The sequence below is a fragment of the Agreia sp. Leaf210 genome, from assembly GCF_001421485.1.
In the GTDB taxonomy this organism is placed as follows: domain Bacteria; phylum Actinomycetota; class Actinomycetes; order Actinomycetales; family Microbacteriaceae; genus Agreia.
This window is the reverse complement of the sequence record NZ_LMKK01000003.1, coordinates 169,196-283,420: the sequence shown is the minus strand read 5'-3', so window position 1 is coordinate 283,420 and position 114,225 is coordinate 169,196. Positions and strand designations below refer to the sequence as shown.

At 64.9% G+C, this 114,225-nt stretch carries 107 protein-coding genes, 3 tRNA genes, 1 other RNA gene and 3 pseudogenes (2 of these 114 only partly in view); 57 read left to right on the top strand and 57 right to left on the bottom strand.

Annotation, left to right across the window (positions count from 1 at the left end; genetic code table 11):
• The 3 genes in view from ASE64_RS11755 to ASE64_RS11745 are tightly spaced (at most 51 nt apart) and all read right to left on the bottom strand, a layout consistent with a single transcriptional unit that may run on beyond the window.
• Positions 1-1,189, bottom strand: partial view of a phosphoenolpyruvate carboxylase gene (locus ASE64_RS11755; protein WP_055781937.1) — the 5' portion only. 1,475 nt of this gene lie to the left of the window's left edge; the window shows 1,189 of its 2,664 coding nt (coding positions 1-1,189); its start codon is at positions 1,187-1,189; the stop codon falls past the left edge of the window.
• Between the two features lie 51 nt (positions 1,190-1,240).
• Entirely contained in the window at positions 1,241-1,570 is a 330-nt protein-coding gene (locus tag ASE64_RS11750; protein WP_055780617.1) for a protealysin inhibitor emfourin, read from the bottom strand.
• Positions 1,567-2,604 carry a M4 family metallopeptidase gene (locus ASE64_RS11745; protein ID WP_055780614.1) on the bottom strand — a complete coding sequence of 346 codons (1,038 nt, stop codon included), beginning with the start codon at positions 2,602-2,604 and terminating at the stop codon, positions 1,567-1,569. Before ASE64_RS11745 ends, ASE64_RS11750 begins: the two co-directional genes overlap by 4 nt.
• A 69-nt stretch (positions 2,605-2,673) precedes the next feature.
• On the opposite strand from ASE64_RS11745, the gene ASE64_RS11740 reads away from it, so the two are divergent.
• The 3 genes from ASE64_RS11740 to ASE64_RS11730 are packed head-to-tail and all read left to right on the top strand — an operon-like array spanning position 2,674 to position 4,985.
• Positions 2,674-3,060, top strand: a complete 387-nt coding sequence (locus ASE64_RS11740; RefSeq protein WP_055780610.1) for a hypothetical protein — start codon at positions 2,674-2,676, stop codon at positions 3,058-3,060.
• Complete coding sequence (locus ASE64_RS11735; RefSeq protein WP_055780607.1) at positions 3,061-4,257, top strand: glycosyltransferase; 1,197 nt, start codon at positions 3,061-3,063, stop codon at positions 4,255-4,257. It begins immediately after the preceding gene.
• Positions 4,254-4,985 (top strand): PIG-L deacetylase family protein, encoded by a 732-nt coding sequence (locus ASE64_RS11730; RefSeq protein WP_055780603.1) that lies wholly within the window; start codon positions 4,254-4,256, stop codon positions 4,983-4,985. Before ASE64_RS11735 ends, ASE64_RS11730 begins: the two co-directional genes overlap by 4 nt.
• Positions 4,986-5,044: 59 nt before the next feature.
• On the opposite strand, the gene ssrA is transcribed toward ASE64_RS11730, so the two are convergent.
• Positions 5,045-5,441: a transfer-messenger RNA gene (gene ssrA / locus ASE64_RS17205) on the bottom strand.
• A 132-nt stretch (positions 5,442-5,573) separates the two neighbouring features.
• Here ssrA and ASE64_RS11725 point away from each other — a divergent pair.
• Both ASE64_RS11725 and ASE64_RS11720 read left to right on the top strand, forming a co-directional pair.
• Positions 5,574-6,251 carry an SIMPL domain-containing protein gene (locus ASE64_RS11725; RefSeq protein ID WP_055780601.1) on the top strand — a complete coding sequence of 226 codons (678 nt, stop codon included), beginning with the start codon at positions 5,574-5,576 and terminating at the stop codon, positions 6,249-6,251.
• On the top strand, positions 6,248-7,156 hold the full coding sequence (locus ASE64_RS11720) for an SDR family NAD(P)-dependent oxidoreductase (RefSeq protein WP_055780597.1): 909 nt from the start codon (positions 6,248-6,250) through the stop codon (positions 7,154-7,156). The genes ASE64_RS11725 and ASE64_RS11720 overlap by 4 nt, the downstream gene beginning before the upstream one ends.
• 30 nt (positions 7,157-7,186) lie before the next feature.
• Here ASE64_RS11720 and smpB read toward each other — a convergent pair whose 3' ends face one another.
• The 4 genes from smpB to prfB all read right to left on the bottom strand — a co-directional run bounded on the left by smpB (position 7,187) and on the right by prfB (position 10,952).
• Positions 7,187-7,663: an SsrA-binding protein SmpB gene (smpB, locus tag ASE64_RS11715; protein ID WP_055780595.1), complete on the bottom strand. Its 477-nt coding sequence runs from the start codon at positions 7,661-7,663 to the stop codon at positions 7,187-7,189.
• A 100-nt stretch (positions 7,664-7,763) separates the two neighbouring features.
• Positions 7,764-8,678 (bottom strand): permease-like cell division protein FtsX, encoded by a 915-nt coding sequence (ftsX, locus tag ASE64_RS11710; protein WP_055780590.1) that lies wholly within the window; start codon positions 8,676-8,678, stop codon positions 7,764-7,766.
• Positions 8,675-9,748 carry a cell division ATP-binding protein FtsE gene (ftsE, locus tag ASE64_RS17200; RefSeq protein WP_082466217.1) on the bottom strand — a complete coding sequence of 358 codons (1,074 nt, stop codon included), beginning with the start codon at positions 9,746-9,748 and terminating at the stop codon, positions 8,675-8,677. The genes ftsX and ftsE overlap by 4 nt, the downstream gene beginning before the upstream one ends.
• 97 nt (positions 9,749-9,845) lie before the next feature.
• Positions 9,846-10,952: a peptide chain release factor 2 gene (gene prfB / locus ASE64_RS11700; RefSeq protein WP_055780586.1), complete on the bottom strand. Its 1,107-nt coding sequence runs from the start codon at positions 10,950-10,952 to the stop codon at positions 9,846-9,848.
• A gap of 59 nt (positions 10,953-11,011) precedes the next feature.
• On the opposite strand from prfB, the gene ASE64_RS11695 reads away from it, so the two are divergent.
• Complete coding sequence (locus ASE64_RS11695; RefSeq protein WP_055780583.1) at positions 11,012-12,274, top strand: MFS transporter; 1,263 nt, start codon at positions 11,012-11,014, stop codon at positions 12,272-12,274.
• 20 nt (positions 12,275-12,294) lie between these two features.
• Here the strand turns inward: ASE64_RS11695 and ASE64_RS11690 are convergent, their stop codons facing one another.
• The 4 genes from ASE64_RS11690 to ASE64_RS11675 are packed head-to-tail and all read right to left on the bottom strand — an operon-like array spanning position 12,295 to position 15,133.
• Entirely contained in the window at positions 12,295-13,779 is a 1,485-nt protein-coding gene (locus ASE64_RS11690; protein WP_055780582.1) for an MFS transporter, read from the bottom strand.
• A gap of 53 nt (positions 13,780-13,832) precedes the next feature.
• Positions 13,833-14,273: a pilus assembly protein TadG-related protein gene (locus ASE64_RS11685; RefSeq protein ID WP_235480604.1), complete on the bottom strand. Its 441-nt coding sequence runs from the start codon at positions 14,271-14,273 to the stop codon at positions 13,833-13,835.
• A 28-nt stretch (positions 14,274-14,301) separates the two neighbouring features.
• Positions 14,302-14,730, bottom strand: a complete 429-nt coding sequence (locus ASE64_RS17485; protein WP_235480603.1) for a hypothetical protein — start codon at positions 14,728-14,730, stop codon at positions 14,302-14,304.
• The gene (locus tag ASE64_RS11675) at positions 14,720-15,133 is read right to left on the bottom strand and encodes a TadE family protein (RefSeq protein WP_200920217.1); all 414 of its coding nucleotides are present in this window, start codon (positions 15,131-15,133) and stop codon (positions 14,720-14,722) included. Before ASE64_RS11675 ends, ASE64_RS17485 begins: the two co-directional genes overlap by 11 nt.
• Positions 15,134-15,254: 121 nt before the next feature.
• Here ASE64_RS11675 and ASE64_RS11665 point away from each other — a divergent pair, with 121 nt between their 5' ends.
• The 12 genes from ASE64_RS11665 (at position 15,255) to ASE64_RS11610 (ending at position 22,473) form a co-directional block, all read left to right on the top strand.
• Positions 15,255-16,640, top strand: a complete 1,386-nt coding sequence (locus ASE64_RS11665) for a recombinase family protein (RefSeq protein WP_162234565.1) — start codon at positions 15,255-15,257, stop codon at positions 16,638-16,640.
• An 87-nt stretch (positions 16,641-16,727) separates the two neighbouring features.
• Positions 16,728-17,327, top strand: a complete 600-nt coding sequence (locus ASE64_RS11660) for a hypothetical protein (protein ID WP_055780573.1) — start codon at positions 16,728-16,730, stop codon at positions 17,325-17,327.
• A gap of 36 nt (positions 17,328-17,363) precedes the next feature.
• Positions 17,364-17,437, top strand: a tRNA-Arg gene (locus ASE64_RS11655).
• Between the two features lie 188 nt (positions 17,438-17,625).
• Positions 17,626-17,907, top strand: coding sequence for a hypothetical protein (locus ASE64_RS11650; RefSeq protein ID WP_055780570.1), 282 nt, complete (start codon positions 17,626-17,628; stop codon positions 17,905-17,907).
• Positions 17,908-18,202: 295 nt separating this feature from the next.
• On the top strand, positions 18,203-18,469 hold the full coding sequence (locus ASE64_RS11645; RefSeq protein ID WP_055780567.1) for a hypothetical protein: 267 nt from the start codon (positions 18,203-18,205) through the stop codon (positions 18,467-18,469).
• Positions 18,466-18,876: a hypothetical protein gene (locus ASE64_RS11640; RefSeq protein WP_156351849.1), complete on the top strand. Its 411-nt coding sequence runs from the start codon at positions 18,466-18,468 to the stop codon at positions 18,874-18,876. Before ASE64_RS11645 ends, ASE64_RS11640 begins: the two co-directional genes overlap by 4 nt.
• Complete coding sequence (locus ASE64_RS11635) at positions 18,873-20,012, top strand: AAA family ATPase (RefSeq protein ID WP_055780558.1); 1,140 nt, start codon at positions 18,873-18,875, stop codon at positions 20,010-20,012. Before ASE64_RS11640 ends, ASE64_RS11635 begins: the two co-directional genes overlap by 4 nt.
• Before the next feature lie 241 nt (positions 20,013-20,253).
• A complete protein-coding gene (locus tag ASE64_RS11630) occupies positions 20,254-20,454 on the top strand; it encodes a WhiB family transcriptional regulator (RefSeq protein WP_055780555.1) in 201 nt (66 codons plus the stop codon).
• On the top strand, positions 20,447-20,863 hold the full coding sequence (locus tag ASE64_RS11625; RefSeq protein ID WP_156351843.1) for a helix-turn-helix domain-containing protein: 417 nt from the start codon (positions 20,447-20,449) through the stop codon (positions 20,861-20,863). The genes ASE64_RS11630 and ASE64_RS11625 overlap by 8 nt, the downstream gene beginning before the upstream one ends.
• A 10-nt stretch (positions 20,864-20,873) precedes the next feature.
• Complete coding sequence (locus tag ASE64_RS11620) at positions 20,874-21,410, top strand: hypothetical protein (protein ID WP_055780548.1); 537 nt, start codon at positions 20,874-20,876, stop codon at positions 21,408-21,410.
• Positions 21,410-21,676: a hypothetical protein gene (locus ASE64_RS11615; RefSeq protein WP_055780545.1), complete on the top strand. Its 267-nt coding sequence runs from the start codon at positions 21,410-21,412 to the stop codon at positions 21,674-21,676. The genes ASE64_RS11620 and ASE64_RS11615 overlap by 1 nt, the downstream gene beginning before the upstream one ends.
• Before the next feature lie 104 nt (positions 21,677-21,780).
• Entirely contained in the window at positions 21,781-22,473 is a 693-nt protein-coding gene (locus ASE64_RS11610; protein WP_156351840.1) for a hypothetical protein, read from the top strand.
• 67 nt (positions 22,474-22,540) lie between these two features.
• On the opposite strand, the gene ASE64_RS17480 is transcribed toward ASE64_RS11610, so the two are convergent.
• Together ASE64_RS17480 and ASE64_RS17475 are read right to left on the bottom strand one after the other, a co-directional pair.
• Positions 22,541-23,521: a hypothetical protein gene (locus tag ASE64_RS17480; protein WP_156351837.1), complete on the bottom strand. Its 981-nt coding sequence runs from the start codon at positions 23,519-23,521 to the stop codon at positions 22,541-22,543.
• A gap of 736 nt (positions 23,522-24,257) precedes the next feature.
• The gene (locus tag ASE64_RS17475) at positions 24,258-24,602 is read right to left on the bottom strand and encodes a hypothetical protein (RefSeq protein WP_156351835.1); all 345 of its coding nucleotides are present in this window, start codon (positions 24,600-24,602) and stop codon (positions 24,258-24,260) included.
• Between the two features lie 939 nt (positions 24,603-25,541).
• On the opposite strand from ASE64_RS17475, the gene ASE64_RS11600 reads away from it, so the two are divergent.
• Both ASE64_RS11600 and ASE64_RS11595 read left to right on the top strand, forming a co-directional pair.
• Complete coding sequence (locus tag ASE64_RS11600; protein ID WP_055780535.1) at positions 25,542-26,105, top strand: hypothetical protein; 564 nt, start codon at positions 25,542-25,544, stop codon at positions 26,103-26,105.
• A gap of 82 nt (positions 26,106-26,187) precedes the next feature.
• Positions 26,188-26,952, top strand: coding sequence for a DUF4145 domain-containing protein (locus tag ASE64_RS11595; protein WP_082466209.1), 765 nt, complete (start codon positions 26,188-26,190; stop codon positions 26,950-26,952).
• A 705-nt stretch (positions 26,953-27,657) separates the two neighbouring features.
• Here the strand turns inward: ASE64_RS11595 and ASE64_RS17470 are convergent.
• The 7 genes from ASE64_RS17470 to ASE64_RS11560 all read right to left on the bottom strand — a co-directional run bounded on the left by ASE64_RS17470 (position 27,658) and on the right by ASE64_RS11560 (position 35,659).
• Positions 27,658-29,193, bottom strand: a complete 1,536-nt coding sequence (locus tag ASE64_RS17470) for a hypothetical protein (RefSeq protein ID WP_156351833.1) — start codon at positions 29,191-29,193, stop codon at positions 27,658-27,660.
• Between the two features lie 233 nt (positions 29,194-29,426).
• On the bottom strand, positions 29,427-30,290 hold the full coding sequence (locus ASE64_RS11585) for a hypothetical protein (RefSeq protein ID WP_055780526.1): 864 nt from the start codon (positions 30,288-30,290) through the stop codon (positions 29,427-29,429).
• A gap of 251 nt (positions 30,291-30,541) precedes the next feature.
• A complete protein-coding gene (locus tag ASE64_RS11580) occupies positions 30,542-31,480 on the bottom strand; it encodes a type II secretion system F family protein (RefSeq protein ID WP_055781929.1) in 939 nt (312 codons plus the stop codon).
• The gene (locus ASE64_RS11575) at positions 31,477-32,190 is read right to left on the bottom strand and encodes a type II secretion system F family protein (RefSeq protein ID WP_235480602.1); all 714 of its coding nucleotides are present in this window, start codon (positions 32,188-32,190) and stop codon (positions 31,477-31,479) included. Before ASE64_RS11575 ends, ASE64_RS11580 begins: the two co-directional genes overlap by 4 nt.
• A gap of 140 nt (positions 32,191-32,330) precedes the next feature.
• Complete coding sequence (locus ASE64_RS11570) at positions 32,331-33,584, bottom strand: CpaF family protein (RefSeq protein WP_055780520.1); 1,254 nt, start codon at positions 33,582-33,584, stop codon at positions 32,331-32,333.
• A 93-nt stretch (positions 33,585-33,677) separates the two neighbouring features.
• Positions 33,678-34,967: an ABC transporter permease gene (locus tag ASE64_RS11565; RefSeq protein ID WP_055780518.1), complete on the bottom strand. Its 1,290-nt coding sequence runs from the start codon at positions 34,965-34,967 to the stop codon at positions 33,678-33,680.
• Positions 34,964-35,659, bottom strand: coding sequence for an ABC transporter ATP-binding protein (locus ASE64_RS11560; RefSeq protein ID WP_055781927.1), 696 nt, complete (start codon positions 35,657-35,659; stop codon positions 34,964-34,966). Before ASE64_RS11560 ends, ASE64_RS11565 begins: the two co-directional genes overlap by 4 nt.
• Positions 35,660-35,851: 192 nt before the next feature.
• Here ASE64_RS11560 and ASE64_RS11555 point away from each other — a divergent pair, with 192 nt between their 5' ends.
• The 5 genes from ASE64_RS11555 (at position 35,852) to aspS (ending at position 40,541) form a co-directional block, all read left to right on the top strand.
• On the top strand, positions 35,852-37,135 hold the full coding sequence (locus tag ASE64_RS11555) for a sensor histidine kinase (protein ID WP_162234564.1): 1,284 nt from the start codon (positions 35,852-35,854) through the stop codon (positions 37,133-37,135).
• Positions 37,132-37,800, top strand: coding sequence for a response regulator transcription factor (locus tag ASE64_RS11550; RefSeq protein WP_055780512.1), 669 nt, complete (start codon positions 37,132-37,134; stop codon positions 37,798-37,800). Before ASE64_RS11555 ends, ASE64_RS11550 begins: the two co-directional genes overlap by 4 nt.
• A gap of 31 nt (positions 37,801-37,831) precedes the next feature.
• A tRNA-Leu gene (locus ASE64_RS11545) sits at positions 37,832-37,913 on the top strand.
• Between the two features lie 119 nt (positions 37,914-38,032).
• A complete protein-coding gene (locus tag ASE64_RS11540) occupies positions 38,033-38,755 on the top strand; it encodes a DedA family protein (RefSeq protein WP_055780510.1) in 723 nt (240 codons plus the stop codon).
• Between the two features lie 13 nt (positions 38,756-38,768).
• Positions 38,769-40,541 (top strand): aspartate--tRNA ligase, encoded by a 1,773-nt coding sequence (gene aspS / locus ASE64_RS11535; protein WP_055780507.1) that lies wholly within the window; start codon positions 38,769-38,771, stop codon positions 40,539-40,541.
• Between the two features lie 24 nt (positions 40,542-40,565).
• Here the strand turns inward: aspS and ASE64_RS11530 are convergent, their stop codons facing one another.
• From ASE64_RS11530 to murI, 4 genes are read right to left on the bottom strand one after another with little or no spacing between them, the layout of a single operon-like run.
• On the bottom strand, positions 40,566-41,501 hold the full coding sequence (locus tag ASE64_RS11530) for a cation diffusion facilitator family transporter (RefSeq protein ID WP_055780504.1): 936 nt from the start codon (positions 41,499-41,501) through the stop codon (positions 40,566-40,568).
• 47 nt (positions 41,502-41,548) lie between these two features.
• On the bottom strand, positions 41,549-42,163 hold the full coding sequence (gene rdgB / locus ASE64_RS11525; RefSeq protein ID WP_055780502.1) for an RdgB/HAM1 family non-canonical purine NTP pyrophosphatase: 615 nt from the start codon (positions 42,161-42,163) through the stop codon (positions 41,549-41,551).
• A complete protein-coding gene (gene rph / locus ASE64_RS11520) occupies positions 42,160-42,900 on the bottom strand; it encodes a ribonuclease PH (protein WP_055780500.1) in 741 nt (246 codons plus the stop codon). Before rph ends, rdgB begins: the two co-directional genes overlap by 4 nt.
• An 18-nt stretch (positions 42,901-42,918) precedes the next feature.
• Positions 42,919-43,743: a glutamate racemase gene (murI, locus tag ASE64_RS11515; protein ID WP_055780497.1), complete on the bottom strand. Its 825-nt coding sequence runs from the start codon at positions 43,741-43,743 to the stop codon at positions 42,919-42,921.
• A 44-nt stretch (positions 43,744-43,787) separates the two neighbouring features.
• Here murI and ASE64_RS11510 point away from each other — a divergent pair, with 44 nt between their 5' ends.
• Positions 43,788-45,089 (top strand): nicotinate phosphoribosyltransferase, encoded by a 1,302-nt coding sequence (locus ASE64_RS11510; protein WP_055780494.1) that lies wholly within the window; start codon positions 43,788-43,790, stop codon positions 45,087-45,089.
• Between the two features lie 13 nt (positions 45,090-45,102).
• On the opposite strand, the gene ASE64_RS11505 is transcribed toward ASE64_RS11510, so the two are convergent.
• From ASE64_RS11505 to ASE64_RS17190, 3 genes are all read right to left on the bottom strand, one after another.
• Positions 45,103-45,408 (bottom strand): DUF3039 domain-containing protein, encoded by a 306-nt coding sequence (locus ASE64_RS11505; RefSeq protein ID WP_055780491.1) that lies wholly within the window; start codon positions 45,406-45,408, stop codon positions 45,103-45,105.
• A 72-nt stretch (positions 45,409-45,480) separates the two neighbouring features.
• Positions 45,481-47,052, bottom strand: coding sequence for a hypothetical protein (locus ASE64_RS11500; RefSeq protein WP_156351831.1), 1,572 nt, complete (start codon positions 47,050-47,052; stop codon positions 45,481-45,483).
• Positions 47,028-48,308 carry an ABC transporter ATP-binding protein gene (locus tag ASE64_RS17190; RefSeq protein ID WP_235480600.1) on the bottom strand — a complete coding sequence of 427 codons (1,281 nt, stop codon included), beginning with the start codon at positions 48,306-48,308 and terminating at the stop codon, positions 47,028-47,030. The genes ASE64_RS11500 and ASE64_RS17190 overlap by 25 nt, the downstream gene beginning before the upstream one ends.
• A 597-nt stretch (positions 48,309-48,905) precedes the next feature.
• Here ASE64_RS17190 and ASE64_RS11490 point away from each other — a divergent pair.
• From ASE64_RS11490 to ASE64_RS11480, 3 genes are all read left to right on the top strand, one after another.
• Positions 48,906-49,598: a phosphocholine cytidylyltransferase family protein gene (locus tag ASE64_RS11490; protein WP_044438827.1), complete on the top strand. Its 693-nt coding sequence runs from the start codon at positions 48,906-48,908 to the stop codon at positions 49,596-49,598.
• 138 nt (positions 49,599-49,736) lie between these two features.
• On the top strand, positions 49,737-50,540 hold the full coding sequence (locus ASE64_RS11485; RefSeq protein ID WP_235480599.1) for an ABC transporter permease: 804 nt from the start codon (positions 49,737-49,739) through the stop codon (positions 50,538-50,540).
• Complete coding sequence (locus ASE64_RS11480; protein WP_055780486.1) at positions 50,540-51,304, top strand: ABC transporter ATP-binding protein; 765 nt, start codon at positions 50,540-50,542, stop codon at positions 51,302-51,304. Before ASE64_RS11485 ends, ASE64_RS11480 begins: the two co-directional genes overlap by 1 nt.
• On the opposite strand, the gene ASE64_RS11475 is transcribed toward ASE64_RS11480, so the two are convergent.
• Positions 51,301-51,912, bottom strand: coding sequence for a hypothetical protein (locus tag ASE64_RS11475; RefSeq protein ID WP_055780483.1), 612 nt, complete (start codon positions 51,910-51,912; stop codon positions 51,301-51,303). The two genes, ASE64_RS11480 and ASE64_RS11475, sit on opposite strands and share 4 nt — an antisense overlap.
• A gap of 92 nt (positions 51,913-52,004) precedes the next feature.
• Here ASE64_RS11475 and ASE64_RS11470 point away from each other — a divergent pair, with 92 nt between their 5' ends.
• Positions 52,005-53,219: an MFS transporter gene (locus tag ASE64_RS11470; protein WP_055780480.1), complete on the top strand. Its 1,215-nt coding sequence runs from the start codon at positions 52,005-52,007 to the stop codon at positions 53,217-53,219.
• A gap of 21 nt (positions 53,220-53,240) precedes the next feature.
• Here the strand turns inward: ASE64_RS11470 and ASE64_RS11465 are convergent, their stop codons facing one another.
• The gene (locus ASE64_RS11465) at positions 53,241-54,809 is read right to left on the bottom strand and encodes a DUF7059 domain-containing protein (protein WP_055780477.1); all 1,569 of its coding nucleotides are present in this window, start codon (positions 54,807-54,809) and stop codon (positions 53,241-53,243) included.
• Between the two features lie 39 nt (positions 54,810-54,848).
• On the opposite strand from ASE64_RS11465, the gene ASE64_RS11460 reads away from it, so the two are divergent.
• Entirely contained in the window at positions 54,849-55,361 is a 513-nt protein-coding gene (locus tag ASE64_RS11460; protein WP_200920215.1) for a metallophosphoesterase family protein, read from the top strand.
• Complete coding sequence (locus ASE64_RS11455; protein WP_055780472.1) at positions 55,358-56,224, top strand: aminotransferase class IV; 867 nt, start codon at positions 55,358-55,360, stop codon at positions 56,222-56,224. The genes ASE64_RS11460 and ASE64_RS11455 overlap by 4 nt, the downstream gene beginning before the upstream one ends.
• Here ASE64_RS11455 and ASE64_RS11450 read toward each other — a convergent pair whose 3' ends face one another.
• Together ASE64_RS11450 and ASE64_RS11445 are read right to left on the bottom strand one after the other, a co-directional pair.
• Positions 56,225-57,724 carry an MFS transporter gene (locus ASE64_RS11450; protein WP_082466196.1) on the bottom strand — a complete coding sequence of 500 codons (1,500 nt, stop codon included), beginning with the start codon at positions 57,722-57,724 and terminating at the stop codon, positions 56,225-56,227.
• Between the two features lie 92 nt (positions 57,725-57,816).
• Complete coding sequence (locus ASE64_RS11445; RefSeq protein WP_055780470.1) at positions 57,817-58,788, bottom strand: LLM class F420-dependent oxidoreductase; 972 nt, start codon at positions 58,786-58,788, stop codon at positions 57,817-57,819.
• Positions 58,789-58,900: 112 nt separating this feature from the next.
• Between ASE64_RS11445 and ASE64_RS11440 the strand changes: the two genes are divergently transcribed.
• Complete coding sequence (locus tag ASE64_RS11440; RefSeq protein WP_156351829.1) at positions 58,901-60,208, top strand: CoA transferase; 1,308 nt, start codon at positions 58,901-58,903, stop codon at positions 60,206-60,208.
• 65 nt (positions 60,209-60,273) lie between these two features.
• Positions 60,274-61,113 carry a DUF3097 domain-containing protein gene (locus ASE64_RS11435; RefSeq protein ID WP_055780466.1) on the top strand — a complete coding sequence of 280 codons (840 nt, stop codon included), beginning with the start codon at positions 60,274-60,276 and terminating at the stop codon, positions 61,111-61,113.
• Between the two features lie 8 nt (positions 61,114-61,121).
• Here ASE64_RS11435 and ASE64_RS11430 read toward each other — a convergent pair whose 3' ends face one another.
• The gene (locus ASE64_RS11430; RefSeq protein WP_055780463.1) at positions 61,122-61,625 is read right to left on the bottom strand and encodes a DUF427 domain-containing protein; all 504 of its coding nucleotides are present in this window, start codon (positions 61,623-61,625) and stop codon (positions 61,122-61,124) included.
• 70 nt (positions 61,626-61,695) lie between these two features.
• On the opposite strand from ASE64_RS11430, the gene ASE64_RS11425 reads away from it, so the two are divergent.
• Positions 61,696-62,595, top strand: a complete 900-nt coding sequence (locus ASE64_RS11425; RefSeq protein ID WP_235480598.1) for a hypothetical protein — start codon at positions 61,696-61,698, stop codon at positions 62,593-62,595.
• A 12-nt stretch (positions 62,596-62,607) separates the two neighbouring features.
• Here ASE64_RS11425 and ASE64_RS11420 read toward each other — a convergent pair whose 3' ends face one another.
• Positions 62,608-62,934, bottom strand: coding sequence for a GNAT family N-acetyltransferase (locus ASE64_RS11420; protein ID WP_055780461.1), 327 nt, complete (start codon positions 62,932-62,934; stop codon positions 62,608-62,610).
• 149 nt (positions 62,935-63,083) lie between these two features.
• Here ASE64_RS11420 and ASE64_RS17855 point away from each other — a divergent pair, with 149 nt between their 5' ends.
• Complete coding sequence (locus ASE64_RS17855; protein ID WP_268750580.1) at positions 63,084-63,212, top strand: hypothetical protein; 129 nt, start codon at positions 63,084-63,086, stop codon at positions 63,210-63,212.
• A 30-nt stretch (positions 63,213-63,242) separates the two neighbouring features.
• On the opposite strand, the gene ASE64_RS11415 is transcribed toward ASE64_RS17855, so the two are convergent.
• The 7 genes from ASE64_RS11415 to ASE64_RS17465 all read right to left on the bottom strand — a co-directional run bounded on the left by ASE64_RS11415 (position 63,243) and on the right by ASE64_RS17465 (position 70,854).
• Positions 63,243-64,517 (bottom strand): hypothetical protein, encoded by a 1,275-nt coding sequence (locus ASE64_RS11415; RefSeq protein ID WP_055780458.1) that lies wholly within the window; start codon positions 64,515-64,517, stop codon positions 63,243-63,245.
• A gap of 108 nt (positions 64,518-64,625) precedes the next feature.
• Positions 64,626-65,525 carry a glycosyltransferase family 2 protein gene (locus ASE64_RS11410; RefSeq protein WP_235480597.1) on the bottom strand — a complete coding sequence of 300 codons (900 nt, stop codon included), beginning with the start codon at positions 65,523-65,525 and terminating at the stop codon, positions 64,626-64,628.
• 5 nt (positions 65,526-65,530) lie between these two features.
• Positions 65,531-66,340: a CDP-alcohol phosphatidyltransferase family protein gene (locus tag ASE64_RS11405; protein ID WP_055780454.1), complete on the bottom strand. Its 810-nt coding sequence runs from the start codon at positions 66,338-66,340 to the stop codon at positions 65,531-65,533.
• Positions 66,341-66,342: 2 nt separating this feature from the next.
• On the bottom strand, positions 66,343-67,410 hold the full coding sequence (locus ASE64_RS11400) for a glycosyltransferase family 2 protein (RefSeq protein ID WP_055781911.1): 1,068 nt from the start codon (positions 67,408-67,410) through the stop codon (positions 66,343-66,345).
• Positions 67,411-67,588: 178 nt separating this feature from the next.
• The gene (locus ASE64_RS11395; protein WP_055780451.1) at positions 67,589-69,346 is read right to left on the bottom strand and encodes a S1C family serine protease; all 1,758 of its coding nucleotides are present in this window, start codon (positions 69,344-69,346) and stop codon (positions 67,589-67,591) included.
• A 141-nt stretch (positions 69,347-69,487) separates the two neighbouring features.
• A complete protein-coding gene (locus ASE64_RS11390; protein WP_156351825.1) occupies positions 69,488-70,153 on the bottom strand; it encodes a PKD domain-containing protein in 666 nt (221 codons plus the stop codon).
• A 137-nt stretch (positions 70,154-70,290) separates the two neighbouring features.
• On the bottom strand, positions 70,291-70,854 hold the full coding sequence (locus tag ASE64_RS17465; protein ID WP_156351823.1) for a hypothetical protein: 564 nt from the start codon (positions 70,852-70,854) through the stop codon (positions 70,291-70,293).
• Between the two features lie 75 nt (positions 70,855-70,929).
• Between ASE64_RS17465 and ASE64_RS11380 the strand changes: the two genes are divergently transcribed.
• The gene (locus ASE64_RS11380; protein WP_055781909.1) at positions 70,930-72,135 is read left to right on the top strand and encodes an aminotransferase class I/II-fold pyridoxal phosphate-dependent enzyme; all 1,206 of its coding nucleotides are present in this window, start codon (positions 70,930-70,932) and stop codon (positions 72,133-72,135) included.
• Positions 72,136-72,137: 2 nt separating this feature from the next.
• On the opposite strand, the gene ASE64_RS11375 is transcribed toward ASE64_RS11380, so the two are convergent.
• Together ASE64_RS11375 and ASE64_RS11370 are read right to left on the bottom strand one after the other, a co-directional pair.
• Complete coding sequence (locus ASE64_RS11375) at positions 72,138-72,713, bottom strand: YdeI/OmpD-associated family protein (RefSeq protein WP_055780441.1); 576 nt, start codon at positions 72,711-72,713, stop codon at positions 72,138-72,140.
• Between the two features lie 12 nt (positions 72,714-72,725).
• The gene (locus tag ASE64_RS11370; RefSeq protein WP_055780439.1) at positions 72,726-73,562 is read right to left on the bottom strand and encodes a carbon-nitrogen hydrolase family protein; all 837 of its coding nucleotides are present in this window, start codon (positions 73,560-73,562) and stop codon (positions 72,726-72,728) included.
• A 42-nt stretch (positions 73,563-73,604) separates the two neighbouring features.
• On the opposite strand from ASE64_RS11370, the gene ASE64_RS11365 reads away from it, so the two are divergent.
• From ASE64_RS11365 to prpB, 3 genes are all read left to right on the top strand, one after another.
• Positions 73,605-75,281 (top strand): glycoside hydrolase family 13 protein, encoded by a 1,677-nt coding sequence (locus ASE64_RS11365; RefSeq protein ID WP_055780436.1) that lies wholly within the window; start codon positions 73,605-73,607, stop codon positions 75,279-75,281.
• Positions 75,282-75,348: 67 nt separating this feature from the next.
• Positions 75,349-76,866 (top strand): MmgE/PrpD family protein, encoded by a 1,518-nt coding sequence (locus tag ASE64_RS11360; protein WP_055780434.1) that lies wholly within the window; start codon positions 75,349-75,351, stop codon positions 76,864-76,866.
• Entirely contained in the window at positions 76,866-77,780 is a 915-nt protein-coding gene (gene prpB / locus ASE64_RS11355) for a methylisocitrate lyase (RefSeq protein WP_055780432.1), read from the top strand. The genes ASE64_RS11360 and prpB overlap by 1 nt, the downstream gene beginning before the upstream one ends.
• Here prpB and ASE64_RS11350 read toward each other — a convergent pair.
• Positions 77,774-78,352 (bottom strand): TetR family transcriptional regulator, encoded by a 579-nt coding sequence (locus ASE64_RS11350; RefSeq protein WP_055780430.1) that lies wholly within the window; start codon positions 78,350-78,352, stop codon positions 77,774-77,776. The genes prpB and ASE64_RS11350 overlap by 7 nt on opposite strands.
• Before the next feature lie 57 nt (positions 78,353-78,409).
• Here ASE64_RS11350 and ASE64_RS11345 point away from each other — a divergent pair, with 57 nt between their 5' ends.
• A complete protein-coding gene (locus ASE64_RS11345) occupies positions 78,410-79,891 on the top strand; it encodes an MFS transporter (protein WP_055780428.1) in 1,482 nt (493 codons plus the stop codon).
• Positions 79,892-79,917: 26 nt separating this feature from the next.
• Complete coding sequence (locus ASE64_RS11340; protein ID WP_055780425.1) at positions 79,918-80,865, top strand: aldose 1-epimerase family protein; 948 nt, start codon at positions 79,918-79,920, stop codon at positions 80,863-80,865.
• 74 nt (positions 80,866-80,939) lie between these two features.
• On the opposite strand, the pseudogene glpK reads toward ASE64_RS11340, so the two are convergent.
• From glpK to ASE64_RS11325, 3 genes and pseudogenes are all read right to left on the bottom strand, one after another.
• A pseudogene (gene glpK / locus ASE64_RS11335) lies at positions 80,940-82,428 on the bottom strand (glycerol kinase GlpK).
• Between the two features lie 44 nt (positions 82,429-82,472).
• A pseudogene (locus ASE64_RS11330) lies at positions 82,473-83,181 on the bottom strand (MIP/aquaporin family protein).
• Between the two features lie 188 nt (positions 83,182-83,369).
• Positions 83,370-85,130 (bottom strand): glycerol-3-phosphate dehydrogenase/oxidase, encoded by a 1,761-nt coding sequence (locus tag ASE64_RS11325; protein WP_055780422.1) that lies wholly within the window; start codon positions 85,128-85,130, stop codon positions 83,370-83,372.
• 113 nt (positions 85,131-85,243) lie between these two features.
• Here ASE64_RS11325 and ASE64_RS11320 point away from each other — a divergent pair, with 113 nt between their 5' ends.
• On the top strand, positions 85,244-86,221 hold the full coding sequence (locus ASE64_RS11320) for a sugar-binding transcriptional regulator (protein WP_055780420.1): 978 nt from the start codon (positions 85,244-85,246) through the stop codon (positions 86,219-86,221).
• 144 nt (positions 86,222-86,365) lie between these two features.
• A complete protein-coding gene (locus ASE64_RS11315) occupies positions 86,366-88,162 on the top strand; it encodes a hypothetical protein (protein ID WP_055780417.1) in 1,797 nt (598 codons plus the stop codon).
• 22 nt (positions 88,163-88,184) lie between these two features.
• On the opposite strand, the gene ASE64_RS11310 is transcribed toward ASE64_RS11315, so the two are convergent.
• On the bottom strand, positions 88,185-89,267 hold the full coding sequence (locus tag ASE64_RS11310; RefSeq protein WP_055780415.1) for a CPBP family intramembrane glutamic endopeptidase: 1,083 nt from the start codon (positions 89,265-89,267) through the stop codon (positions 88,185-88,187).
• 206 nt (positions 89,268-89,473) lie between these two features.
• Here ASE64_RS11310 and ASE64_RS11305 point away from each other — a divergent pair, with 206 nt between their 5' ends.
• From ASE64_RS11305 to ASE64_RS11285, 5 genes are all read left to right on the top strand, one after another.
• A complete protein-coding gene (locus tag ASE64_RS11305) occupies positions 89,474-89,740 on the top strand; it encodes a DUF7218 family protein (RefSeq protein ID WP_055780413.1) in 267 nt (88 codons plus the stop codon).
• Between the two features lie 49 nt (positions 89,741-89,789).
• Positions 89,790-90,086 (top strand): ATP-dependent Clp protease adapter ClpS, encoded by a 297-nt coding sequence (gene clpS, locus ASE64_RS11300; protein ID WP_055780410.1) that lies wholly within the window; start codon positions 89,790-89,792, stop codon positions 90,084-90,086.
• Positions 90,083-90,586: a DUF2017 family protein gene (locus ASE64_RS11295; protein WP_055780407.1), complete on the top strand. Its 504-nt coding sequence runs from the start codon at positions 90,083-90,085 to the stop codon at positions 90,584-90,586. Before clpS ends, ASE64_RS11295 begins: the two co-directional genes overlap by 4 nt.
• 137 nt (positions 90,587-90,723) lie before the next feature.
• A complete protein-coding gene (locus tag ASE64_RS11290; protein ID WP_162234563.1) occupies positions 90,724-91,542 on the top strand; it encodes a TetR/AcrR family transcriptional regulator in 819 nt (272 codons plus the stop codon).
• A 38-nt stretch (positions 91,543-91,580) separates the two neighbouring features.
• A complete protein-coding gene (locus ASE64_RS11285) occupies positions 91,581-91,856 on the top strand; it encodes a hypothetical protein (protein ID WP_156351819.1) in 276 nt (91 codons plus the stop codon).
• A gap of 99 nt (positions 91,857-91,955) precedes the next feature.
• On the opposite strand, the gene ASE64_RS11280 is transcribed toward ASE64_RS11285, so the two are convergent.
• The 3 genes from ASE64_RS11280 to ASE64_RS11270 all read right to left on the bottom strand — a co-directional run bounded on the left by ASE64_RS11280 (position 91,956) and on the right by ASE64_RS11270 (position 96,231).
• Positions 91,956-92,029 (bottom strand) — tRNA-Met (locus ASE64_RS11280).
• A 53-nt stretch (positions 92,030-92,082) separates the two neighbouring features.
• Positions 92,083-95,031: a UPF0182 family protein gene (locus ASE64_RS11275; protein WP_200920213.1), complete on the bottom strand. Its 2,949-nt coding sequence runs from the start codon at positions 95,029-95,031 to the stop codon at positions 92,083-92,085.
• A gap of 81 nt (positions 95,032-95,112) precedes the next feature.
• Positions 95,113-96,231, bottom strand: a complete 1,119-nt coding sequence (locus tag ASE64_RS11270; RefSeq protein WP_055781903.1) for a YlbL family protein — start codon at positions 96,229-96,231, stop codon at positions 95,113-95,115.
• Between the two features lie 263 nt (positions 96,232-96,494).
• On the opposite strand from ASE64_RS11270, the gene ASE64_RS11265 reads away from it, so the two are divergent.
• The gene (locus tag ASE64_RS11265; RefSeq protein WP_055780399.1) at positions 96,495-97,811 is read left to right on the top strand and encodes a zinc-dependent metalloprotease; all 1,317 of its coding nucleotides are present in this window, start codon (positions 96,495-96,497) and stop codon (positions 97,809-97,811) included.
• Between the two features lie 82 nt (positions 97,812-97,893).
• Positions 97,894-98,685, top strand: a pseudogene (locus tag ASE64_RS17790) (TOMM precursor leader peptide-binding protein); the annotation flags it as partial.
• Here the strand turns inward: ASE64_RS17790 and ASE64_RS11255 are convergent.
• Positions 98,651-100,381, bottom strand: coding sequence for an ATP-dependent helicase (locus tag ASE64_RS11255; protein WP_235480594.1), 1,731 nt, complete (start codon positions 100,379-100,381; stop codon positions 98,651-98,653). The pseudogene ASE64_RS17790 and the gene ASE64_RS11255 sit on opposite strands and share 35 nt — an antisense overlap.
• The gene (gene nudC / locus ASE64_RS11250; protein ID WP_326939678.1) at positions 100,375-101,229 is read right to left on the bottom strand and encodes an NAD(+) diphosphatase; all 855 of its coding nucleotides are present in this window, start codon (positions 101,227-101,229) and stop codon (positions 100,375-100,377) included. Before nudC ends, ASE64_RS11255 begins: the two co-directional genes overlap by 7 nt.
• Before the next feature lie 168 nt (positions 101,230-101,397).
• On the opposite strand from nudC, the gene ASE64_RS11245 reads away from it, so the two are divergent.
• The gene (locus ASE64_RS11245; protein WP_055780393.1) at positions 101,398-102,447 is read left to right on the top strand and encodes a phosphotransferase; all 1,050 of its coding nucleotides are present in this window, start codon (positions 101,398-101,400) and stop codon (positions 102,445-102,447) included.
• Here the strand turns inward: ASE64_RS11245 and ASE64_RS11240 are convergent.
• Together ASE64_RS11240 and ASE64_RS11235 are read right to left on the bottom strand one after the other, a co-directional pair.
• A complete protein-coding gene (locus tag ASE64_RS11240) occupies positions 102,444-105,716 on the bottom strand; it encodes an ATP-dependent DNA helicase (protein WP_326939674.1) in 3,273 nt (1,090 codons plus the stop codon). The genes ASE64_RS11245 and ASE64_RS11240 overlap by 4 nt on opposite strands.
• Positions 105,680-108,799 (bottom strand): ATP-dependent helicase, encoded by a 3,120-nt coding sequence (locus ASE64_RS11235; RefSeq protein WP_235480593.1) that lies wholly within the window; start codon positions 108,797-108,799, stop codon positions 105,680-105,682. Before ASE64_RS11235 ends, ASE64_RS11240 begins: the two co-directional genes overlap by 37 nt.
• 170 nt (positions 108,800-108,969) lie before the next feature.
• Here ASE64_RS11235 and ASE64_RS11230 point away from each other — a divergent pair, with 170 nt between their 5' ends.
• Genes ASE64_RS11230 through ASE64_RS11220 form a run of 3 tightly spaced genes read left to right on the top strand, consistent with a single transcriptional unit; the run spans position 108,970 to position 110,726 of the window.
• A complete protein-coding gene (locus ASE64_RS11230) occupies positions 108,970-109,194 on the top strand; it encodes a DUF3107 domain-containing protein (RefSeq protein ID WP_055780384.1) in 225 nt (74 codons plus the stop codon).
• A 4-nt stretch (positions 109,195-109,198) separates the two neighbouring features.
• Positions 109,199-109,501: a hypothetical protein gene (locus tag ASE64_RS11225; RefSeq protein ID WP_055780382.1), complete on the top strand. Its 303-nt coding sequence runs from the start codon at positions 109,199-109,201 to the stop codon at positions 109,499-109,501.
• A 4-nt stretch (positions 109,502-109,505) separates the two neighbouring features.
• Positions 109,506-110,726, top strand: a complete 1,221-nt coding sequence (locus ASE64_RS11220; RefSeq protein WP_055780379.1) for a kynureninase — start codon at positions 109,506-109,508, stop codon at positions 110,724-110,726.
• Here ASE64_RS11220 and ASE64_RS11215 read toward each other — a convergent pair.
• Entirely contained in the window at positions 110,716-111,429 is a 714-nt protein-coding gene (locus ASE64_RS11215; protein WP_055780376.1) for a ferritin-like fold-containing protein, read from the bottom strand. The genes ASE64_RS11220 and ASE64_RS11215 overlap by 11 nt on opposite strands.
• A 231-nt stretch (positions 111,430-111,660) precedes the next feature.
• Here ASE64_RS11215 and ASE64_RS11210 point away from each other — a divergent pair, with 231 nt between their 5' ends.
• Positions 111,661-113,088 carry a DEAD/DEAH box helicase gene (locus ASE64_RS11210; RefSeq protein ID WP_055780374.1) on the top strand — a complete coding sequence of 476 codons (1,428 nt, stop codon included), beginning with the start codon at positions 111,661-111,663 and terminating at the stop codon, positions 113,086-113,088.
• A gap of 14 nt (positions 113,089-113,102) precedes the next feature.
• Here ASE64_RS11210 and ASE64_RS11205 read toward each other — a convergent pair whose 3' ends face one another.
• On the bottom strand, positions 113,103-113,972 hold the full coding sequence (locus tag ASE64_RS11205) for a PHP domain-containing protein (RefSeq protein WP_055780371.1): 870 nt from the start codon (positions 113,970-113,972) through the stop codon (positions 113,103-113,105).
• A gap of 52 nt (positions 113,973-114,024) precedes the next feature.
• On the opposite strand from ASE64_RS11205, the gene ASE64_RS11200 reads away from it, so the two are divergent.
• On the top strand, positions 114,025-114,225 hold the start of the coding sequence (locus ASE64_RS11200) for a hypothetical protein (protein WP_055780368.1). 1,080 nt of this gene lie beyond the right edge of the window; 201 of the gene's 1,281 nt are visible here — the first part of the coding sequence; it begins with the start codon at positions 114,025-114,027; its stop codon lies beyond the right edge, outside the window.

Below are 114,225 nucleotides of genomic sequence, written 5' to 3'. Positions count from 1 at the left end.
CGCCGGCCTCGCGGAGGGACTGCTGGATGACCCGCAGATCGGAGATCAGCTCATCCGGCAGACCGTAGGCCAGGTCGGTGCCTTGACGCGTGGCGACGATGCGCGCCGCGACGACCATGAGCACGCGGCGATGAGGCTCGTGCGGCGAACGAGTTCCGATCTGGCTGGTCACCTGGGGGGCGATCGACTGCTGCCGCTGCCACAGAGCCATCAACGCGTCACTCGCCGGGGTGTCCTCGGAATCGAGGGTCAGCGTGCGACCGATGCGGGTGGCCGCGTGTTCGAGACCGAAGAGAATGTGCTCGCTCGCGATCGCTGCCGCCTCCTCGGTGACCTCTGCCGTGACGAAGGGGTTGCCGTCACGGTCCGCCGCGATCCAGCTTCCGAGTCGCATGAAGGCCGGAGCGACGACGGGCGCCTTGCCGGCTTCGGAATCGAGCATCCAGTCGTCGAGCAGCCGGTAGACCTGCGGCACGACCTGAAACAGCGTCTGGTCGAAGATGTTCATCGCCGTACGCACCTCGTCGAGGGGGGTCGGCCTGGTCGTTCGCAACGGAGAAGTGCGCCAGAGAACGTCGATCTGCTCGAGCAGGCGCCGTTCGATCTCTGCCGAAGCCAGGCGGCCCTGCTGACCGGCGTCTCTGTCAGAGAGGAGATCGCTGATGCGGCGGATGGCAGAGGCGACCGCCCGGCGGCGCGCCTCTGTCGGATGGGCGGTGAGCACGGGGTGGAATCGAAGCGCTGCCAACCGCGCCGCCGTCTCGTCTCGACCGACCTCGTCGACGAGACGCTCGATCGCCGCGGGAAGCGAATCCGCTGGAGCCGGATCGCTCGGAGAGGAGAAGCGCGTTCTCAGCACCCGCACCCTGTGGTGCTCCTCCGCCAGATTCGCCAGGTGGAAGTAGCTCGTGAAGGCACGCGCGACCTGCTCGGCCCGCACGGGCGTGAAGGAGTCGACCAGCTTCTCCGCGTCTTCGATCGACGCATTGTTCTGCTTCTCGTACGCGTCGATGGTGAGTTCGCGCAACCGCTCGACGTCGTTCAGGAGTTCTGCGCCACCGGCTTCGGTCAGAATCTTTCCGAGTAGCGATCCGAGTAGACGAACGTCGGAGCGCAACGCAGCGTCGACCTCGTCGCGAATGCTTCTGCGGCTGGGCTCGGGAGTGCCAGGGTTCGTGTCAGCGAAAATCGTCACCGACCTAAACTAGCGCTCCCGTGTTGACGGCATGTTTCGTCGTCGTCATAAGTCGACGCGATCGGTCGACTGCACGCGGTCGATCAGCTGTCTCCACGGTCCGACCACGCGGGTTTCTGGAAGGGTCGCCCGCAGTTCGGAGTCGTCGGTGTCGACGACAGCCGCCAGGGCATCGGGAGGCGACTCGACAGTGATGACGAACACGAAGCGATCAGGCACGCCGTCACCATCGAGATCTCGTGCCTCGCGCCAGGGACAGGCGTCGAGGATTCGGAGCCATTCCTCGAGTGCCGACCGCGATTCTGCGCCGAGCTCGACACGCCATGTGCGACGCAGGGCTGCGAAGCCGCCGGTGCGCACGACGATGATGTTCATGCGCGCACACCCACCGAAGACCAGGCCTGTTCGACCGCGTCGAGTTCACTCGAGCCGTCGCCGAACCGATTTCTCGCGGACTGCCCCGTCGCCCGTGCGAAGTCGGCGAAAGTCGCCGCGGGAGCGAGCATTGCCTGAGTGAGGGTGTCGTACCAGATCTGGCCAGCGCGCTGCCACGCGTACCCGCCGAGCGTTTCGGCCACCATGTAGAACGCGCGATTCGGGATCCCGGAGTTGATGTGGACCCCGCCGTTGTCGTCGTTCGTGTCGACGAAGTCGCGCATGTGTGCGGGTTGTGGATCGACGCCCAGGATGTCGTCGTTGTAGGCGGTGCCGGGAGCTTTCATCGAGCGGAGCGCAGCCCCCTCGACCATGTCTGTGAACAACTCCTCACCGATGAGCCAGCTCGCGTCGGCCACGGTCTGCTGCCGGGCGTACTGCTCGACCAGAGATCCGAACACATCGGAGACGGACTCGTTGAGCGCGCCGGACTGCCCCGAGTAGTCGAGTGGGTTCGAGTACTGGGTGACCCCGTGGCTCAGTTCGTGTCCGATGACGCTGAGCGACAGGGTGAAGCGGCGGAAGATCTCTCCGTCTCCGTCTCCGAAGACCATGCGCTCGCCGTCCCAGAAGGCGTTGTCGTACCGAGAGCCGTAATGCACCGTGGCGTCGAGCCCGAGCCCCCTGTCGTCGATCGACGACCGGCCGTAGGCTTCGGCGAAGAGCGCGTATGTCGCCCCGAGGCCGTCGTATGCCTCGTCGACCGCCGGGTCTGCCGTCGGTGCGCCACCTTCGCGCCTCACGACCGTGCCGGGCAGGACCTCTCGGCCACCCGCGTCGCTGATGGTTCGCTGAGGACCGCGGGCCGCCCGCGTCGGGTCTGCCGGGCGCAGCACCGCGCTCTGGCGCGCGGCGCGCAGCGGTCGGGTGTTGAGCAACGTCTCGTGAGCGGCCGTAGCGACCGTCTTGAGATTGCTGGCATCGAGCGTCGACAGGCGGGCCAGCAGGTACGGGGGAACAATCGTGCATCGCATGAATCGAGCCTCGCACCTACGACCGACACCGTCCACGAGACGCGAGGGCCTCGGGCTAGAATTTACGGTATGACGACTGCTTCCGCCCCGGCCAAGACCTCCGCTCCAGTCAAGTATCTGACCAAGGCCATCGGCGGCGGTCTGTTCATCCTCTTCTGGGCCATCGCCATCGTGCTGTGGGTACTGGTCGGACAATTCGACGACGCGGGGCTTCGCGGCTTCGTCGCCGACGCGGGTATCGTCTTCGCGTCGCTGGGCACCGCCGCACCGTTTCTGGCGACGACGCGCTCTCTGACGATCGCGTTCGGCTGGGGTGCCGTCGCGCTCGGCCTGTTCGCGCTGGCCGATCTGGGGCAGCTCACGGTGATCGTCTACCTCCTGCGCATGTTCGTGCCGCTTGTCGCGATCCTCGCTCCGGTCAACAAGTTCGTCAACGGTTACCGAGTGTTCGTCTAAGTGCTGCGCATAGCTCTCGTCTGCCTGCACACCTCACCAGCCGACGAGCCCGGCTCGGGCGATGCCGGAGGCATGAACGTGGTCGTTCTGCACCAGGCGCAGGCGCTGGCGGCTCTCGGGCACGATGTCGAGATCGTCACCCGACGATCGACGTCGACCGCCCCGGCCGTCGTGAATCTCGGCGAGAGCCTGCGGCTGCGCTTCGTCGATGCCGGCCCCGCGCATCCGGTCGCCAAGGGCGACCACGAGAAGTACATCGACGAGTTCGGTGAGCGGCTCTCGGAGCTCGGCCCCTACGACGTCATCCACTCCCATCATTGGTTCTCCGGCATGGCCGCGCTGCCCGTCGCGCGGGCCCGCCGCATCCCGCACGTCCAGAGTTTCCACAGCATCGCCGCCGACGACGCGACGCCTCTCTCCGACGGAGAGCGGTCGGAGTCTCCCGGGCGGATGGCCGGAGAATCCTGGCTTGCTCGCGAGTCCGACGCTCTGATCGCCATCAGCAATGCCGAGGCACGCACGATCGAGACCAGACTGGGCGGTGACCCTGCTCGGATCACGGTCGTCTCCCCCGGTGTCGACAGCGGCCTCTTCACGCCCGCCGCCCACGATTCCTCGACAACGACCCGCGCTCACTACGCGGTGGTTGCCGCCAGACTGCAACCCCTCAAGGGTCTCGACCTCGCAATCGAAGCCGTCGCCGCCGTGTCTCCCGACCTCAGGCCCGACCTCGTCGTGTCTGGCGACGCATCCGCTGATTTCGACGGCTACGTCGACGAGCTCTCTCGGCTCGCCGAACTCAGAGGCATCGCCGAGGCGGTGCACTTCATCGGGCCGCAGTCACGCGAGGCTCTGGCCGAACTGCTGCGCCAGGCGAGCGTCGTGTTGATCCCCTCGCATTCCGAGACCTATGGACTCGTCGCCCTCGAAGCCGCTGCCAGCCGGGTTCCCGTCGTCGCGGCGGCATCGGGAGGGCTCCGAGAGGCTGTGATCGACGGCGTCACCGGAATAGTCCTCGACTCTCGCGATCCCGCCGCGTGGGCGCAGGCCATTGCGCGGCTTCTCTCAGACGACCATGAGGCCGCGGCCCTGTCGAGGCGGGCCCGAGAACACGCGGAGGAGCTCAGCTGGTCACGGTCTGCCGAGGCGCTCCTGAGCGTATACACCGGCCTCGCATCACCCATCGCTGTCGCGTGAGCATCCTCGACGGTGTGAGCCGCGTGCTGTTCGTGCACGCGCATCCCGATGACGAGACCCTGGCCACGGGTGCCCTGATCTCGGAGATGGTCGACCGAGGCATCCGGGTTCATCTGGTGACCGCAACGCGAGGCGAGCGTGGAGAGATCGTCGCCGGCGCCCTGGCGGTGGAGCCAGACCCGGAGACCCTCTCGCAGATCCGCGAATCCGAGTTGAGCGCCGCATCCGCGATTCTCGGCATCAGCGACAGATACTGGCTCGGCAGCACGCCGGCACGAGCTCGCGGTCTCGCCGAGCGGCGGTACCTGGATTCGGGCATGGCATGGATCACACCGGAACTCGCCGGCCCCTCCCCCGATGTCACGACCGATGCGCTCGTCAGCGCCCAGCTCGACGAGGTCGCGAACGACCTGGTCGCGCTGATCGAGGATATCCGGCCGACCCTCGTCGTGGGTTACGACGACGCCGGCGGATATGGGCATCCCGATCACGTCCACATGCACGACGCGACCGAGGCGGCGTGCCGCATGACGAACACGCCGTGGGCCGAGATCGTGGCAGAACAGGGCGACGACGTCGAGTGGTTCGATCTCGAGCACCGACTGCCCATCGTCGCCTCGGCGCTCCGAGCTCACGCGACGCAGGTTCGCGTCGACGGAGACCACATCGTGCACTCCGGAGGTCAGCGACAGGCCATCCCGACGTCCATCGGACTCCGCGCACGCTGAAAGCCAGCCCTCGGATCAACGGGGCGACGAGAACTCGACAGTGCGTGATGTGACCTCTGTGGTGGAGATGCGGGGAATTGAACCCCGGTCCACTGCTGTGATTCTGCGCCTTCTACGGGCGTATCCTGTTGAGTCGTTCTACTCGGCCCCGAGTCTTGCTACAGGCATCTGACTCGACGGGCCCAGCCCGAGTGCAAGTCCCTCCGCGCCCTCTGGCGTAACGCGGAAGCAATCTCTCTGAATGTCGCCAGAACCCGGGTAGAGAGCATTCCCGGACTGACGGTCTCTATTTAGTGCTTAGAAGAGAACTACGCCGCGAGGGCGAAGTCTGCCTGAGCAGAGACAGTGCGGTTTGATTTGGCACTTATTGTTTTTCAGAGATCGTTAACGAGATAACCCTGAATCCTCGACCCGCTTCTCGCAGTTTCGCAGGCAATGTCGAAACCGATCATCCCCGAGCGGGTCACTATCACGCACTGTTGAGTTGTGTTGTGCACCAGCACCTCTTTGGATGCAGCTTCTTATCTTACGACAGATATGCGGCAAGGGCCAGCACGGGTCGATCGTCGTCGCGGATAAAGTGAACCCATGAGCGAGACGATCATCACTGTCACTGCATCGGCCGATACCCACCACGCCCCGGAACGCGCCGTCGTTCAGCTCGCCCTCGGCTTCGAGGGAGCCGATCGACAGGACGTCTTCGAGAAGACCCGTCGGCTGCACGCAGAGACCTCCGACAGCCTGCGGGCCTTGCACGACCCGGTGGCTGACGCGGTCACCCGGTGGAGCGCTGACCAGGTGAGCGTATGGGGCCAGCGCCCGTGGAGCCAGGACGGCGCACAGCTGCCCCCCGTCTATCACGCGACGACGACGGTGCGTGCTCGCTTCCGCGACTTCTCTGCGCTGGCTGCCTGGATCGATTCCATCGCCTTCCGTGACGGGGTGACGGTGACGAGCGTCGACTGGGCGCTCACGTCGGCCACGCATTCGGCACTGCAGTCCGACGCTCAGAAGACCGCGATCGTCTCTGCTCGCTCGAAAGCACAGAGTTACGCAGGGGCACTCGGGCTGTCGACCCTCCGCGCGATCGCTGTCGCCGATCCCGGGATGCTCGGAGACGACGGCCGAGCCGGGTCGACCGTGAGCGTCGCCCGGTTCGCGTCGCACGAGATGGCGAAGAGCAGTGCAGGCGGGCCGCTCGACCTGACGCCCGCCGACGTCGTCATCAGCGCATCCATCGAGGCACGATTCGCGGCCACGGCATGACCCGCGACCTCGTCGGCCGAACCATCGTCGTCACCGGTGGCAACGCCGGGCTCGGATACTTCACCGCCGAACAGCTCGCCCGCCGCGGCGCTCGCATCGTCATCGCGAGTCGAAACGAGGCCAAGGCGAAGCTGGCCATCGATTCCCTGTTGCGTGAGGTCGAGGGCGCCGAGCAACCGTCGTTCGTCCATCTCGATCTCGCCGACCTCGCGAGCGTGTCACGCGCATCCGACGAGTTGGCCGCGCTGCCCTCGATCGACGTGCTGGTCGCGAATGCCGGCATCACCGAGGGCACCGCCGAGTCGAAGACGGTCGACGGCTTCGAGAGCATGTTCGGCACCAATCACCTCGGCCACTTCGCCTTGATCTCGCAGTTGATGCCGTCACTTCTCGCCATGGCGAGCTCCCGCATCGTCCACCTGGGCAGCATCAGTCACCGGTTCTACCCTCTCGACCTCGACGAGCTCGATTCTCCATCGAGGTTCCGCAGCTTTCGGAGCTACGCCCGTTCGAAGCTGGCCGTGATGACGTTCGCCTTCGAACTCGACCGACGACTTCGAGCGGCCGGTCACGACACGCGGAGCATCGTCGCGCATCCCGGATTCGCGCTCGACGAACTGACGCCGCTACGGCCTGGGATCGCCCCCGACGCCCGGCCGAGTTCCGCCGTGCAGACCCTGCTCGGGTCATTCGCTCAGGGCAAGGATGCCGGCGCCTGGCCGATCGTGCTGGCCGCCACAGACGTCTATCTTCGCGGCGGTGAATACGTCGGGCCCGCAGGATGGCAGCAACTCAAGGGACGACCCCGTGTCACGGCCGCCAAGGCGTGGTCTCGCGATCGAGCCGCCGCAGCCAGGCTGTGGCAGCTGTCGGAGGATCTGACCGGAGCATCCCTGCGACTGTGACCGGCGGCTGCGCCGCCGTCGATCAGGCGATCAGTCGCCGAGATTACGGCGCGCCGACATCGCCCTGTCAGACTCGCGCTTGTCCTGCCGTTCGCGCAAGGTCTGGCGCTTGTCGTACTCGCGCTTTCCCTTCGCCACAGCCAGCTCGACCTTGGCGCGCCCATCGCTGAAATAGAGCTGCAAGGGAATGAGCGTGTAACCGCCCTCTTTCGTCTTGTTGTGCAGCTTGAGGATCTGCTCCTTGTGCAGCAGCAGTTTGCGCTTGCGACGCGGGGTGTGGTTGTTCCACGTACCCTGCGTGTACTCGGGGATGTGCACGGCATCGAGCCACGCCTCGCCGTTCTCGATGAACGCGTAGCCGTCGACCAGCGAAGCCCGACCCATGCGCAGCGACTTGACCTCGGTGCCGTTCAAGACCATTCCGGCCTCGTACGTCGACTCGATCGTGTAGTCGTGCCGAGCCTTGCGGTTGGTCGCGACGACCTTCTGACCGCTCTCCTTGGGCACGTTGCACTCCTGACGATTCGTGTGCCGCACAGCGCGTGCGGCAGCCGTCCAGTATACGCCCAGCCGAGGGTCGCGCTCGCCCGCGCCCGCAGCGTGACGATCAGACCTTGAGGTACCGGGTGATAGCGAACTTCGCCGACAGTGCCGCCAGCACTGCTCCGACGACCACCAGGATGGGTGCAACCAGAAGCGCGTCCCCGGTGTTGACGAACGAGGTGAATGGCAGTTGGTTCAACAACCAGCCCTGCACGAAGAACTTCACGATCGACCAGATCGCCAGCCCGGCGAGGGCCGATCCGATGAGCGAGGCGATCACGCCCTCGATGATGAACGGGGTCTGGATGAACCTGTTCGACGCACCCACCAATCGCATGATCCCGAGTTCTCGGCGGCGCGAGAAGGCCGAGAGCCTGATGGTGGTGGCGATCAGCAGCACGGCCGCGATCAGCATGATGGCGGCGACGGCGATCGCGGTATAGCTGGCTGCGTTGAGTACCGTGAAGATCTGCTCGAGATAACTTCGTTGGTCGGTCACGCTCTGTACACCGGCGAAGCCGGAAAGGCTCTCGACGAGGACGGCCGACTGAGTGGGGTCCTTCAGGTTGACCCAGAAGGTCTGCGGCAGCAGATCGGGAGTCACGTAGTCGGTGACCGGGTTGCCCTTGAACTGCTCCTGGAAGTTCTCGAACGCCTGATCGTGATCCTCGAAGTAGTACTTGTCGATGAACGGCGACAGCGTCGGGCCGTCGAGCTGCGCTTTGACGGCGTCTATCTGGTCCTGCGTCACATCGCCGTTTCCACAGGTCTCCCCCGTGTCGGTGGCGGTACACAGGTAGACGGCCACCTGAGCCTTGTCGTACCAGTAGTTCTTCATCTGGCCGATCTGCATCTGCAGCAGAATCGCCGTGCCGACGAAGGTGAGAGAGATGAAGGTGACGAGCACGACGGAGATGACCATCGAGACGTTGCGTCTGAGGCCGGTGCCGACCTCGCCGAAGATGAGTCCGAGTCTCACGAGGTGGGTCCTACGTTCTGGTCTTTGGCCGGGTCGATCCGTTCACCGGGAGCCCGAAGCCCCAGCTTCTCGGCCAGGCCGAGCTGATCGGTGACCGGGTCGACCGCACGAGGCGTGGCCGACAGCGGCGCCGGCGGCGCGGATGCGGCGGGTGCAGCGGCGGCGGGCGCGGATACGGCCGGCTCGCCCTGGTCTGGAGCGGGGGTCGCTTGGGTCTGGGAGGGAGTCGCAGAGACGTTCGCTGCCCCCGAGGCATTCGGCGCTGGGGGCGCGACGACGGGCGCGGAGAAGGTGGGGGTCGTGCCGCTCATTCCGCGGCTGCCGCGCACCATGCCGGGGATGCCGATCTCGGCGGTCATGCCGCTGTCACGAAGGGCTATCTCGGCCGTCATTCCATAGCCGCCCTCGAGCTCGTCACGAACGACCTCGCCCTGTACGAGCTCGATCACGCGACGCTGCATCTGGTCGACGATGGCGTTGTCGTGGGTCGCCATGATCACCGTGGTGCCGCCCGCGTTGATGCGCTGCAGGACCTGCATGATGCCACCGCTGGTGAGGGGGTCGAGGTTTCCGGTCGGCTCGTCGGCGAGCAGGATGGCGGGCTTGTTGACGACGGCGCGGGCGATGGCCACGCGCTGCTGCTCTCCACCCGACAGTTCGTGCGGCAGGCGATTGGCCTTCTCGTTCAGACCGACCATGGCCAGCACGTCGGGCACGGCCTCCTGGATGAATCCGCGGGACTTGCCGATGACCTGGAGCGTGAACGCCACGTTGTCGAACACGTTCTTGTTCGGCAGAAGGCGGAAGTCCTGGAAGACGACGCCGAGGTTGCGCCTGAAGTAGGGCACCTTCCGCGACGAAATCGTTCCCAGGTCTTGGCCGAGCACGTGGATGCTGCCACTCGTGGGCTTGTCTTCCTTCAGCACGAGGCGCAGGAAGCTCGACTTGCCGGAGCCCGAGGCTCCCACAAGAAAGACGAATTCACCGCGGAGGATCTCGAGGTCGACGCGGTTGAGCGCCGGCTTCTTGGTCCCCCGGTAAATCTGGGATACGTGATCAAATCGAATCATGGCAGGTTGAGCTTAAGCAGGCCGACGAGCTTGTCCACGCACGACTCGCCACGGAGCGCCGATTGACCCGCGAGTCTGAAAGCGAGCCCGGTATTGCCTAGGAGACCTTCTGCTTGCGCCAGCGGATGCCCGCCGAGATGAAGCCGTCGAGCTCGCCGTCGAAGACATTCGAGGGGTTGTTCGATTCGTAGTCGGTGCGCAGGTCTTTGACCATCTGGTAGGGCGCGAGCACGTAGCTGCGCATCTGGTCGCCCCAGCTCGCCGTGATGACACCGGCCAGTTCCTTCTTCTTCGCGTTCTCCTCGTCGCGCTGCAGCAGGAGCAGTCTCGACTGGAGGACCCGCAGTGCTGCGGCGCGGTTCTGGATCTGGCTCTTCTCGTTCTGGCAGCTCACGACGATTCCCGTGGGGAGGTGCGTGATGCGAACGGCCGAGTCCGTCGTGTTGACCGACTGGCCGCCCGGGCCTGACGAGCGGAAGACATCCACCCGGATGTCGCTTTCGGGAACGTCGACGGATTCGGTCTGAGCGATAAGCGGGATGACCTCGACGGCCGCGAAGCTCGTCTGGCGCTTGCCCGCCGAGTTGAAGGGGCTCATGCGCACGAGCCGGTGGGTTCCCGCCTCGACAGACAGCGTGCCGAATGCGTATGGAGCGTCGACCTCGAACGTCGCGCTCTTGATGCCCGCCTCTTCTGCGTAGCTGGTGTCGAGCACCGTGACCGAGTAGCCGTGCTGCTCGGAGTAGCGCAGGTACATGCGCAACAGCATCTCTGCGAAGTCGGCGGCGTCGACGCCGCCCGCTCCGGCGCGGATGGTGATGACGGCGGCCCTCGGGTCGTACTCGCCGTTCAGAAGCGTCTGCACCTCGAGCTCTCCGAGGAGCTTCGTGAGGCTTTCGAGCTCGGCCTGAGCCTCCTGGGCCGACTCCTCGTCGCCCTCGGAGTTGATGAGTTCGACCATGATCTCGAGGTCTTCGAGACGCGAGGTGATGCTGGTGACCTTCCCGAGGTCGGACTGCGCGTGCGACAGAGCGCTGGTCACCTTCTGCGCCTTCTCGGTGTCGTCCCAGAGGTCGGGCACACCGGCCTGAGCGCTGAGGTCGTCGATACGTGCCTTCAGGTCATCGACGTCGATGACCGAGAGGATGTCGCGGAAGGTGGAGCGGAGGGCGGCGATCTGCTCGCTGAAATCAAGTTCCTGCATGGTGCACCCAGCCTACCGGGCGGCCGCGGGCGATCCTCCGGCGTAGGGTTGGATGCGATATGAGCGACACAGAGACCGGTTTCCGTTTCCGTTCCATCGCCCTCCCCGCTCTTCTGCCCTCTCTGCTCTTCGCTATCGGCGAGGGGTCGATCATCCCGATCATCCCCGCCATCGCCCAGGATCTCGGCGCGGGTCTCGCCTTCGCCGGCTTCATCGCAGCGATGATCATGGTCGGAGAACTGATCGGCGACATCCCGAGCGGCTGGATCGTGAGCCGCATCGGCGAGCGGAGGGCCATGGTCGGGGCGTCGCTCGTCTCGATCATCGGCGTCACGACGTGCATCGTCGCATCCGGACCCTGGATGCTCGGGGTCGGCATCTTCTTGCTCGGCCTGTCGACCGCGACCTTCGCCCTGGCGCGGCACGCGTTCATGACGACCTTCGTTCCGCTGCAGTACCGGGCTCGGGCGCTGTCGACACTCGGTGGAACATTCCGCGCGGGATGGTTCGTCGGACCGTTCATCGCCGCCGGCCTCATCGCCCTCACGGCACACGCGGCGATCGTCTTCTGGGTGCACCTCGGATGCGCCGTCATCGTGATCGTGCTGCTCATGGTGATGCCCGATCCCACAGCCGCGGCCGCCGCTCGCACCGGCGCCTCCGGCTCGCACGAGACCGAGGGCGAACAGCTCGTCGCCGGGGAATCGCACGGCCTCTTCCGCACGATCTGGAACTTCCGCGGGGTGCTCGTACGGCTCGGAACGGGTGTGGCGATCGTCGGCGCGTTGCGCGCGAGCCGCTCCGTCATCCTGCCGCTCTGGGCCGTGAGCCTCGGACTTCCCGAGAGTACGACAGCCCTCATCATCGGTCTCGGCGGCGCCATGGACTTCGCCCTCTTCTACGCCAGCGGGCAGGTGATGGACCGCTTCGGCAGGCTGTGGAGCGTCGTGCCGTCGATGCTCGGAATGGGCATCGGACTCTTCGTCCTCGCGTTCACCCATGACCTGCAGAACGCCGTGGGCTGGTTCATCGGCATCACGGCCGTCACCGGTCTCGCGAACGGAATCGGCAGCGGCATCCTGATGACCCTCGGCGCCGATCTGGCCCCCAAGAACGATCCGGCGCCGTTCCTCGGCGCGTTTCGCTTCACCGGCGACGCGGGAACGGCCGCCGCTCCCCTGCTGGTCTCCCTGGTGGTGGCCGTGGCGACGCTGTCGCTGTCGACCGCGATCATCGGCGTCATCGGCGTTCTCGGGGCAGGCCTCATGCTGCGCTACGTGCCCCGCTACGTTCCCCGACGGCCGGGCCGCCCGTCTGCGTGATCAGGCCTCGATAGTTCTCATCAGGCGGATGGCGTGGCCTGCTGCGCCCGGGCCTTCGCGCGCGATCGCAGGTCGACGAGTCCCACGATCAGTGAGACGGTGATCAGCGCGATCGCGATGAGGATTCCGTTGCGGAATCCGTCGTGGTACACGGTGAGCTGGTCGGGCGTCGTCGCCTCGCGATAGAGCGTGGAGAAGAAGGTCGAACTGACGGCGGCCACTCCGATCGCGGTTCCGACGCGCTGACCGACCTGCGCGAGCGAACCTGCGACGCCGCCCTCGCTCACGGGCACCTCGGCCAGCGTGAGCGTCTGATTGGGCGAGATCACGAGGCCGCCTCCGGCTCCCGCGACGGCCATGGCGGCGGCCATCCACCAGATCGTCTGATCGCGCGGAGTGAGCACGGCGGCGGCGAGGATCAGCGAGAAGCCGATGATGACCGTGATGGTACCGATGACCACCAGCTTGCGTCCGTAGCGCTCGACGATGCGCCCGCCGATGAGCGAGCTGGCGGCAGAGGTGAGCGCGAACGGGATGCTGACCATGCCGGCGAAGACGGGAAGCGCGCCGAGGCCCTGCTGCAAGTAGAGAGTCGTGAGCAGGAAGGTACCGGGGATGGCGGCGAAGTAGGCCGTGGCCACGAGGATGCCGTTGCGATACGAGGCGATGCGAAACAGGGCGAAGTGCACCACCGACGACTTTCCGCGGCGGGAGTAGTCGCGCTCCCACAGCAGGAACGCGGCTGTTCCGAGCACGAAGCCGATGAGCCAGAACCAGCGCTTGGGGTCGTCGTCGGGGCCGCCCGTGGTGAAGACGAAGGGCACCATGACGCTGAACACCGAGAATCCGAGGAGCAGGATCCCGACGAGGTCGAGTTCGGTCTTCACCGTCGACCCTTTCGGTTTTGTGGGCAGCAGACGCAGCGCGAAGAACAGGGCGATGAGTCCGAGCGGGATGTTCATCCAGAACAGGAGTCTCCACCCGTCGGTCTCGCCGCCGAGGGCGATCAGCAGGCCGCCGAGGGTCGGACCGAACGCGGTCGAGACTCCGATCGTCGCTCCGAAGATTCCGAAGGCACTACCGCGGGCCGGGCCCTGAAAGAGCTGCTGCACGAGCCCGAGCACCTGTGGCATCTGGATGCCGGCGGCGACGCCCTGCAGGATGCGCGCGATGAGCAGCGTCTCGACCGTCGGTGCGAGGGCGCAGGCGAGGCTCGCCAGGGTGAACGAGATGAGGCCGATGGAGAACAGGAGTTTGCGCGAGTAGATGTCGCCGAGCCGCCCGGCCGGAACGAGCGCGAGTCCGAAGGCGAGGGCGTAGCCGGCGACAATCAGCTGGAGTTCGGTGGACCCGGCGCCGAGCGCCTTCTCGATCGACGGAAGACCCACGTTGACCTTCGACAGGTCGAGGATGGTGAGCGCGGCGACTCCGACGGCAACGGCGAACGCCTGCCACTTCGCCCGCTCGGTGATCTCGATCTGAGGTGTCGGTGAAGTCGCTGCCATGGACACGTACGCTACACCGAGGCTGTGGGTTGCCTGAGGGCCTTGCGTAGATTTCAGCGGAATGTAGAACGAGCGACCGAGGTGACCTCGATGGGGAACCCGTTCGGCACGACGAGCGACAGCACCGCGGGCCGCCACGACGCGGAAAGGGTGACGCTGGCGCTGCGCGCGTCGGAGGTGGTGGCCTCGATCACCGTTAGGTCGTCGAACGACGCAGAAGACGGGGCGTTGTCGAGATAGTCGTCGACGGCTGCGTCGACGGCCTGCGGCTCGAGCCTCGGGACGACGGCGGAGTCGACCAGCTCGACATCGTCGAGGGAGAACGACTCGGCACCGGCGAGGGCGGCACCGTCGGCCATGGTGAAGAGGCGTGTGCGCTCGAGGTAGAGACTCGATGCGGCAACGACGACGAGCACGACGAGCAGTGCCAAGGCCGCGTAGAAGATGGTCAGCAGCAGGGTCGAGCCCTCGTCGGAGCGGAGTCGCTCTGCCACGGCATTCGCCCTCACCAGTTGGGCCGCATCATGAATGGAATCTCGAGACCGTCTGGGTCGCGGTAGCGACAAACGGGATGCCGCCTGAGTTCTCGCGGCCCAGAAACACCGGGAGCAGAGGAAGAGGAACCGACACGCGCACCGTGACCGTGACGTGACCCGCCCGCGTGAGACAGGCATCCGGAACCGGCTGGCACGAGTATTCGAGCGGCGCGACGCCGGCGGAGATGCCGAAATCGGAGAAGGCGATCGCCGCCGCCTGCTCGGCCGACGCGGCGCCCTGCTCGACGGTCGGTGACTGCACGAACACACGAGCAGCCTGTCGCGCCGCGCCCTCGGCGGCGAAGGCGGCACCCTGCAGCACGGAGAGTGCGCTCACGAGGTAGACGAGCGGTACGAGAAGCAGGATTCCCGCGGTGATGAACTCGAGCGAGGCCGAGCCGTCGTCAGCCCACAAGCGTCTCCGCAGCCGCATGCCCTGTCACCTCCAACGATCTCGGAGGTCCGAAGGGACCGGCGAGCGGCAGGGGCGCGCTCACGGTGACCTCGGTAGCGGCAACCCCGAGGTACTCGGTGTACCCCGAGGTGACTCCGGCCGCGTAGTCGGCGCCCACCGCAGTGGTGATGAGTTGCCTCGTGCGCTCCGCTCCGTCTTCGGGCGAGTTTCCCGCGAGCGCCGCGAACCGAGCCCCCTCTGCAGCCGCGTCGATGAGCGTGTTGCGCACGTGCAGGGCGAAAGCCAGCTGGATGACCCCGAGCGTGAGAGCGGTCAGCAACACGCCCACGAGGACGAACTCGACGGCCGCCGACCCGTCGTCGCGCCGCAGTCTCTGCAGGAGCCGTCGACTCTTCGACTGCATGAGCAGATCAGAACGCCGTCACGCGATCGATGGCCTGCTCGAAGACCTGGCTGAGCGCGGGACCGGCGAGACCCCAGATGATGATCACCAGACCGGGGTGCACAAGAGTAGGGTAATCGACATGAGCACAGTGATATACGCCCGGCAGTCGCTCGACAAGGACGGTCAAGGGACGGCGGTCGACCGGCAGCTTGTCGAGTGCAGGGCACTCGCCGCCGCACACGGGCTCACTGTGTCTCGCGAGTTCGTAGACAACGACGTGTCTGCATCCAAGGGCGTTCGACCCGAGTTCACCAAGCTCCTGTCCCTCATCCAGACCGGCGATGTCGAAACGATTATCGTCTGGCACACAGACCGTCTCTACAGGCGAGTGAAAGACCTCGTTGAGATCGTGGAGACAGCCGAGAAAAATGCGCTTCGGATTCTGACCGTGCGAGCAGGTGAACTTGACCTCACCACTCCTGCGGGTCGGATGCTCGCGGGCATGCTTGGCCACGCGGCTCGATACGAGGTTGAGCAGAAGGGCGCTCGACAGGTCGCATCAAACGCGCAACGGGCCAAAGCTGGATCGTGGCAGTTCAGCAACCGCCCCTACGGGTACGAGCGCGTCAATGGCTCCGTGCAGGTAGTCGAAGATGAGGCCGCAGTGATCCGTGAGGCCTACAAGCGATATTTGGCGGGCGAAACCTATTACGCGATCGCGGAGAACTTCAATGTGCGCAACATCCCCACGACCAACGGCGGACCGTGGACGGTGTCACAATTGCGAGCTCGACTCGCCAATCCTGCATATGCAGGAATCCGCCTCTACAAGGGCGAAGAGGTCTCAGAGGGCGATTGGGAGCCGCTGATCACCCGTGACAACTGGGAGCAGTTCAAATCGGCCAAGCAGCGCAGGAAGACCCCGCACACATGGTCGAACAGGACCAAGTATTTGCTATCTGGTATCGCGTTGTGTGGCGTGTGCGGCGGACGAATGATGGCAAGACCCGACTACCCAAGACCCAAGAACGGTATCCCCCAGCCGGCGAAGATCGCCTACGCATGTACGTCGAATTGGTGTGTGCAGCGGAATCAGGCTCGAGTGGATGAACTGGTCGAATCCGTCCTCATTGCTCGCTTGAGCCTCCCTGACGCTTCTAAGCTCATCCGGCCCAAGGTCGACATCGAGCCCATGCTTGCCAAGTCCGCCGACCTACGGCAAAGGAAAGACGACCTAGCTCTGGCGCTCGCAGAAGGACTGCTGACCATGGCCGCGGTTCGAGAGGCGTCTGGCGGGCTGACGAAGCAGATCGATGCATTGCAGCGTCAAATCTCAGCCGCTGACGGTGACTCAAAGCTTGTGAACTTGATCCAGGCGGAAGACGTCGCCGACCATTGGCATTCGAAACTGACTTTGGCCCAGCGCAGAGGCATCATCGGCACGCTGACGTCGATCACGATCCGCAAGCAGAAGAACACGAGGGTTTTTGATCCCGAAGATGTAGCTATCGAGTGGCTGTCCTAGGCCACTGATAGTCATACAAAAAGCCCCCGGTGCTGCTGGCACAGTCCGAGGGCGACGTCCATCAATATCACCGAGAAGGAGAACATCATGAACAACATCAGCGTATCCCACCCCTCTGCAGACCTCACCGACCAGTACTGGAAAGACGAGGCGGATCGGCGACGGGCAGTCGCGCTCGCGTTTGACTGCGGATTCCCGGAATGCCTCAAAGGCGGGCACGAGCCTAACCATGAGCCCGAGACATGGGAGAACCACGACGTCATCGTTGACAGCCTTGATGGCTACCTCGATGTGACGATCTCCCTCGAAGAAGGCAAGTTCGTCGGACGAATCGAGTTCGAAGCGATTTGGAACGACATCACCGATGATTCTGAGTTCATGGCCGAGGCTGAGTACTTTACGAAAGCAGCCAGCCTGATGCGGTCGTACCGAAGCAACCTCAAAGCACTCAACAAGGGCGGGATCGGACAGGTCAACGCGGCCCGGTTCGTGCGCACGCAAAAGACTCTTGAAGAGGTACGAGATGCACTCGGCGTATCTCAGGAGTTCGCAAGACTTCTCTGGCTCGGCGTCGAAGGCTTCAAGGTCTCGCAGGTTCTCGTGCTGTCGACCGGCGACGGAAGTTTTACTGAAGCATTCTTCAAGGCCTATGAGCAGGGGCGAACGCGTGAAGTAGCAGCCGCCTGAGTCCACCTGGGGTGTGGCCACAATCCACACCCCTCCCCCGATTTAGCTCAGTGGACAGAGCAAACCGGCTTCTACCCGGTTTGCCGAAGGTTCGAATCCTTCAATCGGGACAAGACCACGAGAGGACACCAATGCCAAAGGACATCCCCCGGGAACCTACCGCCCCGCGCGTGCCGTACGACCTCGAGCCGGGATCAGTCTGGATATCGATCCAATGCTCGGCTGAGTCTCATTCGGAGAGGCCCTGGCTGATCGCCTCGTTCTACTTCGATTCAGACGCGCCCAGGAAGCCCGCTGGATGAGTTCGCGAGACTACTGGCGTGATGGCCAACATGTCGCCAAGCTGCCCGAGACAGCCGGAGCTCGCCTCGTGAATGATCAAGTCATCACCACGGCTCAATACAAAGCCGACCCCTTCGTCTTCGACAATGGCTCGCGGAGCCGGTACAGCTTCAAATGCGAAGTCTGTGGTCTGAGCGTCGCAAGGAAGGCTGATACCGTCTTCGACCGCTTCGACAAGCTCGCGAGCGCTGGCGTGTCGGAAATCAGCTTGGGTGCGTTAGCAGCTATCCTGAGGTAGTCGCAGCGAGCGTTGCTCCGTTCACGGATACAGCTCCTGGCCTCAATCAGCCTCCCAGCAGAGGAAGTTTCTCCCTGCTTGGAGGCATTTCCTTTGTCCTGGACAACAGAACGCGCACGAGTCGCGTCACTCACTCGCTCCCGCAAGACCGACGATCCCGATCTGGTCGAAGCCCGCACAAATCTGCGCGTGGCCCGAATCGAGGACTACATAGAGCGCGTCGTCAACGCTGCTCCCCCACTTACACCTGAGCAGCGAGACCGTATCGCTGCCCTCCTGCGCCCTGCAGGTGACCATGAGTGAATCCATCGTCGTCCCGGGCACCTGGAACAACGAACAGGCAGCTCCCACAGCAACTGCCGAGCAGTTGCTTCGCCGCGTCCATGAGCAGTTCGGCGAAGCCGGTGTCACGATCTCCGCATCAAAGGTCTCACGCATCGTTCGTGCGTACCTCCGTGACGCTCGAGCCACGTCCATCCCTGACTTCGACGCCTGGTTCATGCCCCACGTCGATCCCACAGGCGAGACGGCCATCTACAACCTCACGCGAGGTGAGCGATGACCCGGCAGCAAAAAGAAATCCGCCCCAGTGCGGACACTAGGGCGGACGAAGTTGTGGCTGGCGGGCTCAACACTTCAATCGTAACGCCGGCATTCGCGAAGTCCCGAAAAGTCGAATGGGCCATCGGATCCTCCGTCGACTCGGAACTCGAACGGACGCTGTGGCGCCTCGTCGCCGGGGACATCGAGCAGTACCAGCTCACCCCCGCTCTAGCAGCATGGTGGACGGTTGCCCACGAGCAAGGCCGGCGCTCCCTGCAGCCTGAGCTCGAGCAGGCGCAGGCCGACCGCGATAGGTATTACGAGATTGCTTTCTACGGTCGAGACCTCGGTGACGTACGCCGTCGTCGCATGGACGAAGCGTCCGAAGACTACTGGAACCGCCTCGTGGCAGGTGATGCCAAATGATCGGCACACCTACCGTCTACGACGCGAACTTGGACAACGACGCAAAGCTTCAAGCCGAAGAGCAGGGGCTTGGTGGCGCAGCGGCGACACCTGTCACGTTCAACGCGGCGTGGCTCATGCAGCAGGTTTACCCACCCACCAAGTACGTCGTCCCTGGCATCGTCCCCGAGGGTATGACGCTTCTCGTGGCTGCACCCAAAATTGGCAAGTCGTGGATGGTTCTCGGACTCGGTTTGGACTTGAGCTCGGGTGGCGTTGCGTTCGGGTGCCTTCCCGTGGGCAAGCCGAGGCCAGTCCTTTACCTCGCACTTGAGGATGGCCCGCGGCGCCTGCAGGACCGGCTCCTAAGACTCAACCCGGAGGAGTTCTCTCACCGCCTCGAGTTCATGACAGCAATCGAGTCGAACAGAGTGATTCCAGTCATCCGTGACTACATGAACAAGTACGCGGGACTTGACCCTGTTGTCATACTCGACACCCTCGGAAAGGTGATGCCGCCCGCTGGCAACGGCAACCAGTACGGGCACGACTACTCCGTCCTGTCGGCACTCAAGGCCACCAGTGACGCGGTACCGGGATCGAGCCTGGTCATCGTCCATCACACGCGCAAAGCCGAGGGAGGCGACTTCCTGGATGCGGTGAGCGGCACACAGGGCATTGCGGGCGCAGCGGACACCATCTTGGTACTGAAGCGCGACAGGCACGACAAGCGAGCCACCTTGCAGGTTACGTCCCGAGACGCAGCGGAGGGAGAATATTCGCTCACCCAGACAGAGACAGGCGCCTGGGAGCTCGACGGCAGCAGTCTCGAGGATGCATCTCGAGCAGCGCAATCCGCAAAGGCATCGAACGGCGTGGGCGATCGTATGGCCGAGGTTATCGCGAAGGTCAGCGAACACCCGGAGGGATTGAAACCCCACGCTCTCGCCACGCTGCTCGGCATGGACGACAAGAGTGCACAGGTATATCTGTCTCGCGCCTATGAAGCGGGCCGACTCGACAAACCAACAAGAGGCCTCTACACCCCTGTTGGTTCCGTTGGTTCTGTTGGTTTCGAGGGATCCACAACCAACACCCCAACACAACCAACACTCCCCCTGAAGGAAGAAGCGACAGAAACAGAGGCCACATCGTGAACCCGATCGAGAACGCGTTAGTACTGATCGCTGAAGCTGCGGCGCACGGAGTCACGGTCACCTACAACGACAGGGAGATAGGTCTATGGACACATCGACACGGATGGGAACCGATACCCGCTGAACTCCTTGAGGAACTAGACGCAGCAGCAAACGAGATCTGGGCGGTCATGCACGACTACAGGACGCGGGCAGCCAAATGAGCCGCGCAACCGTAGCGTATGAGCGACTTACGAACTCGATGCTCGAGACCGACCCAGAGTGCCAGAACGATGGCCGATTCATTCTCGACGATCAGCCGGCGCACACCCTCTCGTACATCTGTCGCGCCTGCCCCCTGTTCGACCTCTGCCGTGACTACGCGGAGGCAGAACGGCCCAAGGGTGGGGTGTGGGCTGGCAAGCGCTACGCCTCGAACAGCAAGGGGGCGAACGATGAATGACCCTCGCGCTCATGAAGGCACCATGCAGCCCAACCGGTTTCTGCACGGAGACGTCACCATCGTTCCCGCCAGGATCGCCTCACTGCTCGTCAGGCACTCCAACCTGCAGGAGCTACGCACCAGAGCTCGAGGCGTCGACCCCGAGTTTGCTGCCGTGCTCATCGCGCTTCAACACGCGGCCATGTCCTGGCGCGCTTCCGCTACAGGAAGCCCCGAAGCGCCCGAACCGGAAGCCGAACAAAGATCGAAGTGGGTCGGCACCGCGCAGGCCGCAACCATCCTCGGAATCACGAGTCGAGGAGTGAGGCTCGCCATCCAAGAAGGACGCCTCCCAGCACAGGAAATAAACGGACGCTGGCAGCTCTCACGAGAAGACATCGCACACCACAAAGCCGCACGAACGGCATAGGAGAAGAATCATGGCACTTACCAACCTCACCAACGCAGTCACCGGCTACCGAGCAAAGGCCGAAGAACTGCAGGACCGCCTTACATCGCAAACCCGAGCCATCGAGAACGACGGCAACCTCAGCGATAGCGGGAAGCGCGAACAGATCGCCAGAGAGAAGGAGAGCATCAAGTCATCCCTCGCAGCACTCAAAGCTCAGGAGATGCAGTACGTCCGCGACACGAAAGACAGACTCACCCGCGAGCTGTTTGGAAGCACCACATCAGACCCGTCTCATGTGATCGCATTCCGTGACGCACAAGATAGGGCAGACCGGCTGGCCGACCCGGAAGAGGCAATCACCCTCCTCAACCGCGCCGAAGTATCCGGCGATCAGTCACTCTCGTCCGCTGTCCTGCTCAAGGCGGTGACCTCTGGGTGGAAGAGCGTTACTCGCGCATACAGCGCCGAGTACCCGAACACGGCGGAGAAGCTATCGGATCTTCAGCAGGTCGAAGAGTTCGAGGGTCCGTCAATGCAGCGCGCAGTGATCTACGGCGTCATGTGATGTCGGCACTACCGACTGCATCGGGCACTGTCACGATCGGCACCATCACAGTGGAGCTACCCGAAGACGAGGCACGGACGCTGTTCCTCGCTGCGGGTGCTCGAGCTCGGCGCGGTGGGCCGATCGTGATCAGCCGAGACCACACTCTCTACGTCAACCCAGCAACTCAGATCAGCCTCACCATCGAAGGCGGATTCGCTAACGACTACGACCCGGAACGCGACCTCGCCGCAATGAGTCGCACCCGATCGGCGATGAGTGCGTGATGCCGAGCAGAACCCCAGGGGGAGGTCCACCTTCGGGCCTTCCCTTGAGGGCTCCGAGGTTAGACAGAATCCCTCCCCGTTATTTTTTTTCCAAGAAATCCAGGGTGCTTGCCACCCGAATTGAGGCCAAAATGACCGTTCAACCCCTGTCCGAGATCCCTCGTGACCGTGCTTTCGATGAGTTCCCTGCCCACACGCGAACGTGGCGTCGAGCGAATCAGCAGAAGCGGGCGGAGATGATCATCGGTGAATGGCTGCAGCAGTACCAGCGGGACGGTGGTGACCCGCCATCGTGGTCACGTGCAACAGGCGTCACCACCGAACCCGGTGTTTTCGGTGGTGCTCCATTGGATAGGTGGCCACGGGAGACCTGGCACGATGCTTTCGTGCAGGCTGGGTACACCCGTAGCACTCTTCATGCGAGAGAGATCCGACCGGGTGTGTTGTCGTGGGCGCTCGAGGTTCGGCGAGAGCCCGTTGCGCCACACCTTCCCGGCCCCATTTACCGAGGGACCCACGAGGAGCGTAAAGACCGCTGGTCGTGGGCTAACTCGCTCGAGGTTGCTCTAACAACTTGGGGCAACCGCGAGATCGGTGACCGGATATACAAAATCGCTCAGCCTCGACAGTTGTATGCGACCATCCAGCACCGTCGCCATCTTTTGCCGAACAGCAAGATCGCGCACGTGTTGGTCGAGGACTGGGACGAGTACATCCTCGATCCCGGTGACGAGATAGAAGAAGTAGCCATCATCGATCAGCCAGGCCGCTCAGACTTTTACGTTGTCAACCCATAGCCCATTGACGAATGTCGAGTGGGCTGGTGGATCTCGAAATGGTTACAGGACGAAACCAATGGTCGGATCAAGTCGCTCTTCGCACCAGGGCATCTATCAAGGGCTGCGTCAGGACCTCGGCCGATGTGTCACCCGACGAGTTAGCCTCGGGTGGAGAACCGAGCACCCTCTTAGCAAACGCCTCATGAATAAGATTCCTTGTATTTTCATCCGAGATCGTTGCCATAAAGGCGGGAAAGGATTGAAGTTGGATTTGCAGCCCTTTGGCCCACGTGCCTAGACGTCGGTAGTGGCCTGATTGGCGGCCGAAATATGTCGCCAGTCCAGCCACGCCGGCCACGATTGCTATCCGATAAACGGCAGCCACTGGGTCTTCACTCTTGCCATGAGGAATATTTGCTGCAACGGCGATGGCCACGCCGATCGTGGCAATTGTCGCAGCACGGAACCACACGGACGATCGAAGCTGCTGCTTCGCGTAGGTTTCGAAATACAGGGACAAACTGGCCTCACCTGCAGATCCAGCAGCTACCTGCGCGAGCTTCGCGGCAGCTTGTGCGTCATCCGCAGATACCTGCACTTGACTCGTAATGCGATTAGTTTGCTTGCGAAACTGGTCAACTCTCTCAGCGATTTTCAATTCCGCAATTAGTGACCGCAATAGGGATATTGCTTCGAAGTAAACCACGCCGATCTTGTTGGAATCACCCTCAAGGTCAGCTTGTACATCAACGGCTGCATTCAACGTCTTCCGATCCAGGCCATGGAACCAGGATTCGAGATTGTTGCTTACCTCCCGACTATTTGTTCCGGCGAGAATTTCCATTGCGTGATCCACGTGGTCGGCCAGTTCACCAAAATAGCCATCGAGATACCGTTCAACGGAGGAGGTAATAGGCACGTTATCTCGAACGCGATCGAGTTGCCCGACTCGATCCAGGGCATCAAGCGCGCTTTGCTTGATTTCGAGATCAATCGCGTTGTCTGCGCTGATAAGCGCCTTAGCGGTACCAACTACTTGAAGGAACCTGTCGTGGTTGCTTGTCATCGTTTCATCACGATAGTGGAAAGCTCGTCAAGAGCGAATGCCCCGGACTCCTCAGACGCATCGAACTCGAACCAGATCCGGTAGGACCATCAACCGCCGAGGAAGTCATTCGGGAGCCGTACGCATCTCAATACCGCGAGCTGCTGAATGTGATCAACTAAGGACTCGATGTACGCCAGCTTAGGCAGGCTCAGTGGGCGTCGGTTCGCTGGTGTCCGCGCAGTCTGGAATGGGTGCACTCGTCCCAGCGGGCGGCGACATCAACGTCTCTCCGACGATCTCTCTTGCAGGAACCACTCTGATCGCGACCATGGATGGGGTTCCGTTTCAGATGGTTATGCAGGATCAGATTGCTTCTGCTACCCGCCACCGTGTAACAACGCTCAGTACGGGGAGAGCTCGCTGATTAGCTAGCCAAGGGGGCACGACGTGAAAGTCGTGCCCCCATTCCTAGCGCTAGCCCATACCCACGCAGCTCATGCAGCGACGAAAATTGCCGGTTCCCGAAGCGAAGTACTTCGCGGGGATTTGGCTGCCAGACGGGCAGTGATCCTGATCGTGACAAACATCAGGATCATCGTCATTCGTTGAATGGTACGCATCTACTTTCATTACGGCTCCTTTGCCGTAAGCCTCTCAAGCGGAGGCCTATTACCGGAGTCTATTGTGCGACGATCCCTTGGACGCCTTCTGCCCGAACGTGATGAGCTAAGGGCTCGGAGGGAAACGTCCGGTCTCAGCGGTCGGCGGAACGCGAAATTGCTGTTGACAGAGCCCATGCGGCAAGCGTTCCGATCGCGAACGCCACGTTCATCTCCGGGAAGAAGAATCCAACTATAAAGACCACCGCACCAATGCCGGAAACGGCCACTGACGCAATCAACTTCTTGGGCGACGGTGGTCGAAGCAGGAGAAATCCCATCTCAGCCGCAAGCGGCACGGCAGCTAGAGGTGTCGCTGCGAACGTCGGATTCGTCAACGCATTTCCAATGGCAAAAGCCGCCGCTGCTACCGCGAGAGCAAATGCCACAACTGATAGGCCCATGAGAATTCGCTTGAACTCGGCTGATAGAGGAGTCATGAGCCTGATGCTAGCGACTCGGACAGCTCGAGGTCGAAATTGTCGAGACCCGGAGTCCCAACCGTCTCGCGGACCGCTTTGTCTCAGCGTCGCACCCAGAAACTACACTGGTGTATCTATACAGATGGAGTGGTTCTCGTTGGGTGGTCTGCCAAAAGGTACGGATACGCGAAAGTGCGTAGCTGTTCTGGTCGACGAATTCGGCTGGACGTACCAAGAGTCCAAGGGCGGTCACTCGCATCCCGTGGGCTACCTCATGTGCGGCGAGCGGTCGACTGACGGCTGTCGGATGAGCGTGAATGGGACAGGCAATAACACTGGCCGCAAGCTCTGGACTGTCGCACGGCGATGCACTCATGGATATCGACCAACACGAAATAAATGGTGAGTATACACGTGTTGTCATCTGACAACAGCACGTGTTAATGTCGGGATAACGGTTGGAGATCGTATGTACGCATTCACTCTCGTGGTTTCTGGAATAGACCAAGATAACGAGTTTCAAAGCGCTGGCTTGGACTGCCTTTCCTACGACGTTCTCGTCAGCAGTTCCAACGGCCGCACGACGCTAGACGTCGAAATAGACGCCGCCTCCCCTACCGACGCGCTAGATCGAATCTATGACGACGTGCGAAGCATAAACGGTGCGATTACCCGGGTGGACCTGGATTTGGTCGGCATATCTGACGTTGCGGAACGCCTTAATGCCACCCGGCAAGCAGTGCGCCTTTGGTCGAACGGAGAGCGCAGAAGCGACTTCCCCAACCTTTACACGACAATCGGGGATTCGAAGGTATGGGCATGGGCAGACGTATACAGTTGGGCGCGAAGTAACGCCCTCGAGATCGACGAGTTCTACTCGGGAACTCCTATTCCTGTTGACATCGCTGAGACGTTCAATGGTGCGTTCGCCCGTCAGCGCGCCATACGAGCGCAGGGATGGATTCCTGGGACTTTAACCACGGGTACATCGAAACCTGTGGCGTCTCGTCGACCGACAAGCAACCGGACCGGTTGGCGCGAAGTGCGGCCTGCAGCATGACCGAGAACGCACCTCGTGTCGTCGAGTCCGCTGGCGAGTTATTGCGCGATGTCACAATCAAGATCGACGGCGTAAATTGGTTCAAGGTCAACGCTGAACTCGATGAAGAGCAACACGGTGACTCTTTGGACTTTGAGAGCATCTCTCCTAGCTATGCCCTACGCCTCAGGGCCGAAGGTTCCGAGATCGGGACACGGCTTGACGTGCACCTAAGCACGAATATCGGGCGCCTGGATGTTGACGTGGCCATCAACTACGCCGCCCCGTATCCAGTTGCTCTAACCCAAGAAGCTCAGCTTGAGTTCGCGAACGAGGTCGCAATCATGGCGCTTATTCCTTATGTAAGGGAATGCATAGCGAGCTTGTCCGCTCGAGTTTTCGGCGAAACAATCTTGATGCCGATTCTTCAACGTGGCGAATTGCATTTTTCAGAAGAAAACAACGTCGATTCGAAGCAGTAGATAGCCTCAGTCATTTGGCATACCGTCCAGGAGATTGCAAACGTGCTCTCGTCGCGTCGAGCGGTAGCAGTAAAGTCCTGGTATGCCGCATAAAATCTCCAGTCTCAATGGCTGGTTAGACGTTCATGATTGGCCTCGCGTGGCTTGTCCCACGTGCAATGTGGGCTCCCTCGGATTCGAGAATTTCGAAACCTACCCCGACCAGGAATCGAAGCGTGTAATAGAAATCGCGAACAACGGCGGAGCTCCTGATGAACTCCAGGGGACCTACTCCGGGAACCTACTTTGCGATAACGCACGCTGCCTTCAGCGAGTGGCGATGCTGGGCGACTGGCGTTACTGGATAAATGAAGGCGACCCAAAATACGGCCAGTTTGGCGCGATGTACAAGATTCGCCAAGTACATCCGCCCTTGCGTCTAATAGCGGTTCCAGATCGCGCGCCGGATGAGGTGAAGAGCGCAATATCAACGGCATCATCCGCCATCTGGATCAGTCCCAGTTTGGCGGCGAACCAACTCAGACAGGCCGTTGAGGATCTTCTGACAGCTAAGAGAGTTCGCCGGACAAGCATCAAGGCGACGACGGGCAAACGCAACCGCCTGAATCTTCACACTCGAATTAGGGAGTATGCGGCGAAGGAACCGAAGATCGCGGAGGCTCTCGAGGCAGTCAAGTGGATCGGAAATAGCGGATCTCATGATGACAAATTGACCGTTGCTGAGGTACTTGTCGGGGCGGAGATACTCGAACTGGCGCTCAAGTCGCTGTACGACAAAAGTGATGCTCAATTACTTTCAAAGGTTCGAGCCATAAATAGGACTAAAGGGAAGGTCAAAACAACCTAAAGAGACCGAACGAATATTCCCAGGCCTTGAGCGTCCGCGTATTTGTCGTGTGGAAAAACAGCCCAAAATGTATATCGCCTACACCCGGAGGGGCGGTACGGAGGGGTACCCGGGGGCGTCCCGGTGGGTCTCTCACGCCTTCGATGGGGTCTCAGCGCTGAGGTAGACGCTCTGTGTGTGAAAACGGCCTTACCTCGGAGCCGCGACCTGTAGCGGCCTGAGGTGTCCCCACCCTGGGCTCGTCGGTGGTTGGTAGTAACGTCCCCCGCATCATGGCACGACCTACTCTCTCCGTTATCGATAGATGGACGTCAGCCGTCCACTACGGTGACAAGCCGCCGTTCGCGTATCTACGGGAGAAGCTGCCTGAATTCGATGGCGAGAAGCGCTTCTCGGTGTACACCGCCCACGCGAAGGTCAGCGACCGACTTTGGTGCGGCTGGTTTGTCACCAATCGACAAGCAGTCTTGTGGATGGAGTGGAATGCGGTTGACCTGATCGCAGCTACCGCATCAGGAGGAGCAGAGGCCCGACTTCGGGCGCGGGCGCTAGCAGAAAGCCCGAACGGATTCATCAAGCGGTAGCTTATGGGCGACTGCCACTGCTGAGATGAGGTTGAAAAGCTTTGTTATTACACGTGTGTGATTTGAAGGTTGAAGGGGTGGGCACGCCACACTCGTGCCCACCCCCTTTCTAGGCGAGCGCTTACTGAAGGGTGATCACGGACGGCCAATTGTTCGTCGTGACGCCAGGGCGCATGTTCACGGCAGGAACGAGGCCGGGGCCGATCTGCTTGCCTGTGCTCTGCAGAACCCATCCCGAACTGGTTCCGACCGCGAACAAGAGCGTTCCACCGCCGTTGATTGCGACCTGCGGCCAGGTTCCATCCATGTTGACCGCGCTGATGTAGCCGGACCCGATGCTGAGACCAGTGCTGTCTTTGTGCCAAGCTCCGCCATATGGCGAGATCTGGAACAGGGTTCCGCCGTCGTTCGCCATGATCTGTAGGCGGTTGTTTCCCATGTTCACGGCACTGATATACGCGTTGCCGATCTGCACGCCGGTGTTCCCCTTGTGCCAGCCATTATTGTCGGCGGACACCTCCATCAGAACGCCGTTCTCGTTGACCATGATTCGACCCCAGCCGCCTGAAAGATAGGTGGCCGAGATCTGTCCCGTTCCAATCTGAAGGCCGGTGTTTCCGACATGCCACCCCGTCGAGTCGCCATACGCCTCGAGCAGTGTGCCGCCTTCGTTGATGTAGATACGAGCGTTCGGCTCGTTCGCGACACGGATTGCTGAAATAGTTGATGCTGCGTTGATCTGGATTCCGGTCGGGACTTTATGCCAGCCGGCGGAGTCTCCCCAGATCTCTACGAGGTTGCCGCCTTCATTGACCCAAATCTGAGGCCAGTTCCCTCCCATGTTCACGGTCGAAATCTGTCCGCTACTGACGGATTGGCTCGTAGGCAAGGTCTGCCATCCGGTCGTCGGGGAAGCCACCGCCTGTATAACGGTTCCTCCGGGTAGGGCTGTTGGTCCGGACGTCGTGACTCTCATCGGAGCACTCGTTCGCGAGAAATCAATGTGCTGATGACCGCAACTGTCGGCTATGTAGGCGATATTGGAGAGGGGCCACGAAGGATGACATCCGACCTGACCCGCAACCGTGTTTGACGGCACAACTCCGTCGAGGAAGTTCAGTAACTCGTGGGTTCTGGCACCAGAGTTGCCCACTGACTGGCCGCCGACCAATCCGATATCGATTGCCTTGGCCGGGTCCGAACAGTGCACCGAGCTCGGACAGTTCAGGGAGGAACCGATGCATGGACGATTCAGTTCGTTGACGCGCATCGAACCGAAATTTTGGACGGTTAGGACCATCAACTGAAGGATGCGCACATCGACGGCGCAGTTGGGCGTTACCGACCCCGTCTCTGCCAGCGGGACAATCGACTTTTGATATGCAGCATCGTTACCACCCACGCAAGCCACCTGCCCGGGTCCATCGAGCGAGCAAGCGAACGTGAGGACTCCGGCGTCTTTGAAACCGACAAGGGTTTGGGCCAGCTGCTGAGGGTCGCCGGACACCGTGACTTCTGCTGAGGCCGATTGCGGACTTGGTGTCACAACCGTCGCCAGGAGCGCGACGACAGCAACAACTAAGACGCCGCGGAACACCCTGGAAAGGAAGTTTTGTTTCACTGATTTTGCGCCGTTTTCGGGCGCGACAGTATGCATCTTTATTGGTCCCCTTGATTTGGTTCTAGCGGCTATCGTGTGCTTCGCGGAGAAGCTGCGGTCGCCCCCCGGAGGAGCCGCTTCACGAAGATGGGCTGTTGACAGATCCCACTATGGCCCCCGCAAAAGCAGGGTGTCCATCGAAATAATCCTCAGCATGGGCACTACTTGACACTCCGCGTCCCATGACGGCTGGCACTGACATTGTGGACGTTCGCTATCTCCCGTTTCAGTCACTTCGAAATGAGTTTTGGGATCTCGTTACCTTCAGTGTTCGACTTGCCGGGCACGATCTGATTGAGGGTTACGCCCGAAGCCCACGCGTTCCAGGCGCGGAACACAATGTAGATCGCCTCAGCGATTCCCGGCTTACGACGCTGCCCTGTTGCTGCTCGATGGAAAATGTCGAGGAGCACGCGGCGTGGGTCTCCTTTGCCGTCGAGGCGCATGTCCGCGATCGACTCAGCGAACTCGACTGCGGCGTTGGCCCCAACCTTCTCGAGCTCGTAGAGGCAATATGCCCAGACCGAGGGTTGAATGTTGATGCTCTTCCCTGTACGACGAGCGAGAAGGATTGCGCTGCCGACATCGGGATTGAGCTCGGCCCACGCGATGATGTCGGAGTTCGAGAGGGTTGGGATGCTGGTGGCCATCGCAGTCTTCAGATACCCGCTTTCTCGAGCGTCCGCGATGCGAGCCACAGCCGCGAGCACGGTTGGGTCCTGCGTGAACCCGGCGAAGCGTAGGCCGTCTCCTCCTGTCCGTTTGGCTCCGGTGTCGATTACCTCCCGCGAGCGCGGATCCAAGCCCCTGACGACGAGCACACGGACTGTCACTCCCGATTCAATGACCGCCTCGCACCGGTGCTGGCCGTCGATCAGCCGACCCTCCCAATCGAACTGGATCGACTGTCCTGATGTCTGCCAGTTGCCGGAGCGCATGTCTTGGGCGTACTGCTGAACCTTCTGCCGGCGCAGGTGTCGGTTGCCTAGATTGTGACCAAGCCACATCTCTGCGAGTTCAGGGGTGAGTTCCACGAACTCGTGAGTCACCTCGTGGACGATTGGAGTCGTGGACTGTGATGGTTGGGCGGTCATTGTGTTCTCCTGGTGGTTGGGTTGGTAGGAGAAGAATGACCCGGCACTGATCCCGATTTATTACTCTTTTGCATATCGGGTTGCGAGACCGGCCGTCATGAGTGTGATGAGCACCCAGCCGGGCACGTCGCCCTGATCGTCGCGCAGGCGCCGGGCGAGTCGAGTGGGTATCGAAATCATGTTTCTCTCTTTTCAGCGGAATCGGAGGATGGGGCGTTCAGGGAGCAGACGGAGGGACGAGTGGCTCGGCATCAGAAACCCGTCTGCAGCACGACGATGCCAGGCCACACGGCGAAGAGCACGGTGGTCGGGAGGATGAGGAAGACGAGGGGCACGAGCATCGTGACCTCTTTCTTGCCCGCCGACTCGAGCAGGGCGCGCTTGGTGTCTTCGCGGGAATCCTGAGCCTGGGCCCGCAGCACGTCGGACAGTGGGGTTCCCCGCTCGAGAGCACCCGTCATCTGTTCGACGCAGCGAGTGAAGGCGGGCAGGGCCAACGCACCGGCCCGCGACTCGAGTGCCGCGACGAGACCGACACCCGAGTTCACCTCGGTGACCACGACGGCGAATTCGCGAGCCAGCTCTCCGCTCGAGACACGAGCCACGCGTCGCAGCCCGTCGAGTACCGTCTCGCCGGCCGAGAGGCTGAGCGTCAGGAACTCGAGCACCGTGGGAAGCTCGCTGTCGATGCGGGCGATGCGCTTTCTTGCTGCCCTCCGCAACACCAGATCGCGTGCGGCGATGCCCACTGCACCGAGCACGATCGGGATGGCCAGCTGAGTGGCCATCGGCATCGTCGTCGTGGGTGACGAGACGGCGACGAGGACCGCGCCGACGGTCGCTCCGGCCACACCGTAGACGAGTTGTTGCGAGCGGAAGTGCTCGACGGAGAGCTCCGACCGGGACTGCGCCAGACGACGCTCGATCTGTTCCGTACCTCCCAGGATTCCACTGAGCATGTCGATGGCGACCCGGGCGAGAGGCGACAGGAGCACACCGAAGACTGGAAGCGGGTCGCTGGAACGCTTCGTCAAGAATTCGCGGGCTCCCGCCGAGACGTCGACCAGATAGGGCGCGGTACGTTCGGCCAACGACGGTCTCGACAATCGCGGGGTCAGGCTCACCAGCGACCAGAGGCCGACGCCGAGAACGACTCCGAAGAGCATCGCCCAGGCCACGGTCGCGCTCATGCGAACCACCGACGTTCTTCTGGGATCCGCGCAATGACCAACATCACGCGGTACGCGATGACGCTGAGGACGAGGCCTCCCACGATGAGCGTCACTCCCCCGGCGCTGTTGTAGGCGGCAGCGGCCTCAGGACGTGTCGACAACAGCAGCAGAACGATCCACGGTGCCGCCACCCCCAACCGAGCCGCATTCATGACCCAGGACTGCCGGGCTTCCACTTCGCTGCGTATCGCCGCGTCTTCTCGCAGATAGCCCGAGAGACTCCGCAGCACCCTTGTGAGGTCGGTGCCACCGACCTCTCTCGACATGCGCAGCGTCTCGAGGATGCGGTCGGCCGTCGGGTCTGCGAGCCGCGCCTTGAGCGCGTCGAGACTCACACCGAAGTTACCCGTCGTTCGGTACAGCGCTTCGTACTCGGCAAAGGCCGCGCGGCTGGAGACGGGCCCCGCGTGCGCGAGAGTACTCACGCTGTCGGGCAGGGCGACGCCGCTGCGAACGGCCGACACGAGGTGGTCGACGGCATCCGGCCAGTAAGTGTGACTCGCAAGGCGACGAGCTCGGCCGCGGTGGCGCACCACGGAGATCGGCAGAAGCGCCCCGACCACAAGGGCGGCGGCATCGAGTGCGAGTACGGCGAGAGAGGCCTCCGCAACCGCGGAGGCGACCAGTCCCAGGCACGCGCTTGCCGTGATGAACACCGAAACGGGCATTCTCTCGAGTCCTGCACGATCGAGTAGGGAACGAAGACGACTGACGCGTCCCTTCACCACAGGCTCCGTCGGTGCGGGCCAGAGGGCAGGGGCCGCGCACAATACGAGGCCCAGACCCAGAATGAGTCCGAACACCGTGCTCATCGGTCGCCCCGGCCGAGCACGATCGATGGTTCGAGACCGGCGGCCCGGAATTTCGCCGTCTTCGTCGGGTATCCCCCGGTCGCGACGAGGTCGCGGCCCTCGAGAGCGAAAATCGTGCTGGCCTCGATGACTCCGCCCTGGCCCGGCGAGCCCGAGACCTGGCCGCTCGGCGCGAGGATCTCGACGATCCGACGCGCGCCACGCTTATCCATCTCGCAGTGCACGACGATGTCGATGCACGACGCCACCGTGGGTGTCACGAAGGCGGCATCGATGTTGCGACCGGCGAGCAGGGGCAGTGTGCAGAGCTTCACCAGCGCGTCCCGGGCGCTGTTGGCGTGGATGCTGCACGCTCCGGGCAAGCCGGAGTTCAGCGCGATGAGCAGATCGAGACTCTCCGCCTCGCGCACCTCGCCGACCACGATGCGGTCAGGGCGCATTCTCAGTGCTTCTTTGATGAGGCGCCGCAAAGTGATCTCACCCGTTCCCTCGAGGCTGGCCTGACGGCATTGCATCGCGACCACGTCGCGCGCAGTGAGATCGAGTTCGAAGGTCTCCTCGACGGTGACGATGCGATCACTCGGCCGGGCGACAGAGAGCAGGGCATTGAGCAGGGTGGTCTTGCCGCTCTGCGTCGCGCCCGACACCAGGATGTTCTGCTGCGCGAGCACGCACATGCGCAGGAACTCGGCGGATTGCTGGGTGAGTGCGCCCAGGCCGACGAGCTGGTGCAGATCGCGGATGCGCCGGGTGAATTTTCTGATGTTCACCGCCAGGTGCGCTCGGGTGACGTCGGGGATCACGACGTGCAGTCGGCTGCCATCGGGAAGGGAGGCGTCGACGAAGGGAGAACTCAGATCGACGCGTCGGCCCGAACTCTGCAGCATGCGCTCGACGAGCTCTCTCACCTCGAGATCCGACAGCACCACGCTCGAGCGCTCCGAGACGCCGTTCTTGGCCACGAACACTCGGTTGGGGCCGTTGATCCAGATCTCCTCGATGCTGGGGTCGTCGAGGAGCGGCTGCAACGCACCGAAGCCGGTCAGCGAGGCCACGACCTCGCGGGTCGCGAGCGTCTCGTCGGCCAACAACGGAGAGCCGCCGCCCAGGGCTCGCTCGGTGTACCGCCGAACCTCGTCGTCGACGAACTGCCTTGCGAGGCTCTCGTCTGACGCCAGATCGACACCCTCGCGGCGCACGCGGTCACGCACACGTTCGGTGATCAGCTGCACGGCGTTCGCCACACGCATCCTCCTGTCGATCGTCCTCGACCGACATGATGCACCGAAACGCCGAAGCCCCGCGGAAGTTATCCACAGGGCTTCGACGAACAGGCGAGCGAACTATTCGTAGCGCAGCGACTCGATCGGATCCTGACGGGCCGCACGCAGCGCCGGAATCGTGCCGGCCAGGAACGCGATGCCCATCACCACGAGGATGATCACCGCGATCGACGCGGGATCGAAGGCGATCAGGGTGAGCCCCGGAAGAGCCGACAGCAGGCCGTTCGCCAACACCCCGTTCAACGCTGTTCCAGCGAGGATCGCCCCGGCCGCTCCGATGGCGCTTCCGAGGAATCCGATGAACACGGCCTCCAGGCTGAAGAGGCCGAACACCCGGCCGCCGCCCATGCCCATCGCCTTCATGAGTCCGATCTCCCGCGTGCGCTCCTGCACGCTCATCAGAAGGGTGTTCACGATGCCGAAGCCCGCCGCGATCAACGCGATCACCGCGAAACCGTTCAGCACCAGCACGATCGCGTCGATGACCGTCTTGAACGACCCGATCTGATCCTCCACCGTGGTGGCGTCGTAGCCGAGCGCCTTGAGGTCGCTCTTGATCGTCGACACCTGCGCATCCGAGGACGACGGATCGAAGCGCACACTGACCGACGCATAACTGTCTTTCGTCGAGCTGCTCAGACCGACCGATTGGGCGTCGTACAGCGCCGTTGTGAGCGCGTCATTGGCGGTGAGGCTCGAACTCCCGAGCAGACCTGCCTCGGCGACGCCGGAGACGGTGGCATCGATGGTGCTCGACGCGCCCGTCTGGTCTGTGACGCCGAACGTCACCGTCTTGCCCACGGCATCCGAATCGCTCGAGAAGCCCAGGGGCTCGACGTACGACACGGGCAGGGCGACCTCGAAGGCTTTTCCGTCGCTCGACGGCTCCGAGCCCGCGGCCAGGTCGAGGCTCATGCCCGACACGAAGCCGCCGATCGCCGCCTGGTACGGGGTGCCGCCGTCGTATTCCACGTAGTTCGGTCGGGCCGTGAGTACGGGATCGACGGAGTCGACGCCCTTCACCGCCCGAATGTCGCCGAGTTCCGCCGCCGTGATGGCCTCGACCGTCGACCCGGGCCTGCCGGTCGCGCTCTCGACGTTGGTGGTGTCGGGCTCGTACTTCGCCGGCCCCGACGTGGTGTCCTCCACGGTCTTCGTGACCGTCATCACATCGTCTGCGCCGATCGAGGAGACGGTCGTGTCGATGTAGCGATTGATGCCCGTCCCCACCCCGCTCGTCAGTGCCAGCGTGAAGGCTCCGATGAAGATGGCCAGCACCGTGAGGGTCGTTCGGGTCTTGCTGCGGAACGTGTTGCTGATCGCCGAACGGATCAGATCGAGGCCGCTCATGCCGTCGCTCCGTTCCGGTCGACGATGAGGCCGTCGCGGATGAAGACGCTGCGGTCGGTCTTCGCCGCCAGGTCCTCGTCGTGGGTCACCACGATCAGCGTGATCCCCGTGCGCCGGTTGAGATCGAAGAGGATGTCTTCGACCACCGCGCCCGTGGCCGTGTCGAGGTTGCCTGTCGGCTCGTCGGCGAAGATCACGCGCGGTTCGTTCACCAGGGCGCGAGCGATGACCACGCGCTGCTTCTGGCCGCCCGAGAGATCGGTGGCCTTGTTCTTCGCCTTGTCGGCGAGCTCGAGCCGCTCGAGCGCCTCCATTCCACGCCGCCGTCTTTCCGAACCGCCGACCCCGGCGATGCGCAGCGGCAGCGTCACGTTGTCGAGCACCGAGGTGTTGGGGGTGAGGAAGAACTGCTGGAAGACGAACCCGAAGGTCTGGTTGCGCGTGCGGTTGAGGGTCCGACCGCCGAGAGCTCCCGCGTCACGACCGCTCAGCTCGACGGCGCCGGTCGACGGCTTGTCGAGCAGCGCCAGCAGGTGCATCAGAGTGGACTTGCCCGAGCCGCTCTTGCCGACGATCGAGATGGACTCGCCCTCGTCGATATCGAGCGATACCCCCTTCAGCGCGTCGAAGCGGGCTGCGCCTCGACCGTAGGACTTCTTGACGTCTCGCGCCGCGAGAACCGGAACCGGCATGGATGCTCCTGAGCTGTCTGCTCGTGCGATGTGCACGATCACTCCAGACTCGCTGCACATCGGATGCCCGTCGTCACCCCGGCACGGCATCTTCGGCTACCACGAACGTGGGACGCGCGCGGCTCGAGCGTGCTGCGAGACTGGACGACAGCGAGCCCACGACAGGGATCACGACAGGAAGAAGGTGCGCCCGTGAGATCCGGTTCTCGAGCGTTCCCCGTGCCCTTCGAGTCGCCCCTGCCTGTGCGGCTGCGCTGGATCCCCTCGGCCCTCGCGATCATCGTCGTCTGCGTTCCCGTCGTCGTCGCATCCCGCAGCAGAGCCGCTGCCGGCGGCACCACGACCGAGGTGCTGGCGCTGTCTGTCGTGGTGGCGCTCGTTCTGGTCGCCGCCCTGGTGCTGCGCACGCGGTACCCCCGCAGCACGGCGGCGGTCGCGATCGCGGCGGCCTGCGCGGCAGTTCTGCTGTCGAGCCTGGCGCTGATCGGTCCCGGTCCGGTCGTCGCGTCGATCATCACACTGATGACCACCGTCTTCGGTGTCGGATCACGCCAGGGCCGAACCCCGGCGCTCATCGTGGCCGGTGCCGCAGTCGTGGCCACCGGCAGCGTGTTGCTGCTCGCTCCCCCGCCCGAGTCGCGCGGCGTCGAATCGCTCATACTGCTCGTCGCCCTCGTCGGCCTCGCTGCTACGGGTGGCGTGGCCCAGTACAACGGGCGCGCTTTCATTCAGGCCATCACCGAGCGGGCACGACGAGCAGAGGAGACGCGGGAATCCGAGGCCGAGAGGCGGGTGACCGAGGAGCGGCTCGCCATCGCCCGCGATCTGCACGACGTCATGGCCCACCAGATCGCCGTGATCAACCTGCACGCCGCCTCGGCCTCGAAGGCCCTCCGCACGAGACCGGATGACGCGGAACGCTCCCTCACCACCGTGCGCGAGGCGGCGCGCACCGTGCTCGGTGAGATCGGGAGCCTCCTGACCGTGCTCCGCTCGGCCGACAGCGGGAGCTCGGCGGTGATGGCTCCTACGCCCGGACTATCCGAGCTTCCGCGCCTCTTCGACGAGTTCTCGAAGGCCGGGCTCACCGTGGAGCAGAGGACGGTCGGCACCCCGGTCGAGCTCGACTCCCTGCGCGACATCGTCGCGCACCGCGTTCTGCAGGAGGGCCTGACGAACGCCCACAAGCACGGCGGCGACGGCACCGCCCTCGTGCAACTCGACTACGGCGACGACGGCCTCGGGATCACGGTCACCAACGTGACCCGGCCCCGGAGCGACGACAGGACCGTCGTGGAGAGCGGTCACGGACTCGCGGGGGTTCGCGAGCGTCTGTCGTCGGTGGGAGGAACGCTCGAGACGTCGTTCGGCCCGGGGCCCGTGCACCGCTTCGTGGCGCATCTTCCCCTCGACGCTCCTCATCACGATCCGCGCGGCAGCGAGCAGGCCGTCCCCGACCCGAATAGGCACACATGATCTCCGTCGTTCTCGCCGACGACCAGGCGCTCATCCGCACCGCCGTCTCCGAACTCGTCTCCCACGAGGAGGGCTTCACCATCGTGGGCGAGGCGGCGAACGGTCGGGAGGCCGTCGACGTCGTTCGCGCGACCCGTCCCGACATCGTGCTCATGGACATCCGGATGCCCGTAATGGACGGACTGCAGGCGACCGAGGCGATCTGCGCCGACCCCCTGCTCGCAGGGACGCGCATCGTGATCCTCACCACCTTCGAAGACGACGAGTACGTGCTGCGGGCGCTGCGGGCGGGCGCCAGCGGGTTCCTCGGCAAAGGCACCGAGGCGGATGCGCTTATGGCGGCGATCAGGACGGTCAACGACGGCGAGGCGCTGCTGTCTCCGAAGGCGACCAGAGCCCTCATCGATCGCTACCTGTCGCCTGCGGACGCCTCGCCGCAGCGTGTTCCCGACGAGCTGGCCCTCTTGACGGAGCGTGAGCGGGAGATTCTGCTTCTCGTCGGATCGGGCTTGTCGAACGGCGAGATCGCCGCCGGGCTCGTGATCTCGCCGCAGACGGCGAAGACCCACGTCAACCGCATGATGTCGAAGCTCGGCGTGCATGATCGCGCCCAACTCGTGATCATCGCCTACGAGTCCGGCCTGCTTGTTCCGGGGCGAAGCTGACCAGCCCCTGCCGGTACACTGGTTCTGCTCTGCGGGAGTGGTGGAATTGGTAGACACGCAGGATTTAGGTTCCTGTGCTTTCGAGCGTGAGGGTTCAAGTCCCTTCTCCCGTACTCCCCGCTGTCGTCCACGTATCCCGGGCCTCGGCGGGGGTACTCTTGATGCACCGCAGATCGCACACTTGTCCGCCGCCGACCGGCCTTGACTCGACCCGCCGACGACTGGAGCCCAGATGACACACGCCGCCCTCATTCCCTGGCTTGATCCTGAGACGCTCATCCAGAGCTTCGGGCCGTTCGCCTTGATCGGCGTCTGTCTGATCATCTTCGCTGAGACGGGACTCCTCATCGGATTCCTCTTCCCCGGCGATACTCTGCTGATCATCACCGGCGTTCTCGCCTTCAGCCCGGGCATCGGCGTCGACATCTGGTGGGTGTGTCTGGCCATCGGCTTTGCCGCCTTCGCGGGTGGCGAGGTGGGGTACCTCATCGGTCACAAGTTTGGACCGCGCCTCTTCGAGCGCAAGGAGTCCGGCCTCTTCAGTATCAAAAACGTCGAGCGAACCAACGCGTTCTTCACGAAATACGGCGCATTCGCCGTCATCCTCGCCCGCTTCGTTCCCATCGTGCGCACGTTCGCTCCGATCGCCGCCGGCATCGGACACATGAACTACCGCAAGTACTCGCTGTACAACCTCATCGGCGCCGTCATCTGGGGTGCGGGTGTGACATTCATCGGATACCTCATCGGGAACATCCCCCCGGTGAAGGACTTCGTCACCAGCTACATCGACATCATCCTGCTCGCCGCAGTCGCGGCGACGCTCATCCCCACGATCTGGCACTACGTGCAGTCGACGATGAAGGCTCGAAAGGCCAACGCTGCGGGGGCTGCCCAGGCTCAAGCAGATCTGGCACTCGACCCCGACGTCTTCGACCACAAGCCGGAGGCTTAGGAAGCTCGCACCAATGTACAGAACCAACTACGCGTCCTCGCTCACCCGCGAAGACGTGGGCCTCGACGTCATGCTCTCCGGCTGGGTGGCGCGCATCCGCGACCACGGCGGCGTCGCCTTCATCGACCTCCGTGACTCGTCCGGCATAGCCCAGGTCACATTCCGTGACGAGCTGGTGGCGGCAGCCGAGAGCCTCCGTGTCGAGTCCGTCGTGACGGTCAAGGGAATCGTCCGCGAGCGTCCCGCGGGCAACGTGAACACCACCATCGCCTCGGGCGAGGTCGAGATCCAGGCGACAAGCCTCGAGGTTCTGGCCGCCAGCGACGTCCTGCCCTTCCAGCTCGACGACGAACCCGGCGAAGAGACCCGCCTCGCCTACCGCTACCTCGACCTTCGACGCGAGAGCGCCGCGTACCCGCTGAAGCTGCGCTCCAAGGTGTCTGCCGCCGTTCGCAACGTGCTCGTCGACGAGGATTTCGTCGAGGTCGAGACGCCCACCCTCACCCACTCGACCCCCGAGGGCGCGCGCGACTTCCTGGTGCCCGCCCGTCTCAAGCCCGGCACGTTCTACGCGCTGCCACAGAGCCCTCAGCTCTTCAAACAGCTCCTCATGGTCGGCGGGTTCGAAAAGTACTTCCAGATCGCCCGTTGCTACCGCGACGAGGACTTCAGGGCCGACAGGCAGCCCGAGTTCACGCAGCTCGACGTCGAGATGAGCTTCGTCGACCAGGAGCAGGTCATCCAACTCGCGGAGAAGGTGCTGCGGGCCATGTGGCGCACGATCGATGTCGAGCTCCCCACGCCACTGCCCCGCATGACCTACGCAGAGGCGATGCGTCGCTTCGGCTCGGATAAGCCCGACCTGCGCTTCGGCCTCGAGCTCGTCGAGTTCACGGAGTACTTCGAGGGCAGCGACTTCGCCATCTTCAAGGCACCCTACGTGGGTGCGGTCGTGATGCCCGGCGGTGCCGGACAGGCCCGCCGTGCCCTCGACGCATGGCAGGAGTGGGCCAAGCAGCGCGGCGCCAAGGGGCTCGCCTACGTGCTCGTCGGCGAAGACGGAGAGCTGCGTGGCCCGGTCGCGAAGAACCTGTCCGAAGCCGAGCGCACCGGCCTCGTGGCCCACGCCGGCGCTCAGCCCGGCGACTGCATCTTCTTCGCAGCGGGCGCCGCCAAGGCATCACGCGGACTCCTGGGTGCGCTCCGCGGCGAGATCGCAGAGCGCCAGGGCCTCATCGACCCCGCAGCCTGGGCCTTCACGTGGGTCGTCGACGCTCCCCTCTTCGAGCCCGCCGGCGACGCGGTCGCGAGCGGTGACGTCGCGGTCGGCGCCGGCGCGTGGACGGCAGTGCACCACGCCTTCACCTCGCCCAAGCCGGAGTTCATCGACACGTTCGACTCCGACCCCGAGTCGGCCCTGTCGTACGCCTATGACATCGTCTGCAACGGCAACGAGATCGGCGGCGGAAGCATCCGTATCCACACTCGCGAGCTGCAGGAGCGCGTGTTCAAGATCATGGGCATCAGCGAAGAAGAGGCGCAGGAGAAGTTCGGCTTCCTCCTGCAGGCCTTCGCGTTCGGTGCACCGCCTCACGGAGGATTCGCCATGGGCTTCGACCGCGTCGTGTCGCTGCTCGCAGCGACGGAGTCGATCCGCGATGTCATCGCCTTCCCGAAGTCGGGTGGCGGCAACGACCCGCTCACGGGCGCACCGGCCGAGCTGGAGACCGTGCAGCAGGTCGAGTTGTACCGCACGCTGGGCGTTCAGGCTCTGCCGCAGAAGTAGGCCCTCGGCACGGGGACACCTCGCCTACGGGTGCAGGTGCTCCTCGTGCTGGGCGTGCTCGGCGGGCTCGATCTGGAACGTGGAGTGTCTGACGTCGAAATGCGCTGACAGGCACATCGACAGGCGATCCAGCAGCCGCCCGGAGTCTCCGCGCTCGAACACGGCGGGCTCCACCACGACGTGCGCCGAGAAGATGTTCTTGCCTGTCGTCACGGCCCATACGTGCACGTCGTGCACATCAACCACGCCCTCTTCCGCGAGGATGTGGCTGCGGATCTCGGCGACGTCGGTCTCGACGGGCGTCTGTTGAAGCAGAACCCGGATGACATCGCGCAGCAACGAGACGGCGCGCGGAATGATCATGGCGGCGATCACCAGCGACGCGATCGCATCGGCCGGGGCGAATCCTGTGAACAGGATCACCAGCGACGCGACAATGACGGTCGCCGACCCGAGCAGATCGCCGAACACCTCGAGGTAGGCCCCCCGCATGTTCAACGACGAGCTTGCGCCCCCTCGGAGCAGCATCAGCGCCGCGAAGTTGGCGATCAGTCCGATGGCAGCGACGACGAGCAACGGCACCGGAGGAATCTGCACGTCATCCGGCGTGATGAGCCGAGAGACTCCCTCGATGGCGACGAATGCCGCGACACCGATCAGCAGTAGCCCGTTGAACAACGCGGCGAAGACCTCCACGCGCTGGAAGCCGAAACTATGCCTCTCCGTGGCGGGTCGGGCCGCCACGATGGTCGCGACGAGAGCTACGATCAGCCCGATCAGATCGGATGCCATGTGCCCCGCGTCGGCGAGGAGGGCGAGCGACCCCGTGGCCACGGCACCGACGATCTCGACGATCAGGACGGTCGCGACGATCGCGATCGCCCAGCCGAGGCGCGACCGGTTCGTCGTCGCCGAGGCGTGGTCGTGGGAGCCGTGGGAGTGTTGTTCGCTGCGAGCCATCGTCCTCCCAGCGTAGGCAGCCACGCGAGCTGCACCTAGCGGCGCGGCTAGTTAGGAATGACGCTCATTCTCAACACGGGAACCAGTTCGCGGAACGCTCTGCTGCGGTGGCTGTCGGCGTTCTTCTGCTCGGGCGTCAGCTCGGCAGCGGAGAGATCTCCTCCGTCGGGCACGAAGATCGGGTCGTAACCGAATCCGTTCTCGCCGCGCGGCGCATCCACGATTCGGCCCGGCCATTCGCCCACGGCGAGATGCTCGCTGGCGGCCCGGCCCGGCTGTTCGGGCACGACCACGGCGATGGTGCACGCGTACCACCCTGTGCGGTGGGGGTCCTTGATGTCGGCCAGCTGGTCGAGCAGGAGGTCGAGGTTCGCCGTCGCTCCTCGTCCGTGACCAGCCCACCGCGCGGAGAAGATGCCCGGGGCTCCCCCGAGCACGTCGACGCAGATGCCCGAGTCGTCGGCGAGGGCCGGAAGACCGGTGTGGGCGGCCGCGACCCGCGCCTTGATCAGAGCGTTGTCGGCGAACGAGACGCCGTCTTCGATCGGCTCCGGCCCGTCGTACGCGACAATCTCGAGTTCGGGGATCTCGGCCGCCAGGATCTTCTGGAATTCCTCGACCTTGTGCGCGTTGTGCGTCGCCAGAACGACCCGGATGCTCATTCGCCCGATCCGAGAACCCTCGCCTGGATCTCGGCCAGCTCGGCCGTGCCCGCCAGCGCGAGGTCGAGAAGGGCATCGAGTTCGGCGCGATCGAAGGGCGCGCCCTCGGCTGTGCCCTGCACCTCGACGAAGAGTCCTCGGCCCGTGACGACTACGTTCATGTCGGTCTCCGCGCGCACGTCCTCGACATAGGCGAGATCGAGCATCGGAACGCCGTCGATGATGCCGACCGACACCGCGGACAGGCTGTCGATGACGGGCTGCGACTTCTGACCGATGAACTTCTTGGTGCGAGCCCACTCGATGGCATCGACCAGCGCCACGTACGCACCGGTGATCGCCGCCGTGCGGGTACCCCCGTCTGCCTGCAGCACGTCGCAGTCGATGACGATGGTGTTCTCGCCGAGAGCCTTCATATCGACGACCGCACGCAGGCTACGGCCGATCAGTCGCGAGATCTCGTGCGTGCGTCCGCCGATCTTGCCTTTGACGGCTTCGCGATCCATGCGGTCGTTGGTCGAGCGCGGAAGCATCGAGTACTCGGCCGTGACCCACCCCTGGCCCTTGCCCTGCTTCCAGCGGGGCACCCCGTTGGTGAACGACGCGGTGCAGAGCACCTTCGTCTTGCCGAACGAGATCAGGGCCGAACCCTCGGCCTGGTCGCTCCACCCACGCTCGATCGTGATGGGGCGCAGCTGGCTGGCGGTGCGGCCGTCTTTGCGGGAATCGTTCGACATGGTGTCTCCAGGAGGGGATCAGTGGATGGGGGGAAGGGTGATGACGCCGGTCTCGACGAACTCGACGGTCTCGACCTGGCGGCCGAGCATCAGGTCTGCGAGCCGCATGAATTCGTCGGCGCTCGCGCCGGTCGCCTCGTAGCGGTGCACTGGCGGCGGCGACGACGTGCGCTCGATTCCGCGGCTCACGAGTTCGCGGAACACATCGTTCGCCGTCTCGGTGTCGCTCGAGACAAGACGTACACCCTCTCCCATCACGTAGGAGATCGCCCCCTTCAGGAAGGGGTAGTGGGTGCAGCCGAGCACGAGTGTGTCGATATCGTGCTCACGAAGCGGGGCGAGGTAGCGCTCGGCGACGGCGAAGAGCTCACGACTCGTCGTGTCGCCCGCCTCGACGAATTCGACGAATCTCGGGCACGCCTGAGTGAAGAGTTCGAGGTGCGGGGCCGCGGCGAACGCGTCGTTGTACGCGCGGGAGCGGATCGTTCCCTCGGTGCCGATGACTCCGACCTTGAGATTTCTCGTCGACGATACGGCGGCGCGAACCGCGGGCTGGATCACTTCGACGACGGGAACCGAGTACCGTTCGCGGGCATCGCGCAGCATCGCGGCGGAGGCCGTGTTGCACGCGATGACGAGCATCTTCACGCCCTGCGCGACCAGCGTGTCAAGCGCCTCGAGCGCGAACTGCCTGACCTCGGCGAGAGGTCGCGGTCCGTACGGTGATCGAGCGGTGTCGCCGATGTAGGTGATGGATTCCCGGGGCAACTGATCGCGGATGGACCGAGCCACGGAGAGGCCGCCGACGCCGGAATCGAAGACTCCGATCGGCGCATCACTCACCCGTCAAGACTACTGCGCGCGCGGGCCGCGGATATGCTTGCCGAGTGACCGACGCCTCTTCGCTTCTCACCGACCGTTACGAACTCACGATGCTCGATGCGGCCATCCAGGCCGGAACGCACGAGCGGGAATGCGTTTTCGAAGCCTTTGCGCGCCGGCTCCCCCAGGGGCGTCGATACGGAATCGTGGCAGGTACAGGGCGTCTGCTCGAACTGATCGAGGCCTTCCGATTCGGCGACGCCGAACTCGAATGGCTGAGCAGGGAGGGCATCGTGCGCACCGCCGCGCTCGACTGGCTCGCCGACTACCGTTTTCGCGGCACGATCACCGGATACCGGGAGGGAGAGGTCTACTTCCCCAACTCCCCCATCCTCATCGTCGACTCGACCTTCGCAGAGGGAGTCATCCTCGAGACGCTCATCCTGAGCGTTCTCAACTACGACTCCTCGGTGGCGAGTGCAGCATCCCGCATGGTCTCGGCGGCGGCCGGGCGCCCACTCGCGGAGATGGGTTCGCGCCGCACAGGCGAAAGATCTGCCGTAGCGGCTGCGCGCGCCGCCTACATCGCGGGGTTCGGCGCCACCTCGAACCTCGAGGCAGGGCGCACCTGGGGCATTCCCACGATGGGCACGGCCGCCCACTCGTTCACCCTGCTGCACGACAGCGAGGAAGCCGCGTTCCAGGCCCAGGTCGACGCGCTCGGGCCATCGACGACGCTGCTCGTCGACACCTTCGACGTACACAAGGGCGTCGAGCTCGCCGTGCGCGTCGCGGGGCCCGAGCTGGGAGCGGTCCGCATCGACTCGGGCGACCTGCCCTCCCTCGTCACCGCCGTTCGGGAACAGCTCGATTCCCTCGGCAACCAGGGCACCAAGATCACCGTGACCAACGATCTCGACGAATACACCATCGCTGCGTTGGCCGCATCGCCTGTCGACTCCTACGGGGTGGGAACGTCTGTCGTGACCGGATCCGGCTCCCCCGCCGCCGGTATGGTCTACAAGCTCGTGGCGCATAAAGATGCCGAGGGCGCATGGGTCTCCGTCGCCAAGAAATCGGCCGAGAAGGCCACGGTGGGTGGGCGCAAGCATCCGGTGCGAACGATGAACGACCTCGGTCGAGCGGTTGCCGAGACGATCGACGTCGGCGATTCCGCGGTGTCGAACAGCTCAGCTCGCGACCTGCTCGTCACCCTCATCGAGAGGGGCGAGGTCGACGCCCGCTACACGGGCCCGGAGGGCGTTGAGCTGGCTCGCACCCACAGAGCCGACGCCATCGCCGAACTCCCCGACCAGGCGTTCCGTCTGGGCCGGGGCGAGCCCATCATCCCCACCGTCTACGTCTGATCGAACGGAGCGCCTATTCGGGCTTCAGGCCCTCGTAGATGCGCTTGCAGTCGGGGCACACCGGAAATTTCTCAGGATCACGACCGGGCAGCCACTTCTTGCCGCACAGCGCCTTGACCGGCTTACCCGTCATCGCAGATTCGAGAATCTGTTCTTTCTTGACGTAGTGAGAGAACCGCTCGTGGTCGCCTGGTTCGATCGTCTCCTGCTCTAGCAACTCCTCGAGTTCGCGGTCGAGAGTCGATGTGCCGCCACCCTCGCGGGGTCCGCCGGGATCGGCGATGCTGGCTGCTGGACTGATGTGAGGAACGTGACTCATGCGACCAGTCTAATTTCACCGAGCGCAGCGGTGACCCTGCACGCAACCCGCGGTGCTCCGAGCTGCGAGGTGTCAGTTGCGCAGGGCGGCCGCGAGAATGTCCGGGCCGCGACGATCGAAGATCGCGCCGCCGACGACGGTTCCGGCGACGAACACGACCACACCCGCGCCTGCCCCCCACCACAGCGACGGCCAGAAGGCCGACTCGTCGCCCAGGAGGCCGAGGATCGCGTAGACGACCGACGGCGCCGTGAACAGCGCCGTCAGAAGAACGAAGGCGATCTGCACCACGAATCCCGTACCGCCGCCGACCTGGGGCTGCGAGAACGGCCCGTCGCCGGGACGAACCGCAGGGTAGGGAAACAGCGATGAGAGGAGGTTTCCGACTCCCAGCCCTGCGAGCAGGAGGACTGTGCTGACCCCCAGGATCGCGGGCAGCGTCGCGAAGCTGTCGGCGAAGAACGCCGCAGCGACAGATCCCACCGCGATGAGGGGAATGCCCATCGCGAGAACGGGAGCGGTACGCCCCATACGATCGGCGAAGCCGACGCGGCTGGCGGAGACATGGAGCCAGACAGCCGAGTTGTCGAGGGCGACGTCGTTGTGCACCGAGAACGCCAGCGTCACACACAGCGCCGGCACCGTGAGCAAGACCAGATACGTGAGCGGGATTCCGGCGATCACAAAAGCGAGGAACACGACGACGAGGAATCCGAAGACGCCGATCACGGGAACCGGGTACCGGGCGTCGCGCGCCCAGTAGGTGAAGCTCCGAGCTGCCACGGCACCCGTGCGAGTGGTGGGTGTTCGAGCGAACCACCCGAGGTTCGCGTGCTCACGCTCGGGAATGTTGCGCTGGGCGGTGACCAGCACTCGGGCGACGAGGGCTCTCCACGACACCCAGAGCAACGCGACGAAGGCGAGAGCGATGAGGAGTTTGAGGGCGATCTCGCCGGCAGGGATCTCTCTCGCGGCATCGGCCGGAAGAGCCCACGCGGCGCCGAGAGGACTCCAACTCAGCGCGTCGGCCGCAGCACCGGCGAGGCCCGAACCGTCTCGACCCCAGTTGACGCTGACCCAGAGGACGACGGCGGGCGATACGAGCACGAGAAGGACGACGGTCACAAGCGTGGCCGTCTCTCGAGCCCGGCGGGTGGCGAGGCCGATGGCGGCGAGGAGCGACGTGACACGCGACGCGAGAACCGCCGTGGCGACGACGAGGAGAACGGCGAGGACGGCCAACAGAATGGTCGCCGCGTTCTGCGACCACACCTGAAGGGTCGACACGGCCACGATCAGGGTCAGGATGACGGGCAGACCGACGAGGCCCGCGACGGCCAGACCGCGCGCCAGTGTCGACGCGGGAATGCCGAAGAGGGCGAAATTGCGGGGGTCGAGTGGATCGGGCACGGTGGAGACCAGTGGCCCGACGATGAAGGCCAAGACGATGACCGATCCACCGATCACAATCGTGGTTCGCGCCTCTTCGGATCCGGGAACCACCGACGAGAGCACCCACACGCACACGACCGTCAGAGCAACGGCGACGACGACGCTCGCCACGACACCGACGTTCTGCTTAGGGGTGCGGTTGAACGTGTTGCCGAGAAGCCTCAGCTTCAGTTTGAGGAATTCAGCAACCATTCCATGCCTTCCGCTGCCTTGCGCCCACCGGCGAGCTCGACGAAGCGGTCTTCCAGTGTGCCGCCGCGCCTGACCTCATCGACCGTGCCCTGCGCCAGAACCTGCCCTTGAACGATGATCGCGACTCCGTCGCACACGCGCTGGATCATGTCCATGCTGTGGCTCGACAAAACAACCGTTCCGCCGGTCTCGACATATTTCTGCAGGATCTCGATCACGTTGGCCGCAGACACGGGGTCGACGGACTCGAACGGCTCGTCGAGAACGAGGATGCGAGGCGAGTGGATCATTGCCGCGGCAAGAGCGATCTTCTTCGTCATTCCCGCCGAGTAGTCGGTGACGAGGCGCCCCAGGGCATCCTCGAGCCCGAAGGCCGCCGCGAGGTCATCGCTGCGCTCGCGCACCGACTTGTTGTCTAGACCGCGGAGGGTGCCTGCGTAATAGAGCATCTGTCGACCGGTGAGACGATCGAACAGTCGGAGCCGATCAGGAAGCACACCGATGATCTTCTTGGCCTGCGCCGGGTTTGCCCAGACATCGAGGTCGTTGATCGTGATCGTGCCCGAGTCTGGTCGGAGGAGACCCGTGACCATCGAGAGCGTTGTGGTCTTACCCGCACCGTTCGGGCCCACGATTCCGTAGAACGCTCCCTGTCGGACCTCGAGGTCGATGCCGTCTACCGCCGTCGTGCTGCCGAACTTCTTGACCAAGCGGCTGATCGAGAGAACGACCGGCTGCTGCGCACGGAACGCAGCGCGCTCAGCCGCCTCTGCCTCGGCCAGCGCGGCTGCCTTCTTCTGGGCTGCCGTGAGCCTGACGGCCTTCGGTGCCGGCTTCTTCGCCGCTTTGCTGATCGGCGCGGCCGTCGGGTCGAGAACGATGGGGGCATCGGATGCCGACGGTGCGGCTTTCGCGCGCGGCGCTGCGGGCTTACGTGGGGCGCGGGGCGCGGAGGGCACGCGGTCTGCACCGGCCGCGGCGCGCGAGGCGCTGGTGCTGCGAGCACGGGGAGATCGAGGTGAGGCCGGGCGGGGCTTGGCCGCGCTCTGAGCGGGGGCCTCGGGCTGATCGGTCTCGGACTGACCGGTCTCGGCCTGATCGGTCTCGGCACCAGCGGTCTTGTCGCCGCTTTCTTCGCCCGGGGTCACGTTCGGTTCAGAGTCCTGGGCGATCGCTTCCTCGGCGGAGGCACCGTCGGTCACGGCGTCATCGGCAACAGCGTTGTCGGCCGTGTCGGTCGGGGACTGGGGCGTCACATCGTCCTCTTCGCTGGTTGCGCCGATCGTGTCGGCGCCTGGTTCGGCAGGCTTCACCGGTCGGACTTGGGTGCGCGGCTTGGCCGTGCGCGACGGTCTCACCGTCGTAGAGGACTGCTCCGCGCCCGCCGAACGAGGTTTCGATGTTCTGGCGGCTCGCGGTTTTCGTGCTGTGGTGCCGGTTTTCGAGGGCCGAGACGTTGCGTCTTGGGCTCCGGTAGCTGATTGTGCTGCCGAGGTAATCGACTCCTCGTTCAACTCTTCGCTGCCTTCGCCCCCGGTCGCGGAAATGTCTGACTCTGAGCTCACCGAACTTAAGGTATCAGCCGAGACCGACACTCGCATTCATCACCGACACACAGTGATGTGCTTTCACCCGTCAATTCACACCCCGAGAAATGGCTGACGGTTATATCACGAACACGAAACGATGAGCCAGCATCACGTGACCCGAAACGGGGGACACGATACAGTGAACAACGACATGACGGAGTGTCCAGCGCCTCTCATACGGCTTAACGGTTTCTGAATTCTCGACTCCTATGTAGATGCGCACTTTTGTCCTCAAGCACGTCCGCACCATCAAGGAGATCCATCGTGACCACCCAGGTAGTCATCCTCGCAGCGGGAATGGGTAGCCGACTCGGCCGCACCCTTCCCAAGCCGCTCACCGAACTCAATGATGGCCGTACGATCATGGGCCAGCAATTCGACAACATCCATCACGCCTTCGGCAACAACGCCAAGGTCACGATCGTCGTCGGCTACAAGCTCGAGCACATCATCGAGGCTTTCCCCCAGGCGTCGTTCGTCTACAACGAGCAGTACGACCAGACCAATACCTCGAAGAGCCTCATGCGCGCTCTCCAGGCATCGGGGCCCGGCGGCGTCCTGTGGATGAACGGCGACGTGGTCTTCGACCCCGCCGTTCTCGACCGCGCGGCCGCGATGATCGCCCGCGATCAGTCGTTCGTCACCGTCAACACCTCCAAGGTGTCCGACGAGGAAGTCAAGTACACGACCAGCGCCGAGGGCTACATCAAAGAACTGTCGAAGACAGTGAAGGGTGGCCTCGGTGAGGCTGTCGGCATCAACTACATCTCGGCAGCAGACAAGGCCACGCTGCTCCGCCAGCTCAAGGCGGTCGGCGATCAGGACTACTTCGAGCGCGGCATCGAACTCGCCATCGAGCAGAACCGACTGCTGGTCGAGCCCGTCGACATCTCCGATCTCTACGCCGTCGAGGTCGACTTCGCCGAAGACCTGGAGCGCGCGAACCTCTTCGTGTGACCCACGCGCTCGGCGTATGAATCGACCGACCCCGACTTCGTGCCCCCTCATTTCGATCACTGATCGGCGTGAGGGGGCATTATTCGTGTGCGGGATAGAGTGGAGCGTTGTTCTTCGACAAGAAATGAGAACCGGCACGTGACGACGACGCTCAGCGAGGTGCGGCCGAACCAGCGCACTCCGTTCGCGCGATATCGCAACGCCCTCTGGCTCCTGACCAGACGAGACCTGCGCGTTCGCTACTCGACGTCGGCTCTGGGGTACGTCTGGTCGATCCTCGATCCGCTCGTCATGGCGCTGATCTACTGGTTCGTCTTCACGCAGGTCTTCCAGAAGTCCGTCGGCGAAGACCCGTACATCGTCTTCCTCCTGGCCGCGCTGCTGCCCTGGATGTGGTTCAACGGGACCACCGCCGACGCCACGCGCGCGTTCCTCCGCGAAGCGAAGCTCATCCGCTCGACGAAGATCCCCCGCACCATCTGGGTGAACAGGCTCGTGCTCTCGAAGGGAATCGAGTTCCTCGCCAGCCTGCCGGTGCTGGCGGTGTTCGCCATCTTCTCCGGCGCGACTCTGCACATCGAGGTCCTCCTCTTCCCGGTCGCGATCCTCATCCAAGGCGTCCTCACGGTCGGCGTCGGCCTCATCGTCGCGCCGCTCGTCGTGTTCTTCCGTGACCTCGAACGAGCGGTGAAGCTCGCTCTACGCGCACTCTTCTATGCCTCCCCGATCATCTACAGCACCACGGATCTGCCGGCTCAGCTGCACGTCTTCGCGGCATTCAATCCGCTCAGTGGAATCTTCTCGCTGTATCGATCGGCATTCTTCCCCGAACAGCTCGACTGGTTCCTCGTCGGCGTGAGCGCGGCGATGAGCGTTCTCGTTCTTCTCATTGGCATCCTCGTGTTCCGGCGCACCGAACGCGCTGTACTGAAAGAGATCTGATGAACGACTCCCCCGTCATCACCGTCGCCGATGCAGGCATCCGGTTCAAACGAAACCGGCGATCACGCCGCAACTTCAAGGATCTCTTCGCGGGGCGTCTGCGTCGTTCGCGGCCAGACGAGTTCTGGGCTCTGCGCAACGTGAGCTTCACGGTGCGACAGGGCGAGGCCATCGGAGTGATCGGTCGCAACGGTCAGGGTAAGTCCACCCTCCTCAAACTCGTCGCCGAGGTCGTCCTGCCCGACGAGGGAACCGTGCGCGTGGGTGAAGGGGTCGCCCCGCTCATCGAGATCACCGGAGGATTCGTCGACGACCTCTCTGTTCGCGACAACGTCTATCTCACCGCCGGGCTGCACGGCATGACCAAGGCGCAGATCGACGAGCGCTTCGCTCGCATCATCGAGTTCGCCGAGATCGGCGACTTCCTCGACACGCCCTACAAGCATCTCTCCAGCGGCATGAAGGTGCGGATCGCCTTCTCGGTGATCTCTCAACTCGAGGAGCCGATCATTCTCGTGGACGAGGTGCTCGCCGTGGGTGACAAGGCATTCCGAGAGAAGTGCTACCGACGCATCGAGGAACTGCTCGCCGGAGGCCGCACTCTATTCTTCGTCTCCCACAACGAGAAAGACCTCAGGCGCTTCTGCACCCGCGGGCTCTATCTCGACAAGGGTTCGCTGGTTCTGGATGCGCCGGTCGCGGACGTTCTCGCGCGTTACGCCGCGGACTACCCGGTCGCGGCCGCGCCCACAAAGCGCCCTTAGAAGTCGAATCCTCCGCCGAAGTCCCCGCCGCCGAAGTCTCCACCGCCGTCGCCGAATCCGCCGCCGTCGCCGCCGGAAGCGTCGGCACCGGCGGTCTCGTTGCTGCCCAGATCGGGTATGAACGCCTGGGCGACTGCGCTGCCGATGACGATGCCGGCCACGCTGCCGAGGAGCGACCCCGCGAACATCGATCCCATGCCCGACCCGAAGCCCGGCCCGCCTGCCTGGTTCTGCGCGCCAAGCGACCGCTCGAGCGTTCCGGGATTGCGCAACTCAGACCGGGTCGCCGCCTGTGCGAGTGCCGGGGCTCCCGCGTCGCGAGGTGCCTCACCCTGCGGAGCCTCCGCACTGAGCTGAGCGAACACCTGAGCCCGCTGATCCGGTGTCAGACGGGCGAAGGCCTCTTCGTGCACCTGCTCGATCGTCTCGGGCGGCGCGGTTCTCAGAAGGTAGCGGTAGCGTTCGAGCGCGATCTCGTCGTCTGATCGGCCGTCCGGCGTCGCGTCCTTCACCGCGCCAGGAGGAGTGCCGTAGTCGGGGACCGATCCGGTCGTGCCCTGCGGTGCCTGCTCCGGTTCGCGACCGAGCAGCCTGTCGAGGAAGCCCATGGGATGTCCTTTCTCACGTGTCGTCCATCCATCTTCCCCGGTCGGGCTGGGGTGGGGCTGTGCCACTCGGCCGTTGGAGATAATGGACGGTGATGAGAACGCGCGACACCGGATCCCTTGCCCGCGCGATGCCGTGGTTCCTGCTGGCGGCGGTCGTACTCTTCGCGCTCAATCTGCGCGGACCGATCGTCGCGATCGCTCCGGTGATCGGGCAGATCCGAGACGAGCTCGGCCTGTCGGCGGCGACCGCGGGCCTGCTCACGAGCCTTCCCGTTCTCTGCTTCGCCCTGGCCACTCCGCTGGCCGCAGCCTTGATCGGGCGCGCAGGACCCGAGCGGGCCGTGCTCATCTCGTTGACCGGGATCCTCATCGGCACCCTGATCCGGGCTCAGGGCGGGTTCGCCGTCGCGGTGATCGGAACCCTGGTGATCGGCATCGCCATCACGATCGGCAACGTCGTCGTCCCCGTCGTGGTTCGACGCGATTTCCCCGCGTCGAGGGTCGGCATCGTGACCGGTGTCTATACGGCGACGCTCAACGTGGGCGCCATGCTGACCTCGCTCGGCACCGCTCCCCTGGCTGATTGGCTGGGCTGGCGGGCTGCTATCACCGCGTGGGCCGTACTCGTCGTCGTCGCCATCCTCGTCTGGGGCCAGGCCGCAGGCTGGCGCCGATCGGTCCTCGGCGATCGAGCAATCACCACCGAGACCACCGAGTCGGCACCCGTGCACTCTGCCTCGTACAGGAGCCTCACCGCGTGGCTGCTCATGCTCGCGTTCGGCGGACAGGCTTTCTCGTACTACGGCATCACCACGTGGCTGCCGACGATCCTCCACGAGGTGCAAGGCCTCGACCCCAAATCAGCCGGGGCCAGCTCGTCGGTGTTCCAGCTTCTGGCAGTGGTCGGAGCTCTGGGCGTGCCGGTGCTCGCCAACCGTTGGCGTCCTGGCTCGGTGGTCGGGCTCGTCGGCGCGCTCTGGTTGGCCATGCCGGTGGGGCTGCTGCTCGCGCCTCAGCTCTGGCCCCTCTGGTCGGTCGTCGGCGGTGCCGCGCAGGGCGGCGGCATCACGATCGTCTTCATCATCATCGTGCGCATGTCGACCAGCAACGATCAGGCGAGGGGCATGTCCGCGTTCGTGCAGGGCGGCGGCTATCTGTTGGCGGCAACGGGGCCCTCGATTGTCGGCGCGGTGCACGAGGCGACCGGCGGATGGTCGGCGCCGCTCATCGTCGTGTCCGCCTCGGTCGTGGTGCTTCTCGTCTTCGGGGTCACGGCATCGGCCCGCGTGGAGTCCCGGCACCCCTGAGCCTCGCCGGGGCCAGACGCCTCAGTTCGGGAGCAGTATCGCGTCGTCGAGAAGAGAACGCACGAGCGGCAGCAACTCCGCTTCGAGGGCTCGCTCGTCGACCTCGAGCAGTTGGCCGAGCGCGGCGCAGATGGATCCGACCGTGAGTTCCCCATCGCACGCGCCGACGAGAGCGGCGAGCCCGGTGTCGATCGGGGTCTGTCGACCGAATCCGCCTCCCTGCCTCAAGATCATGGCCGTGGGGTCGTCGTCGCCGGGCCAGTAGTGCCGTTCCACGGTCACATCGGATGCCACGACGAGCGTCGCCGAGGCGAGTTCGGCATCATCGCGCGCGGCTTGCCAGTCGTGTCCGTCGAGGCACTCCGCCAGATGTGCGCCGAGTCCGGAGCCGGAACCCCCGAGCGGGCCGTGCAGCTGCTCGAGACGGCGCAGCGGGGCCGCGGGTATGTCGGGCGCCACCGCATCCGGTCGCCGAAGCGTGACGTAGCCGAACCCTACGTGATCGACCCCGCGGTGTTCGAAGTCGTTGAGCCACGCTCCGTAGAGACGGTCGAACTCCGGCGAAGCCGGGGTGGTGCCTCCGTCTCTGATCCAGGTCTCTGCGTATTCGTCGATGTGCTGCACATCTCGTTCGATGACCCAGGCGTCGACGAGAGGATCGGTCGCTTCGTCGAGCCATCCGTTCACTCGATCGAGGCCCGCCTGCCCACGCGCGTACTCCCAGTTGCCGAGGAACTGCGCGATGCCGCCCGGGGCGAGGTATTCGCTCGCGTGGCGCATGACGTGCTGCACGAGGGCGTCGCCGACCATGCCGCCATCGCGGTACTCGTAGCTCGGCACTCCCTCGGCTCGGGGCGTGATGACGAAGGGCGGATTCGAGACGATCTGGTCGAAGGTCTCATCGGCGACGGGCTCGAAGAGGCTGCCGAGCCGAAACTCGATGTTCTCGAATTCGTTCAGCTCGGCGTTCAGGGCGGCTACGTCGAGCGCACGGGCGGAGATATCGGTTGCCACGACCCGGCGCGCGTGCCGCGCCGCATGCATGGCCTGGATGCCGCACCCGGTTCCGAGGTCGAGCGCGGCGTCGACGGGCCGCTGGATCATGAGTCCGCTCAAGGTGAGAGAGGCGCCTCCCACACCCAGCACGTGATCTTCGCCGACGGCGTGTCCGAGAGACAACTCGCCGAGGTCCGAGACGATCCACCAGCTGCCGACTCCGAGCTGGTCGATGAAGCTGTAGAGGCGCAGATCGGCTGTCGGCCGCACGCTCTCGTCTCGCTCGCCCACCGACGAGATCAACCTGAGCTCGGAGGCGCCCTGGAGTCCTAGGGTCGGCAGGGCTTCAGCGAGCATCGCGGGCGACACGGGCAGGCCGAGAACGAACAGCTCCGCGAGTGTGGCCGTCGGCGTGGATCGGCCGAGCGTGCGCTTCAGCGCGGACAACGCTCTGAGCGCCGGCACGCGCTGGTTGCGGTGCAGTGCCGCATCCGCGTCCGGGCCCCACAGGCCGGAGAGGGCGGAAACGGTGAATCCCGCCGCGGTGAGGTCTGAACGGAGGGCGGCGATGAGGTCGCGCTGGGGATGGGTCACCCCCTTATTCAATCCCACCCGCGCTGCCAGACTGAACGGGTGAGCACCCGACTAGTCATCATCGCCGACACTCATCTGCCGAAACGTGCGAAGGCGCTACCGCCTGAGCTGTGGTCTGCAATCGACACGGCCGATGTCGTCCTGCACGCCGGCGACTGGGTCGACGAGGCGACGCTCGACGCACTCGAGGCTCGATCCCAACGCCTGATCGGCGTGTACGGCAACAACGACGGCCCGGAGCTCCGGTCACGACTGCCCGAGATCGCACGATTCGAGATCGAGGGAGTGCGATTCGCGATGGTTCACGAGACAGGGGCGTCGATCGGGCGCGACGAGCGAATGGCGCAAACGTTCGTCGACGAAGACGTCCTCGTCTTCGGCCACAGCCACATCCCGTGGAACTCCTCCGCGACAAACGGTCTGCGCCTGCTGAATCCCGGCTCACCCACCGACCGCCGCAGGCAACCGCACTGCACCTTTCTCACGGCGGTGGCCGACGCCGCCGAACTGCGAGAGGTCGAACTGCACGCCATCGACAGGGGGCGCTCGTGACTGCCTCGCCCGTCCTGTTCTTCGTCGACGCATCGGGCTTTCGACGAGGGGATCCTCGCCAGCCGCAGGTGAACGTCACTGACTGGGGCGCCACGCGCGGTGACGGCATCTTCGAGAGCATCAGCGTCATCGCAGGCCGGATGCCCGCCCTCGCGGCCCGCTTCGACCGTCTCGAGGCGTCGGCGGGGGCGCTCGACCTGCCGCTCATCGACCGGTCGATCTGGACGACCGCTCTGGCCCGAGCGATCGAGACACACGACGCCGTCGACCGTCTCGCCGTCACTCTGGTCATGACCCGGGGAGTCGAGAATGCTGACAGCTCCCCCACGGCCTGGCTGCTCGCACGACCCGCCCGCGATTTCACAGCTATCAGGCGCAGCGGCGTCTCCGTGGTCACCCTCGACCGAGGCTACGCGAGCGATGCCGCCGACGGTGCGCCGTGGCTGCTGCTCGGGGCCAAGCATCTGTCGTACGCGACGAACGCGGCGGCCCTGCGCGAGGCATCCAGACGCGGCGCCGACGACGTGATCTTCACGTCGACCGATGGACTCGCACTCGAGGGTCCGACGTCGAGTCTTATCGTGCGCCGCGGCGACCTGGTCGAGACCCCTGGCGTAGAGACGGGGATCCTGGCTGGAACGACGCAGGCCACCACGTTCGGGTTCTTCGAGTCGAAGGGGTACCGAACGAGATTCGCCGGCATCAGGGCTGCCGACCTATCGACGTGCGACGCCTTGTGGCTCGTGTCGAGCGTACGTCAGGCCGTAGCGGTACACACTCTCGACGGCCGAGCCATGCCCGTCGACGACGCCCTGACGGCCGAGCTCAATTCATGGCTGAGTGACGAGACCCGGCCCGAGTGATCAGTCCTTGCCGGGCGTGACGATGGGGATGCTCGCCGTCGTGTAGATCGTCTCGCGTCGAGGCAGGAAGAGCGCGAGGATTGCGCCCGCGAGGGCGACGGCGGCCGCGAGACCGAACGACCACTGGAATGCCGCGGCTGTGGGAACGGCACGCTCTCCCACGATGTCGACGTGCGACGAGAGGATCACCCCGATGACGGCAGCTGCGATCGTCGAGCCGAGCGTGCGCATCACCGAGTTGAACCCGTTCGCCGCCGCGGTCTCCGAGGCCGGCACCGCGTGCATGATGAGTGTGGGCATTGCGGCATACGCGAAGCCCACACCGAATCCCACCGCGGTGGCGACGAGCACCGCGTGCCAGACCTCCGTCATCAGACCGACGGCCAGCACATAGCCCACGGCGATGATGAACGAGCCCAGAACGAGAGACGTTCGCGGACCCCTGCTTGCCGACAACCGCGCGGCGATGGGCGAGAGGAAGAACATCACGATTCCGCTGGGCATCAGGCAGAGGCTGGCGATGAACAGCGTCTGCCCGAGACCGACACCCGTGTCGGTGGGCGCCTCGAGGAGTTGCGGCAGAACGGCGACGCTGGCGAAGTAGGCGAAGCCCACGGTGATCGAGGCCAGGTTGGTCAGCAGCACCGGTCGGCGCGCGGCGATCCGAAGATCGATCAGTGGGTTGGATGCGCGGAGCTCGTAGACGCCCCAGACGATGAGGACGACGGCTCCCCCGGCGAAGAGGCCGATCGTTCCCGGCGTCGCCCAGCCCCACTCACTGCCCTTCGAGACAGCGAGCAGGATCGCCACGAGTCCGATTCCGAATCCGATCGCTCCGATGAAATCGAATGAGCCGCCCGTGCGCAGCGTGGAGACCGGGATGATCCAGAGGACGAGCACGAACGCGAGAGCCGACAGCGCGGTCGCCATCCAGAACAGCACGTGCCAATCGAACGTGTCGGCGACGAAGGCCGCCACCGGCAGGCCCAGAGCGCCTCCGATTCCGAGGGTCGAGCTGACCAGCGCGACCGCCGCACCCAACCGCTTGGGATGCAGTACATCGCGCAGAATGCTGATACCGAGCGCGATCACGCCGAGTCCGACACCCTGGAGCGCTCGACCGGCGATGAGCACGGTCACGTCCTGTGCCAGTGCACAGACGATCGAGCCGACGATCGTGATGGCGAGAAGCAGCAGCGTGATGCGACGTTTGCCGAACATGTCGCCAAGCCGACCGGAGATCGGAGTGGTGATGGCCGCTGCCAAAAGGGTGGCCGTGAGCACCCAGGTCGCGTTCGAGCTGGAGGTGTCGAGCAGTGTGGGCAGCTCCGGCGTGATGGGCGTGACCAGGGTCTGCATCACCGCTGCCGTCAGGCCGGTCAGCGCCAGTGTGAAGACGATCGCCCGTTCGCTCGGGGTGCGGCTTAGTCGCGCCCGCTGGCGGCGTTCTCGTTCGCTGCGGTCATCGGTGGGTTCGGGTGTATTCGTCGAGGGGGCCATAGGCCGGGTGGTGCCTTTCGAGAGGAGGTTGCGCGTGTGCAACAATCTCGGCTCGAGTTCTATGCCCGGTCCCCTCGACGAATATTTCGCGCTTAGAGTGCGCGGAGCTTCTCCAGCAGTGGTTCGGCGACCTCGTCGAGGAATCGCTGCTGCAGCTCATCGCCGATCTGCACGATCGCCACGTCGGTGAACCCGGCGTCGAGGTACGGGCGCACGCTCTCGGCGAGTTCGTCGAGATCGGGACCGCAGGCGATCTGCGCCGCCACATCCTCAGGACGCACGAACTGAGTGGCGCCCTCGAAGCCCGCGGGAGTCGGCAGGTCCGCGTTCACCGCCCAGCCACCCGCGAACCAGCGGAACTGCTCGTGAGCCCGGGCAATCGCATCCTCTTTGTCAGGCGCCCAGCTGATCGGGATCTGCCCGATCGACCGCGAGGGTGCGCCTCCCGAGCGCGCCGCCGCCCAGCCGGAGACGAGCTCCGCCGACGGCTCGGTCGTGATGAGGTGATCACCGAGAGGGGCGAACCGCTCGATCGATTTCTCGCCCGACACGGCCAGTCCGATGGGGACCCCGCCCTCGGGCACATCCCAGATGCGGGCCGAGTCGACGCGGAAGTACTCGCCCTCCCACGTGACGAGATCGCCGGTGTGCAGCTGACGGATGATCGTCACCGCCTCCTCGAGCATGTCCTGGCGTGGCGCGACCGACGGCCACCCTTCGCCGACGACGTGCTCGTTGAGGTTCTCGCCGGATCCGAGTCCCAGAATAAATCGGCCATCGCTCAACAGCTGCATCGTGGCTGCCTTCTGGGCGATCACTGCGGGGTGGTAGCGCATGGTCGGGCAGGTCACATAGGTGGCGAGTTCCACCCGTTCGGTGGCCTGAGCGACGGCACCGAGCATCGACCAGGCATACGAGGCGTGACCCTGCTCGGTCAACCAGGGTGAGTAGTGATCGCTCGAGACTTCGAAGTCGAACCCTGCTCGCTCGGCATCGACGGCGTAGCCCACCAGCTCCTTCGGGCCGCTCTGCTCTGTCATGAGGGTGTATCCGAACCGTGTCATAGACGTGCCTTTCTCGTGTGCGTGCTCTTCACGCTACGAGGTCGTCGAGCGGGCTGTCAGGGGTTGTCCTCGAACCGACCATGTGCTGACCGCACGGGAGTAATGTCCTCGCATGACCCGCTTCGAGTCCCCGGCTCAGCACGATGATCGTCTCGTTCGGTTGCCCGACATGGCGCGTCTGCGACTACTCCTCCCGTCGAATCTGGATGTCGCGGGGCTGGCTTCGCGCAGCGTGGCCGATTTCGTCGGGGCGATCAACGACTACTTCGTCGCGGCCGGCAGCCCTCCCCGACGGTGGTCCCTGGATGCGGATCGCATCGCGGGCGCCTACGGAAGCGACCGGCTCCTGCGCCAGAACGGCCAGCCCGTGCAGATGTTCGCCGAGCTCTCCGGATTCTTTCCCACCCGCGACGGGTGGATTCGCACCCACGCGAACTACCCCCATCACCGACGACGTCTCTGCCTCGCGATGGGACTCGACGACACCGCGACGGCCGCCGACTTCGCCGCGAAAGTCTCGGGTCTCGACGCCACAGACGTCGAAGAGGCCGCGTGGCCCGTGGGGGCGCTCGCCGTGCGGGTACGCGAGCCCGGTGAGTGGACACCGCCGGAGGGCGTTGTCGTCAGCGACCACCTCGTGGATCGTCGCGAGGCGACCCGCCAGCCGCGCGACCGACCCGGAGGGCCACTGTCGGGCATCCGGGTTCTCGACCTCACGCGGGTGATCGCGGGGCCTGTGGCCACACGGAGCCTCGCACTCCTCGGGGCTGACGTGCTGCGTGTCGACCCGCCCGCGATGCCCGAGATCGCCGTTCAGCACATCGACACGGGTCAGGGCAAGCGCTCTACGTTCATCGACGGCAAGGCCTCTTCGGGGCGCGCCAGGCTCGACGCTCTTCTGGCCGAGGCCGACGTTCTCGTGAGCGGCTACCGGCCCGGCGCGATCGAGGCTCTCGGATTGACCGTACCCCCGGGTCTGGTGCACGCAACGGTGAACGCCTGGGGCGCGGAGGAGAGCTGGAGGGATCGACGGGGCTTTGACAGTCTCGTGCAGGCGGTCACGGGTATCTCGATGATCGAGTCACGATCGACCGCGGGTGAACGGCCCGCCCCCGGGGCTCTGCCGGTCCAGGCACTCGACCACTCCGCCGGATACAGGCTCGCCGCCGCGGTCGTACGCGCCCTCACGCGCCAGATCGAGCACCCGTCAGGTCATCGCATCTCGGTGTCGCTCGCCGGTGTCGCCGCCGAGCTTCTCGAGGCCCGTCAGGGAGTTCGGACGACGGAGGGCGCGGCGCTGACGAACACGGCCGTCGTCACCCACGGTGACGTGACGACCGCCCGACCCGCCCTCGCCGAGTTCGCCGATTACGCCTCGATCGCGCATCCACTCGGAACCGACTCGCCTACATGGGTCTGACGGCCCGAGACCGCGCCCAGCGAGTCTCTCGGGCTGGCCCGTCGTGAGTTGCTAGCGTCGAGCAGATGAACACCGACGATCGCTATGGCTCCGACGTACTGGCCGACTTCTCGAGGCGTCCAGCCAAAATCGACCTCCCGGTCGTCGAGGCCGTCACCGATCTCGTTCTCGAAGACGTCGCGAGCGACTTCTGCGGCTCCGTCGTGCGGATCGAAGGACGGATGGTCGAGCTGGAGGATTGGAAAGGCCGCCGCCGCATGTTCCCTCTCGGACCGGGCTTCCTCCTCGAGGGCACTCCGGTGGCCGTTCGCGCTCCTCGAACGAAGCAGACCGGACTCGGACGCACGGCATCCGGCTCGATCGCGGGGCCGCAGGAACGAGCACGCGTCGCCAGGGCGAGCCGCATCTTCGTCGAGGGCCGACACGACGCCGAGCTCGTCGAGAAGGTCTGGGGTTCCGACCTGCGGGCCGAGGGCGTGGTGGTCGAATATCTCGAGGGTGTCGACCACCTCGAGGAGGTCCTCGCCGAGTTTCGGCCCGGACCAGGGCGGCGTGTGGGAGTTCTCGTCGACCATCTGGTTCCGAACTCGAAGGAGAGCCGCATCGCCGAGAAGGTCGCTCGCGGCCCCCACGGCGCGAACGTGATCGTCGTGGGCCACCCCTACGTCGACGTGTGGCAGTCGGTGAAACCCGCCAGACTCGGGCTCACGGAGTGGCCGGTCATTCCTCGCTCCATCGAGTGGAAGCACGGAATCTGCGAGGCCTTCGGGTGGCCGCACGCGGAGCAGGCCGACATCGCGCGCGCCTGGCAGCGCATCCTCTCTCGGGTGTCGACCTACACCGATCTCGAGCCCGAGCTACTCGGCCGTGTGGAGCAGCTCATCGACTTCGTCACGGCCGAATAGGGCTCGCCTCACCAACCGAGGGTTCCCGGCGCGCCCTTGAACGGGCCGACCACCCGCGAAGTGATCCACCCGCCGTAGAAGTCGCCCTCCTGCGGCGTGACCGCCTCGCCGTCGACGGTGCAGGAATCCATGGCCGACGGATAGACGGCGACCCTGTCTCGAAGCTCGTCGAATCCGGCCGTCGGCGTGGGATAGAACCAGCCCGCGCCCTGCGCGACATGTCCTCCGCCCCGAAGCGTGACGTACTTCGCGGATCCCTTGAACTCGCAGAACGAGCTGCCGGACGCGGGGCTGAGCACCCCATCGGCGAAATCGGCACGGGGCAGGTAGTACACGGGCGGATGGCTCGTCTCCAATACTCGGCAAGCGTCGGTCGTATCGGCTATCACGACACCGCCAAGGGTGATCTGGATGCGTTCGGTCGATTTCTCGACACGAGGAGGACGTGGGTAGTCCCACACCGACTCTTGGCCGTCTTCGGGAATCTGGGCATGCGCGGGTCGAGTTTGCATGTGTCGACGCTACGCCTCTCGGGTTCGAAACGTAGGATGATCACCCCACCGACCGAACGAAGGACTCTCAGTGGCGAAGAAGCAGAAACAGATCGGCGAGGCCCAGCCAGGGCCGACGGTCTACGACCCGGACCTGCACCCGCAGTTCACCAAAGGCATCGACGGCCTCTTGAGCGTGCACCGCCCGGTCGTGATCGCGCACATCCGATCCATCCGCAAGATGCATCCGAACGCGACGACCGAGCAGATCATCAAGATCCTCGAGACCCGCTATCTCGCCGCCGTCACGACAGGCGGCGCAGCGGTCGGCGCAAGTGCCGTGATCCCGGGAATCGGAGTCGGCATCTCCCTCGCCCTCACGAGCGTCGAGACGGCGGGGTTCCTCGAGGCCAGCGCCCTGTTCGCGCAGTCGATCACAGAGGTACACGGCATCGCCGTCGACGACCCCGATCGGGCACGCACACTCGTGATGTCAATGATGATGGGTACCGCGGGATCCGATCTGGTCAAACAGTTGGCTGGTCAGGTGACGGGCGCGGGTGCGCCACGAAACCAGTACTGGGGCACATTGGTGACGCGCAGCCTCCCCCAGTTCGCTATCGGACCGATCGCAGATCGGATGAAGACCACGTTCCTCAAACACCTGGCCGCTCGGGCGGGAGCAGGGGCTGTCGGTCGCCTCGTGCCCTTCGGCGTCGGCGCCGTGATCGGCGGAACGGGCAATCACATCCTCGGACGCAAGGTCGTTCACAGCGCACGCTACGCCTTCGGCCCTCCCCCGCCGTTCTTTCCTGCGAGCCTCGAGCCGAAGGTCGTCGTGCCGCGAGAGAAGAAGGCGCCTCGGCAAAAAGAGTTGTCGAACGAGAAACGACGTCGGCCGCGCATACTCACCCGCTCTCGCACGACGCCGCAGCCCGACGTGCTGGCACCGGATGCTCCGGGTTCGCCGTGGCCGGACGTGCGAATCTGAGTCGATGGGGCCTCAGCGACGTTCGGGGGTCTGGCCGGGCTCGGGCTCGGGTGCGTCCACTCCCGCCGGAGTGTCGACCAGATCGGCGAAGTCGTTGTGCTTCCCGAGATAGGACGACACCATAGGGCAGCGAGCCACGATGCGCATTCCCTGAGTGCGACAGTCGTTCAGCGCGTACTCGATAAGCGTCGTCGCCAGACCGTGCCCGGTGTGGGCGGCGTCGACCTCGGTATGGGTGAAGACCCGACGAGGCCCGGCGTCTCGGTAGTCACAGCGGGCCACGAACTCGCCATCGATGCTCAGCTCGTAGCTGTGTCCGGAATCGGTGATATCGACCATGGTCTCTATTGTGCTTCGATTCGGCGACTCGCACATCAACGTGGTGAATTGCTGAGAGTCAACTGCTAGGGTTGACGAAGTTACACATTTGTTACACATATGAAGGCGAGGTGAGAGCATTGTTCGCACGTTTCACGGAAATCACCCCGGTGAGCACGACGCTCGCCGATACCGGCGTTGCCTTCGTACCCATGCTCGTCGCCGCAGCTGTCGTTCTGGTCGTCATCGGCATCGCCGTCGTTCTGGTGCGCATGCGACTCGCCCGCGTCGAGCGCTGAAGACAGCCCTCAGCTCCCCGCTCTGTGTCGTCAGTCCGACTCTTCGGTGACAGGCTCGTGGTCGTCGACAGCGCCATCGTCGGCGTGTAGCGCCGCGTTCCTCTGCCACTCGACCATCAGTCCGCCGATCGCTTCGTGGAACCGGCGCGTCGTGGCGCCGGGCGTCGTATCGCCGAAGTATCGCTCGACCCAGTACGCGAGGCGAGCCTCTGCTTCCGGGTCATGCTCGAGCGCGTCTATCCGCGACACGATGTCGACGGCCTCATCGGCGTCGAGCCACTCGGCCTCGAAGAGATAGCCGCTCGAGTCGATCTCGGCGAGGGCGTTCGCCGGGCGTGTCACGAACAGCGGCTTGCCGCTCGCCAGTCGGTCGTAGACCATGGCAGAGATGTCGACGATCGCCATGTCGGCCGCAGCGAGCTGCCACCCCAGCTGGGGGCCGTCGTCGTAGACGTGCTGGGCCCGAGGATCGGCGCTGTTGGCCTGCGCGATCAGTCTGATGATCTGCTGGTTCGCCGCGGCATAACTCGCATCGACGACACCGCTCCGGGGATGGGGCCGGTAGATCACGCGATGCTTTCCGGTCGCCAGAAGCTGCGTCACGAGGCCGACCCCGTGGGTCGCGATCGACCCGTATGCTGCAGACGGCCGATCGCCTTCCCACGTGGGTGCATAGAGAACGACGCGGCGCTCATCTGGAGTGTAGGGAACCGGCCCCGAGTAGTGGTCGGCCTGAGGTCGTCCGATGCGGATCGCCCGCTTGTCGAAGTCGTAGTCCCACAGAACACGATTGAGTCTCGCGACAGCAGCCTCTCCGGCGACAAGGCTGTAGTCGTAGGCCTTGAACTGGTTTGTCGTCATGTACATCTTGTCGCTCTCACCATGGTTGATGAAAACGTGCCAGCGGCGCCCGTAACGCATCATCTGGAAGTTGCGGGTGTTCTGATTCACATAGAACATGATTTTGAGCGGCTGCTCTTCGATCAGGCGTTCGAGGTCGACGACCTTGCGCACGTAGGCGACCGGGAGAGGGGACTCGTCGAGGAGAGCGTTCATCGCCGAGGGGCTTCGGCTGAGGATCACGACGGGCCAGGTCTTCGACAGCTCGAGCAGCGGCTCGTACCACTGTCGGAGCTGATAGAGGTTGACGTCGCCATCGGCGAAGTACACCCCGATCTCGAACGTCCCGGGAGCGAACTCCGGACGACGAGAGAGCTTGTGAGCGAGTTGACCCCGTGTTCGCCGCGACTTCAGCAGGTCCACTCCGACCTTGAGACCGAGCTTGGCGTCGCGAAGAATTCCCACGTTTCAAGGGTACTCAGCCTCCGCTACGGCCCCCGACCAGGGGGCTCTACCGGTAGCCAATCGTGATCAACGAGCTCGAGGCATCCGGGAACAGCGCTGGTGCGCCGTCTAGACGATCGGCGGCCTGCCGGCCCTCGTCATCCGCGCGACGGTGCGCCAGCGCATCGGCCGCCGCTCGCCGGCGTCTTCGCGCCAGCCTGCGAGCCAACCACCGAACCAGGCACGCAGTGCTGTCGGGCGGCGGGCCCAGCGAAGAATCTGGATGCCTGTCCACGCGCCGACGTAGACGGGAACGAGCACCGCGGGCAGGTTGCGCTTGGCCAACCAGACCCGGTTCCGGGCGTTGAGACGGTAGTAAAACGAGTGCCGGGTCGGCTCGATGGCGGGGTGATTCGCCACAAGCTCGCCCGCGTACCAGGTGATGAGGCCCTGATCCCAGACGCGCCACGCGAGTTCGATACCCTCGTGTGCGTAGAAGAACGGCGCCGCCCACCCACCCGTCGCATCGAAGACGGATCGGGGCAGGAGCACCGCGCCCTCCCACACGGAGAAGACGGGCGACGAGACACGAGGGTCGCCCTTGCGGATGCGCGGGGTCCAGCGACGGGGATTCGTCACGCCCCGCGGGTCGACCACCCGCGGCTGCAGGAGTCCGATGCGCTGATCTCGTCGGATGACATCGATGGCGTCGAGGAGGAAAGTCGTCGACGGGATGCTCGCGTCGTCGTCGAGAAAGAAGATGAACTCCCCCGAGACCGCACTGACGCCAGCGTTGCGGCCCGCAGGAATACCGAGATTCTCGGGCAGGGCCAGCGAGGCGACACCATCCGGCAGCCCCTTCGGCACCCAGCCGTTGCCGACGCAGACGATGTCGAGCACTACTCCCGTCTGAGCGAGAGTCGACTCGAGACCGCGGCGCAGGTCATCGGGCCTCTTGCCCTGGGTCAGCACGACGACCCCCACGGCGGGCGTTTGCGCCTCGGGCGTCGGCACCCCGGGCGTCGGCACGTCGCCTATGAGCGCACCCGCTTCGACGCCATGATCGCGACGAAGTGTCCGATGAGAGCCAGCACCGCGAGGGGCAGCAGAGCGCTCACCAGGATGCGGTCGGCAAGAGGACCTCCGATGACGAGGCCGAGGGCGGCGAAGGCGAACGCCAACATCGTGAGTTCGACGGAGTGGTAGAGGCGGTGGAAGGGGACGAATCGAGCCAGTCTGCGCAGCCGCGCAACAAGACGCTGAGACGGCTCGGATTCCCCCTGCTTGTCGGCGAGCTTGCTGAGCCCCGCGTTGGCCCGAGCCACATGCACCATGTCGTTCAGTGCCTTGTTCAGAACGATGACGAGGGCGAGGGCGAAGCCCAGAGTCGTCCAGAGATAGTCGGCCGGTGCGTCGAACGGAAAGCCGGCCGCCCGGATGCCAAGGGCGATGGGAATCAGCGATTCGGTCGTGTAGTGGCCGACCTTGTCGAGGAAGACCCCGGCGGGAGAGGAGGTTCCCCGCCAGCGCGCGACCTCCCCGTCGCAGCAGTCGACGAGCATCTGCAACTGGCCGAGCACCAGAGCGAGGAAAGCCCCTCCGATGCCCGGAATGAGAAGCGCGGCCGCCGTCGACCATCCCACGAGGATCATGAGGCCGGTGACCCCGTTCGCCGAGATCGACGTCTTGAGCAGCAACCAGGTCAGATAAGGAGAGATGTTGCGCAGGTAGAGCGACGCGGTCCAGTGCTCGGCATTGCGGCGGCCTCGAACCTCAGGAGGCTGGGCGACAGCGCGCAGCTCGGCGATCGAGGACGGCCGTCCTCGCGTTGACGTCGGTGACACGGTTACCTTCCGGTGTGCGCGGTGATATTGCTCGTGAGCTTCAGGAACCCCAGAATGAAGCCCGTTCCCCAACTGAAGTGGATGCACGGCAAGACTACGAGAAACCATGCACCCGTGCGAATACCTCGACGGGCAGCGATGCCGATCGACGCCACGACCACGAGCAGCAGGTAGAGGATGGGAAAGATGAAGAGCGCCGTGAAGATCCAGGAGATCACCAGCGCGGGGCCTTGGGCATTCCCGACCAGGCCGAAGTACCCGAAGCATCCCAGCAGGAGGCCGAGAGCCACGCTGAGCACCGCCACGGGCGGAGCGAAGTACTTGAGCGCGTTCGAGCTGAAGAACCGCCGGGCCAGATCCCCCCGCCAGAGGCCTGTGGAGAAGAATTGCCGGCCGAGCTTCTCGAGTGACGGCCGCGGGCGGTAGACGACCGTGAGCTTGGGCGTGAACCAGACGACTCCCCCGGCTTCGCGCAGGCGCCGGTTGAGCTCCCAGTCCTGGCCGCGGCGGATCTCCTCGTTGAAGAGGCCCACCCGCTTGATCCACTCGCGGCGGAAGACCCCGAGGTAGACGGTCTCCGCCGGACCTTCTTCACCACCGAGGTGGTGTTGACCTCCTCCGAGTCCGATCGGCGACCCGTAAGCCGCGGCGACGGCATCCTCGAACGGCGTCGTGCCCTCGGCCTGCATGATGCCGCCGACGTTCGCGGCATTCGTGCGCGCCATCGTCTCGACGGCGATCCGCGTGTAATCCGTCGGAAGCACCGAATGCGCGTCGACCCGAACAACGATCGGATTGTGCGAGGCGTTGATCGCCACATTCAGGCCGCTGGGAGTCGAGCCCGTGGGGTTGTCGATCACCTGGATGCGCGGATCAATCCTCGAGAGACGCTCGACGAGCTCGGTGGTTCCGTCGATGCTCGGTCCGAGTGCCACGATCACATCGAACGGACCGCGGTAGTCCTGAGAGAGCAGACTGTCGATCGCCGCTTCGACGTGGGTGACCTCGTTGAGCACCGGCATGACGTAAGAGACGCCGGGCAGTGAGCTCGCTGGGGTGTTCGGGGTCATGGCATCCACTCGTTGTGTTCTGGTGCCCTGTCGCACGCGGGATTCGATGTCGTCGCGCCGACACTGGCCGAACGAGCCTATCGCAGGCCTCATCGGCGCATCTGTTCGCGGTCTCCCCCGGCACGCAGCGATCCCCGGACAGCCGAAGCCGTCCGGGGATCGCCGACACGCAGATCGATTACTGGGTGAGCTCTCCGAGCTTCACATCGATGTCCTGGTTCTTGCCGTCACGGTAGACCGTGAGCTTGGCGTCGGAGCCCGCAGCGAGACTGCGAACCTGCGCCGTAAGGTCGGTCGCGCCGGCCACGGGGATGCCATTGAAGGCCGTGATCACGTCGCCAGCCTTGATTCCCGCCTTCTCCGCAGCTCCGCCCGATGAGACCTCTTTCACGAGGGCTCCTGCGGTGACGCTGGCGAGTGCCTGATCCGAGCTGGCGTCGCCCACAGAGGCACCGAGGAGTCCGTGGCTTCCGGCGCCGTTCTTGATGATCTCTTCGGAAATGCGCTTAGCGAGGTCTGCGGGAATGGAGAATCCCACTCCGATCGAGCCCGACTGTCCAGACGAACTCGAGCTAGAACCTGCGCTGGCGATCGCCACGTTGATTCCGATGAGTTCACCCTTGTCGTTCAGCAGCGCACCTCCCGAGTTGCCGGGGTTGATGGCAGCGTCGGTCTGGATGACGGCAAGCGAGATGCTCGACGTGGCCTGAGCCTGCTTCGGAGCTTCGGAACCTCCCTGGCCGGGAATGTCGAAGTTCCAGAAGTCGTAGGGGTTCTGCTGCGTGCCGTCGCCCGGTGCGCCGTTCTGGTCGGGAGGAGTCGAGTCGGTGTCACCCTTGGGCGCAGCCGACGACGCGACGGTGATCGCGCGGTTCAGAGCACTGACGATGCCGGTCGTCACCGTTCCCGAGAGACCGAGTGGTGCGCCGATGGCGACAACGGAGTCACCCACGTTGAGCTTGGACGAGTCACCCCAGGTGATCGGAGTGAGGTCTTTCGCCTTGTCGAGCTTGACCACGGCGAGATCTGCCACGGGATCGGTGCCGACGAGCGTTCCGGAGAAGATCCGTCCGTCGTTCGTGGTGACCTGGATGGTCGGCTTTCCCGTCGCACCGTCGAGTGTGACCACGTGGGTGTTGGTGAGGATGTAGCCGTCGTCCGAGAGGATGACGCCCGAGCCCGTTCCGCCCGACTGTCCGTCGTTGACCGAGAGCGTGACGACCGAGGGCGATGCCTTGGCGGCGACCGCCGTGGCGAGCGTCGCGTCATTCGCGTCGTTCACCGTGATGGTCTGCGGGCCGGATGCGCTCGAGCTCGAGGTCTGCTGGTTCTGGTTCAGCGTCAGCGCGGTGATTCCAGCCCCGGATGCGCCGCCGACGAGCGCCGCAATGGCGAGAGCGGCGACAATCAGGGTCGCCCCACGCTTCTTGGGGGCCTTGGAGCCGGAGGTGTCCGCTCCCGCGACCGGCGGCTGCTGAGGCGGCTGGCCGAAAGAGCCGTTTCCGTAGTTACCCGGTGCAGCGGCGTAGGGCAGAGTCGGCTGGGTCTGGTTGGCCTGCGGCTGGTGGGGCGCAGGAGGGCCTGCTGGGGTCTGGTTGTGCGGTGCGGCGTACTGCGCGGTAGTGCCGTGAACAGGTTGCGTCGGCGCGGTGTGCTGCGGAGGCTGCGGTGCGGCGGCGGGCGTCTGCGAGTAGCCCGGGGTGTACGGCGCAGCTGCGGGCTGCGGAGTATGAGGCTGCGGAGACGGGGGCTGCGGCGCAGTTGCCTCAGGCTCGGTCGCCGGGTTGGGTGTCGCGGCGGATGCGCCGGGTGCGTAGTGGGGGAAGGCGGGGGCGTGCTCGGTGGCGGCGGGGCTCGAACCGGTGTTCGTGGTGTCGTCGCGGTCAACGCCCTCGGCTGCCGCCGGGTTGATCGGGTTGTCGGTGTTCTCAGACAATGGGTGCTCCTTCCAAGCCCCATAAGCATCGCCATCGAAGCTGGACGTTGGCTATGCGTGGGCTGAAAACGGACTGCCGTATCGCTCGGGCCGAGCTTTGAGTCGCCACGGGCCGCGTCGCGCTCAGCCATTCCGTGGGATTCAGCATCCCGGAGATACGCGTCGCTGCCCGCAGTTGTCAGCCACGAGCACCGTCTTAGCGGCCTTCGCCGAAGCCGTCAGCGGCGGCGATGTGGAGGGCACCGTTCCCGCGAGCGCCTGCCACGCGCCGCCGCCGATTCGGTATTCCGCGGAATAGCGGATGGTGAGCGAGATCGTGTAGTCGCCGGCGCGAACGAAGACGTGACTCGTCGCTGTCTCTGAGAACTCAGCCAGGCCCAGAGCTGACCACGTGGCGCCGCCCGTTCCGCTCGTCATGCTGGAGCCGTCGCCGTGGTCCCAGGTGAAGGACACAGGCGTGAACCGAACCTCGGCCGGAGTTCCCAGCAGGGTCGTCGTCACGGTCGATGACGTGGCGTCGGCGTAGAAGTTCGTCGGAAGCCCGACCACCATGAAGCCCCTCGGCTCCATGCCTTGCGCGCTGACGGCCGGTACGAGGTGAGCGACTTCGCCCGTCGTGACGCCTGGCGCCGCTGGATTGCCCGCGTTCGGCGCGTCGAGCCGCACTTCGTCGCACAGCTCCTCATTCGTCGCGATGCACGGAACCTCAACACCGCCGCCCCCGGGTTCGCCAGACTCGCCGCCGCCGGACTCCTGAGCGCCGCCACCGCCACCCGATCCGCCGCTGCCGGGGCTGCTACCGCCCACCCCGACATTGACCCCGCCGCCGGACACCTCCCCGCACCCCGATGTCCACTGATCGATTTGAGAACAACCCGCCGCGTTCGCAGCAGAAGCCTGCACGGGCACGAATATGCCTAAAACGACTAACGAGCCCAGAACTGCTACTCGCAGAAATTCTTTCCCGTCCATACCTTCCTCTCGGACAGCAAGAAGAGTGAATCTTGGCTGCGTTTCAACTCGACTTCGAATGGCGTAATCGACAAACGGTCAGGAGAAACGAGGGAGTTGCCCTGGGAATCAAGGAGGTCAACAGCTCCCACATCTTCACAGATGTAGGCCCGGATCCGACTGTCGTCCCAGTCAGCAACTTCGACGTAAACGAGTCCAGTTGCTCCGGTAATCCGAAGACCGGCCTCACTAAGTTCGCTCATATTTTGAACGATCTCTTTGAGCGCTTCTCCCTCTGAAACCTGAGACAGCTTTGTAGTATCGGATCCTCCTTGGGCACCCACTTCATCGCTGACAGCAAGAAAACTCTCGTAACTCTCGGTCGCGATTGTTTCGGCTTCTTCACGAGATGTCGCTTGAGTCGCTATCGGAGACCCTGTGGTTGGTCCACTTCCGCCTTGGGCGCGAGTGCAGCCAGCTGCAGAAAGCATGACTATGACTAGGCCGATTGCGAACAGAGATCGCCGAACAGACGAACCGCGTTTCTGACCGAACATGGGTACACCGTAAAGGATGACGGCGGATGACGGGGAAAGTTATCCACAGAGCCGCTGGCGGTAGGTTTGGTGTTCGTGACTATCTCCGGTTCTTGGCGGCGCACAGCGCGTGGCGCGGGCCTTCTCTCGCCCGACGGCTCCATCCGTTCCACGATCTTCGCCGAGATGAGCGCGCTCGCCACGTCGACAGGAGCGATCAATCTCGGGCAGGGCTTTCCCGATGAAGACGGCCCCGCCGAGATCCTCGATGCGGCACGACAGGCGATCAGCGATGGACTGAACCAATACCCGCCGGGCCTCGGAATGCCCATTCTCCGCGACGCGATCGCCGCTCACCAGAAACGCTTCTACGGGCTCGATGTCGACGCCGAACGCGAGGTACTCGTCACGGCCGGCGCCACCGAGGGTCTTGCGGCCACACTCCTGGCCCTCGTCGACGACGGCGACGAGGTGGTCACTCTCGAGCCTTTCTACGATGCGTACGGCGCCGTGATCGCCCTGGCCCGCGGCATCCATCGCACCGTGCCCCTGCGGGTCCCCACGTTCCTACCCGACCACGACGAGTTGCGCGCCGCCGTGACCGACCGCACCCGGGTCATCCTGATCAACAACCCGCACAACCCCACCGGCACGGTGCTCCCCCGAGAAACACTCGAGTTGATCGTCGAACTCGCTCACGAGCACGACGCGATCATCGTGACCGACGAGGTGTACGAGCACCTCACCTTCGACGTTCCGCACATCCCCGTCGCGACTCTGCCCGGCGCCCGGGAGCGCACCGTGACGATCTCCTCGGGCGGCAAGACGTTCAACACGACAGGCTGGAAGATCGGGTGGCTGATCGCGCCCCACGAGATCGTCACCGCCATCCTCGCCGTGAAGCAGTTTCTGACGTTCGTGAACGGCGCACCTTTTCAGCCCGCGATCGCCGTCGGCCTCGGGCTGCCCGACCAGTTCTTCGAACAGATCGCCCGCACTCTGCAGTCGAAGCGCGACATTCTCTCGGCGGGACTCGTCAAGGCCGGCTTCGACGTCTTCACCCCGCGCGCCGGTTATTTCATCGTGGCCGATGCCGCACCCCTGGGGTACAGCGACGCAGCAGCGCTCTGCCGAGAACTGCCCGCTCTCGCCGGCGTCGTAGGAATTCCGATCAGTGCTTTCTGCGGCGAACAGCTCGCGGGCGAGTACTCGTCGCTCGTGCGGTTCGCGTACTGCAAGAAGGTCGACGTGCTCGAACGGGCCGCCGCCCAGCTCGCTCGTGCGGGCCGCGAGAGTCGCTGACCTCAGCCGGCGGGCTTCTCTCCACGCGCGAGCTTCTCGACCATTCGCTCGATGGCGCGAGCCCGACCCTGCTCCGTCTTCAGGGCATGGATGCGGTAGTACACCGCGAACCGGTTCTGCGCATTGAGGGTCGCGTAGAACGCCTGTGCGGCGTGGTTCCGCTCCAGAGCGATGAGAAAGTCCGGATGCGGCTGCGCATCTGTCGAGGTCGCATATGCCCTATCCCACCGGCCATCCGCCCGTGCCCGCTCGATCTCGGCCAGGCCGCGAGACGACATCCGGCCCTCGGCGATCATCGCCTCTGCCGCCACGCGGTTGCGCATCGACCACGGGCTGGCAGCCCTGCGTGGTGTGAACCCCCGGAACGACGTGTACTCGTCGCGTGAGCGCGACTGCCCGTCGATCCATCCGAATTCGAGCGCCACGTCGAGCGCCTCGGCATAGGTGACCGTCGCGAAGGGCGCGCTTTTCTTGGCCACGATCAGCCAGATGCCGATCTCGAGATCCTGGTTCTCGAGCATCCAGTCGCGGAACTCGTCACGCGACGAGAACTGCAGACTCTCCCGCTCCGCAGCCATATCAACCGCCTCCTACAGCTCTCGCGTTCCGAAGCGTCGCAGAGCCAGCGCGGGATTCACACGCCGCACCTCGTCGAGGCGTCCCCGGTCGATCCACGCGACGGCGACGTCTTCGTTCTCCGCGAGGGATGCGATGGTCACTCCCATCGGATCGACGACGAGGCTGGCCCCGACCCCGATAGGCGGCGTGTGATCGGCCGCGGCGACATAGATGGTGTTCTCGAGGGACCGCGCGGTCACGAGCGTGCGCCAGTGGTGCTCCTTCAGCACTCCCCTGACCCACTCGGCGGGCACGAGCACGAGGTCCGCTCCGGCGTCGACCAGTCGCCTCGAGACCTCGGGGAAGCGGATGTCGTAACAGGTCTGCAGCCCCACGGTGAAGGGCCCGACGGTGAAGGTCTCCGGAGCCTCGATGGCACCAGGTTCGACGAAGTCGCTCTCACGCGACCCGAACGCGTCATAGAGGTGGAGCTTTCGGTACGAGGCCGCGAGCTGCCCAGACGGCGAGACGGCGACGACGGCATTCGAGAACCGTTCCCCCTTCAGTGTCGTCTCGATCATGCCCGCGACGATGTGGATCTGCAGTCGGCCAGCCAGGGAACGCAGCGCCGAGACGAATGCGCCGTCGAGTGGTTCGGCATTCTCGAGGAAACCTTCGCCGAACGGGTCGGAGAAGAACGACGAGTACTCGGGAAAGACGACGATGGATGCGCCGCGCGACGCCGCCCGCTCGGCCAGCCTCGTGATCGTAGCCAGATTCGCGGCCTTGTCGGTGCCGGGGGCGAATTGGGCGACGGCGACGCCCAGGCCCTCGGTGAGATCGGACGGCGAGAGTGACGGGCTGACCATTCCCTCACCCTAGCGAAGAGGTGTGATGAGAGGATCGGTCAAATGACCACGACAGAGCCCGCACCCGAAACAACCGCCTGGTGGACCAGCGCCGTGGTCTACCAGATCTACCCCCGGAGCTTCGCCGACTCGAACGGCGACGGCATCGGAGACCTCGGCGGCATCCGCTCGAAGCTCGACCATCTCGCCGAGCTGGGCGTCGACGTGATCTGGCTGTCGCCGATCTACCGCTCACCCCAGGCCGACAATGGCTACGACATCAGCGACTACGAGGACATCGACCCCCTCTTCGGCACACTCGAGGAATTCGACCTGCTGCTCGCCGAGGTGCACGAACGCGGCATGAAGCTCGTGATGGATCTGGTGGTCAACCACACGAGCGACGAACACCCCTGGTTCATCGAGTCACGGTCTTCGAGGGACAGCCCGAAGCGCGACTGGTACATCTGGCGCGACCCGATGGAGGGGCACGAGCCCAACGGCTGGACGAGTGCCTTCAGCGGTCCGGCCTGGACCCTCGACCCCGCGACGGGTCAGTACTATCTGCACCTCTTCGCGGCCAAGCAGCCTGACCTCAATTGGCAGAACCCCGAGGTGCGAGCCGCCGTGTTCGCCATGATGAACCGCTGGCTCGATCGTGGAGTCGACGGCTTCCGGATGGACGTCATCAACTTCATCGCCAAGACGGAGGCGGAGCTGGTCGGCGAGAGCGTGCAGCCGAGCATGGGCCCGCAGATCCACGACTACCTGCGCGAGATGCATCGCGAGGTGTTCGCGGGCAGAGACACCGAGCTGATCACCGTCGGTGAGATGCCCGGGGTCACGGTCGAGGACGCGGCTCTGTTCACGGGGGCCGACCGCGAAGAACTCGACATGGTCTTCCAGTTCGAGCATGTCGGGCTCGATCACAGCGACGCGGGCAAGTTCGACAATCTCGCGTTCGACCTCGTCGCTCTCAAGACATCGTTGGCGCGGTGGCAGACGGGCCTCGCCTCGTCTGGCTGGAACAGCCTGTACTTCGGCAACCACGACCAGCCGCGCTCGGTTTCGCGTTTCGGCGACGACGCATGCTTCCGCTACGAGTCAGCCACGTTGCTCGCTGCGATTCTGCACCTTCATCGTGGCACGCCGTACATCTACCAGGGCGACGAGATCGGCATGACCAACGCCGGCTTCACGACGATCGAGCAGTACAAGGACATCGAGAGCGTGAATCACTACTCGGAGGTCGTCGCCGGGGGCGCGGACCCCGCGATCGTCCTCGAGCAGATGGCGTTCCGCAGCCGGGACAATGCCCGCACCCCCGTGCAGTGGACGCCGGGTCCGCAGGCGGGCTTCACCCACGCAGAGCCGTGGATCGAGGTCAACCTCAATGCCGACACGATCAACGTGCAGACCGACCGTGCTGCGGCGGACAGGTCGATCTTCGAGTTCTACCGTGGCCTCATCGCGCTGCGGCACGAGCTCGCCGTCGTCGCGCTGGGCGAATTCGCGCTGCTCGAGCCGGAGCATCCGACTCTCTACGCCTTCACGCGCACCCTCGGCAGCGATCGTCTGCTCGTCGTGGGCAACTGGTCGAGCGAGCAGCTGAGATTGCCGCAGGGCCTGACGGACGACGCCGGCACGCGGCTCATCGGAAACTACCCGGAGTGGGATATGCAGACACTCGAACCATGGGAGGTTCGGGTCTACTCTCGCGCGGAGCGGTCTGGCACCTGACACGTGGCCTAGCCTTGTCTCAGGCGCCGTCTTGCCGCGCCGTTGTCGTCGAAAGGACATCGCACCCGTGAAGCTCCACTCCGTTCGCGTCCATCCCAGCTCCGATTCGCTGGCGCGTGGCGACCAGCTTGCGCACGCGATCGCGGAGGTCGCAGCGGACCCGGTGGCTGTCGATGCCGATGTCACCGAGATGATCATCAACCGTGTGATCGACAACGCCGCGGTCGCCGCAGCCTCGTTGACCAGGCGGCCCGTCGTCTCCGCGCGATCGCAGGCAGAACGGCACCCCTACTCCCCCGGGTCGACCGTGTTCGGTCTGGCATCGGATGCGCGTTTCTCGCCCGAGTGGGCGGCCTGGGCCAACGGCGTCGCCGTTCGCGAGCTCGACTTTCACGACACGTTCCTCGCGGCCGAGTACTCGCACCCCGGCGACAACATCCCGCCGATCCTCGCGGTGGCCCAGCACGCGGGCCGCTCGGGGGCCGAGCTGATTCGCGGCATCGCCACTGGCTACGAGATCCAGGTCGATCTCGTCCGTGCGATCAGCCTCCACGCGCACAAGATCGACCACGTCGCGCACCTCGGGCCCTCTGCCGCTGCCGGAATCGGAACCCTGCTCGGTCTCGACATCGAGACGATCTTCCAGGCCGTCGGCCAGGCGTTGCACACGACCACGGCCACGCGGCAGTCCCGCAAGGGCGAGATCTCGTCGTGGAAGGCCCACGCTCCGGCCTTCGCCGGCAAGATGGCAGTCGAGGCCGTCGATCGAGCGATGCGCGGAGAGACCAGCCCCACTCCGATCTACGAGGGCGAAGACGGCGTCATCGCCTGGCTGCTCGATGGTCCCGGTGCCTCTTACGAGGTTCCGCTGCCCACCGCCGGCGAGTCGAAGCGCGGCATCCTCGACACGTACACGAAGGAGCATTCGGCCGAGTACCAGGCCCAGGCCTGGATCGACCTGGCGCGCAAGCTGCACAACGAATATCCGATTCTCGTGGAGCACCCGGAGGACATCGGAAGCATCACGATCCACACGAGTCACCACACGCACTTCGTGATCGGCTCGGGTGCCGGCGACCCGCAGAAATACGACCCCACCGCATCGCGCGAGACCCTCGACCACTCGATCCCCTACATCTTCACGGTGGCGCTGCAAGACGGCTCATGGCATCACGTCGACTCGTATGCCCCCGAGCGCGCGGGGCGCGAAGACACCGTGCGGCTCTGGAAGAGCGTGCGCACTGTCGAGGACTCAGAGTGGACGAGGCGATACCACTCGATCGACCCGCAGGAGAAGGCGTTCGGAGGACGCGTCGAGATCCTTCTCACCGATGGCACCCTGATCAGCGATCAGATCGCCGTCGCCGACGCTCACCCGCTCGGCGCGCGACCCTTCGCCCGCGAGCAGTACGTCGCCAAGTTCCGCACTCTCGCCGAGGGTGTGCTTGAGCAGTCCGAGATCGAGCGATTCCTGTCTGTCGCCACCCGCCTGCCCGAACTCCGCGCCGACGAGCTCGCGGGCCTCACCATCACGGCGCGTCCCCAACTGTTCGAGGGCATCGCCACCCCGAAGGGACTCTTCTAATGCTGTATGCCCCGACATCCGCGGCCGACAAGCGCGTAGCTCTGCGCGCCGGCCTGGCCAGCGGCGAACTGCAGCTCTTTCCCGGGGCGTTCAACCCCCTCTCCGCCAAGCTCATCCAGCAGAAGGGCATGGACGGGGTCTACATCTCGGGCGCCGTTCTCTCCGCCGATCTCGGACTCCCCGATATCGGTCTCACGACCCTCACCGAGGTCGCGGGCCGCTCGCAGCAGATCGCCCGCATGACCGATCTGCCCTCGATCGTCGACGCCGACACCGGTTTCGGCGAACCCATGAACGTCGCTCGTACGATCCAGACACTCGAAGACGCCGGCGTGGCAGGAATGCACCTCGAAGATCAGGTCAACCCGAAGCGCTGCGGCCACCTCGACGGCAAGCAGGTCGTCGATCTCGACACGGCCCTGAAACGCATCAAGGCAGCCGTCGAAGCGCGTCGAGACCCCAATTTCTTGATCATGGCCCGAACGGATGCCCGTGGTGTCGATGGTCTGCAGGCCGCGGTCGACCGCGCGAAGGCTCTCGTCGATGCCGGAGCCGACGCGATCTTCCCGGAGGCCATGGCCTCGCTCGAGGAGTTCGCCGCTGTGCGTGCAGCCGTCGACGTGCCGATCCTCGCCAACATGACGGAGTTCGGTAAGAGCGAGCTGTTCACGACCAGACAACTCGCCGATGTCGGGCTCAATCTCGTCATCTTCCCGGTGTCGCTGCTGCGACTGGCGATGGGCGCCGCCGAGAAGGGGCTCGACACGATCACGCGTGAGGGCTCGCTCACCTCGATGCTGCCCGAGATGCAGACGCGCGCTCGCCTCTATGAGGTGCTCGACTACGAGGCGTACAACGCCTTCGATTCCGGCGTGTTCAACTTCTCGCTCGATCGCCACTTCGGAGCTCAGTAACCGGGCTGCACCAGCTTCTGGGCGGCACGTACCGCTGAGACCCGTCTCCGGGCGGTGACGGCCTTCGATTGTGCGTCGGCAGGGCCCGTGAAGGTGCTCGGCGCGCTCGCCCAGGCGAAGGCGAGCCCGAAGAGCATCGTGATCAGATCCTCGGGCTCCCACTGGTCATCGAGCTTCCCGTCCGCCTGCGCGTCGAGGATCAGCTGCCGCTCGGGGAAGAGGCGCGACCTGTCGTCGTCGGAGAGCGAGGGAGACACGCCCTCCAGTCGGGCCCAGTGCAGCATTCGTATGTGCTCCGGGTGCGAGATCGTGTGATCGAAGACCCCACCCACGAAGCCCGGCAGGTCGTCGATGTCGATCGGATTCGCCTCGGCGACTTCGCGCTGATTCAACTGCAGGACCACCTGGAACAGAGCCTTCTTGTCGCCGAAGTAGGCGTACAGCCGCTCCTTGCTGGCGCTCGCGGCCGTAGCGATGCGATCCACCCGAGCCCCCGCAAGACCGAAGTCGGCGAATTCCGTTCGCGCAGCGTCGAGAATTCGCTGTCTGGTCGCCTCACCGTCACTTCTCATGGGTATAGCATAGCTAAGCCAACCAACTAGTTCGTACGAATAGGATCCCGCTTCTTCATGACGCTTCCCTCCACCGCCTCGACCGAGGCTGTCCACGATCACGCCGCACACCCACGACGGTGGTGGCTGCTCGCTGTGCTCGCACTCGCGCAGCTCATGGTGGTGCTCGACGGCACGATCGTGAACATCGCCCTGCCCGACGCTCAGATGGAGCTCGGCATGAGCGATGGCGACAGGACCTGGGTCGTCACGATCTACGCCCTCGCGTTCGGTTCTCTTCTCCTGCTCGGCGGTCGTATCGCCGACTATTGGGGACGCAAACGGTCGTTCATGCTCGGCATGGTGGGGTTCGCCATCGCATCCGGCATCGGCGGATTCGCCGCGACGACCGAGCAGCTTCTGATCGCACGTGGCCTGCAGGGCGCCTTCGCGGCGATACTCGCACCCGCTTCCCTCGCCATCCTCACCATCACCTTCCCCAACGGCAAAGACCGCATCAAGGCGTTCGCCGTCTACGGGGCGATCGGCGGAGGCGGAGCGGCCGTCGGGCTCCTCCTCGGCGGCGTGCTCACCGAGTACGCGAGTTGGGGCTGGTGCCTGCTGGTGAACGTGCCCATCGCGATCGTCGCCATCGTGGCCGGGTTCCCCCTGATCCGAGAGAGCCGCGCACACGGCAACACACGCTACGACCTTCCCGGTACCGTGCTCGTCGTCGCTGGACTCGCATCCCTGGTCTACGGCTTCTCGCAGGCCGAGAACGGATGGGGCCGTTGGGAGACCATCGGCTTCCTCGCCCTGGGCGTCGTTCTGCTTGCCACCTTCGTCTGGTGGGAGTCGCGTGCGGCCAACCCGCTGCTTCCGCTCCGCGTCATCGTCAACCGGGTCCGCGGCGGCGCGTTCCTCGTCTCTCTGCTCACCGGCGCCGCCCTCCTCGGCGGCCTGCTCTTCCTGACGTTCTACTTCCAGATCGTGCTCGGCTTCAGCCCGTTGCAGTCGGGCCTCGCGTCGCTACCCATGACCTTCACGATCATGATCGGCGCCACCGTGCTGTCGAAGTTCCTTCCCACGACCGGCGTTCGCCTGCCCATGACCGTGGGTCCGATCGTGGCGGCCGCCGGACTCACCTGGCTGTCGTTCATCACCGTGGAGGGCAACTACGTCGTCGAGGTGCTGCCCGGAGTCATCCTGCTGGGCATCGGTCTGGCCTGCATCTTCGTTCCCCTGCAGAACGTCGCACTCTCCGGCATCGACGAGCACGACGCAGGAGTCGCCAGCGCGGCGGTCTCGGCCACGCAGCAGATCGGCGGTTCGATCGGAACGGCTCTTTTCACCGCGCTCTACACCGCGGCGATCTCGGCCTACCTGGCGGCGAACCCGCCTTCTGCGACGGCTCAGCTCGAGGCATTCGTGAGCGGCTACTCGACGGCATTCCTGTGGGCCGCGGGCCTCATCCTGCTCGCCGCACCGATCTCGTTCTTTCTCGTGCGGCCGTCGAAAGACGAGCTGATGAACGTGCCCGACGCCGTTCACCTGGGCTGACCTTCTGACGCTACGGTGGAGGCACTATGAACACTGCCTCCACCCTGTCCGACGTTCCTCTCGCCGGCGCCGCCTACACACTGACCTCGGGCGACTATTCGGCCGACATCGCGGGAGTCGGCGCAAGTCTGCGCGCTCTGCGCCATCGAGGGCGCGATCTCATCGTTCCGTTCGATGCCGATGAGGTTCGGCCCGCTTTCCGCGGAGCCGTTCTCGCCCCGTGGCCGAACCGGGTGGTCGACGGCCGGTACACGTTCCGCGGCACCGAATACGAACTCGCGCTCACCGAGCCCCGCCGTGGGCACGCACTGCACGGTCTCGCTGCATGGCAGGAATGGCTTCTGGTCGACTCCGGTGACGAGTTCGTCGAACTCGCGTTCCAGATCGAGGCGCAGTCGGGGTACCCCTTCCGCGTGCTCGTCGCCGCGCGCTACGAGCTGTCTGAATCGGGCCTCACCACGACCATCCGGGCCATCAACACGGGCCGCGACGCCGCCCCCTACGGAACGGGCCCGCATCCGTATCTCGTCGCCGGGCCCGGCCGGGTCGACGACTGGTCGCTCGAACTGCCGGCACGTGCGGTGCTGACGGTCACTCCCGACCGGTTGATTCCGATCGATCTCGGCGACGTCGAGCTCGAAGACGACGGCGCGTTCGATTTCGTTGCGGCCAGGCCGATCGATTCGACCTTCATCGATCACGCGTTCACCGAACTGGAACGAGACGACGACGGCGTCTCAACAGTGCGGGTCACGACCCGAGATGGAGAGTCCGGAGTGGCGATCAGCTGGGGCACCGAATGCCAGTGGGTGCAGATCCATACGGCGGATCAGCCAGAGCCGGCGATCAACCGACTCGGCTTGGCCGTCGAGCCGATGACCTGTCCCCCGGATGCCTTCAACACGGGCACCGACCTGATCGTCCTCGACCGAGGCGAAGAGCACACGGCCAGCTGGACCATCTTCGCCCTTTAACGAACTCGTTCCCTGAGCCTGTCGAGGGTTGTACCTCGACAGGCTCAGGGAACGACGACGGCCTATGCCGTCAGCTATTCGGCGACGTCCTCGTCGACCCAGTCGAGGGTCTTCGTAACGGCCTTCTTCCAGTTGCGGTACAGGCGCTCACGCTCGGCGTCGTCCATGTTCGGCGTCCAACGCTTGTCTTCCTGCCAGTTGTTGCGCAGGTCGTCGAGGTTGTCCCAGTATCCGACCGCGAGGCCGGCCGCATACGCGGCGCCGAGCGCGGTGGTCTCGGCGACGACCGGGCGAACCACGGGAACGTTCAGGATGTCGGCCTGGAACTGCAGAAGGGTGTCGTTAGCGGTGGCTCCGCCGTCGACCTTGAGCTCGGTCAGCGGCACACCCGAATCGGCGTTGACCGCGTCGAGAACCTCGCGGGTCTGGAATGCGATGGATTCCAGCGCCGCCCGGGCGATGTGGCCCTTGTTCACGTACCGGGTGAGGCCGACCAGCGCGCCACGGGCATCCGAGCGCCAGTGCGGCGCGAAGAGACCCGAGAACGCGGGCACGAAGTACGCGCCGCCGTTGTCGTCGACCGTCTTGGCGAGCACTTCGATGTCGGGAGCGCTCTGGATGATGCCGAGGTTGTCGCGCAGCCACTGCACCAGCGAACCGGTGACGGCAATCGATCCTTCGAGTGCGTAGTGGGTCGCGCCGTCGCCGAGCTTGTAGCCGATGGTGGTGAGTAGTCCGTTCTCGCTCTTGACGATGTCGGTGCCGGTGTTGAAGATCAGGAAGTTGCCGGTGCCGTAGGTGTTCTTGGCCTCGCCCTTGTCGAACGCGGCCTGGCCGAACGTGGCCGCCTGCTGGTCGCCCAGGATGCCCGCCACAGGAACCTCACGGAGCAGGCTCGAGTCGGAGACCGTGCCGTATACCTCTGACGAGCTGCGGACCTCGGGCAGCATCGACTTCGGTACGTCGAACGCCTTCAGGATCTCGTCGTCCCATTCCAGGGTCTTGAGGTCGAGGAAGAGGGTGCGACTGGCGTTGGTCACGTCGGTCGCGTGGACTCCCCCGTTGATGCCGCCGGTCAGGTTCCAGAGAACCCACGTGTCGGTCGTTCCGAAGATGAGGTCACCGGCCTCGGCACGCTCCCGCGCTCCGTCGACGTTCTCGAGGATCCAGACGATCTTCGTTCCCGCGAAGTAGGTCGAGAGCGGCAGCCCCACGGTGTCCTTGACGGTCGACGATGGCCTGGGTGCGGGTGTCTTGCCAGACGATGGCGTTGTACACGGGTTCGCCCGTGTTCTTGTCCCAGACGACGGCGGTCTCCCGCTGATTGGTGATACCCACCGCGACGATGTCGTGACGCGTTAGGTTGGCCTTCGAGAGGGCCTGGCCGATGACCTCGCGAACGTTGTCCCAGATCTCTTTGGGGTTGTGCTCGACCCAGCCCGCCTTCGGGAAGATCTGTTCGTGCTCCTTCTGACCCGTCGAGACGATTCCGCCCTCGTGGTTGAAGATGATCGCTCGAGAACTCGTGGTTCCCTGATCGATCGCAATGACGTACTTGCTCATGTCTAACTCCTTCGTTATGTGGTTCTGCCTTGCCGGGGTGCCGGTTACGTGAGGATGGGAAGAAGGGGCACAGCCGCGAGGCCGGCGAGCACGCCACCGACGATGGGGCCGAAGACCGGGATCCAGGAGTAGGACCAGTCGGACGATCCTTTGCCCTTGATGGGCAGCAGGGCGTGCGCGATGCGCGGGCCGAGGTCACGGGCCGGGTTGATCGCGTAGCCGGTCGGGCCACCGAGGGATGCGCCGATCGCGATCACGAGGATCCACCGGAAGAGCGCCCAGCGCAGCGAGACCGCCGCCCGGCTCCTGCCGACCGAAACCGATCACCACGAACACCAGGACGAAGGTGCCGATGACCTCGGTCACGAAGTTCCAGCCGTAAGAGCGGATGGCGGGACCGGTCGAGAAGACGCCGAGCTTATTGGCCGCGTCGGGCTCCTCGTCGAAGTGCTGCTTGTAAGCCAGCCACACGAACACGGCACCGATGATCGCACCCAACAGCTGAGCGGCGATGTAGACGAGGATCGAGACCAGGTTCACGGGAACACCCGAGCCGAATTCCTTCGCTCCGTTGGCGACGAGCCCCAGCGTGACCGCTGGGTTCAGGTGCGCACCGCTGTTGTACGACACGATGACACCGCAGAAGACGGCGAAGCCCCAGCCGATGTTGACCATCAGGGTGCCGCCGTTGAAGCCCTTGGTCTTCACCAGCGCCACATTGGCGACGACGCCGCAACCGAGCAGGACAAGCAGGGCAGTGCCTACGAGTTCCGCGATGAATACAACCCCGAGATTGTCCACATTGACCTTCTTTCGCGTGACGTCGACGTCACATTGATAAGAATGAGGGGCCGACCGACGCCGACCCCTCATTGACGCTAGCGATCAGTTGTCGATGCAATCAACAGATTCGCGTGCACGTCTGTTCAGACTCTGCCCCGTCAGTCGGCGACGATGGCAGCCGCCGTAGTCGCCTTTGCGGCGTCGAGCTCGAGGCCGTGGAACAACGCGAGGTCGCGCACGGCTGCCGCGCGCTCGTCGGCGAGTTGCGTCTCGGACCAGCCCAGCGCATTCGACACGAGCGAGCTGAGTTCGTCGAACGCCGACTGATCGAGATCGCCCACGAACGCGAGGATCGTGCGACGCAGGACGAGGTCGGTGAGGTGCACCACGAATTCGTTCTCGACGAGGTACGCGATCTCGGCGGCAGAGAATCCCGAGACGTTCTGGAGTTGCTTGTCGTCGACCGCTGCGCTGATGGAGTCGATGACCTTGTCGGCCTTGGTGCCGTAGCGGGCCAGCAGGGCGCGCGCACGCTCGGCGCCCACGTCGGACGCGTGTGCCGACACCCAGGTATTGGTCGCCTGGGTCGTCGTCGGGAAGCCGACCCCGCCGCCGATGGAGAGCTTCTCAGTGTTGACGGTGCGCGTACGACCGATCAGCTCGAGCGTCTCGTTCGCGAGGTGCTCGGAGAGGGCCCGGAAGGTCGTCCACTTGCCACCGACGAGACTCAGCATGGGAATCTTCGTTCCACCGAGACGTGACGGCTCGATGCGGTAGTCGCGCGAGACGAATCCGGGCGCCGTGTCATCGTGCTTCGGCAGGGGGCGGATGCCCGAGTAACGGAAAACGATCTGCGAACGGTCCACGGGGATGCGTGGGAAAACGTGCGACACGAGCTTGAAGAAGTAGTCGACCTCCTCTTCGGTGCACACTGCAGGCTTCGTGATATCGGCTTCCAGGTCGGTGGTACCGACGAGAACCCGACCGTTGAGCGGGTAGATGAGCACGATCCGACCGTCGTTGTTCTCGAAGAAGACCTCGCCGCCTGCGCACGCCTTGTAGAGCGCCGGGTTGTCGAGAACGATGTGAGAGCCCTTGGTGCCCCCCATGAAGGTGCTCGGCATACCGAGGGCCTCGTTGGTCAGGTCGGTCCACGGGCCCGTGGTGTTGACGACGGCGTCGGCGGCGATGCTGAACTCGCGACCGGAGACCGTGTCGCGCAGGAGGACCTCGTCGCCTGAGACGCCGATGGCCTCGACGTAGTTCGCGCTGCGCGCGTTCGGTCCCACGGCTCGGGCGTCCTCGACGAGATCCAGGGCGAGCCGTTCCGGGTTCTCGACCGCAGCATCGAAGTAGGTCGCCGTGTACTTCACGTCAGGGCGCAGCTGCGGAAGCTTCTTGAGGGACTTCTTGCGACCCGCGAACTGATGCCGGGGCACAGAGCCGCCGTCGCGCGAGAACGAGTCGTAGCCGAGCAGTCCGAGCTTGATGAGAAGCGCTCCGCGCTCCTTCGGCTTTCCCTGCTTGTGGGTCAGGAAGCGCAGAGGAGCGGAGACGATGCCGGAGAACGTGGAGAAGATGGGAATCGTCGTCGGCAGAGGCTTCACGTAGTGAGGCGCGAGCCGCAGAAGACGGTTGCGCTCCTGCACCGACTCGCGAACGAGCCTGAACTCGCCGTTCTCGAGGTAGCGGACTCCACCGTGGATCATGTGGCTCGACGCCGCCGACGCACCGGAGCAGTAATCGCTGCGCTCGACGAGGACGACATCGACACCCTGCAGCGCCAGGTCTCGGAAGGTCGCGATGCCGTTGATGCCGCCACCGATTACGAGCACCTGTGCTCGCGGTGTGGCGATGAGGCCAGCGACGTCGGGGCGCAGCTCTGTGCCATTGGATGGGGAAACGACTGGTGCACTCACTGTGTACTCGCCTTCGTGTAAGTAAGTTCTTGATTACTGAACAAGTCTGAGCATCCGTACACAATTGTTCAAGCGTTATGCACAGACGTGCACTCCGTGGGAGACTGTTCACCATGACCATCGCCTCCGCGGACCAGCACGCAGAAAAGTCGCGCGACGCGCTGCGTGCCGCGCAGCTCTACTACCTCCAGGACATCACCATGGAGGCGATAGCGCACGAGCTGCACACATCGCGCTCCTCCGTCTCCCGACTGCTGAGTTTCGCCCGGGAAACCGGCCTCGTCGAGATCCAGGTGAAGTCGCCGGCCGAGCGGGTGTCGACGTCGCAACAGCGTATGCGCGAGCGCTACGGCGTCACCGCGCACATCGTGCCCGTGCCGGCCTCGACGAACGAGGTCGATCGACTCGAACGCGTGGCGGTGTCGGCTGCACGCATTCTCACCCCCTTCGTCGACTCCAACATGACGATCGGAGTCGCGTGGGGGTCGACGATCAGCGCGGTGAGCCGCCACCTTCCCGAGAAGGTGACGCACAACACGACTCTCGTGCAGTTGAACGGTGCGGCGAATTTTCAGACCACGGGAATCGTGTACGCAAGCGAGATCATGACTCGCTTCGGTGTCGCCTTCGGCGCCGCCGTTCAACAGTTTCCTGTGCCCGCCTTCTTCGACGACGCCGCCACCAAACAGGCGATGTGGCGAGAGCGGGCCATCAGGCGGGTACTCGACATACAGAAGCGCATGGACATCGCCCTCTTCGGTCTCGGTTCGCCGTTCGCCGATGTGCCCAGCCATGTCTATATCGGCGGCTACCTCGACGAATCCGACTACGCATCCCTTACCCGCTCGGATGTCGTCGGTGACGTCGCGACGGTCTTCTACCGCGAAGACGGGTCGTCTACGGATATCCCCATGAATTCGCGCACGAGCGGTCCCGGCCTAGAGCTCGTGTCGCGCGTTGCTCGACGGATCTGCGTGGTGAGCGGCAAATCGAAACTTCCGGCACTGCGCGGCGCTCTGGCGGCCGGCCTGATCACCGACCTCATCATCGACGAGCCCACGGCCCACCTGCTGACCGACGACGCGGTCTGATCGACCTCTGCGACCCGCACCCCGGATGTCCGCGGTGAGGTTTCCATTCCTGACCCCACGCCGGTCCGTGTCCCGGTATCCTGAAAAACGGCCTGCCCGACCACAGTGACGGCATTCGATCGATCCGGATGCCGAAGGAGTTTCATGACTTTCGACGACCTCTCCCCCGAACCTCAGAATTCTGACGAGAACAGGGAGAATCGCGCTCCTGCTGCGGCATCCACCACCGAGCAGCCCCTCGTGCTCTCGGGGCGCGATCGCTTCGCGGTGAAGCTCATCGACGCCGCCGTAAAGATCGGTTCCGAGGACTTTCAGGCGCGCTATCGCCCTGTCACCGAAGAACTCTTCAGCCACCACCTCATCGACCCAACGGCCAAGCCGGCCTACGTGCAGCCCGACCTCGAACCGATCTCGACGCTCGAGACCACCGAGGATCCCCTGGAGATCATCCGTCTTCATCTCGACAGCGTGATCGAAGATCGTCAGGCTCGTGACGAAGCACGAATGAATGCCGAGGCTCACCTCGCAGACGTGTCGGCGCAGTTGGCAGAATCCCGGGCCCATGCAGACGACCTGCAGCAGCAGCTCACCACCCAGACCGCCCGGGCAGAGAATGCCGAGTCCGAGGTCGACCGACTCCGAGCAGAACTCCAGAGCCAGGTCTCTGCGCTCACGGCGCAGCGCGAGGGCGAGGTAGCCGCTCTGCACCTGCAGCGCGAGGCCGAGGTCGCTGTGCTGACCGAGCAACGGGCCACCGAGGTGGCAGAGCTCTCCGCTCGCCTGACCGCCGAGGTGAGCGCGCTCACCGCTCAGCGCGACACCGATCTCGGCGCTGCTCACCAGCAGCGCGAGGCAGAACTCGCGGCGCTCGCGAATGAGCGTGATGCGCAGGTGGCGGCGCTGCACCAGCAGCGGGAGAACGAGCTCCTCTCGTTGACGGCTCAGCGCGACGCCGAGATCGCCGAGCTGCGCCAGCAGCGCGACGCCGAGGTCGCCGAGCTTCAGGCGAGGCTCGCGTCGGAGGTCGCCTCTGTGTCGAGTCAGCGTGAGAACGAGGTCGCGACGCTGCGCAGTGAGCGGGACGCCACGATCGCTGGGCTCCACGCGCAGCGCGAGACCGAGGTGGCGTCGCTCACGGCCGAACTCGCGGAGCTTCGTGCACAGCGTGACGCGCAGGTTGCAGAGCTCACGGCGAGACTCGAGTCGCAGATCGCGGAGCTAGACGGTACCCGCACGACGGATGTCTCCGCGTTGGCGGCCGAGCACGCGAACCAGCTCGAGACGATCGACGAGGCGCACCAGCAGCAGATCGCCGAGCTGAAGGCCGCTCACGACGCGCAGGTCGACGAACTCACCAGCGCGCACGAACAGCAGCTCGCCGAGGTGAACGCCAGCCACGAACGGCAGACATCGGAATTGGTTGTCGAGAAGGCGTCGGCCGCCTCCGTGGTGCAGGCGGAGTCGGGAGACTCCGACGCTGCCCTCTCCGAGACCAGGAGCAATCTCGCCGACGCCGTCGCTCGAGCAGAGCAGACCGCGTTGGAGCTCGAGAAGAGTCGCGCCGAGATCGCCACGTTGCGCGAGGAACGAGACCGCAGCGACGCACAGCGTGACGCGGCCATCGAAGAGCTCGACGGCGTCACCGCCCAGCGGGGTGAATGGGAGAACCGGCTTCGCCTCACGGTGGCCGCTCTGGCCAGCGCCGAGGTCGTCGGCGACTGGACTGAAGACAACGCTCCCGATGAGCGCCTCGTCGAGTTCGTACGCTCGAGCACCCAGTCACTCGAGGAGAAGATCACTCGGATCGAACAGATCGCCACCGAGGAGCTGGTCGACGAGAACGAGACGAACGAGTACGCGATCGGCGCGAACGACGCTGCCGTGCGAGTCCTCAACGCCCTCGACGATGTCGAGGCCGACGCGCCGGTCGCCGCTCCCTAGCGAACGGCGACCCGGCCTGGCGTCACGATGTGCTCTCGGCCGGGGCTGAGGCGGCCTCGTCGAGCCGGAGACCCGGCTGGGGCTGCTTCTTCAGCTGGCCTGTCACGGCCAGTACCACGATGACGGCACCGAGAACGAGGGCACCGGATACTCCGAGGATCGTGCCGAAGATCGCGTTGTCACCGGGCGTCTCGTCTGAGAACGTGACCAGCCAGGTCGTCGTCGCCGCGTTGAGGGCCCCGTGCGCGATGACCGCGGGCCAGACCGAGGCGGTGCGCAACCGGAGCCATCCGAAGATGACACTGAGAAACACGCACCAGGCCGTCATCATCGCAACCCCGAGCAGATCTGTGCGGCCGTAGTTGTAGCCGAGGAGAATGATCGGCGAGTGCCACACCCCCCAGATGACACCGGTGATCAGGAGCGCCGGCCATGTGCCGAGGGGACGCAGATTCGGCAGGAGCCATCCTCGCCAGCCGAGTTCCTCGCCGAACGCCGCGAACGATGAACTCACGATCGCGATCGGCAACGTCACCACATTGATCAGCACGATCATCTCGATCGACAGCCCAGGCACGCTCTGTCCGGTTGCAGCCATGGCCGCATCGAGACCTGAGAACGACACGAAGTCGAGACGGATGAGGCCGAGGGCGCTGCCCAGCAGCATCGCCAGGAACGCCAGGACGGGAATCCCAAGGAATGCCACAGCGCAGAAGAGAAGAGTTCGCCCGACCGGCCGCAACGGAGAGAGCCCGAGCAGCCGCGGGATGTTCGCCGGCCTCTTGACGAACAGAACGCAGACGAAGGCTGCGATCGTCGGGGTGTACATCATCGCGAGAGTGGTGAGCATGAACCGGGGATCCGAGAGGCCGTCGCCGGAGAACCAGATGGGAAGCTGCACCAGCCAGGCGAGGCCCAACGAGATCACCACGAAGCAGAGCACCGCCGACCACGGTACCGAGGTCGGATAGACCGGACCGCGTCGAGTGTTCTTGGCCTTCTGAGCGTCGACCTTCGCCGATCGAGCATCGACCGTTGGGGCCGGCTCGGCCACAGCGGGTGACGCTGCCTGCACAGGCGTGAGATCGTTCGACGCGTTGCTCATGGAAGACTCCTTAGTCGACACCTGGTTGTGCGTCTCAGCGTAAGAAGCTCGTCCGTGCGCCACATCCGCCGCTCGGGTGACCCGTACGGTGCGCCTCCCCCTGGCGAGGGAGAGAGACCGCCCGTTTTCAACCCCCCTGGAGTGGGTCTGATCGGCCTCGCTAGCATCGAAAAATAAGCGCATACGCGTCGGTCAGGAGGGGCACCGTGCCAGACAAAAAGAATCCATCCATCAAAGATCCGAAGCTCTACGAGGAGCTTCGCGACGAGGGCGCGTCGAAGCAGAAGGCCGCGCGCATCTCCAACGCGGCCGCGAAGAAGGGCCGGTCTAAAGTCGGGCGTTCGGGTGGGGAGGCCGGGTCTTACGAGGACTGGACCGTGGCCGAACTGAAGAAACGCGCCAAGGAGCTCGGACAGAGCGGCTACTCGAAGAAGACCAAGCCTCAGCTCATCTCTTCGCTGCGAGACAGCTGAGATCGCTGAGCGACCATCGGCGACACCGCGATGTGACAGGCTTGTCGTCGTGGCCCAGACTCTCGATGCGACCGATGTCGACGTTGCCCTCGAAGAGAAATTGGGATTGGGGGCGCCGTGGATAACGCTCGTCTGGAACGACCCGGTCAATCTCATGTCGTACGTCTCGTACGTCTTCCGCAGTTACTTCGGATTCTCAAAGGCCGAGGCAGAGCGTCGGATGCTGCAGGTGCACAATGACGGTCGTGCTGTCGTGGCGACAGGTACACGAGAAGAGATGGAACGACATGTGGAGGCCATGCACGACTTCGGCCTCTGGGCCACGCTGCAGAAAGCGGACTCATGACACCGTTCGCGCACGAGGGCGGGGTCGCAGTCGCCTCGTTCGAGCCCGCGGAGGTCGAGATCCTCGCGCGGCTCGCCAGCGAGGTGCAGGACCTCCTGACGAACACGACCGATGCGGAGGGCGACGCGATCAGATCGTCCGCCATTGACAGACTCCTTCCCGCAGGCTATGGCGACGACGGGGAGAACGACGCGGAATTCCGCCGCTTCACTTCGGAGGGACTCATCGAACGCAAGGTGCGCAATGCCCAGGTCATCATCGAGACGTTGTCGTCCGTAGATGGGTTTCCCCGGCTGGTAGAGCTGGATGCGGCCGCCTCACAGGCGTGGTTGCGCGGTCTCACCGACATCAGACTCTCGATCGCGGCCGATCTGGGCATCGAACACGACGACGACGAGCTCCACCTCGCCGATGGAGACCTGTACCTGCTCGAGGTCTATCGGTGGCTGGCGTTCGTTCAGGAGAGCCTCATCGACACCCTGGAGATTCACTCCTCCTGAGCGATTGGGACACAAAGTCTCATTGCGCATTACAGCCGTAGCGACAAGACGGCGAGACTGTAGGGCGGAAACGATCTACGGGAGAATCCATGGCAGTCGAGCACAGCGAATCGCTGAGTGGAATTCGGTCGACCCGCATGACCTCGGAACAGATCCGACGCCGGATGCTGGATGCAGCACTCGAGTCGGTGGGCGAGAGCGGAATGTCTCTGGGATACCCGGGCCTTCAGATGGACGAGGTCATCTCCGCGGCGGGGGTCTCTCGAAGCTCTGTCTATCGAATCTGGCACTCCAAGGAGCTCTTCGTCGCTGATCTGCTCAACGAGGCTGCCAGCCGCTTCGCGGACAAGATCAACGACGACCGGGCGCTGAGTACGGCCATCGACGTCATCTCCTCCCGACCAGACCTGCACTCCACCGAGGAGGGACGACGGCGTCTCATGCGAGAGACCATCCGAGTCGTCCTCGAGCAGAACTTCTACAGCACGATCGACTCCGCTGCCTGGCAGTCCTTTCTTTCGACGTCGGCGGCTCTTCTCGTCCATGACGGCAATGACTCGCTCCGTCGAGTAGCGGACACGTTGCGGCAGGGCAGTGACCGATTCATCTCCGACATGGCCGCGTTCCACGAGGCCCTGACCTGTCTCCTCGGTTTCACGTTGCGCGACGAATTCGCCGGCGGCTACACCCTGTACGCCGTGCTCGGCTCGTCGATCGTCGAAGGTCTCGCGATACGTCACCTGTCGAACCCCACGGTGACGGACAACTTCTACGTCGGCCCTCCGACCCTCACCGACGAGCCCACCGAATGGGCACCGTCGGCCATCGGCTTCCTCTCCATTTTCGATCAGTTCTTCGTTTCCGATCCAGAATTCGATCCGAGCACCATCTGGTCATGCATGGAGGAGCTCAGCGGGAAGACGGGACGCGGGTCCACTGAGCTCGACGCTCCATGACATCCACGCACCATCACGCCCCATCGACGATCTCGCAGATGAGAGCCGACGCGCGCCTCACCGCGAGAGAGGCTCTCGTGATGCTCGGCTCGACGTTTCGATTTCCGCTCGAGGTCGAGGACGATGGATCGGCCTATCTGAGACCCACCTCAGACACGACACTCGAAGTGCATGTCGACGACGTCGATCCGCAGCACCCCCTCGTGCTGACGGTGTGGCATTGGAAGAGCGCTGACGACGCACTACTCGCTCGGGACGCGTTGCAGACGCTCATCTCGCACGGAACGGGCTGGCGTATCGTTCCCTCGGGTTAGGGGGTGTTCCATCTCGACGCCGCTTTGAAAACCGATGCAGCGGAGCTGATGAACGACGAAAGCCCCAGACATTGTCTGGGGCTTTCGTTCTCTTCTCTGTTGCGGGGACAGGATTTGAACCTGCGACCTCTGGGTTATGAGCCCAGCGAGCTACCGAACTGCTCCACCCCGCGCTACCTGTTAAGACTAACACAGGGCGGGAGCGGTTCGGACCACTCGGGGCTGGTTACTGCCCCTGAGCCGACAATGCTCGATCGAGGGCTGCCTGGAGTTTGGCGTCGGCGACACCGTATGCTGCCCAGTCACCTGCCTTGAGGGCGGTTTCGCGCTCATCGAGTGCTGCCTTGGCGTCTTTCAACGCCTGCGTGAGACCGCCGGTATCGGTCGTGGGCGTACCCGTTCCGGCATCCGGCTGCGTGCCCGCCGAGTTGTCGGGCGCCTGCGCACCGTCTCCCGCGGGAACCGCCTCGTCGCCGGCGACGGCGCCCGAGTCTCCGCCGAACAGCTCGTCGAGTGCGGCGTCGAGCGTGTCTTCGAACGCGATCTTGTCACCGAAGGCGACGAGGATCTTCTGCAGGAGCGGATAGCTCGTGCCGCCCTTGGATTGCACATAGACGGGCTGCACGTAGAGAAGACCGCCTCCGACCGGCAGAGTCAACAGGTTTCCGCTCTTGACCTGGGTCTCGCCCTGGCGCAACAGGTTGAGCGCCTGAGACACCGTCGGGTCGGTGGTGAAGTTGTTCTGCACCTGACCTGGCCCGGGAACAGTGTCGTCCTTCGGCAACGTGAGCAGCCTCAGCTTGCCGTAGTCCTCCGAGACCTTTCCGTCTTCCGATCCGGCGTTCGAGTCGACCGCCAGATATCCGTTCAGCACGTTACGACTGCCCTCCCCTGTCGACACCGGGATGAAGGTGGAGTACAGGGAATACGAGGGAGCTTCCTGCCCGGGCATCTGCAGCGTCAGATAGTACGGCGGCTGCAGACTGGGGCTCTCGCTCGGGGCGGTGGGATCGTTCGGCGTCGTCCAAGCGTCTTGCTTGGAGTAGAACGAACCAGCGTCGGTCACGTGGTACTCGCCGAGGATGGCGCGCTGCACCTTGAACAGGTCGGCCGGGTAGCGCACGTGACTCAGAAGATCTCCGCTCATCTCGCTCATGGGCTTGAGCGTCGAGGGGAAGATCTTCTGCCAGGTCTTCAGCAGCGGGTCGGTGTCGTCCCAGGCGTAGAGGGTGACCTTGCCGTCATAGGCGTCGACCGTGGCCTTCACCGAGTTGCGGATGTAGTTGATGTCGTCGACCGCGAAGGCGGGTCGAGGCTGGTAGGTGTCGGCGATCACGTCGGAGAGGCTCTCCGTGCGCGAGTACGGGTAGTTCGCGCTCGTGGTGTAACCGTCGACTATCCAGACGACCTTTCCGTCGACGACAGAGGCGTAGGGGTCGGAGTCCATCGTCAGATACGGTGCGACCTTCGAGACTCGCTTCGCCGGGTCACGGTCGTAGAGGATCTGCGACTGATCGGTCACGCCGTCTGACAGGAAGATCTGCTCGGACTGGAACTTCAGCGCGTAGACGAGCTTGTTGAAGATGTTGTCGAGCTTCGGCCCGCCGTCTCCGGTGAACGTCGTGTACGTCTGCTGCGCGCCCTCTTCACCCGACGGGTAGTCGAGCTCGTTCTTGGGCCCGCCCTCGGGTCCGCCCACGATGGAGTAGTCCGGCGACGATTCGCCGAAGTAGACCCTCGGCTCGTACTGACCGAGTTCACCCGTGGTGGGGATACCGGACTCGAGGAAGACCGGCTGGCCGTCGACGGAACGCTGGTTGCCGAACGCCGCGACGAGGCCGTAGCCGTGCGTGTAGACGATGTGCTGGTTGTACCAGGTGTTCGAGGTGCCGAGGCCCTCGAGGTTCAGGTCGCGAACGGTGGTGACGGCGTCTTGTACAGTGCCATTGATGTTGTAGCGATCGACGTCGAGATACTGCGGGAACTGGTAGTACTGACGGAACTGCTCGAGCTGCTTGTACGTGTCGGAGACGAGAGCCGGGTCGATGATGCGGATGTTCGCGGTCGTGACCGCATCCTGACGCAGTGCGCCGGCCGTCGCGTCGGTCGTCGCGTCGTACTCGGTTTCTTCGACGCCGGAGACGCCGTAGGCGTCGCGGGTCGAGTCGATGTTGCGCTGGATGTACTCCGACTCGAGGGAGCGCTCGGAAGGGTCGACCTGGAAGCGCTGAACGACCCAGGGATACAGGGATCCGAGAATCAGGCTCGACACGATGAGCAGCACCGTGCCGATGATGGGCAGACGCCAACGACCGATGACCGCGGCGACGATGAAGAGCAACGCCACGATGCCCGCGATGCCCGCCAGGATCGACAGACCGGGGATGGTGCCGTTGACATCGGCATACGTGGCTCCGGTGATGAGCTTGCCGGTGCCGTTCGTGGCCGTGGAGTACTGGTCGAGCCAGATGCTCGCGGCCTGGACGGCGAGATACAGGGCCGCGAGAACGGCGATCTGGATGCGCGCGGTCTTGGAGATGCGCACCTCACGGCCCGCGACACGAATCGCTCCGTAGAGGTAGCTCGTGGCGAGGGCGGCGATTCCGGCGACCAGGATGACGGCGGATGCGAATCCGACGACGCCCCTGAAGAACGGCAGGTCGTAGAGGAAGAACGAGATGTCGAGGCCGAACTGCGGATCGGTCTGGCCCGTCGGCGTTCTGTTCAGCCACATGAGCGTCAGCTGCCAGCGTGATGCGGTGGCGACACCCGCGAAGATGCCGAGCACGACAGGAATGCCGATGGAGGCGAGGCGACGGAGCGGCTCTACGACCTGCTGATAGCGATCCAGCTGCGAGTTGAGCTTCGCGTAGACCGGGCGCCAGCGGAAGGCGATCTCGATCGACGCCCAGACCGGAATGGCCATGGCGAGGAAGCCGACGAGGAACATCACCCCGCCTGCGGCCCACTGGGTGGTCAGTACATCGACGAAGCCCACCTGGTCGTACCAGAGGATTTCGGTGTAGAGATTGGAGAAAGCGAAGAATGCTATCGCCAGGGCTACGACGATGGCGATGGTGATCGCCAGAGGTGCTCTGGATCTTCTGATGGGCTTCTCGGCGGTTTGGGAAGTCACGTGTGGGGGCCTCTTTACAGCGGTGCGGTGTCCGTCCATCCTAGACAAGGCATGCTGAGAAGTGCCCCGCCGACAGTTGCGCCACGGGAGAACACGGCCGAGTGCACGGCCGTCGAGCGACTACTTGGCGGTGCTCGCGTCGCAGGTGGGCAGGGCGTCGAGTCCGCTACCGCTCGAGATCGCTTTCAAAGCGGCCAGCGAATCGTCGAGGGTCGCGACGGCGAAGACTCGGATGCCGTCGGGCACGTGGCCCGTGACCTCGTCGCAATTCGATGCGGGGGCCAGGAACCAGTCTGCTCCCGCGTCGCGCGCGCCGAACAGCTTCTGCCGGATGCCGCCGATGGGGCCCACCGTGCCGTCCGCCGAGATCGTCCCGGTGCCCGCCACCTTCTGGCCGCCGTTCAACTCGCCATCGCTGAGCTTGTCGATGATCCCCAGAGCGAACATCATGCCGGCGCTCGGTCCGCCGACGTTGTCGAGTTGGATCTTCACATCGAACGGGAACTCGAAGCTCGCCTGCACACCGATTCCGAGGACCGAGGTGTCGCCGCTGGTGATCGGGGTGACGGATGCCTCGATGGGCGCACCCGCGCGCGTCACGTCGACGACGGCCGGCTTGTCGGTGCCGTTCGCCGCCACAGCCGCGCGGAGTTGGTCGATGGAGCCGACAGCCTGTCCATTGACACTGGTGACGACGTCGCCGGCCTCGAGTTCGCCCTCTGCCGGCGAGCCCTTCGCCACGCTTCCCACGCTGACGCTGGTCGTGAAGTCGTATCCGAGGCTGCTGAGCGCGGCGGCGATAGCCTCCTGCTGGCTGTCGACCATCAGAGCGGCGTTCTGCTCGTCACGCTGTTCGGTGGTGACGTCAGGAGGATAGACAGCCTCGAGCGGTACGACGGCTTTACTGCTGTCGAAGTACGCCTGCACGACCTCGGCCCACGACGGAGTCTGCTTCGGGGTTCCGACAACGGAGACCGTCAGCATGTCGAGCGTTCCGCCCGTGGGATACGTGGGCTCCCCGTCGATCGAGATCAGGGGCGTGTCCTTGCCCTCTACGGTCTGGGAGCCCAGGGTGTCGAACACGGGCCCCGGCTGTTCGATGACGTACGGCGTCGGGAGGAAACTCATGACGAGGCCGAGTACGAGTGCGATGACGAGCACGGTCCACCCCGTCGTCCGACGGCGCGCGGAGCGTCGCTCGGCCGAGATCTCCTCGGGCGTACGGAGGGCGAACGGCACGCCGTGCTGGGCATCGGAGTCGTCGACACGATTCGTGTCATTCAAACCGAACAGGCTCACGTGTCTCCTCGACGACGGGTGGAAATCAGTTGGGGCGTCACCCCGGGAGGACTGTTCGCCACGGGCGCACGGCCGGAGGCCCCAGCCTATGGGAAATCCCAGCAAGGCCGATCGGCCACCAGCTAGCGTAGAGAGCAATTCTGACAGCGGGCATGGAGCACACCGGATCCCCGCCGACTGTCGGGCGAAAGAGGTTTCCTGCCATGAGCGACGACACATCCAAGGAGCCGGAGGATGACTTCCGCGACATGCTGCGGAGTTTCCTCGAGGGCAACTCGGAGATGGACCCGGCCAAGCTTGCCAGCGCGGCGGGACTCCCCTCCGACCCAGCTGCCGTGCAGCAGCTCATGCAGCAGCTGCAGAACGCCATGAGCACGACGGGCGACGGCATCGACTGGCAGGTCGCCACCAAGCAGGCGAACGAGTTCGCCGGGCAGTCGACGCTGAGCGTCACAGACTCCCAGCGCACCGAGCTCGACGGCGCTCTGCACATCGCGGCTCTGTGGCTAGACGAGGTCACGAGCGTGACCGAACTCGCCCTGTCGCCGGTCTATCTCACCCGACAGCAGTGGACTACCGAGACCATGCCCGTGTGGAGCCAGCTGGCTGAGCCCGTCGCACTGAGCATCGCCGATGCCCTCACCGCCGTGCTGAAAGACCAGGCTCCCGAGGAGATGGCGGGCATGCTCGCCGGGGCATCCAAGCTCATGCGCAATCTCGGGGGCGCGCTCTTCGCCGTGCAGCTCGGTCAGGTCGTCGGCCAGCTCTCGACCGAGGTCGTCTCCGGCGGCGATGTCGGCATCCCTCTCTTCGAAGATCAGAAGGCCGCGCTGCTTCCACAGAACATCTCGACGTTCAGCGAAGGTCTCGACATCCCCCTCGACCAGGTTCAGCTCTACCTGGCGGTGCGAGAGCTGGCGCACGCCCGCCTCTTCCGGCACGCCAAGTGGCTGCGACTGCACCTCATCACGTCCATCACGGAGTTCGCCCGCGGAATCCGGATCGACACGGAACGCCTGGAGGAGCTCGCAGAGGGCTTCGACCCGTCGAACCCCGAGGAGCTTCGTCAAGCCGTCGTCTCCGGCGCGCTCATCCCGCCCAAGACCGAGGCGCAGCAGCATGCCCTCACCCGTCTCGAGACGATGCTCGCGCTCATCGAGGGCTGGGTCGATGTCGTCACCGCACAGGCGACGAAGCGGCTCCCCTCGAGCAATGCCGTCGCCGAGACCGTACGCCGACGTCGGGCCACGGGCGGGCCTGCGGAGTCCGCATTCTCGACGCTCATCGGGCTCGAGCTGCGTCCGCGTCGTCTTCGCGAGGCGGCTGCGATGTGGCAGGCCGTGACCGACGCGGTGGGCTCAGACGTTAGAGACGAACTGTGGTCACACCCCGACCTCGTTCCCACGAACGAGGACATCGACGACCCAGCGGCGCTCGTCGCTCGACTGCAGGCAGGTACTCCCGCCCCCGACGAGATGGACCAGGCACTCGAAGATCTGCTGCGCGGCGAGGGCGAGTAACGAGAGGGCGTCAGTCGGCCGCTCGCCGGTCGGCTGTGCATAACTTCGGCGGCGCGCGTCGTCGATCGGGCATCATCTGTGCATGGTTCTGCAGATAGATCCCCGTTATCCCGTCCTCTGGCGCACACCGTCTAGCTTGCAGATCGGAGCCGACCGGTCGATCGTGACCCTGCACGACGTCACGGTCGCCGAGGAGCACCTGGTCGCCGTGCTGCGCAAAGGCATCAGCCCGTCCGGCCTCGACATGGTCGGCGAGACCGTCGGCGCGACCCCCGAACACGTCGAAGACCTCCTGGCGCGAGTTCGTCCGGCACTGCGCGGTCGCGACGTCTCGAGCCGCGGTCTCGAGGGCACGAACATCGTCGTCACCGGTTCTGCCGTCGGCGCGGCCGCAATCCGCTCGGTACTCGCAGGTTTGGGCACCACCCTCGTCGACGACGGCGGCCCCGCCGACCTGGCCGTCATCGTGTCGACCTTCAGTACCGACCCTCGTCAGTCCGGCGCCTGGCTCCGGCGTGACATCCCCCATCTCGCCGTTGTGTTCGGTGATTCCGAAGTGCGCGTCGGTCCACTGGTCGAGCCGGGCTCTGGTCCCTGTCTGCACTGCGTCGAACGTGCCCACATCGACGACGATCCCAACTGGCCGGCCCTCGCCGGACAGCTTCTCGGACGACGTGCGTACACCGAGGACGCGCTGACGGTCTCGACGGTCACGCCCCTCGTAGCACGCGCCGTGCTCGACCGTCTCGCCACGGATACGCCCGGTGACAGGAGACTCCGGCTACGCTCACGCGCCAGCATCGTCGACGGAAAGACGGGCGACTTCGGCGAGAAGTCGTTCAGTCCTCACGCCGAGTGCGCGTGCCAGGGAGTGCCTCCTGCAGAAAGCGAGACGGTTGTCTCTGCTGAGAGCGGCCCATCCCCGACTCCGAGTACGACAGCTCCAGCCGACGGCGTGCGCGGGTGAGCCCTACGTAGAGCAGCCTCCGCTCCTCGTCGATCTGGTCGAACGTCGTGGCGTAGCTGATCGGGACAAGCCCCTCCGACAACCCGGCCAGAAAGACGACAGGCCACTCGAGGCCCTTGGCAGAATGCAGGGTGGCGAGCGTGACCGCCTGGATGGTCGGCTCATGACCCGATCCTTGGCGCTCCATCAATTCGTCGGTGAACTCTCGGAAGGTCGTGGAGTCTTTCTGGCCCTCCGCCAACGCCATCAATGCGTTCAGCGCTTCCCACTTGTCTCGAACGGCGCCGCGCGCCTCGGGCGCGTCCTGACTCCACCCGAGCGAGCGCAGAACGTCACTGACCGATTTGAACAGCGGTTCGCCGGAGATCGACACCGAGGCCGCACGCAGTGACATGACCGCCTGCTTGACCTCGGGGAGGTCGAAGAATCTCTTCGATCCTCGGATCTGATAGCTGACGCCGGCATCGGCCAGCGCGGTCTCGAGAGCAGCCGCCTGCACATTCACTCGGTACAAGACGGCGATATCTTCCGCCGGTGTCCCCTCGTCGATGAGCCGCGCGATTCTGGCCGCGATGCCCCTCGCCTCTGCGACATCGGATGCGTACGGGGTGATCTCGGGAGTCACTCCCTGTTCGCCGAGTGCGTGCAGCGACAACGCGCCCGAACGCCCCTTCATCAGTCGGTTCGCCACCTCGACGATCGCCGGCGTGCTGCGGTAGTTCTGCTCCAGCCGCACCGTGGTGGCGTTGTCGTACTCCGCTGCGAACGAGAGGAGGTAGTCGCTCCGGGCACCCGCGAAGGAGTAGATGGTCTGGCTGGCGTCACCGACGACGCAGAGGTCGCTGCGCCCACCGACCCACAGTGACAGCAGATGATGCTGGAGCGGCGAGACGTCCTGGTATTCGTCGACGACGAAGAAGCGGTACTGCTCGTGCACCTGCATCGCGACGGCAGGCTCCTGCTCGATCATGCCGGCCGTCGCGAGCAGCACGTCCTCGAAGTCGAGCTGACGGCGTTCGTCTTTGATGTCTTCGTACTTCTGGTGCAGGGCGAGTACCTGATCGACCGTGAGCGAGCCCGGCAGCGAACGCGACGTGCGCAGCGCCAGTTCGTAGGCATCCAGGTCGAGACTCGACACCTTTCGCCATTCGATCTCAGCGGCGAGGTCGCGCAGGCTGGCGGTGTCGACCTTCAGCCGCAGCGTCTCTGCCGCGTGACCGAGGAGGCGCGCCTTACCCTCGAGTACCCGGGGAGTATCGCCCCCGACGACGGTGGGCCAGAAGTAATTCAGTTGCGAGAGGGCCGCCGCGTGGAACGTCCGCGCAGAGACGCCCCCGGCCCCGAGAGGCCGCAGCCGCGTTCGCAGTTCAGCGGCCGAGCGCGCGGTGAAGGTGAGCGCCATAACGCGATTGGGTGAGTAGACGCCTGTCGCGACTCCATACGCGATGCGGTGCGTGATCGCCCGCGTCTTGCCCGTTCCCGCACCGGCGAGGATGCACACCGGACCGATGAGAGCGCGAGCGGCGATCTGCTGGTCGTCGTCGAGGGCCGCCAGGATGCTCTCCGAGAGCTCGCCGTTCGTGAGCGTGCCGGCGCTCACCACGCGAGGGCTTCTTCGGGCAGCGGTCCCCCGTACCAGTGCTCGAGGATGGCATGGGCGATCGACGACGGACCGGGGAGGGCCACGCCCGTGGTCGGATCGGCGATTTCGGCCCGAGTGAACCAGCGGAGATCGAGAATCTCTTCGCCGTCGGGGCGTAGAGCGTCGTCTGCGAAGGCTGGATCGACACGGGCGTAGAACCCGACCATCAACGATGCGGGAAAGGGCCACGGCTGCGACCCGAGGTACTGAGGGGTGAGGATGCGCACGCCCGACTCCTCGAAGACCTCACGCTGAGCCGCCGCCTCGAACGACTCCCCCGGCTCGACGAACCCGGCGAGCAGCGAATAGCGGTTCTGCTTCCACATCGCGTTTGAGCCGAGAAGGATCCTGTCTTGAGAGTCGACGATGCCCACGATGACGGCCGCGTCGGTGCGAGGGAAGAGCTCGACGCCCAGCTCTACGTCGCGGCGGACCCAGCCGCCCTTCTCGACGACCGTCTCCGCGCCGCTTCGAGGCGAGTGACTGTGCGACGCATGCCATCCGGCGATCGCCAGGGCCTCGACGAAGGCACCGGCGTCGCGATCGCTCAACACGGTCGCCGCCTCCCGCAGATTCAGCCAGCGAGCCTCATCGGGCTCGAGTCTCTCGGCCTCGTCATCGTTCACGACGACGAGCACGATACGCGTTCCGACCGGTTCCGGAGACGTCGTCGACAGCGAGATTCCCAGATAGACCCGTAGCTCGATGTCCTGAATCCGATCGACGGGAAGAAGCGCCAGAGCGGGCCTGCTGCTGAAGTCGGCCGCGGCCAGAGCCCGCCCCCGCCACAGGGGCAGCAGGCGAGTCATCGGATCCGCCCAGAGCTCCTCGAAAAGCTCGGGCCGCGCTCGCGACTCGTGGTCGCGATCGATTTCCTGCCGAGAGAGGGGCAGATGAGAAAGGAAGGTGGAAGTCATATGAACCAATCGTGCGTGGCGAACGCACCTCTGAGAAGATGCCAGCCCTACCCTGTTGGTATGGCCAGATCCCACTTCACTCTAGCCGCGCTCTCGACCGCGGCCGTTCCCGGGGCTGACATCGTCTCGACCAGGCCAATCGGCACAGGTACGGGCGGGCGTTACGACTCCGCCGTCGTCACCTTGCGCGACCGCAACGAACTCATCGTTCGAGTGCCGACGTCGCAAGATGCCGAGACCGAGCAGTCTCGCGACCTCGTCGCCCTCAACGCCCTCACGGCCGGATTCCGAGGCCGTCTTCCGTTCGATGTTCCTCAGGTCGAGGGCCAGACACCGGTGGCGAACACGCGCGCGATCGTCTACGGCTACATCACCGGCAACCCCGCCGTGTTGGCCGAACTCGACGCGGCCGATCCGGTGGCCGAGTCGATCGGGCGCGCCATCGCATCCATTCACTCTCTGCCGACATCGCTCGTCACCGACTCGGGACTTCCGGTGCAGACGGCGGCCGATGCGGCGCGTCTCGCCCGCATCACCAAAGACAGGGCAGCCGCCACCGGCGCAGTGCCCTCTGATCTGCTTGCACGCTGGTCGACGGCGCTCGAAGACAGCGCACTCTGGCAGTTCCAGCCGACCGTCGTGCACGGATCGCTCTCGCCCGAATCCTTTCTCATCGCCGGTGATGCGGTGACGGGAGTGCTGGGGTGGTCGCAGCTGCAGGTCGGAGACCCCGCGTCGGATCTGTTCTGGCTCAGCTCGGCCCCCAGCGAACAATTGGCGACCCGCGTCTTCGGCGCCTACAACCTGGGCCGCAGCACGCCGGTCGACCGTCAGCTACGAAAGCGGGCGCGCCTGTACGCCGAGCTCGAGATCGCCAAGTGGCTGCTGCACGGCACCGAGAAGCACGACGAGACGATCATCTCCGATGCGAAGACGATGCTGGCGGGCCTGTCTGTGAGCGTGGAATCGGACATGCTGAATCCTCTGTCTACCGACACCGGCCAGATCATGGCCGTCGAAGAAGTCGAGGAGATGTTGCGTCGCACACCGCGCGCCGACGTGTCCTCTGCGCGCGACAGCACGCGGGTGAGTGGAATCTCGGAAGACTAGAACGGCCAGAGCTCGAGCAGCTGTTTCTCTGAGAACAGCTGCTCGGGTGCGATGACTGTGTCGTCTGCGACGAAGTAGAAGACCGCGTCGATCAAGTCAGGGTCGATGCCCTTCCACTTGGCGTAGGCCAGACGGTAGAGCGCGAGCTGCAGCTGCTTCACCTCGAGGTCTTCGGGCGTCGTCGGTGCTTTTCCCGTCTTCCAGTCGACCACTTGGTAACGCTCGCCCTCGGCGAAGATCGCGTCGATCTTGCAGACCACGACCTGGGTTCCGAGCACCAGGTGGATCTCGATCTCGACCTCGAGCGGCTGTCTGTCGGCCCACGGTGACGCCTCGAACGTGGCCTTGAGGGCGTCGAGTTGCGACTGCTCGAGCGGAAGCTCGTCGGCTGCCTGGTCGCTTTCGCCTGCCACGACATCGATCAACTCCGCGCTACCCGCCATGCCGTAGCGACTCTCGACCCACGAATGGAAACGCGTGCCCAGTCGTGTCTGCCGGAACGGCTTCTCGGGCATCGGGCGGCGAAGCGATCGCGCGACGGCGTGCGGATCGGTCACGTAGTCCTTGAACCGCGAGGCAGCGATTCGGTTGGGAACCGGTGCGTGACCCGCCTCCTCGACCTGTCGGTCACGTTCGGCCAGGAGCAGGTCGAGGTCGCGCTGCCACCGGCCGGCCGTGAGGGGCTGCGGGCTCTGGATGCGCTCGAGCACCGATTCGGCGGCCTGCTCGACGCGGCCACGTCGAGCGCCCAGGGGGTCGAGGGGCCATCGTGCAGTGAGACCCTCGCCCTCGAGCGGGTTCTCTTCGTTCTCGGGATACTCCGGTACGTCATCGATCAGACCGGAGTGCGCGAGTTCGGTCAGAAAGGTCGACGCGCGGCGCGGCTTCGACTGCGTGGCCCAGAACGAGCCGGTGAGCAGCAGCGAGTTGCGCGCGCGGGTGACTGCGACGTAGACGAGTCGCCGCTCCTCTGCCAGGTGTTTCGCCGCGAGCTGGGCCTGGAAGGTCTTCACCGAGTTGTCGAAGGCCTGTTGCGACGCAAGGCCGCGCCACTCGAGCGATGGCAGCGATGAGGCATCGCCCCTGAACTCGTAGGGCAGGACTCCGAAACGGAGCCACCCTTTTCCTTCTTTGCTCTGGGCTGGAATCTCATCGGCGACCAACCTGGGCACGGCCACGACGTCCCACTCCAGGCCCTTCGACCCGTGGATCGTCAACAGCTGCACGGTTCCCGGCTCCGGCTCATCGGTGCGAGGACTCAGGTCGTCTCGCTTCTCTGCCCGGTCGAGCCAGGCGAGGAAGCTGCCGAGGGTTCCCTCGTCGTCTCCGGCCAGGAACGAGGCGATCTCGTCGTGGAACGCATCGAGCGCTCCGCGGGAGCCGCCGCTCGCCGCGACCCGCTCGTTGGCGGCGAGTTCGACGTCGAGCAGCAGCTGCTGCTCGACGAAGCGCACGAAATCGATGAGAGGGAGATTCGCGCGGGCGCGGAATGTGGCCAGGGTGCGCCCAGCGTGTCGCAGGCGTTCGAGCCCCTGCTCGGAGAAGCGCTCGAGTTGATGGTGCGTCGACGCATGCTCCGTGACGAAATCGAGGGCGTCGACGATCGATGCCGAATCGTCGGGCGCCACCGATTCGCGCATGCTGCGCTTGACGTCGTCGGGCACGGCGCGGTGAAAGGAGTCTCGAGCGGCGAGCCAGCTCGCGACCTCGGTCAGGGCCCTGAGATCGCGCACTCCGATGTTCCATCGGGCACCGGAGAGAAGCCTGATCAACGACGAGCCCGCTGAAGGGTCGTGGGTTGACCGGAGGGCACTCACGACGTCGACCACCTCGGGCGAGCTCAAGAGTCCGCCAACACCGAGGATGTGGAACGGGATCCCTCGACGGTCGAGAGCAGCCGCGAAGAAATCCATGTGGCTTCGAACCCGAAACAGCATCGCAGCGGACAACGGCGGTTCTTTGCCGGTGTCGTCAGACGACGCGTGCGATGCGAACTGCTGAGCGAGCCAGTCCGCGACCGCTTCGGCCTCGTCGTCGCGAGTCTCGAGGAAGCGGTACTCGACACTGCCCGCGGGTGCTTCGGGTCGCGGTCTCAGGCGATGCACGTCGACGGGAGCATCTCTGCGCAACGGCTCGACGAGGGTGTTCGCCGCGTCGAGTACCGAGCGCGAGTTGCGCCAACTCGTCGACAGCGAGAAGGTCGGAACGGTACCGGAGCCGAAGTCGCGTCCGAACCATCCCAGGTTGCTGGCGCTGGCGCCTCGCCACCCGTAGATAGACTGATGCGGGTCACCCACGGCCATGACGCCGTGGCCTCCGAAGAGTCTGGCGAGCAGACGCGTCTGCACGACGGACGTGTCTTGATACTCATCGAGAAGCACCACGGAGAAACGCGAGCGATATTCGTCGACGATCTGCGGATTGCGCATGCAGATCTCGAGCGCCAGCGCCACCTGGTCGGAGAACTCGACGAGGCCCTTCGCCTGCTTCTGCCGAGCGTAGGATCTGGCGAGATCGACGAGCAGGGGAAGCGCGCTGACGGGCTCGATAGCGGCGCCTATCGACGCGTACGGAGTCGACTTCGCCTTGCCCTCTGTGTAGGGAAGGTCTGCCAGGTACGTGAATCTCTCGGCCAGCCCGGCCACGCCCGCGGCATCGACCACGTTCTCGCTCAACTCTGAGCTGAGCGAGAGCACGGCTTCGACGAGTTGATCGAGGCTCTTGCCGAGCGGCACGAGCCTCTCGTCGCCCTCCGCGAGCAGAACCCGTCGAGCGAGGCCCCATGCTGCGTTCTCCCCCAGGAGCACCGACTCCGGTTCGCGTCCGACGAGCAGCGCGTTGTCTCTGAAGATCGTGTTGCCGAACGAGTTGTAGGTCGACACAGTGGGCCGGTCGAAGAGGTCACGCGAGTCGGTGGCGCCGTCGAGCCCGCCCGCGGCCGGGACGGCGGCGGCGGGGAGCAGCCCCGCCCTGCGCAACGAATCGATGTGCCCTGTGATGCGGGTGTTCAATTCGCCGGCCGCTTTGCGAGTGAAGGTGAGCCCGAGGACTTCGTTGACCTGAACCTGACCGTTCGCCAGCAACCAGACGACCCTGTTCGCCATCGTCGCCGTCTTGCCGCTCCCGGCGCCGGCGATGACGAGAGACGGGACGAGGGGCGCCTCGATCACCGCGCACTGCTCCTCGGTGGGGCGGGGCATGCCCAGGGCCTCGGCCAATTCGACCGCGCCGATCATGCGCTCACCGCCCGGATCACGTGTATACGACACGCGCCATGCGACCACGGATCGAGACAGTGAGATCCGATGCGAGCCTCGACGTGCGAGCCGGCCATGCCCGACGCATCGGCGATGATGCGTCGCCGGAACTCCTCGAGTTCGGAGGACGATCGGGGGGCCTGAGTATGGTCGACGAAATTCTTACCCCGTGACGATTTCGACACGATGAGGAGTCGTGCCCCGCCCGACATGGCATCGGCGGGCACTCCCTCGATCAGGCCCGCATCGAACGCGAGCTGATACGCCCCCAGTTGCGCGTTCTCGCCGATCTCCGAGGCGGAGTAGGCGCGTTTGCCGGTCTTCAGATCGACGATCACCACTGATCCGTCGGGGTAGAGCTCGACCCGATCGATCGTGCCTCTGAGAACCGCCTGGTCGACCTCGAGTTCGAACTTCGATTCCGCGCCGAGGAGCGTTCCGCCCTGGCGGTCGAACTCGGCGAGATACGTCGACAGGCGGGAGACGAGCTGCCTGGCCTCTCGACGTTTGATCTCGCTGAGCCACGACGATTCGAAGTACAGTTCGCTCCATCGCGAGTCGACGAGATCGAACAGCGCCTCTTCGCTCGTGTCGGGGGCGTCCGACGTCGTGCTCGTCTCCATGGCCTCGTGAATCAACGTTCCCACTTGCGACGAGGTGTTCGACGATCCTCCCCCGAGATGATCGATCAGCCAGTTGAGCGGGCAGGTCTCGAAGGACTCCATGCGCGATGGCGAGACGGTGACCCGGGACTCCTCGTCGGACAGATCGACGAGCGGCTCCGACGAACTCGCCCCCGCGAGTCCGTACCACTCGGCCGGATGCGCACCGGGCACGGCCTCACGCGCGAGAGTGGCGAGTGCCGACACCGACTGCGAGTCACCTCGGGTAGCGACCGATCGTCGAAGGACCCCTACGAGGCCACGAAGAGACAGCGGCGTGCGGGATATGGCCCCGGGAACAGGCTCGGGGAGCAGCCGGAAGAGAGGTGACGGTGACGAATCGTCGTCGTCGACCGCGGTGACCAGCAGCTCGGCAGAGGCGCGGGAGATGGCCTGGGCGAACATACGGAGCTCGTCATGGAGCACAGCCGTTCTCTGATCGAGCACAGCCGGCGCCTCGCCTCGCCTCGCCCCCTCGAGGGCATCGGCCCCGAGCAGGGTGCCCCGTATTCGCAGGTTGGGCCAGACGTTCTCCTGCACCCCTGCCACCACGACGAGGGCGAACTGCGTGCCGACGGCGCCGGCCGGTGAGGTGACGGTGACCGCCCGAGCGGTAGCCGCCCTCGCCAGAGTGTCTTCGGGAACGTCGACGTCGAGCAGCTGCTCGAGGAACACGGTCGCCGGAGCCTCAGGCGACCGCTCGACGAACCTCTTGGCCGATGAAAAGAGTGCGACGACGGCGTCGAGTTCGTGCGACGTCTCGTCGGCGATGAGGCCAGTTCCGAGGGATTGCGCGCGCCAGGGCTCCGCGAGGCCGCTCGTCTCCCAGATCTGCCACAACAGCTCTTCGACGCTCGCTTCGGTGGAAGCGGCCTTGCGTGCGATGTCGATCATCGAGGCAAGGAGACGCGCCTTGCGACCCACTCGCGGCTCGATTCGAGCGAGGACCAGCGGCATCTGCAGAGCGTCGACCAGCAGCTCGGACCCGGTACGGTGCCCGCCGGCCTCGAACTCGAGTTGCCGAAGAGCGCGCTTCAGCCGCCGAAGGAGCACTGCGTCGGAGGCCGCCAGCGGACTCAACAGAAGCGACTCGGCGAGGTCGCCCGTGAGCTCGCGGCGCCCGAGCGCGACTTCGAGAATGGAGGCGAAGGCGCGGACCACGGGTTCGTCTCTCAGCGCAACACGGGCCCGGGACACGCGAGTCGGCACGTCGAAAGCGGCGAGCCCCCTCTCGAGAGGCGCGATCTGCGATCCGCTGCGAACGATCACCGCCATGTCGTCCCATGCGACGTTCTCGAACACGTGCGCCTCGCGAAGACGGCGCGCGATCACTCCGATCTCGTCGGACGGGCTCGTGGCGAGAACCGTGGAGACACCCGGTCGCACACGGGAGTGCGCGGCCTCGCCGGCCGCAACCGCTCGGCGCTGGCTGCCCGCGCGCGCGGTGCCGATTCGGCCGGTGACGTCGGCCACGAGCGACCGCAGCTGGGCACCGTGCCGATGCACCGTGTCGAGCACGATCGGCGGTTCGGTCGACACACCGAGATAGTCGCCCAGTCGAGCGAGGGTGTCCGGGTGCGCTCCGCGGAACGTGCCGGTGCTGATGTCGGGGTCTCCGAACGCCACGACGGCCACGCCCCGACGCGCGAACTCGCGGACCAGAGTGAGGGTGGCGAGGGTCGACTCCTGTGCGTCGTCGAGCACCAGGAGTCGCAGCCGCGCGAGCGATCCGACCGCCGCTTCGAGTTCGTCGGGCGCCGACTCCGCCGCCCGCAGCAGCACAGCTGCCTCTCGAGCGAGTTCGGCGGAATCGAAACTGCGGTCGCGAAAACTGGTCTTGACCCGGTCGTACCCCTCGATGAACTGCGCGGCGGCCGCCCACTCCGGCCGACCTGCAGACTCGGCGAGCGTCGCGAGCCGATCTGTGGATGTGCCCGTCTCGACAGCGCGCATCATGAGGTCGCGCAACTCGGTGCGGAACCCTCGAAGACGCCGAACGTCCTCTGCGAGATGGTCGGGCCAGGAAGGGCCGGACGCGTCGGCAATGTCACCGTCGAGCAGCTCGGAGATGATCTGGTCTTGTTCTGCGCCGGTCAGGAGAACGGGCGGCTCATCGCCGCGCACGGCCGCCACTCCCCGCACAATCTGGAAAGCTATCGAATTCGCCGTTCGAGCGAGCGGGCCGTTCGACGGCACCGCCATGCGAAGGGCGAGGCGATCTCTCAGGGCCGTCGCCGATGCACGCGTGGGGGTGATCACGAGAACCTCATCGGGCGAGAATCCGCCGTCGTGCACGCGATGGCAGAGCAGCTCGACCAACGTCGTTGTCTTGCCTGTGCCCGGCGCGCCTATGACGGCGCAGCTGGCCGAGTCGCCGAGCGCCAGGACGCGCAACTGCGCGGGGTCGCTGGCGTAGGGCCGATCAAATTCCACGAGAGCAAAGCTAACGTGTGCCGCCGACACAGGTCGGCATCCCCGGCATCGAGCCTGTTCGCTATCGGCGAGTCGCCGGAGTCTCGGATCGGCGTGACGGCTCGCGATTCTGTCCTAATCTGGACGCATGGCCCCAGAGCGGGCCGCAGCACTTGTGAAAGGTAGCCCTGGTGGATATTCGAATCGGCATTGCCCACTCCCCCCGCGAGATCAGCTTCGAGTCGGGCCAGTCCCCGGCCGACATCGAGAAGGCCGTCGCCGAGGTTCTGAGCGGAGCCTCCGGCCACCTGTCGCTGACCGACGTCAAGGGCACCGTCTACCTCGTTCCGGCGACGACCCTCAGCTACGTCGAGATCGGCGCAGAAGAGGCACGACGAGTCGGTTTCGTCCTCTAGCCTCATGGAGCTGCTCTTCATCACGCTCGGCGGCGCCATTCTGGGCCTGATCGCGCGCTACAGCTTGCCGCGCCGCGAGAACCACGGAGTTGCGTTCATTCCGTCGATCGGCGCGGCGGTGGCGTCCGTCATCTGGGTCGCCCTCACTTGGGCAGGCCTGCCGTGGGACGGTGGCTGGATCTGGGTGATCAGTCTCGTCGTCACCGCTGCGGTGGTGACCATCGCGGATCGCGCGATTGGCAGCTCCCGCGAGCGTGCAGACATGGCTCGGTTCAACCTGCTCCGCACGCCGTCCGCCGCGAACTGATCCGATGGCATCCCTCGCCGAGGCCGAGCAGCTCGATGCACGCGACCCTCTGGCGGCGCGGCGCCACCTGTTCGTCGGCGCCGATGACGCGAGCATCGTCTCCTATCTCGACGGCAATTCCCTCGGCCGTCCTCTTCTGAGCAGCGCCGCGCGACTCGCGTCGTTCGCATCGGATGCCTGGGGCCAACGTCTGATCCGTGGCTGGGACGAAGAGTGGTTCGATCTGCCGCTCGCCGTCGGAGACCGGATCGGAACAGCGACCCTCGGAGCCGCTCCGGGCCAGGTCGCTGTGGGCGATTCGACCACCGTGCTCCTCTACAAGCTCATTCGCGCGGCTGTCGACGCGCGGCCCGGTCGCACCGAGATCGTCGTCGATACCGACAACTTTCCGACAGACCGATATCTCGTCGAGGGCATCGCCGCCGAGCGCGGCCTCTCTCTCAGATGGATCGAGTCCGACACGCGGGGCGGCGTCTCCCCCGCCGACCTCGAGGCCGTGGTGAGCTCCGACACCGCCCTGGTGCTCCTGTCGCAGGTCGCCTACCGATCGGGGTTCCTGGCCGATGTGCCCGCGCTCACGGCGCTCGCGCACGACGCCGGCGCGCTCGTGCTGTGGGATGTCTGCCATTCGGTTGCGAGCGTGCCCATCGAGCTTGACGCGTGGGGCGTCGACATCGCCGTCGGATGCACCTACAAGTATCTGAACGGTGGCCCGGGATCGCCTGCTTTCGTCTACGTTCGCCGCGACCTGCAGAGTGACCTGTCTCAGCCGATCCAGGGATGGATGGGGCACGCTGCGCCATTCGAGATGGGCCCCGGTTACTCCCCCGCGTCAGGCATGCGGCGGTTCCTTAGCGGCACGCCGTCGATCGTCGGCATGCAGGCCCTTCGTGACATGGTCGAGCTCATCGACGAGGTGGGGATGGCGGCGATCCGCGCGAAGTCGGAGACTCTGACCCGCTTCGCCATCGATGCCGTCGACGACTGGCCCGCATCCTGGGGCGTCGAGGTCGCGACCCCGCGCGAGGCAGAACGCCGGGGCAGTCACGTGACCATCGAGCATCCCGCATTCAAACAGATCACCGCCGAGCTGTGGCGCCGTGGCGTCATCCCCGATTTCCGCGCCCCTCAGGGAATGCGCCTGGGACTGTCTCCTCTGTCGACGAGTCACGTCGAGCTCTGGAACGGCCTCGAGGCCGTGCGAGAGCAACTCGTCAGGCTGTGAGCCCGAGCCCGTCCATGCGGCGGGTGTGTGCCGCGATGACCTCGGTGAACACCGGTTCGATGCGCTGCTCGTCGGAGTTGCGGTTGTCTGTGTGGTGGATGGCGGAGCGGGCGACGAGAAGAGTGTCTCCCACCACGCGGCGACCCCACATGGCAAGGTGCGATCCGAGCTTTGGATCGGTCGCGATGCCGTCTGCCACGATCGTGGCGATCGCGTGCCGGCCGGTCTCGGCGTCGAGGATCTGCACCATGCGCGGACCCGACCCGTTCTCGAGCCCGGCGGCGAGATGGATGAAGAAATCGTCGAGGATGCCGGCGCTCACGTAGAGGCTCGTGAGAGCCTCGAACCAGGTCGCCCCCGCGACGACCTCGCGATAGTCGTCGATCGCAGCAGCGAACGGCTGCATGATGACGGCCGGATCGGCGACGTGCCGACGGATCTCGGCGACCAGCCGTTCGTGCTTGTCGAGCGCCTGACCGGCGGCCGGGCCGAGAGACTCCTTGTGGGCGACGGTGGGCGCCTGCGTGACGATGCGCGAGAGCGACTCGAAGAGCGAGAGCTGGATGTAGGCGGCCTGGCCCAGGTACGGCAGCAGGGCCGGAGTGAGTTCGGCGAGATTGACGCGCGGCAGTGCCACGGCCTCGCCGCGCGGCTTCAGGCGGGGCACCTCGAGGCGCACCTTGGGCCGGCGAAACGTGAACACCCTCGTTAGCCTAGCGGCGCGCCGCACCCGCCAACGGACCCAACGCGCCCTTATTCGTGTCGATCCAGTAAACTCGGGGAAGCCCTGACACAAATCGGGGCGTCTACGCCGCCCGCCAGGCGCCATCGCCGGCCTTCGACGCGCAGGGGACGGACCACTCCGGTCACGATCCCCGCCTCGACCACTCTCCCCAGCGGCGTAGCCCGATAATTCATGACAGGGCATCACACAGTGACTTTCACCGATCTAGGCATCGACCAGGACATGGCCGACGCTCTTGCAAGCAAGGGCATCCTCGAGCCGTTCCCCATCCAGACCCAGACGATCCCCCTCGCCCTCGACGGCCAGGACATCATCGGCCAGGCCAAGACAGGCACCGGAAAGACGTTCGGATTCGGCCTCCCGCTGATCCAGCGCCTCGGACTCACCCCGGAGAACGGTGTGCAGGCGCTCGTCGTCGTGCCCACCCGCGAGCTCGCAGTGCAGGTGACCGAAGACCTCGTACTCGCCACGTCGAACCGCCCCACGACGATCGTGTCCATCTACGGCGGCAAGGCCTACGAGGGCCAGATCGAGCAGTTGAAGGCGGGCGCGCAGATCGTCGTCGGCACCCCCGGTCGACTGCTCGACCTCGCGGGCCAGCGACTGCTGAACCTCGCCAACGTGCGCGAGATGGTGCTCGACGAGGCCGACAAGATGCTCGACCTCGGGTTCCTCGCCGACATCGAGAAGCTCTTCGCGCAGACCCCGGCGACGCGTCACACCATGCTGTTCTCGGCGACCATGCCCGGCCCGATCGTGGCCCTCGCGCGCCGATTCATGACGAAGCCCATCCACATCCGGGCTACCGACCCCGACGAGGGCCAGGTACAGGCGCAGATCAACCACCTCATCTACCGCGCCCACAACATGGACAAAGACGAGGTCATCGCCCGCATCCTGCAGGCCGAGGGCCGCGGCAAGACCGTGATCTTCACCCGCACGAAGCGCGCCGCGGCCAAGCTCGTCGAAGAGCTGAACGACCGCGGATTCAACGCCGCGGCAGTGCACGGCGATCTGAATCAGGAACAGCGCGAGCGTGCGATGGCGGCGTTCAAGGCAGGCAAGAAAGACATCCTCATCGCCACCGACGTCGCAGCACGCGGCATCGACGTGCTCGACGTGACCCACGTCATCAACCACACGATCCCCGAAGACGAGAAGGCGTACCTGCACCGCGTCGGTCGCACGGGCCGTGCCGGCAAGACCGGTATCGCCGTGACGTTCGTCGACTGGGACGATCTGCACAAGTGGGCGCTCATCAACCGTGCTCTCGAGTTCGGCCAGCCGGAGCCGACCGAGACGTACTCGTCGAGCCCGCACCTCTTCTCCGACCTGAACATCCCGGCCGGCACCAAGGGCCGTCTGCGGCCCGCTTCGCCCAAGACGGATGCGCCCGCCACGGACCGCGCCCCGCGTGGTTCGGGCGACTCCCGTCCCCCGCGCACCCGCTCGCGTGCGCCGCGTTCCGCCGGCACAGAGTCGGGTACAGCGAACGCTCCCCGCACCACGTCTGCAGACGGTGCCGGAACCCACACGGGCACGGGCCCGGAGCACCACGACGGCAACAGCGCGCCTCGCCGTCGCACGCGTCGTCGCACACCACGCGCCGCGGAGTAGATCGACCCGTTTCGTCAGTCGGGCAGCACGGGCTTCCAGCCCGTGCTGCGCTCGACGAGGCGTTCGAGCACCTCGGGTGAGGTCTGGTTCTCCGCCAGTCTGTTGGGCTTTCCCTCGCCGTGATAGTCGCTCGACCCCGTGATCGCCAGGTCGAATTGGGCCGCGAGTTCTCGCAGCCGCGCCTTGCCGTCTTCGGTGTTCTCGCGGTGGTCGATCTCGAGCCCGAACAGACCCGCGTCGACGAGTCGCGACAGTTCCCTCTCGCTCACGACGCCATCGCGCCCGTGTGTGGCGGGATGAGCGATGACAGGAACGCCGCCCGCCGCCACGATGAGTTCGACCCCCGTCAGCGGGTCGGGCGCGTAATGCGGAAGGTAGTAGCCGGCCTGCCAGTGCAGGATTCCGGCGAACGCATCGCTTCTCGTCACCGAGTGTCCCTTGGCGACGAGAGCGTCGGCGATGTGCGGCCGCCCCACGGTCGCCCCGTCCTGCGTCTGCGCCAGCACATCGTCCCAGCTCAAGTCGTAATCTGCGGCGATGGCCTGCACCATGTCCTCCGCCCGGGTAAGCCGGGCAGACCGGATGCGCGCGGTCTCGGCGACCAGCCCGGCGCTGTTGGGATCGAAGAGATACGCGAGCATGTGGATGCTTGCACGGCCTCGGCGAGTCGACAGCTCCATTCCGGGAATCAGGGCGATTCCCGCCTTCCGAGCCTCAGCGGATGCCGACTCCCAGCCGGCCGTCGAGTCGTGGTCGGTGAGGGCCACGGTACCCAGTCCCGCTTCCGCTGCCGCGCGCACGAGCCTGGCCGGAGTCTCGGTTCCGTCCGAGGCACTGGAGTGTGTGTGCAGATCGATCGGCCCTGGGGGGAATACGGATGCCATCTGCCCATCGTACGAGTTCGAGCACGCACGGGCTCGCCGCTACGATGAGCGCATGAGGTCGACGATCCGCGAGGTGCTCCGGCTCGCGGGCCGCACGTGGCCCATGCTGCTGGTCTGGTTTCTCGGCGGCTGGATCGTGCGCTGGATCGTCATCCGTATCGCCGCCGAGCTCGGGGCGATCGACGCGACGCTGGGCCTGATCGTTCTGCCGATCGCCGTGCTGGCCAGGCTGGTGTCGTACATCGGCATGTTT

Excerpts from the sequence above, each read along its gene's own strand:
- ASE64_RS11315 (WP_055780417.1), top strand. The coding sequence starts at position 86,366 with ATGACTTTCGACGACCTCTCCCCCGAACCTCAGAATTCTGACGAGAAC.
- ASE64_RS17475 (WP_156351835.1), bottom strand. The coding sequence starts at position 24,602 with ATGACTCCTCTATCAGCCGAGTTCAAGCGAATTCTCATGGGCCTATCA.
- ASE64_RS11475 (WP_055780483.1), bottom strand. The coding sequence starts at position 51,912 with ATGGGCTTCCTCGACAGGCTGCTCGGTCGCGAACCGGAGCAGGCACCG.
- ASE64_RS11370 (WP_055780439.1), bottom strand. The coding sequence starts at position 73,562 with ATGGTCAGCCCGTCACTCTCGCCGTCCGATCTCACCGAGGGCCTGGGC.
- ASE64_RS11580 (WP_055781929.1), bottom strand. The coding sequence starts at position 31,480 with ATGAGCGCGACCGTGGCCTGGGCGATGCTCTTCGGAGTCGTTCTCGGC.
- ASE64_RS11480 (WP_055780486.1), top strand. The coding sequence starts at position 50,540 with ATGAACGACTCCCCCGTCATCACCGTCGCCGATGCAGGCATCCGGTTC.
- ASE64_RS11645 (WP_055780567.1), top strand. The coding sequence starts at position 18,203 with ATGAGTGAATCCATCGTCGTCCCGGGCACCTGGAACAACGAACAGGCA.
- ASE64_RS11690 (WP_055780582.1), bottom strand. The coding sequence starts at position 13,779 with ATGGCAGCGACTTCACCGACACCTCAGATCGAGATCACCGAGCGGGCG.
- ASE64_RS11505 (WP_055780491.1), bottom strand. The coding sequence starts at position 45,408 with ATGAGTCACGTTCCTCACATCAGTCCAGCAGCCAGCATCGCCGATCCC.
- ASE64_RS11695 (WP_055780583.1), top strand. The coding sequence starts at position 11,012 with ATGAGCGACACAGAGACCGGTTTCCGTTTCCGTTCCATCGCCCTCCCC.
- ASE64_RS11310 (WP_055780415.1), bottom strand. The coding sequence starts at position 89,267 with ATGAGCAACGCGTCGAACGATCTCACGCCTGTGCAGGCAGCGTCACCC.
- ASE64_RS11290 (WP_162234563.1), top strand. The coding sequence starts at position 90,724 with ATGACCTCGGAACAGATCCGACGCCGGATGCTGGATGCAGCACTCGAG.
- ASE64_RS11500 (WP_156351831.1), bottom strand. The coding sequence starts at position 47,052 with ATGGTTGCTGAATTCCTCAAACTGAAGCTGAGGCTTCTCGGCAACACG.
- ASE64_RS11320 (WP_055780420.1), top strand. The coding sequence starts at position 85,244 with ATGACCATCGCCTCCGCGGACCAGCACGCAGAAAAGTCGCGCGACGCG.
- ASE64_RS11720 (WP_055780597.1), top strand. The coding sequence starts at position 6,248 with ATGACCCGCGACCTCGTCGGCCGAACCATCGTCGTCACCGGTGGCAAC.
- ASE64_RS11420 (WP_055780461.1), bottom strand. The coding sequence starts at position 62,934 with ATGGTCGATATCACCGATTCCGGACACAGCTACGAGCTGAGCATCGAT.
- ASE64_RS11430 (WP_055780463.1), bottom strand. The coding sequence starts at position 61,625 with ATGCAAACTCGACCCGCGCATGCCCAGATTCCCGAAGACGGCCAAGAG.
- rdgB (WP_055780502.1), bottom strand. The coding sequence starts at position 42,163 with ATGAGCATCCGGGTCGTTCTGGCGACGCACAACGCGCACAAGGTCGAG.
- rph (WP_055780500.1), bottom strand. The coding sequence starts at position 42,900 with ATGTCGAACGATTCCCGCAAAGACGGCCGCACCGCCAGCCAGCTGCGC.
- ASE64_RS11745 (WP_055780614.1), bottom strand. The coding sequence starts at position 2,604 with ATGCGATGCACGATTGTTCCCCCGTACCTGCTGGCCCGCCTGTCGACG.
- ASE64_RS11615 (WP_055780545.1), top strand. The coding sequence starts at position 21,410 with ATGTCGGCACTACCGACTGCATCGGGCACTGTCACGATCGGCACCATC.
- ASE64_RS11560 (WP_055781927.1), bottom strand. The coding sequence starts at position 35,659 with ATGCCGGTTCCGGTTCTCGCGGCGCGAGACGTCAAGAAGTCCTACGGT.
- ASE64_RS11565 (WP_055780518.1), bottom strand. The coding sequence starts at position 34,967 with ATGAGCGGCCTCGATCTGATCCGTTCGGCGATCAGCAACACGTTCCGC.
- ASE64_RS17465 (WP_156351823.1), bottom strand. The coding sequence starts at position 70,854 with ATGTTCGGTCAGAAACGCGGTTCGTCTGTTCGGCGATCTCTGTTCGCA.
- ASE64_RS11205 (WP_055780371.1), bottom strand. The coding sequence starts at position 113,972 with ATGGCATCCGTATTCCCCCCAGGGCCGATCGATCTGCACACACACTCC.
- ASE64_RS11620 (WP_055780548.1), top strand. The coding sequence starts at position 20,874 with ATGGCACTTACCAACCTCACCAACGCAGTCACCGGCTACCGAGCAAAG.
- ASE64_RS11365 (WP_055780436.1), top strand. The coding sequence starts at position 73,605 with ATGACCACGACAGAGCCCGCACCCGAAACAACCGCCTGGTGGACCAGC.
- ASE64_RS11530 (WP_055780504.1), bottom strand. The coding sequence starts at position 41,501 with ATGGCTCGCAGCGAACAACACTCCCACGGCTCCCACGACCACGCCTCG.
- ASE64_RS11400 (WP_055781911.1), bottom strand. The coding sequence starts at position 67,410 with ATGACCCCGAACACCCCAGCGAGCTCACTGCCCGGCGTCTCTTACGTC.
- ASE64_RS11265 (WP_055780399.1), top strand. The coding sequence starts at position 96,495 with ATGAGCGACGACACATCCAAGGAGCCGGAGGATGACTTCCGCGACATG.
- ASE64_RS11635 (WP_055780558.1), top strand. The coding sequence starts at position 18,873 with ATGATCGGCACACCTACCGTCTACGACGCGAACTTGGACAACGACGCA.
- ASE64_RS11275 (WP_200920213.1), bottom strand. The coding sequence starts at position 95,031 with ATGGACGGACACCGCACCGCTGTAAAGAGGCCCCCACACGTGACTTCC.
- prpB (WP_055780432.1), top strand. The coding sequence starts at position 76,866 with ATGCTGTATGCCCCGACATCCGCGGCCGACAAGCGCGTAGCTCTGCGC.
- ASE64_RS11440 (WP_156351829.1), top strand. The coding sequence starts at position 58,901 with ATGACCCGCTTCGAGTCCCCGGCTCAGCACGATGATCGTCTCGTTCGG.
- ASE64_RS11595 (WP_082466209.1), top strand. The coding sequence starts at position 26,188 with ATGCCGCATAAAATCTCCAGTCTCAATGGCTGGTTAGACGTTCATGAT.
- ASE64_RS11640 (WP_156351849.1), top strand. The coding sequence starts at position 18,466 with ATGACCCGGCAGCAAAAAGAAATCCGCCCCAGTGCGGACACTAGGGCG.
- ASE64_RS11675 (WP_200920217.1), bottom strand. The coding sequence starts at position 15,133 with ATGCAGTCGAAGAGTCGACGGCTCCTGCAGAGACTGCGGCGCGACGAC.
- ASE64_RS17470 (WP_156351833.1), bottom strand. The coding sequence starts at position 29,193 with ATGCATACTGTCGCGCCCGAAAACGGCGCAAAATCAGTGAAACAAAAC.
- ASE64_RS11650 (WP_055780570.1), top strand. The coding sequence starts at position 17,626 with ATGAGTTCGCGAGACTACTGGCGTGATGGCCAACATGTCGCCAAGCTG.
- ASE64_RS17480 (WP_156351837.1), bottom strand. The coding sequence starts at position 23,521 with ATGACAAGCAACCACGACAGGTTCCTTCAAGTAGTTGGTACCGCTAAG.
- ASE64_RS11740 (WP_055780610.1), top strand. The coding sequence starts at position 2,674 with ATGACGACTGCTTCCGCCCCGGCCAAGACCTCCGCTCCAGTCAAGTAT.
- ASE64_RS11570 (WP_055780520.1), bottom strand. The coding sequence starts at position 33,584 with ATGCGTGTGGCGAACGCCGTGCAGCTGATCACCGAACGTGTGCGTGAC.
- ASE64_RS11750 (WP_055780617.1), bottom strand. The coding sequence starts at position 1,570 with ATGAACATCATCGTCGTGCGCACCGGCGGCTTCGCAGCCCTGCGTCGC.
- ASE64_RS11435 (WP_055780466.1), top strand. The coding sequence starts at position 60,274 with ATGAACACCGACGATCGCTATGGCTCCGACGTACTGGCCGACTTCTCG.
- ASE64_RS11285 (WP_156351819.1), top strand. The coding sequence starts at position 91,581 with ATGAGAGCCGACGCGCGCCTCACCGCGAGAGAGGCTCTCGTGATGCTC.
- ASE64_RS11470 (WP_055780480.1), top strand. The coding sequence starts at position 52,005 with ATGAGAACGCGCGACACCGGATCCCTTGCCCGCGCGATGCCGTGGTTC.
- ASE64_RS11550 (WP_055780512.1), top strand. The coding sequence starts at position 37,132 with ATGATCTCCGTCGTTCTCGCCGACGACCAGGCGCTCATCCGCACCGCC.
- ASE64_RS11585 (WP_055780526.1), bottom strand. The coding sequence starts at position 30,290 with ATGACCGCCCAACCATCACAGTCCACGACTCCAATCGTCCACGAGGTG.
- ASE64_RS11340 (WP_055780425.1), top strand. The coding sequence starts at position 79,918 with ATGAACACTGCCTCCACCCTGTCCGACGTTCCTCTCGCCGGCGCCGCC.
- ASE64_RS11450 (WP_082466196.1), bottom strand. The coding sequence starts at position 57,724 with ATGGCCCCCTCGACGAATACACCCGAACCCACCGATGACCGCAGCGAA.
- ASE64_RS11660 (WP_055780573.1), top strand. The coding sequence starts at position 16,728 with ATGAACAACATCAGCGTATCCCACCCCTCTGCAGACCTCACCGACCAG.
- ASE64_RS11625 (WP_156351843.1), top strand. The coding sequence starts at position 20,447 with ATGAATGACCCTCGCGCTCATGAAGGCACCATGCAGCCCAACCGGTTT.
- ASE64_RS11295 (WP_055780407.1), top strand. The coding sequence starts at position 90,083 with ATGACACCGTTCGCGCACGAGGGCGGGGTCGCAGTCGCCTCGTTCGAG.
- ASE64_RS11630 (WP_055780555.1), top strand. The coding sequence starts at position 20,254 with ATGCTCGAGACCGACCCAGAGTGCCAGAACGATGGCCGATTCATTCTC.
- ASE64_RS11350 (WP_055780430.1), bottom strand. The coding sequence starts at position 78,352 with ATGAGAAGTGACGGTGAGGCGACCAGACAGCGAATTCTCGACGCTGCG.
- ASE64_RS11725 (WP_055780601.1), top strand. The coding sequence starts at position 5,574 with ATGAGCGAGACGATCATCACTGTCACTGCATCGGCCGATACCCACCAC.
- ASE64_RS11375 (WP_055780441.1), bottom strand. The coding sequence starts at position 72,713 with ATGGCTGCGGAGCGGGAGAGTCTGCAGTTCTCGTCGCGTGACGAGTTC.
- ASE64_RS11220 (WP_055780379.1), top strand. The coding sequence starts at position 109,506 with ATGGCATCCCTCGCCGAGGCCGAGCAGCTCGATGCACGCGACCCTCTG.
- ASE64_RS11445 (WP_055780470.1), bottom strand. The coding sequence starts at position 58,788 with ATGACACGGTTCGGATACACCCTCATGACAGAGCAGAGCGGCCCGAAG.
- ASE64_RS11245 (WP_055780393.1), top strand. The coding sequence starts at position 101,398 with ATGGCCAGATCCCACTTCACTCTAGCCGCGCTCTCGACCGCGGCCGTT.
- ASE64_RS11225 (WP_055780382.1), top strand. The coding sequence starts at position 109,199 with ATGGAGCTGCTCTTCATCACGCTCGGCGGCGCCATTCTGGGCCTGATC.
- nudC (WP_326939678.1), bottom strand. The coding sequence starts at position 101,229 with ATGACTCGCCTGCTGCCCCTGTGGCGGGGGCGGGCTCTGGCCGCGGCC.
- ASE64_RS11540 (WP_055780510.1), top strand. The coding sequence starts at position 38,033 with ATGACACACGCCGCCCTCATTCCCTGGCTTGATCCTGAGACGCTCATC.
- prfB (WP_055780586.1), bottom strand. The coding sequence starts at position 10,952 with ATGCAGGAACTTGATTTCAGCGAGCAGATCGCCGCCCTCCGCTCCACC.
- ftsE (WP_082466217.1), bottom strand. The coding sequence starts at position 9,748 with ATGATTCGATTTGATCACGTATCCCAGATTTACCGGGGGACCAAGAAG.
- ASE64_RS11345 (WP_055780428.1), top strand. The coding sequence starts at position 78,410 with ATGACGCTTCCCTCCACCGCCTCGACCGAGGCTGTCCACGATCACGCC.
- ASE64_RS11600 (WP_055780535.1), top strand. The coding sequence starts at position 25,542 with ATGGATTCCTGGGACTTTAACCACGGGTACATCGAAACCTGTGGCGTC.
- ASE64_RS11575 (WP_235480602.1), bottom strand. The coding sequence starts at position 32,190 with ATGCCCGTTTCGGTGTTCATCACGGCAAGCGCGTGCCTGGGACTGGTC.
- ASE64_RS11665 (WP_162234565.1), top strand. The coding sequence starts at position 15,255 with ATGAGCACAGTGATATACGCCCGGCAGTCGCTCGACAAGGACGGTCAA.
- aspS (WP_055780507.1), top strand. The coding sequence starts at position 38,769 with ATGTACAGAACCAACTACGCGTCCTCGCTCACCCGCGAAGACGTGGGC.